Raw genomic sequence first — 115,343 nt, 5'->3', positions numbered from 1 at the left:
TCGAGGAGGCTTTGAAGTTCACCACGAGCACCGAGGTCGCGGGAATCGACGGAAACTTTTCCGGCGGATTCAGCGGCGAAGACAATGTCGGATCCAGAGTCGAGGCAGCTCGGACGAATCGCGTACGAGGACTCGCGAGCGCGACCCTGACCAGAAATTACTTCGCTACGGATATTCCATTTGATAGCTACAACTCCGGTCAGCTGACAATTGTTCGCGGTCCGAATGCTATCCTTGCTGGTGCGGGTGATCCTGGAGGCATCATCGACGGAAGCTTAAACCCTGCTTCATTTAGAGACCGTACTAATTTGAGTACGCGTTTCGGAAGCCATGGATCCTATCGTCACACGCTCAATCTGAACCGAGAGGTGATTGAGGATCGTCTCGCGGTACGAGTCGATCTGTTGACCGAGAATCGTAAGTTCAAGCAGAATCCGGCAAACGAGAAGGACGAACGCTTCACGTTCTCTGCGAACGCTATCTTGAGAGAAGGTGACTCGGACGGTGTTTTGGGCCGTACTTCGTTTCGCGGTAGCTATGAGAATGGCACGATAGACGGTACTCCTCCGAATCCGCTGCCTCCGATGATGAGTACGGCTGGTTGGTTCAGCGATACTGACGCGGGCAAGTGGTATCTCAACGGTCACAACCGCCAGCGTATCGCTGGTGACAATGCGACAGGGAGCCTTACGCCAGGCGAAGTAATCATTCCTTCCGGTAAAAATAGCAACAGGCCTGACGGTTGGGTAGAGGGCTTTCCTCTGTTTGCTCAATTGGCTCTTATTTACGCGGACCCCAACAGCAGCACTGCATCGATTGGGCTTTCTGGAGATCTTTCATCAATCCAAGGTATCCAAGGTGTATCCAATCCTGGAGGCGGATTCTTGAGAGGCACAGGTGACTTTAATCGTAATCGTGCGGGCTACTCGCGTACTCGTTTGCTCGACCGCAATGTATTCGATTTCTACAATCACTTGCTGACTGGAGCCTTTGACTACCAAGAGAAGGACTTTGACGCGATCAATCTTGCTCTGGAGCAACTCTTCCTGGACGGAAAGGCCGGTTTCGAGCTCGCCTATGACAAGCAAGAGTACTCGCTCGTGCACGACATCCCGATCGCGGGAGACAACACAGAAGTGTTTATCGATTTGAACCGTACGCTTTCGGTCAGGGACAACAATGAGGAGCCAATTCTCAATCCGAACTTCTCGCGTCCGTTCATCACAACGCGTGATGCTTTCCGCGACGTGACTAATAATCGCGAAAGAGAAACCTATAGAGCGACTGCGTTCATCGAGCACGATTTCCGCGAGGATGGGGCTTCATGGTGGAGAAATGCCCTCGGAAGACACACTCTGACTGGCCTGTATCAGGATTCGCAGTACGACCTGGTGAATGAGTCGTTTAAGAGTTCCTGGAATCGTTTCGCAGGGGACTACGAAATCAATACAAGCGCTGGTGAGCCGGGTACCTTCCGTGCTCAGGTCAACGCGTGGTTCTATATCGGTGGTCCAACAATTGACTTGGATAGCCTCAGCGACGTTCGCTTGACACCAATCAGCACTGCTCGTCCGGAGTTTGGCGACAGCTACGATTTGCAAGTCTACACTGGGCCACCTCGTACCCATCGCACCATTACAGCGTTGCCAGAGCGTATCACTGCGAACTATCGCGAGAACAAGGAATCATTTGAGTCCATGTCGATCGCTCACCAAGGGCATTTCCTCGACAACCACGTGGTTACGCTTCTGAGCTACCGTGAGGACACTTCAAATCGTTCCATTGGTGAATACGACACAGCGCGTGACGCTTCTACAAACGGTGACTTGACTCGTGAAGTCTTCAACGTGCTCGATGACCCAGAGCTGTCCATTGATAGCTGGACGAAAAGTGTTGTCGCGCTTTTCCCCGAGGATCTGCTCTTTGATCTGCCGTTGGAGAGTGAACTGCGTTTCTTCTGGAACGAGTCTGAGAACTTCACTCCTGCAGGTGCTCGCCGCAACATCTACAATGAGGATGTTGGACCGCCACAAGGTGAGACTGAAGAATATGGCTTTAGCCTGTCTACCCTAAAGGGGAAGCTAGACCTTCGTGCGACTTGGTATGAAACCGCAGTGACCAAGTCCTCTGTCAATGCAGGCGCAAATCCGTACGGCTACATTCAAGGCATGATGACTCGTCTCGTAGACGCTCACAACGTGGGGATTGACATCAACGATCCGTTCTACGGTTGGGATACTTTTGGCTTCAACAGCTTTGTAGACGCTGCGAACGCATTCTACGGAGCTCTGCCAGATCAGTTGAACCTTGGTCCGGATAGCCAGTTTGACCCGGCTATCGTCGACAATGGAGATGGAACATTCACCCTGAGCCCAGACTCCATTCCACAGTTGCGCTCCATCTCGGACACTGTTTCTGAAGGGGTCGAGCTAGAGGCTATCTTCAATCCTACCAAGAATTGGAGAATGTCCCTTTCTGCTTCGAAACAAGAGGCAGTGCGAGCAGGTGTAGGAGCGTTGGAGCTAGAATTCGCTGATACCTTCCTCCAAAACATGGAGAATGCTTACGGTCCCGCGATTTTCACAGCGGCTCGTAACCCTGCGATTGGTCAGGATTCTGGCTGGCTTCAGCAGTACCGTACGGAAACGCTATTCAAGATCGAATCTGAAGCAGGAAAGTCAGGTACTTTGCTGCCAGAGATGCCCGAATGGAAAGCGAACTTCGTAACGCGCTATCGATTCAGCGAAGGCAAGTTCAAGGGCTTCCATGTTGGTGGCGCAGTAACTTGGACCGATGAAAGGGCAGTTGGGTATGCAAACACGGTAGACGAGAACGGAAACACCGTGGCGGATATCGCAAACCCATACTTCACCTCCGATACGCACTACGTGAGCTTGAACTGTGGATACGAACGCAAAATTAACCTGTTTGGTCAGGATGTTAATTGGAGTGCTCGTCTCAACTTCGGCAACGCTCTTGGCGAAGATGACCTGATCATCACCAAGAGAAATCCTGACGGAACCACTGGCCAGGTTCGCGTCGCTCCAGAACGTACGTGGGCAATCACGAATGCATTTAGATTCTAGTTCATTAGTTGGTTAGCTAAATTGCACTAGCATACAGGGCGGATCGGTACGGGGCAGTGCTGATCCGCCTTTCTGGGTAGGAAGGAAAATAAATTAGATAATGAATACCTTTAAGTTACTTTTTGCGGGAGCTTTGCTCTCTGCATCTTCGGTTTTTGTCTCGGCGATCGAGAAACCAAACATCATCGTAATTTATGCCGATGACGTGGGGTATGGCGATTTGGGCTGCTATGGAGCAGAAGCCATTGATACCCCTAATCTAGACTCGCTGGCGAAGCGTGGAATTCGTTTTACGTCGGCCTACGCGTCGGCTTCGACCTGCACTCCCTCTCGCTATTCGCTGCTCACTGGAGAGTATGCGTTTAGAAACAAGAACGCGAAGATACTACCCGGGAACGCTCCGCTTATTATTGATCCGGACAAGCCGACAATTGCATCCGTTCTGAAGGAGAATGGATACCGCACTGGTCTGGTTGGAAAGTGGCACCTTGGTCTCGGATTGCCAACAGATCCCGTAGATTGGAATCAAGAGATCGAGCCCGGCCCCAAGCAACTTGGCTTCGAATATTCCTATCATATGGCTGCGACCGGAGATCGTGTGCCAACTGTCTTTATTGAAGATGGCCGTATTGCAAATTTGGATCCGAAGGATCCGGTTTCAGTAAGCTACCAGACAATGGTAGGCGACGAGCCGACAGGTATTTCGCATCCGCATCTGCTCAAGTCGCAAGCGGACGAGCAGCATGCCAAGACCATCGTAGACGGTACCAGCCGTATCGGATACATGACTGGAGGGCAGTCCGCACGTTGGACTGATGAAGAAATGCCCGATGAATTTCTTGGAAAGGCGATTTCGTTTATTGAAGAGAACAAGGACGAACCTTTCTTCCTTTATTACGCCGTTCATGAAAACCATGTGCCGCGTATTCCACATCCACGCTTTCGTGGTTCAAGCGGCCTAGGTGTTCGTGGCGATGCGGTTGTGCAGATGGACTGGGGAATCGGTCGAATCATGGAGACGCTCCAAGAGCTCAAAATTGCTAAGAATACTCTGATAATATTTAGTAGCGATAATGGCCCTGTATTGTATGATGGATACTATGATGGCGCTGTTGAGATGAATGGTGACCACAAGCCTGCTGGACCGTGGCGTGGTGGCAAGTACAGCGCTTGGGAAGGCGGAACTCGCATGCCGTTCATCGTTTCTTGGCCTGGAACAATAAAAGCCGGTCTGTCCGATGCCCTCATTAGCCAAGTCGACTTGATCGCAAGTCTCGCGGCCATAGCTGGGGCAGAGATTCCTGAAGGCAAAAGCTTGGATAGTCAGAATCTCTCTAGCGTCTTGCTTGGTAAGAGCGAGCGGGGGAGGGATTCCCTCATCCAACAGGGAGTTAATATGGAAGCGATCCGCAAGGGGAACTGGAAGTATGTTCCACCAGGAGAAGTCAGGAACCGACGAGGAATCGGCATCTTCGAGAGTGACAAGATATCAGCTCCAGGAGCTTTGTACTACCTGCCCGAAGACCCAATGGAGCTGAACAATCTAGCTTGGATGTACCCGGCAAAGGTTAAGGAGCTACGCAGTGCTCTTGAGAAGGAAGTCGGTCCTGTCGGGGGCAAAAGGGGCAAAGGCGGGCTTGGCGGCGCTGTCGACAAGTAAGAACGAATTTATGGTTTAGACTGAACTATGAGTACAGGTATCACAGGATTTGGTATATTGTTTAGCTTCGCGAGTTTAGCGGTGCTGTGTGCCTTTTCTCAGATTGTTGGTGCATCTGAATCGAAAACATCCAAACGACCCAACATCCTGCTTCTGCTTGCCGATGACCTCGGATACGGAGAACTGGGCAGTTATGGGCAGAAAGATATCCGCACACCCCGCTTAGACGCTTTGGCTAAGGGGGGACTTCGATTTACCGATTTCTACTCAGGGACTGCTGTCTGCTCGCCTTCTCGAGCTTCCTTGCTTACAGGCAAGGACAGCGGCAATGCGACCATTCGCGGGAATAAGGGGTACCTTGGTGACTATAAGTGGGATCGAGTCCCGCTGTTTAAGGACGAAACGACGATCGCTCAAATGCTTTCGGATAGTGGATACGAGACCGCCTTTATCGGTAAGTGGCATTTAGGAGATCCGAATGATTTGGATACGTGGGCGTTTGCTCGTGGATTTGACTTTGCGGTGCAACCGCAATGGTCGTCTCTTTTCGAAGGGGAGACCTATGATGAGGATGTTCACTATTTCGGAAACAAAGAACGTTCCCTAACTTACGATGCGGAGGAAAACGACTGCATCGATTCCTTTCGGACAGACATTATCTTAGACTATTTCGAAGATCGAAGTTGGGAAAAGCCGCTCTTTCTGTTCATGTCTTATCGTACCCCGCATACCCGCGAGAAGTACATTCGGGATCGGGAAATGTATGCTGACAGGGATTGGGAAGAGACGGAGCGTCGGCACGCCGCACGTATAACGATGTTGGATACTCAAGTAGGGCGTTTGCTTGATGACCTTCGTGAAAGAGGTGAACTCGAGAACACTCTGGTACTCTTCACTAGTGATAATGGCCCCCACTCGGAAGGGGAGCATGACTATCGATTCTTTAATAGCAGCGGAGGCCTGAAGGGGTATAAGCGCGACCTTTACGAGGGTGGCATTCGAGTTCCCATGATCGCATACTGGGAAGGGCGCATTGAAGGTGGAGGTACCACAAACCATCAAGCAGCTTTTTGCGATATCGCACCGACGCTTGCGGAGGTCGGACTAGCGGAATCAGGCGCGGACATGAGGGGGCTCTCGTTTTTGCCCGAACTGTTAGGTCAAGAACAGGATGAACCCGACTATTTGTATTGGGAGCTTCAGCTAGATGGCTGGGCTCGGGTGATGCCTGACGGAGGGTTTAGGCAAGCGATCCGAGTGGGGGACTGGAAAGGCGTACGCTACGGAGCGAGTTCACCGCTTGAGCTTTACAACTTAACGGAAGATCCAGGTGAACGACGAGATCTGGCTGCGTTGTATCCAGAAATTGCGACAGATCTAATTCGCTTGATGCACAAGGCACGAAGCGAAAACGAATTATTCCCATATGGTGGTGTGCCGCAAGGCTTCAGGGCTAGAGATCGATGGGAAGCTGAAAACAATGAAAAGAAAAACTCTTAAAGTAACCCCTTGGCGACAGTATTTTCGAACTCTCCTTACTCTCGCTATCACAACATTGGCCACTATTCTGTATTCGGCAGAACGTCCAAATGTATTGCTGATTTTGGTAGATGATGCTGGATACAATGATTTCAGCTTCATGGGGAGTAAAGACTTCGATACTCCACACATCGATCGGTTGGCGGAGAGTGGAGTTATCTTCACTGACGCCCATGTGAGTGCGACGGTGTGCAGCCCGTCACGTGCAGGGTTGATTACTGGACGTTACCAACAGCGATTTGGGCATGAGAATAACGTTCCACCACATACCACAGGAATGGACGTCGAGGAATCGACTCTTGGCGATGTGTTGGGTGGCGTTGGTTACAGAACCATCGTGATCGGTAAATGGCACCTTGGAAATCGCAGTATGTACCATCCGAATACGAGAGGTTTTGAGACGTTTTACGGATTTCTAGAGGGGGCACGCGATTATTTCCCGAACCCTAAAGTGGACGATCCTGAGAATTTCCGCGCGATGCTAGATAATCGTCTGCAAGTCGATTTCGAAGGCTACCTTACAGACGTGCTCACAGATCGTGCGATCGAGGAGGTTCAATCGGAAGATTCACGTCCTTGGTTCATGTTTCTCTCTTACAATGCGGTTCACACTCCCATGCATGCAAAGAAAGAGGACTTGAAACGATTTGAGGGGCACCCTCGGCAGAAGCTAGCGGCCATGACCTATTCGCTCGATCAAAATGTGGGGCGTATGATGAGTGCCCTCGAGGCGAGTGATCAGCTCGATAATACGATCGTCTACTTTCTTAGCGACAATGGTGGAGCGGGCATGAACAACAACCAGTCCAGCAACGAACCGCTGAAGGGCTGGAAAGGCAACAAGTTCGAAGGTGGGCATCGCGTGCCGTTCATTATGTCTTGGCCTGCTGAAATCGAGGGCGGTCAACACTACGATGGATTGACGAGTGCTCTGGATATCTTCTCCACATCGATCGCCGCAGCGGGATTGAAGGAAACGACCGGAAAGCCACTAGACGGCGTGGATCTTGTGCCCTTTTTGAAAGGCGAAGAGGCCGGCGAGCCGCATGAGACCTTGTTTTGGCGAAAAGATCAAATGGCAGCGGTTCGCAAGGGAGCGCACAAACTTGTTCGGCTCGAAGGTTACGGGTATCGTCTTTACGACTTGGAAAATGACCTCGGGGAGAGCGTTGATTTGAGCGATTCAAAGCCAGATCTGTTAAAGGAGATGGCTCAAGATCTTACCAACTGGGAGAGGGCGCTTGTTGTTCCATACTGGTGGGAAGAAGAGAGGTGGACCTCTGTCACTTACGAGATCCATAGAGCGCTTATGGATAATGAAGAGCCTCGCTTCCGGAGTCCCGATGAAAAGGAGGCTTATCTGCAGGCCAACCCCAAGAAAGGGAAGAAATCGAAACACTAATTTGTAGTCTGAATATGAAACGTTTTAGTCAAATACTAGCGGCGAGCACGATCGTCGTGTCAATGGGCTCCCTCTCAGCGGGTGAAAAGCTCGAATGGAATGATCCTGCAGTCATTCAAGTGAATGCAGAAGAGGTTCGAGCGAGTTTCATCCCGTTCGCAGACCGCGAGACGGCGCTTGCGGAGATTGATGAACCGAAGCGGTCATCACGTTATCTGAGCCTTTCCGGGGATTGGGCATTCAAATGGTCCGCTTCTCCCAGCGATCGTCCCGTCGACTTCTATCGTAGTGATTATTCGGACAACACATGGGATCAGATTACCGTGCCGAGTAACTGGCAAATGGAAGGATTCGGTCTTCCGATCTACACGAATATCATCTATCCGTTCGATACTTCAGAGTTTAAGGCGCCGGAAAATTGGAATCCGGTCGGCTCGTATCGCCGTTCCTTCGTTTTACCGGAGACTTGGTCATGGAGCGAAAATTCGGATGATTCCGTCTACCTCCACTTCGAAGGTGTCGAGTCTGCATTCTATGTATGGGTTAACGGTGAAAAGGTTGGATACAGCCAAGGAAGTCGTACTGGCGCGGAGTTTGATGTATCCAAATATCTAATCGCCGGCCGAAACCAGATCGCGGTTGAGGTTTATCGTTGGTCGGATGCTTCCTATCTTGAGGATCAGGATTTCTGGCGTTTGAGCGGCATCTATCGTGATGTTTACCTTTGGAAGTCTGAAGCGACTCGGGTGATGAACTACGAGGTGCTGGCTGATTACGATTACGAGTCCGGGGCTGGTATCTTTGGGCTTACTGCCGATGTCCGTGCGGACAAGAGCGCTACCGTTAAAGTCGAGTTGATCGACCCAGAGTCGGGAGACGTTTTGGTGAATGAAAGTGTTGCAGTAAGCAAGAAGGGCGAAATCTCTCTTAAGGAAAAGCTTGCTGAGGTCCGCTCTTGGAATGCTGAGTCTCCAAACCTGTACTCGCTCCTTTTAAGTGTCACGGACGAAGCGGGTGCGGTCCAGGAAGTGATCTCGCAACGGGTTGGATTTCGTCGCGTTGAGATTGTAGATTCGAAGTTTTTGGTGAATGGGGTCCCCGTTAAGTTCCGCGGAGTCAATCGCCACGAGCATCACCCTGATCTTGGGCATGTCGTAACTCGTGAGAGTATGATTCGTGACATCGTTCTGTTGAAGCAAAACAACTTCAACTCCGTGCGGACGGCTCACTATCCGAATGTCAGCGAATGGTACCGTCTTTGCGACCGCTACGGCATCTACTTGATCGATGAAGGCAATATCGAGACTCACGGCTTCGGACGTGGTAGCAACAACGTTATGAACCACCTGCCGGAGTGGAAGGAGCCGCATGTAGATCGTATGCGACGCATGGTTGAGCGCGATATCAATCACCCGTCCGTAGTCATCTGGTCGGTAGGAAACGAGTCGGGGGACGGTCCCAATACGAAGGCCGCTTATCAGTGGATGGCGGATCGGGATCCCACACGCGTCGTACACTACGAGAACTCCACCCATACTACCGGTGACGGCGAGGGTACTGACATGAATTCCCGCATGTACATGTATGCCAACGAAACCGAGAAACAGATGAAAAAGTTCCCCGGTAAACCGCTCATGTGGGCTGAGTACACGCACGCCATGGGGAATAGTAATGGAAATTTGGATGCGTACTGGGATTTGATTTGGAACGACGACCGAATCACGGGCGCTTTTGTCTGGGACTGGATGGATCAAGGCCTACGACAGCCAATTCCTTACGGGATGAAGGACCCATGGGGACGTTCTGATTTCATGGCCTATGGCGGTTGGTGGGAAGATCGCCTCACTGTTCAGAACGACAACAATTTCTGTATGAATGGCCTCATTGACGCAGACTGGGGTACCCGCCCTGGATTGAGAGCTCTCAAATACGTGCAGCAACCGGTGGATACCAGTTGGTCAGATCGCAGCAAGGGAATCCTTAAGCTGGAGAACCGTCTTGATAACACCGACTTCAGCGAGTTGCTGGAGCTCCACTGGAACGTGACCGAAGAAGGCGTTGTTGTTGAAGAGGGAGTTCTCTCTCTGCCATCCGCGCAAGCCCGTGCGGTAGTCGCTTTACAGCTACCTAAAAAGGCCACCAAGGCGTCTTCATCTGTGGAAACTTGGTTAAATCTTTCCTACCGCACTAAAGCACCTAGCCTGTACTGGGAGAGTGGCTACGAGTTAGCTCGGGAACAGTTGCACCTTGGTGGCGAGTGGAGCGGTCTAAGCGGTAAACCTAAGGGCAATACTCCTAACTTGGCTGAAACGTCTGATCAGATCGAAGTTTCTGGAGAGGGCTGGTCCATGAGTTTCGACAAGAAAGCGATGACGCTTGATTCCTGGATCGTAGACGGGAAGCAACTCGTCGAGCGCGGAGCTCTTCCTGATTTCTGGCGTGCACCGACTGACAATGACCGGGGCGCGGGTCTAGCAGATGCGGGGCGTGGCAAGAAGATGAAAAAGGCCCTCACTGGGAGCGGCGACTGGGAAGCCGCTAGTTCCAATTGGAAATCAAGCTCAGTCGAAACAGAAGTTTTAGATTCGGAGAAGTCCGTCGAAGTACGCTTCTCAGGAAAGGTACTACAGGGTAAGGCGAACGTTGACCTAGCGTATCGAGTTGATGGACAAGGCAAGCTGTCTGTAAGTTACAACTACAGCACTGACAAGAAACTGCCAATGCTGCCACGTGTTGGTACCGAATGGGTTCTTCCTCTCGAATACGATCAGATTAGCTGGTATGGCCATGGTCCGGACGCAACTTACTCCGACCGTCGCTGGGATCCCGTTGGCGTTTATGAAAGCGATCTTATGAGCGATTGGGTTGATTATTCCAAGCCGCAGGAGAATGGAAACAAGGATGGCGTTCGTTGGATGGAAATGAAGAACGATGAAGGCTATGGGCTGCGTTTCTCATCTTCAACGCCCCTTAGCTGTAACGCCCTTCCTTTCAATAAACAGGATATCGCTGATGCCCACTATTCGTGGCAACTGCCTCAACCAAAAAACATCGTTTTCAACGTAGACTACGCTCAGATGGGTGTTGGCGGTGACAATAGCTGGGGTGCTATCGCTCTTCCGCAATATCGTCTGCAGAAGAAGAACTACAGCTACAGCTACTTGGTAGAGCCTATCACTGGAGAGTAATTGCTAATGAAGATCCCCGCCGCAAGCGGGTAGGTTTGACAAAATACAATCTGTAGGGCGGGGCGCTGACCCGCCATCCCCGTCGCCTCAGACGCGGAGATCTACAAGCTCGCTGCGAGCGAGTGCGGTTATCAGCCCCGAATTTCAATGAAATACGCTCTCTCATTAATCCTCTCGCTGCTCGCGAGCGCTCTACTCTCAGCCAAATTACCAAACCTGGTCGTCATTCTAACTGACGATCAGGGCTATCACGATGTGGGGTTCAATGGCTGCAAGGACATTCCGACTCCTCACATTGACTCTATCGCTGCGAATGGGGTGCGTTTCACAAATGGATACGTAAGCTATCCTGTTTGTGGACCGAGCCGTGCTGGACTGCTGACAGGGCGTTATCAGGATCGCTTCGGATTCACCACGAACCCTACTATCGACCCATCGGTTCCTCATGCGGGTATTCCGCTAGAGGAAAAGAACATCGCGGAGCATCTTGCTCCGGCTGGGTACAAGAGCGCGATTATCGGTAAATGGCACATGGGTTCGCATCCACAGAATCATCCGCTAGCTCGTGGCTTTGACGAGTTCTTCGGTTTCTTGTCAGGAGGACACAACTACTTCCCTGAAAACTATGTCCTGGAAGACCTCTCTGAGGTTAAGAAGAAGTGGGATTGGTACCGTACTCGGCTAATCCGCAATCGTGAACGGGTCGACGAGACCGAGTACTTAACCGATGCTCTGAGCCGAGAAGCGGTGGACTTCATCAATCGACAAGCGGACGACGAGAGTCCCTACTTCCTCTATCTCGCCTACAACGCCCCGCATACGCCGCTACAGGCCTCAGAGAAGTACTTGAGCCGTTTTGAGCATATCAAAGACAAGCGTCGTCGCACTTACGCGGCGATGGTCAGTTCAGTGGACGATGGCGTGCGAGATGTACTCGCTGCTCTTGAACAAAACGGTATGACCGAAGACACGATCATCTTCTTTCTCTCCGACAATGGAGGAGCATCGAACAATACGGCAGACAATGCACCATTCCGTGGATACAAGGGAACGATGTGGGAAGGTGGTCTCCGTGTTCCGTTTGCGATGCAGTGGAAGGGAACCGTTCCGGCAGGAATCGATTTCGATGAACCGATCATTTCATTAGATATCCTCCCTACAATAGCTGGCTATGCAGGGGTGGAGGCGACTGAAGGTAAGCCCTTTGATGGAGTGAACCTAGTCCCGTTTGTGAATAGCGAGAAAGAAGGAGCTCCACATCAGTCTCTGAAATGGCGTGTCTTCACAAACGGTGACTTTGCGATTCGCAGGGGAGACATCAAGCTTCTGAGCGAGACGAAGGATAAGATAGATTCCGAATTGTTCGACCTTTCGGAAGACCTTGCTGAAGAGAGCCCCATCTCAGGGAAAAAGCGTAAGAAGGCGCTACAAAAGGAATGGAAAGCTTGGGAGAGGGAATTGAAGCCACTCGCTTTCCCGACCTTGGCTGACGTCTGGTGGACGGAAGAGAAACGAAAGAAATAGGTCCTCTACGTTAGGAGCGGTCATTACTATCTCATGAAAACGAAACGATTTCGACTTACATTGCTCGCTACCATGTGGGCAGTGCTTGGCACTCTTGTGCTCTATTCCGCCGAAAGGCCAAACATACTCTGGCTCACGAGTGAGGATAACTCAGTGCACTACCTACGTTTGTATTCGGAAGGTGGCGCGCCTATGCCGACTGTAGAGCGTCTCGCCGAGAGCGGCTTGGTTTTCGAGCATGCGTTTTCGAATGCTCCCGTCTGTTCAACGGCTCGGAGTACGATCATCTCCAGTTGTTATGGGCCACGACTCTTCTCGCAACATCACCGACGTGAAGAGCTTGTTCCGATGCCGGAAGGCCTTCGCATGTTTCCCTGGTATCTAAGGCAGGCGGGGTACTACACGAGCAACAACTACAAGGAAGACTACAACTTCATCAAGAGTGATGGGGTTTGGGATGACTCTTCCAGAACGGCTAGTTATCGCAATCGAGAGGAAGGGCAGCCATTCTTCCACGTTCAGAATTTCCATACGACTCACGAAGGCAGACTGCACTTTAACAAAAAGCAGATGGCCAATCGTAAGACGAAAACCGATCCGAAAACTGTGCCCGTTTTTCCGATACACCCAGATACAGAGACCTTCCGCTACACCAACGCCTATTACAGAGACTTGCACCTGAAAGTGGACCGCGAAATGGGGGCGTTTCTGAAGCAGTTGGAAGAGGATGGTCTCATGGATGATACAATCATCTTCTACTATGGGGACCACGGAGGCGTTTTACCTGGAAGCAAGGGCTACGCCTACGAGCGTGGATTACATGTGCCGATGGTGGTCTATGCTCCGGAAAAGTGGAAACACCTTCTCCCGACAGAGCGTGGCTCTCGCGTAGAAGGATTTGTGGAATTCGTTGATCTCGGTCCCACTGTATTGAATCTAGCGGGCGTCGAGGTGCCGGAGAAGGTGGATGGCGAAGCCTTCCTGGGTAAAGGTGTCGAGCTTGGGGAACTTAATCAACGGAACCGGGCTTTTGCCTATGCCGATCGATTCGATGAGAAGTACGACCTGGTGCGAACTCTGCGCATTGGAAACTTCAAATACATGCGCAACTTCCAGCCCTACAACTTCGACGGTTTGCAAAACAACTACCGCTACAAGAGCCTCGCCTACAAAGAGTGGCGTAAGCTGTACAACGAGGGTAAGTTAAACGAAGCCCAGAAACTGTTTTTCGAACCTCGCCCTGCAGAGGCGCTCTATAATTTGGATACAGATCCGTTTGAGCTTAACAATCTTGCAGAAGACCCAGCATACGCCAGCGACCTCCTGCGTTTGCGTAAAGAGTTGCAAGCCCAACTTAAAGGGATGCCGGACCTTGGTTTCTATCCTGAGTCGTTTGCTCTCGAAAAGTTTGCGGACAATCCTGAAGCCTATGGGCAGGCCAGACAAGAGGCTATTGCTCGACTCATCGATGTCGCGGATTTGAGTCTGTTGCCGTTCGAGAAAGCGCAAAAGCGTATCGTGAGGGCTCTCGCTTCCAAGAATCCATGGAAGCGGTATTGGGGGCTGATCGTGTGCAGCAGTTTTGGTGAAGAAGCGAAGTCTTTTGCCGCGAAAGCTCAAGAAATGGCGAAGCAAGATGACACGAACCTTGTTAGAGCACGCGCTGCGGAGTTTCTTGCGTTAATCAAAGAGGAAAATCCAAGCTCTGTTTTGCAGGAGTGTTTGCGAAACTCTAAGACCCTACCTGAAGCGAGTTTAGTTTTGAATACAGCGGTCCTTCTCAAGGACCTAAATCTGGGTTATCAAATTGACCTAGACAGGAATGAGGTTCCGGCGGATTGGCTCGAAGACAAGCTTTCGAATGTGCTGAGACGCTTCGATTACCTCGACGGGAAACTCTAGAAGATGATCCATAGGATTTTAAGATACGCTGTTCGTGTCAGCCTGTTGGTTACCGGATATTCGGCCGCGGCTAATCCAGATACGTCGGAGGAATGGCGGTTCATCTTGCTCGCGGATTGGCATTGGGCGGAAAAATATACGCAGACCGAACGCAATCCAGCAGGCGTAGCCGAAGCGATTGCGGAAGACGTCGCTAGCGTGCGTATGATCAAGCAACGCTATGGTGGCGACTTGATTCTAATGCCTGGCGATAGCAATGGGGGGCACTGGGATACGCCAAAGTTCATCAATGCGAATTTCCCTGGGGCTACGCCCGAAGAGTCGATATTGAAGGCGGGCAAACTCTGTTACGAAGGGATGATCGATAGCTTCCGGAAAGGCGGCTATTCCAAGCTCATCATGGCAGTAGGAGATCATGAGATGGGTGATAATCCTTGGCCGCAAGGTTCCGCGGTCGCTCGCTGCCAGCCCCAATTTCGGGAAGCGTTCGCGAACGCTTTTAACCGAAGCCGGGATGGGGGGCGTTTCTTGTACGAGAAGCCGATAGGCAATGCTCCCTCGCGTCCCCTAGGCACGAAGTATCAAGATACTTCTTACGCTTATCGCCACAAAAACGCTCTGTTCGTTACGGTCGACGCCTTCCACCAAGAAGACCCTAATCTGAGAATTGGCGACGAAGGCTCGGTTACAGGGACCGTTGTCGGACTTCATCTTGATTGGTTAGAGTCTGTACTTTTGGAGGCCCGAAAGGACGAAGGGATTGAGCACGTTTTTGTGCAGTCTCACCTGCCTGTGATTCATCCGGTACGAAAGGTAAACAGTAGTGGAATGTTGATGGACGACGGCATGGATAACCCCTTCTGGAAACTGCTGCGGAAATACGAAGTGGATATCTATTTCGCAGGAGAGGTGCATGCGAACACCGTGACTAAAGACCCGGAGTCGAACGTAATCCAATTGGTAAGTCGCGGCAATTTCTTCGATAATATCCAAACTCTGGATATATCTGATGACAAAATCGAGGTGACTTGCTACCAGCACATTGGCGAGAAACCTTCCGATGGAAAGTACGAGGTTTCGGGGAAGCTTCTTATCGATAAGACGACTGCCGAGACGAAGATCGATGGAGATGGCGAACTCGCCTTGCTCGATCCCTCCGACCGGCATTTTTACTTCGATTTCGAAGAGACCCTGCTCTTGGAAGAACACCCGATCATGGGAATGAAAAACAGGAAGAAAGGGGACCCTCGAATTATCAGAGGAGTAAGGTGTTCGGAGTTGATCCCCAATCGAGGTGGCTTTGGTTCGCACTACAATGCGGTCGCCGGAAACGTAGCTCTGGTAGACGGTGCTCGTGGACTAGGGGGTGAGTTTAGCAAGCGTAGCCGAATGGGCGTGTTTGGGATGGGGCCCTTGCATGGCGAGTATGCGGCTTCTTACGCCCTTTGGATTAAAACTTCCTCATCAGGAGATATGATGCTGATCAATACCGGATCAATCTGGGGAACGAACTTGGACCAGTTTTTCAATCTGCACTTGGCTGATGGAGTACCCGCAGTTGTCGTATCGGACAGACAGCGTTTGCTTGGCGACGGATACAAATTGAACGATGGCGAGTGGCACCACATCGCAGCGGTGATGCCGGAAAACGGCTGCCGTTTGTCGGAGGTTCAACTTTATGTAGATGGGGATCTCGCAAAGACCCGAGTTGTGGGAGGCGATTTATCCCTGAAATTCAAGCAGTCGGTTCGCTTGGGATTTGGCGGGTTAAACTACAGCAGCAGTGCTTTTGATAATCTGGGAGGCTCCGCCTTTAACGGTACAATGGATGAGATCTCGATTTGGACTCGACCAATAAGTAGGGAAGAGGTTCGAAGCCTTTACTTGAAATGATTTCAAGAGCCCCACAGCTACCCCCTCGCTCGCTAAGCAAGTTGCTTAGATATCTGGCGACGACGCTTATATGCTGCATTATCGCGTCCATCGATCTGTACGCGGTTGACTACTACGTCGACTCAGAGGAGGGCAAGGATCGCTGGTCCGGGACCAGTCCTTCGCGGGCGTGGAAGAGCTTGAAAAGGGTTAACCAGAAAACCTTTGAAGCAGGGGATCGCATCTTGCTTCGAGCGGGCTCTGTTTGGAAGGGGCAGCTTTCGCTTAGAGGCGAAGGCCAGTCGGGCAGACCGATCACGCTGTCCACCTATGGAGACGGGGATCGCCCATTGATCGAAGGTGAGGGAAAGCGGGATTATACGCTGCTACTCCGTAACGTTCAGTATTGGGAAGTTAGCGGTATAGAGATCACCAATACGGGTAAGACTCGTGGCCCCGGAAGGCGTGGCGTGATTGTACAGGCCGAGGATTTCGGAGAGAGTCATCACATACACCTTTCTGATCTTGTTATTCGGGATGTAAACGGAAGTTTGCGGAAGAAGGAGCAACAAGGCGGGAGCGGTATCTTAGTTCGTTGCGAAGGGAAAGAGGTGCCAAGCCGTTTCGTTGATCTGATGATCGAGAACTGCCATATTCTTCGATGCGAAAGAAATGGGATTAACTTCAGCGGTAATTATCAGCGAGACTCTTGGTTCCCAAGTTTGCAGGTCGTTATCCGAGGAAACCTCTTGGAGGGGGTGCCGGGTGACGGGATCGTGCCAATCGGTTGTGACGGAGCCTTAGTTGAGCACAACGTGATGCGCGATTGTCCAGACGTCTTGGAGCCGAGTGAGGCAGCTGCAGGCATTTGGCCTTGGAGTTCTGATAATACGATTATCCAGTACAACGAGGTTAGCGGGCACAACGCCAAGTGGGATGGGCAAGGTTTTGATGCGGATTTTAATTCTTTCGGAACCGTCATCCAATACAACTACAGCCACGACAATGCTGGCGGATTTATCCTGATCTGCAATCGCGGCGACACTTTAGGCACTCCGGGAAATATGGGGACCAAGGATACGGTCGTGCGTTACAACGTGAGCGTGAATGACGGCATCCGGGAGTATCCAACAAAGCAGGCGGGATGGTTCACTCCAGTCTTTCACATCACAGGTCCAGTCGAGAATACGAAGATCTATAACAATCTGATCATTCTTCCCAAGAAACGCATAGATGAGATCGATTCGGAGATTGTTCACTTCAACAACTGGGGAGGCCCTTGGCCCAAGGATACTCTCTTCGCCAACAACATCTTCATAGCCGAAGACTCGGTTGGTTTTCATTCCGAGGAAGACGAAGGGACTGTGTATACGAATAATTGTTACTTCGGCACGTTCGAGCGCCTGCCTGATGATGAGGCAGCAATCCTAGAAGATCCGGCTCTTGCGGATGCAAGCGCTCGTGGAGACGGTTTCGAAATTCTGAAAGCGTTTATGTTGAGATCCGATTCTCCCTGCATTGAGGCAGGACTTCAGGGGCTGGAGGATGTAAGTGATTTATTCGGAAATGTCATCGGAAACGAGGCGGTTCCGAGTGTTGGAATTCATCAATTTTGATAAGGCAAACTATGAAACGATCGAAATTTGGATACAGAGCGACAACTGCTGTGTTGTGCGCTGTCTTTTTCACCTGCGGTATTTGGGCAAATGCGAATCGCCCAAACCTGATCGTCATCCAAACGGATGAGCACAATTTTCGTACGCTCAGCTGCTACCGTGAACTGATGTCCGATGAGCAAGCATACATCTGGGGCGAAGGCGTTAAGGTGAATACGCCTCACATCGATACGATCGCAAAGCAAGGGGCTATTTGCACAAGCTACTACGCGGCATCCCCTGTTTGCACGCCATCGCGCGCGTCTTTAATGTCTGGGCTTTATCCACAAGCGACTGGATCTCCGAATAACGACATGCCTCTCAATGATGACATCGTAACTTTCGCAGAAATTCTGAGAAGGGAAGGCTATGCGACATCCTACGTGGGAAAGTGGCATCTCGATGGCGGTGAGAAACCTGGCTTCGCGCCGAAACGTAAGTTCGGGTTCGAGGATAATCGATATATGTTCAATCGCGGTCACTGGAAACTCTTCCAGGAGACAGACAAAGGCCCGAACTTCATCGGCTCCTTCAACGCCAAGAAGAACAGCTACAAATACGATATTGCGGAAGCGGACGAGGAGTCGTTCGCCACAGACTTTTTGATGGATCGTAGTATCGAAATCATCGAGCGCGATAGGGATCAGCCCTTTTGCTTGATGCTCGCTATTCCGGATCCGCATGGGCCAAACACTGTTCGTGCGCCATATGATGAAATGTACACCCACATGTTTTTTGAGAACCCACCTTCGATGGCGGGAACCTTGAAGAATCCGCCCAAGTGGAATTCAATGAAGGGGAAGAACCAAGTGCTTGCCCTGAAGCAAAGGGCCATGGCTCAGTATTTCGGAATGGTGAAGTGTATCGATGACAACGTCGGAAAACTTCTAAACTACCTGAAGGAGCAAAATCTGGAGCGAAACACGATCGTGGTATTCACTTCTGATCACGGAGATTTGATGGGCGAACACTGCCGCCAAAACAAAGGACTGCCATACGAAACATCCGCTGGGATCTCATTCCTGATTAGGTATCCAGAAAAAATAGACGCGGGTAAAGTCGTTCACAGTGCTCAGACAAATGTCGACTTTGTCCCTACGATCCTAAGTCTGATGGACGTCGAACAGGATGGATTCGCGTTTCATGGCCGCGATACATCGGGTGACTTTTTGAGCGACAAGCCAACCGTTATCGACGATGAGTTTGTTTACTATCGCCATTCGAGTGGACAATGGACTGCGGCAGTCAGCCATCGCTACAAGCTTGTGCTTTCTACGATGGATGAGCCTTGGCTCTTTGACCTTGAGAGGGATCCTGACGAGTTGGTTAATGTTTACCGCAACCCCGAATACGCTCCGATAGCTAAGCGGGCGAAGAATGCTCTCGTCGAAATGATGGAACGGTTTGAAGAGCCCATACTAGAGAAAGGAAAGCTACGCTATGAGTAGGCATCGAGTTCGAGTTATACTTTTTGCGTCGATTCTAATCGGTGCATTTGTCTGGTTGCGGACGGCATCGGCGAACGAACGTCCGAACCTGATCGTGATCATGGCTGATGACCTAGGATACGCCGATGTTGGCTTTAACGGATGCGAGGATATCCCAACTCCACACATTGATTCGATAGCAGATGAAGGCGTCGTATTCAGTAGCGGATACACTACGTATCCGGTTTGTGGGCCTAGCCGCGCTGGCTTCATAACCGGACGCTATCAGCAGCGTTTTGGCTTCGAGCGCAATCCGCAATACCGGATGGATGACCCAAACATGGGGCTGCCTCTAAGCGAACGCACGATTGCGGATGTGCTTGCTGAACGAGGTTACCGGAGTGGAATCATCGGGAAGTGGCACCTGGGCGCTCATGAAACGCTGCATCCACTGGAGCGTGGTTTCGATTTCTTCTATGGACACTTAGGGGGCGGACATCGCTATTTACCGGAAGAGTTAACCATCAAAGAGAGCAGAGTCGCGAAAAACGAAAGTGAAAGTTACCAAACATGGCTCCTAAATGGACATGAACCACAGGAACCCAGTGGCTATGTGACCGATGTGTTCTCCGACGAAGCATCGCTGTTTGTGGAGCGGAACAAGGACAACCCGTTCTTCCTTTTCCTTTCGTACAACGCTCCCCATGGACCCTTGCAAGCGACCGAGGAGTACCTCGCTCGTTTCTCGCACATCGAGGACGTGAAGCGACGTACCTACGCAGCGATGGTGAGTGCAATGGATGACGGTATTGGCCGCGTCTTGGATACTGTCGATCGTTGCGACCTTGCGGAGGACACTCTCATTTTCTTCCTCTCAGATAATGGTGGCCCAACAACAAAAAATGGTTCCAACAATGGACTGTTGCGAGGCAACAAGTCCGATGTCACGGAAGGTGGATACAGAGTTCCGTTTGCTGCTCGTTGGACTGGAAGAATGCCTGCTGGCACTAAGTTCGGCAATCCAGTCAGTTCCTTGGATATTATGGCGACGATTTCCGCTCTAAGTGGAGCATCCATTGATCGTGACCGTCCTTTGGATGGCGTGAACCTACTGCCTTATCTAGAAGATGATGAAGCAGGTATTCCACACGATGCCCTCTACATCCGCAAGTTCGACCAAGGAAAGTACACCGTTCGCCAGGGGGCCTATAAGCTGATCATCAACGGAAAAGGCGCTGCACCTGAATTGTATAATTTGGACAAAGACATTGGCGAAAAACAGAACCTCGCTCGTGTCATGCCGGAAAAGGTGCAGGAACTTGAGAAACTTCGACTGTCCTGGGACGAGGAACTCATCGAACCACGTTTCCTCGGACTAATGCACACTAAGGAGTGGATCAAGAAGGCTGAACGACAAGCAGCTAAGAAAAAGAAGAAATAGGAACCGATGAGAGCTGTATCGATATTTCTGATAAGTGTCGTTTCTTTCTTAGCTCAATCCTGGGCGGATGAGCGACCTAATGTTGTCTTGATTGTATGTGATGACTTAAACGACTACATTACAGGGATACAGGATGAAACGGGGCATCCTCAGAGTATCACGCCTAATATGGAGAAATTGGGTAAGTCGGGCGTCTCTTTCCGCCGAGCTTACTCAAACAATCCTGTTTGCGCTCCATCTCGGTCGAGTTTTCTAACTGGGATCTACGCCCATACATCCGGGAATCTGTTTTGGAGCAAATGGTTTGAGAATGATGTATTGAAAAACTCACGCACCTTGATGGATCATTTCAAGCAAAACGGGTACCATGTGGCAGGCACTGGGAAGCTGATGCATCACGGGCGACCTGGAGAGTGGAGTGAATTCAAGCATAAGGCGGATTACGGTCCTTCAGTATTTGATGGTGAGAAACGCGTGGCTCATCCGAGCGTACCCAAACCCTTTGGCAGCATCGGGGCGGTTGATGGTTCATGGGGAGCCTTGGAAGATATTCCCTATGCGAATGATGGTAATCCGAAGTCGGGATGGATCTATGGGGATTGGAAGAACACTAAGCCCTTTGAACCGTCAAAAGACCCGACCCCCGATGAACGCAATGCGGCTTGGGCAGTAGAGAAAATCAAACATTTTTCAGAGCAAGAGGATGAAAAGCCGTTTTTCTTGGGAGTGGGTTTTATTCGCCCGCATACGCCACTACATGTGGCACAGAAGTACTTCGACATGTTTCCGCTCGATGAGATCGAGATGCCTCTAATCAAGGACGGGGACGCTGAGGATACACATTATCGAGACCTCTTTGATCCGGGGCAGAAGGGATTGCGTTACTACCGGACCTTGCTCGAATCCTTCGATGGCGACAAGGAGCTCGCGATCAAGACTTTTACCCAAGCATACCTCGCCTGTGTGGCTGCAGTTGACGAGTGTATCGGACAAGTGGTGGATGCCATCGACAACAGTCCACTGAGGGACAATACAATCATCGTTGTGACCTCTGACCACGGATGGCAGATGGGGCAGAAGGACTACATCTTCAAAAACTCCCCCTGGGAGGAGAGTTGTCGTATTCCCTTTGTCGTTCGCGCACCAGGAGTTGCAAAAGCTGGAGGTGTCGCAGAGCATCCGATTTCGCTAATCGATTTGTATCCAACTCTTGTAGACTTGTGTGGCTTGCCAAGGGACACGCGAAAGAACGACAAAGGGGCTCCTCTCGATGGTCACTCGGTAAGACCGTTTTTGGAAAATCCTAAATCTACGACCTGGGAAGGCCCGAAAGGAGCTCTTTCGATGATCTATGTGGGGGATTCCAGGAAGAGCTACTCCGCGAAAGAGAAGAGGCAGTTGAAGAACCAGCACTGGAGTTATCGCACGGAACGTTGGCGCTACATCCGCTATAACGATGGTGCAGAAGAACTGTACGATCACGATTCTGATCCTAAGGAATGGAGCAATTTAGCGGACTCGCCCGAGCACAGGCCAATCAAGCGTCAACTGAAAAAACAGATGGAGGAAATCATTGATTCAAAGATGTAAGTGAAAAATGGATCACATCTTAGCTACTGACTTGAGGAATATATAACGGTCGTGATTTGAAATTAGAATGAATCAGAAAACAGTTCTATTAACTCTACTTTGTGCTGTGTTGCTAGGCTTGTCTCTAAGTGCTAGTACGAGGCCGTCTAAAGAGTCTCAGGATAGGCCCAATCTGATCTTTTTCGCGTTTGATGACCTAAGGCCGCAGATTGCTGCTTACGGCGAGTTGGAGGCGATCACGCCTAACTTGGATGCTTTGGCGGCGGAGGGCGTACGGTTCAACCGCAACTATGTGGCCTATCCCTTGTGCAATCCGTCCCGGGCGACAATGCTAACGGGTATTCGTTTCGACAATCGCCCCGTTACAGGATGGAAGCCGATGTCTCACACGGACATGATTAACACGCAGATGACTTGGCCGCGTGTATTGCGGGAAGCTGGGTATTGGACCGCGGCACGAGGCAAAGTCTATCACAGCGGCGTACCGAATGCCGATAAGTCGGCATGGGATGTAGCCGGCTCAAAGGGGGGAGCAAATGAAAAGAAAATGGCTTCCTCGGTCGTAGAGTCAGAGGGGCGTAAAGAGCATGTCGAGCAATATCTGAAGACAGGGAAGGGACCGGCGGCACTGGCCTATTTCGTTTTGGATGGTCCTGATGACCTTTTGAATGACGGGCAAACCTGCGACGATGTGATTTCCTATATCAAAGAGCAACGTGACCCGAAGAAGCCCTTTGCGATCGCCTGCGGATTTCTGCGGCCGCATATGCCTTGGGCGGCTCCGAAAAAGTACTTCGATATGTATTCAGAAGATGCAGGGGAGTTGGCCTATCGTCCTCGCGATGCTAAGAAGAAAGTTGATTTGGAGGAGGTCACCAAGAAGAACAAGAATGATGTTTGGAACGAAGGCGTTGACGACGAACTCGCACGGAAATTGATTCGTGGATACATGGCTAGTACGTCCTATGCCGATGCGCAAATGGGAAAGGTAATTGAGGCGCTCAAAGTCGAAGGCATCTATGAGAATACGATTATCGTGGCCTGGGGGGATCACGGTTATCATCTGACTGATCATGGCTTGTGGCGAAAGAACACCGCTTACCATGTCTCCATGCGTTCGCCCCTGATCGTGAAAGCCCCTGGGGTAGCAGGTGGTCAAGTCGTCGATGCGGTAGTCGGAAACGTTGATTTGTATCCGACCTTGTTAGAACTGACCGGAGTCAGGAAACCGGAGGGCGTCCATCTTCATGGTAAAAGCCTGGTACCGCTTCTATACGATTCGGAAGCAGATTGGAACAACCTCACCTATACCTGCGCGAAGCAACGCTACGGACTCGTTACTGACCGCTATCGATTTACTATTTCGGAAAACAAAGTGTCGTTATATGATCTTGAGAACGACCCACATGAGTGGAACAATTTGGGAAGTCACCCGGAATACGCGGGACTCGTAAAGGAGTTCACGGCGAAAGTAGATGGTGTGGTTTGGAATTTACCTAAAAATCATTCCGGAACAGATGAGGCGACGCAGTTCTCTGAAGCGAAGTCCAATAAAAAGTCTGAATCGGAGTGGGATTGGTTTAGCGCTCTAGATGCGAACAAGAATGGTTCGGTAAGCATGACAGAATGGCTCAAGCGAAGTCAGGCGAAAGCGAAAAAGAAGGGGGACGCTTACAACGAAGCGAAGCAAAAGAGAGTTTTTGCTGGCTTCGATCGTGACGGTGATGGACTAATCTCGCGAAAGGAACTCGAAAGGAGGAACGGGTAGGGCTCCATTTTTTGGAGACGCTCGTTAGCGGAGAACGATGAAGTCATTGCGTGTCCTATTCCTGTTCTTGTATCCACTTGTCGGAGTCGCTGCGCAGCATTTGGAGGTTCGTACTGAAAAGATTACAGGTATCGAAGTGAGTCCCTTGCTCGTAGGGGCAAACATTATCTATTCGCATGAGGACGGCCGGGAGTGGAATGATGGTGAGAAGGTTCGAATCTTAAAAGAGTCTGGGATCCAAAATCTACGGTATCCGGAGGGACACCAGGTTTCCTTTTGGGATTGGGAGTTCCCTTATCACGAGGCGTATGAGGATATCTGGAACCCGAGATATGAAAAGAAGCTAAGCCCAAAGAGAAAGGCGAAGCTGAAAGCCAAGTATTCAAACCGATTAGGACTAGATCAGTTTTTGAGTATTTGCGAGGAATCAGGAGTTGAGCCGATCATAGGTATAAACATGTTTCAGGGGTACAAGTACGATCGCATTGAGGAGTCGATCGCCAAAGCGGTTAAGCTTGTTCGTTACTGCAAAAGCAAATCTCCAAAAAACCGCTACTATTTTTTGGATAACGAGGCTGGGCATCAACCAGCGAAAAATAATCACATCCCGATTTCGGCATATATTAAGTTGATTCCTCAATATTCCAAAGCGATCAAGGAAGCGGATCCTGAAGCTCAAATCATAGCGAATGTGATATCGTGGGGAAAGGTCGAAGCCCTGATTCGCGATGCTGGAGCGTATGTCGACATCTACGAGCATCATTGGTACTACAGTAATCGAAAATGGGGTGAGTTTTACTTGGAGGATTGGAGAGCTGAGGCGTTCGACGATGAACAGGCGAAGCGCTTTCTCCAGTTCAACGAATGGAAGACGACGTACGGTCAACCGCATTTGAAATTCGGCCTTTTGGAATGGAATCTAGGACCGGCAAAAGCGGTAGAAGGGGCTACCTTGGGAAACGATTTGTACCAAGGTTTGGTTCAGGCGGACATGCTAATCCAAATGATACGAAATGATGTGTTCATGGCATCCATGTGGCCTCTGACCTGGAAGTCTCGTACCAAGAAGAGTGAATACCGAAATCTGATAAACTCCCGAACCGGCGAAGTTTCGCCTTCGCAGCACATCTTCAGCTCCTTTGCTAAGGCAGCTAAGGGGCGAGTCCTGGAGGTCGATCGGACTAGTACTCTTGGGTTATCTAACCTTACGGTTCTCTCGCCCGGTCGACAATCCGTCATGATTTACTTTATCAACAAAACCCCGGAGGAAAAATCAGTAGATATTCTAATTGATAGACCGGTAGCAAGTGTTCAAAAATTGATTTACAGAGGTCGTGGTCACGGTTTGACCGAGGTTGATAGAGGTAATGCAACTGTAGGAGGAAACAGGATACATTTGCTGCTTCCTGATACATCGTTTGCTTTCCTTGAGGTGAAGTTGAGCGGTGACGAGAAAGTCATCCAGCTAAAGGAGGATAGCCAAAGATGAGACGAGCGGGAAAGATGTTTTTTATGTGCGTTACTCCTATTGTCGCCTCATTGTTTAGTTCAGCGATAGCGGCAGACGAAGCGGAGGAACGTCCGAATGTTCTGTTTATCTCGGTGGACGATTTGAAGCCTTGGCTCGGCTGTTATGGTGATTCGGTAATCAAAACTCCGAACATTGATCGCCTTGCGTCGCTTGGAACTGTATTCAAACGCAGCTACTGCCAGATTGCGTTGTGCGGCCCGAGTCGCCTGAGCGTAATGACGGGGCTTCGTCCAGATACTACTCGTGTTTACAGCATGGGTGGAGAAATATTTCATATCGACACCGCACGAAAACGTGCACCGCACCTACGGACTTTACCTGGGCATTTTAAAGCGAATGGGTATACGAGTATTGGTTTTGGCAAGCTGTTTGACAATCGCAACACGGGCAGCGGACAAGATGTAGTGAGTTGGAGTGGGCGTAAGGGCGTTAGGTGGGAGTTTAATACGGACTTGTATCCAGAGCAACCGACACGCGGGGGGTATCAAGATCCAGAGACGCGAGCACTCATAGAGGAAGCGCTTAAAGAAGCGAAAAAGAGAGGGATAACAAAGAAACGTGCGGTTTCCGACTTTCTTTCTGGAATAGAAGGGACGCGTCCTTTCTTCGAATGTCTTGATATTCCAGATGAAGCTTATCCGGAAGGGAATCTTATGGCGCCACCTGCTGTCGAAGCGATTAAGCGTTTTGCGAAGACGAAGGAGCCTTTCTTCTTAGGAGTTGGTTTTTATAAACCGCATTTACCTTTTATCGCTCCCAAGAAATATTGGGACCTCTACTCTCCGGGCGACTTCGATTTGGCGTCATTTCAATCCTACCCAGAGGACGGTCTCGCCGTATCGGAAACGGATTTCATCGAGGGACGCGTTTTTCATCCCATACCCACAAGTGGTCCCATCTCAGGGGAACTGCAACGAAAGATGCTGCACGGCTATGCAGCTTGCGTTTCCTATGTCGACGCTCAGGTAGGGAAGTTGCTCGACGCTCTTGAGGAAACGGAATTGCTGGACGATACGATCATTTGCCTATGGGGAGATCATGGCTTCCATCTTGGCGATAAGCAGGTCTGGGGGAAACATACGAACTTCGAGCAAGCAACTCGTTCCCCCCTAATCATCACATCCCCATTTATGCAGGGGGGCGTCATGAGTGATGCGGTGACTGAGTTTATCGACGTCTTTCCAACTCTTTGTGAATTGGCCGGTCTGGAGTCGCCGAGGGGGCTGGATGGCAGAAGTCTCGTCGCTGAAATGTCGGGCGACTCGCCTCGTGAAGCCGGAGCGGCGGTAAGCCAATATATGCGAAATACCGATAACGGTAAGGTAATGGGGTGGGCGATACGCACGCCTCGTTATCGCTATGTGGAATGGAGGAAAATTTCTGTGAAAAATTTGGACTACGAGTTTTCGGGAGACGTTATTGGGCGTGAACTCTATGATTATAAGTTGGACCCAGAAGAAACCCGAAACTTTGCGTCTAGCCCTGAATATAGGGACGTATTAAGAAATATGACACAGGTCTTTGATGAAACCTTAAAGCACCTTCCAGAAAGAAACTGAATTTTGAAGAGCTAAGAATTATGAGAAATATAGTAAGTTTAGCAGCAGTCCTATTTTGTGCCGTTGCCCTATCGTCGAAAGAGAGCAGGCCCAATATCCTCTTTATTGCGATCGATGATATGAATGACTGGACAGGATATCTCGGTGGCCATCCACAAGCGATAACGCCGAATCTCGACGCCCTCGCGAGGAGAGGAGTGAATTTTTCAAATGCTCATTGTCCGGCACCGGGATGTTCTCCTAGCCGAAACTCCATTTTGTACGGAGTGGAGCCGTTCAACTCGGGCCTCTATGCCTTTTACGATCAAGAGGGATTTACCAAGGAGCAAAAGTCTCGTTATACAGCGATGACCGAGTTCTTTAAAATGAACGGCTACAACACGTATGGTTCGGGAAAAATTCACCATCGCCGTGAGCCAACTTCCGTTGAGTGGACAGAATTCTACGAAAGAGAAAAAGGCCCTCAAATTGTATACGATCCAGATATTGGATACCAACAAGGGAAGTCGTCGAAGATGAACTTCAAGCCGACCCTCAATCCATTGGAAGATCACAATGACTATAAGAATACCAGTTTCGGCGTGGATGTATTGAACCGGGAGCACGACAAACCATTTTTCCTCGCTGTTGGTATCGTGAAGCCGCACCTACCGTTTGTCGCTCCAAAGCGTTTTTTCGACATGTATCCAGATCCGGTTAAAGCTCCCGCTATCAACCCGAATGATCACAACGACATACCTGCGGTCGGCCGATCTATGGCGAAAGTTGGTGACGATCGTAAGTTCAAAGCGGCCAAGGCTTGGGATGACGTGCGCCGTGCTTACTTGGCTTGCATCACTTGGGCTGATTACAACATAGGGCGCTTGATCGATGCCCTTGAGGCGAGTCCGTACGCCGATAACACGATTGTGGTACTCTGGTCTGATCATGGCTACGGGATGGGTGAGAAAAAGCACTTTCGTAAGTTCGCGCTTTGGGAGGAAACCACGAAGGTTCCGTTCATTATTTTGGATACGCGTGATGATGATGCTCCGGAAGGTCGAGAAGTCAGGGGAGGTGTTTCACTTGTGAACATCTACCAAACATTGGCCGACATGAGTGGTCTTGAGGCTCCCGAACATGTGGATGGTTTTAGCCTAGCTCCCCAGTTGGCGGATCCTGACGCAACGCTCGCTGGCCCGGCTATTTGTAGTTGGGGACGAGGGAACTACACGGTGCGTGACGAGCGTTGGCGGTATACTCGCTACTATGATGGCGGAGAGGAATTGTACGACCACTCAAAGGACTCCAATGAGTGGGACAATCTAGCGAACAATCCAGAGTACTCAGGAATCAAGGGAAGACTAATGTCACAGCTCCCGACGAATGAGGCTCCCTTGATTATGGACGGAATGGAGGAATGGAGTCTGCCAGTAAGCTCTGACAAGCACCTGAATTCTCGAAAGTGAAATGACGTTCGCGCCAATGCGAACTTAGTTTAGGAGCCTCAGAACCCTCAGGGGCAAATCTGAGTGATTCTCCTTGTATAGAATCTGCAGCCCCGAGCTGAGACCATTCTTGAGGCGGATGGGGATTGTAAGGATAGGTAGACGGGAAAAGCTCCCTGGAGCGGTAATCTCAAGCAGTCTCGCCCTGAATTCCTCTGTGTGTTGGGATGCCGTGATTGCGGGGGATTGAGTCGCTGGAATGGCGACGAAGTCGTAGTTGTCTAAACAGTCATTGAAGAATCTCTTTATTCTCTGTTCGCATAGGCTTGCTGCCTTAACCTGCTCCTCGCTCCAATGGCGTGCCCTTTCGATTCTTTGCCACACGGGGAAATCGTACTGCTTCTGCCGGTCGTCTAGCCATTCTTGGTGAACTCCTAACGCTTCAATGCTCTGCAGTACGGCGTAGTGCAGAGCGACAGATCGAGTCGCATCCTGGTAGGCTTGGGTCGCTTCCTCAGAAGTGACAGCTCCGATTTTCTCAAGGAGAGTCTGCATCTTCCTACGCGATTCTGGACACAGTTCGGGTACCGTATCGATTAGATTAATACCTTTGGGAGCACCATCTGTTACCTTGGTCGGTTTCACCAGGGTCTCGATGCTGAGAGCCATGTCGGTAGCGGAAGCGCAAAACCAACCTGCTGTGTCAAAACTGGGAGCGAGTGGGAAGCAGCCTTGGGTTGACCAATGATTCGGCGAGAGTCTGAGGCCAAAAATGTCGCACCAGGCCGCCGGCACTCTAATGGAGCCTCCGGTATCCGTTCCAGTGGCGATTGGCACTAGACCTGATTTCACGGCCCACGCGGATCCGCTGCTGGATCCTCCGCTGAGGCGATCGGGGAAGAGTGGGTGAGGGCAATTGCCGTAGTGCAGGTTTTCACCAGATAGTCCGTAGGCGAATTCGTTCAGTTGGGTCTTGCCTGCAAAGACGGCTCCTTGCTCTCGAAACGAACGTGATAGCGACGACTCTTCGCTCGGGGTGGGCCGGATCTCGCTGAGAAAGGAGGATGACGCAGTGGTCGGAAAGCCGGGAATATCGTAGAGGTCCTTCAACAGGAACGGTACGCCAGCCAAAGGGAGCTCGGGGCTTTGCGAGCTTACCTCGAATGCAGTGGAAAGACCCTCGAGGCTCGGGGTGGTGGCGATAATGCTTTTCCGGATACGGGAGGGAATCGATTCAATTTGCTTGAGGAATTGCTTCGCCGCTGATGCGGGCGAGTTGGCTGCTCGTTCTTTCCAAGCGTTGAGGTCCATCGGTTTCTGATTCATTTCTACCATCACGTTGAATGAACTAGCTGCCTTATCTCGCTTGGCCAGCGAACAATGGAGTGAGGAATCCTGCGAGGAAGAGCTGAAGGGGGTGAAAGCACATCAAAGGCAGAATGATGAGCCCGAGGGTTAGGTCGCTCTCCGCAGGCAAACTGGAGAAGAGTATCGACGCCATGGGGACTCCGGCGGCCAGGGTTTTGTGGGACCCGCAAAAGAAGATGGCGATCCGTTCATCTATCCGATTGGAGGCCATGGGAGAGGTTAGCCAGACGAGCGCGGAAAAGAGCAGCAGGAATGCGATGGCGATCAGGAGAACCGCAACAATGGTAGCCGCTCCGACTTCTCCCCAGATTCCGCTTTCGACACTTTGGCAAAATGCGGCGTAGACGATGAAAACGACAAGGCTGTTGCTGACTCGTTTGAACGAGGCCTTCGATTTGTTCGCCCACTCGCGTATCCAGGGGCGTATTAGTTGGCCCACTATGAGTGGCGTTAGTACGAGGAGGGCTATCTTGCCAATTGTAGTGCCAAGAGAAGGAGCTCCATCTGATGTATACAGGATGAGTTCAGCGCAAAGGACGGGGGTAATGAATACGCCAAGCACATTAGCCAAGGTCGTGGAGAACAGAGCCGTCGAGCTGTCACCTTCACTGCTTGAGGTCATCACGATTGCCGAGGAGATGGTTGTGGGCAGAATCGAGAGGTAGAGGAATCCTGCTTCGAGCCCAGGATGTATCCATTTGCCCACAACAGCGAGAAATGCGATCATGAGCAAGGGAGCGAAGCAGAAGTTGCAAAGCAAATTGAACGAGTGAACTTTGAACTTGGTGGCGCTTCTTAGAATCTGACGCGTTGGGAGCGAGAGGCCTTGGACTAGAAAAGTGAGGGCAACTGCTATTTTGCTTGTGGCTTCGGTCCTGAGCGGACCCTCAGCGACACCGATCCATGGGGCGACAACAGCAGCGATCACCGCTCCGATGAGAGCGAGGGTGAAGGCTTGGCTTTTGAATACGTTTTTGAGTCCGTTTGCCATCTGGATAAAGTTCGCCCTACAATGGGCGGAATTCTGTCGGCGAGGCGAGCCGGAATCAACTAAGCGCTCACATGCCTAGATCAAAACTGTAACGGTAACGGGTTTGACGGGAGAGGGAGATGGGGCTTAATTCAATCAAAAGCTCACAGCATGCCGATTGTTAGACTATCAGGGACCATAGAAGGGAAGAACGATCCAAACCGAGAGACTAGAGCCCGGATGCTCTACCAGTTGTTCGCAAGCGGCTGGGATATCTACAACTCGAATGGCGACCAGAGAATAACGCTGTCCAACATCGAGAAGAAGGTGGTGGAGTCGGATGCATTCGTCTTCATGCCCGGAGCTACCCTAGAGGATCTCTTTAAGGCCGTTTCGATCTTCGTGGGGTATCAAACGCTAGACGAATACCTCTTCGGCAAGGCGACCGTGATCCTCAACTCCGACAGGACGTGGGACCCCATGTTTGGTCTTCTCGATCGCTTGCGGGAGCTTGGCACCATAAAGCAGGATTACCGTGGATTTTTGTTGCAAGCCGGCTCACCGGAATCGGTCGTTGGTTCTCTGGAGCGAGTGCACGAAGAGGGTCTGCCGGACGTGGAACGGAAGAAGATCATGACTTGCGACACTGATTCGTACGAATTGGAGTACTCGGGAGATTTGTTGGCTAACATCTGCGTCTTCTGTTCGGCGAGTCTGCGAGATCCTTCGTATTTGGAAGAGGGATACGAGCTCGGCCGAATGCTTGCGGCCGGTGGCTATGGTTGCGTCTCCGGAGCGGGCACTACGGGGGTTATGGGGGAGGTCGTGCGCGGATCCGTGGAAGCGGGAGGTTGGACAGGCGGCTCAAACGTGCCGCACATCATCGAGCTGGAGGGCTTGCCGAAGGGATTAACCAGCTTCTGGTTGAAGCCAGATATTTACACGCGCATGGAGGTGATGATTGAAAACTCTGACGCGTTCGTCGTTTTTCCGGGTGGAGCGGGGACGGTGCAGGAGATGCTCGCTCTGCTCATTTTCCGGCAAATGGGGAGCCGCCTAATGGCGCAGAAGACGATCATCATTTTTAACCGGCCACTCCCGGATGGGGGCGGTTTTTGGGATCCATTGGTGCAAATGCTCGCTCCTTGGGCTCAGTCCGGATTTTTCCAGGTCGCCGAATCGCTGAGTGAAGTCATGAGAATCATCGGCACGCAGGTTAGCAAGTAGGGGCTGTCGGGAGCTTATCAGAGTAAGCCAAGCTCCTTGCCGGCCTCGGCGAAGCTTTCGATCGCGTGGTCCAAGTCCGACCTCGAGTGGGCTGCGGAAATCTGGGTGCGGATACGAGCTTTGCCCTCGGGTACGACTGGATAGCTAAAGCCGATGACGTAGACGCCTTTTGCGAGCAGGCTGCTAGCGAGTCGATTAGCAAGTCGAGCATCTCCGATCATGACGGGCACGATCGAATGTTCGCCAGGCAAGATCTCATACCCGAGCTTGCTTATGCGGGTTCTGAAGTAGCTTGTATTGTCGCTTAGCCGGTCTCGAAGCTCGGTCGATTCGGTTAAGAGTTCGAGGGCTTTGAGGGTTCCGGCGACAATGGCAGGTGCAAGGGTGTTGCTAAAGAGATAGGGACGGGATCGCTGGCGTAATAGCTCAATGATTTCTTTTCGACCAGAGGTGTAGCCTCCGCTAGCGCCTCCAAGGGCTTTGCCAAGTGTGCCGGTAATGATGTCGATGCGGTCTTCGACTGCGTAATGCTCGTGGGTTCCACGTCCGTGTTTGCCGAGTGTTCCAACCCCGTGGGAGTCGTCTACCATAACGAGAGCGTCGTATTTGTCTGCTAGATCGCAGATCTCCGGGAGTTTAGCGATGTAGCCGTCCATCGAAAATACTCCATCCGTGACAATGAGTTTGAATCGCGAACCAGATGCTTCTTTCAAGCGGGTTTCCAGTTCATCCATATCCCCGTTAGCGTAGCGGTAACGGCGGGCTTTGCAAAGTCGGATGCCGTCGATGATACTCGCATGGTTCAAGGCGTCCGATATGATCGCGTCCTCCGCTTCAAGCAGCGTCTCGAATAGGCCGCCGTTAGCGTCAAAGCAGGAGGAGTAGAGAATCGTATCGTCGGTCACCAGAAACGCGCTCAGTCGCTTTTCGAGCTCCTTGTGGGGCGATTGCGTACCGCAGATGAAGCGAACCGACGCCATGCCGTAGCCCCAGTCGCGAATCCCTTCTACGGCAGCCTTGGCTACCTCGGGATGTTGGGCGAGCCCGAGGTAATTGTTGGCGCAGAGATTAACAACCTCTTGTCCGTCCTTCACACGGATGCGAACCGACTGGGGGGACTCGATGACCCGCTCTGTTTTGTGTAGCCCCTGGTCGTGTATTTGCGTGAGTCGCGCTTGTAGGTGATCTTTGAATACGGTGTTCATGGTCGTAGCCTTTTATGACTTCCAATCCAAAATAATTTTGCCTGATCCCCCTGCTTTCATGACCTCAAACGCCTTTTCAAACTCGGTGTAGTGAAAGTGGTGCGTGATCACGGGGCTTATGTCCAAACCGCTCTCAAGGAGGACCGTCATCTGGTACCAAGTCTCGTACATCTTACGGCCATAGACGCCTTTAATCGTTAGCATGTTGAGGACAAGGTGGCTCCAGTCTATGGCGATGCTCTGAGACGGGATTCCTAGCATCGCGATCTTGCCGCCATGACACATGTTGTCGATCATGTCGTTGAGGGCTTGCGGGTTCCCGGACATCTCGAGGCCCACGTCGAAACCTTCCTTTAGCCCCAGTTTTTCTTGCGCGGCCTGGATGCTGGAGTGTCGTACGTCTACAGCGAGAGTGGCCCCCAATTGATTTGCGAGACCGAGGCGGTAGGGGTTGACGTCTGTAATGACGACGTGTCGAGCTCCCGCGTGCTTCGCTATCGCGACAGCCATTACGCCAATCGGACCCGCTCCGGTGATCAGGACGTCTTCGCCCAGCACAGGAAAGGTGAGGGCGGTATGGACGGCGTTTCCGAAAGGGTCGAAAATGGAGGCGACGTCTAGGTCGATCCCGGGTGCATGGTGCCAGATGTTGGTCATTGGCAGGCTGATGTACTCCGCAAATGCTCCGGGACGGGTGACTCCGACTCCTTTTGTATCCGCGCAATAATGACGACGTCCAGCCATGCAGTTTCGGCAGCGTCCACAGACTACGTGCCCCTCTCCGCTAACGACATCGCCAACCTTAAAGTCTGAGACGTTCTCTCCTAGAGCAACGATTTCCCCAACGAATTCGTGCCCAATGACCAGTGGGGGCGGTATGGTCTGCCTAGCCCAATCGTCCCAAACGTAGATGTGCAAATCCGTACCGCAGATTCCGGTTCGATCGACGCGGATCAGAACGTCATTGATGCCATAGCTCGGCGTTGGGACCCGCATCAGGTCTAGGCCTGCGGCAGCGTTTTTCTTCACGAGAGCATTCATTTCGACAGCAAACTTAGGGTGACTCCGCTAAACTTAATTTCGATTTCCGTTTTTTGCGAACGGCGGATGCGATTTCAGGTAAAACGGAGGCGCTCAATAGATAGAGCGGGCTAGCGAGTTGGTCTGCTTGACCTTTCCAGCGGGGGGAGGCATTACGGACGAAGTACTCTAAGCATCCTGGAGTTCTGCGAAACGTCTGATTGAACGTTATCTGTAGTTTTACGGAAAATACGGCCCTCTCAACTGTGATAAAAAAACTGCGTTATTCGTCTCTTATTTTTGCCGCTACTTGCATGTTCGCCTTGCCATCGATTGTGGATGGCGAGACGCAAGCGAAGAAAAACGTGATGATCTTCATGGTCGATGATCTCCGCCCGCAATTAAATGGGTTTAGTTCGACGCCCAAGTTGCATGGAGGAAAACAGATGGTGACCCCGGCTCTCGACCAACTGGGGGCGGAAGGCACCATTTTCGAACGAGCCTATTGTTCTGTACCTATTTGCGGGGCTTCTCGCCTTAGCTTATTGACTGGCTCCCGCCCATACAAGGAGCCCGGAAAGGACTGGGGGCGGCATTGGACCTACTATTCTCGCCTCGATGAAGCCGATCAAACCACGCCTGCCGGCGTAAACCACCCCGGAGTGACCTTGCCTCAGCATTTTAAGGACAACGGCTACAAGCTCTACTCGATAGACAAGGTGTATCACAATAAGGATGACGACAAGGACGTTTGGGACGATCTGGTGAAGGTGCAGCACCCGTGGCAAGGAGTGCCTGCGTTTGAAATTGGAGAAGGTGACAAAAACGACGATGAAGCCTACCCGGATGGAGCGAATGCTTCTGACGTGATCGCTAAGCTCAATGGTTTGAAGGATGATCGGTTTCTGTACTGTGTTGGTTTTCCGCGACCTCATCTTCCTTTTTGGGCGCCAAAAAAATATTGGGATCTATATCCCGAGGACTCCATAGAGCTTCCCTCCAACTACTCCTTGCCGGTGAATGCACCACGTCAATCAATACATAATTGGGGAGAGTTGAGGAACTATTCGGAAGTCGACTATGAGGATGAAATGAAGTCCAGAGTGACGGATGAATACGCGAAAACGTTGATTCGTGGGTATTACGCGACCGTGAGCTACGTCGACGCCCAGATTCGGCGGATTGTCGCTAAGCTCAAGAATACCTATGATTCGAATGGCGTATCCCTTTACGACAAAACTGTAATTGTCGTTTGGGGCGATCATGGTTGGAACTTGGGAGAGCATACGCTCTGGGCTAAACATGCCCTTTATAATACGTCTACCCAGATTCCCATTATTATCCGGGATCCCGATGTCGGGCAGGGAGGACGCGTTTCGGCCTTGGTTGAGTCGGTCGACTTGTATCCGACTCTTTGTGACCTGGCCGGACTAGACCGGCCGGTTACGACAATCGATAATGATGGGAGCGCCTTCAATTTGCATGGCTCGAGCTTGTTGCCGCTGCTGAAGAACCCAGAGGCGTCATGGAAACCCGCGGTGTTTACTCGTTACGACAAGGGGGACTCGGTACGAACGGAGCGCTATTCGTTTACCGAATTCACTAATGTCGCGGACGAAGTTACGGGACGAATGCTGTACGACCTGAAATTCGATCCCAATGAGAACTACAATATTGCTGAAAACAACCCAGAGCTCGTGAGTAAGCTAAGTCAGTTACTAGGAACCAACCCAACGGAAAAGAGAAACGCATGGCGAGCTCTGGTGGATGAATCGCAAAACAACTCTCCGATTGCAGAGGACTTGAACCTTCCGGAAGCCATACACCCGAACGACTATGAGCAAGTTCTCGCTCGATTCGATTGAGGAACGTGTCAGGGCTTAATTTAAAAGCTTGGCACGGTAGGTCTTGGGGGCGCTTCCGGTGGCATTACTGAAAAAGCGAGAAAACGCGGCGAGTGTCGTAAATCCAAGTTCGTAAGAGATATCGGTTAGGCTTAACGCCGGGTTTTTTAGGAGCAAGATCGCTTGGTGCGTTCGGAAATTGCGAACGTAGAAGCCGAGGCTGAGCCCGAATTGCGATCGAAACTTCGCGCGTAGATTGCTTTCCGACATATTCAGTTGTGCAGCAATTTTGGATACGGTGTGCAGTTCGCCGGTTTCATGCCTTAGGCACTCTTGGACCTGCTGTAAAAGAAGATTCTTTTCGCTTTGATCCCCTGATTGCTGTGAAATTGAAGTCTTTGGAGAGATTGCGAGCTGTTCTCGTAGGCGGTTGAGAAGATAGGCGATTTCAAGCGTGAGCGCTCGTTTGTTTCGTTCCGTTCTTTGGGAGTGGTAACGATCGAGAATCCCATCTAACGATTCTAGCATCCGTTCATCGACCGCGAGGATGCGATGGCGAAAAACCTCCAATATCGAGGGGATCTCGATCTCGAAGGTAATGAAGAGCCAAACGATCCTATCTTTCGCCAATTCGGTGAACTGATGGAACTGATAGGGAAATATGAGAAACGCCTCCATTGGGTGAATTCTCCAAGGAATGCCATCTGTGGTGATCGTACCCTCTGTTTCAAGGTTTATGGCCAGGACGAAACGTTGGTGTGGATGGCTCTCGAAGCTACGTTTCTGAAGTTCGTCACGCGTGGTTCGCGAGAATAGGATTAGGTTCTCTGGAATGCAGAGCTCACTTGGGGTAAAGCCCTTGAAGTAGTTTTTAGGAGCGGGGAGCGAGCCAGCTCTTTTTTTGAGAGAATTAAACGTCTGGGAGGGCATTGGGATAATCGAAAGTGTTAAGGATATAGCTAAATATGGCTAATATTTGCAATAAAGATTATGCTAGAATGCTGTCCGATGAAGGTTTTTGGATAAAATCCAATAAGTGGATACGGAGATTTGATTTCTATGAGCGTAAGAGATGATTTGAAAGGGGTTCTTGTTGGGTGCGGCTTCATGGGAGGGATGCATGCCCAGGTTTATAGGTCGCTGCCCGGAGTGAGCTTAGTCGCTGCGGTCGATGGAATGGTCAGTGAGTCCAAAAAAAAACTCGAGGGATTTGGATTTGATATCCCTGTTTATGCAACCTTAGCGGAGGCGATTTCGACGGAGGAGTTAGATTTCGTGGACGTCTGTTTGCCGACTGACTTGCACCGGGATTCGGCAATCGAAGCGATCGAGGCAGGAAAGGCCTTGTTTTGCGAAAAACCGCTTACCCTCACGCTTCAGGAGGCTGACGCAATCATCGCTGCAGCTGAGTCAAAGGGGACTTCTGCTCAAGTTGGGCACTGTATCCGTTTCTGGCCTGAGTACGCGGCATTGATGGACTTCCACGAAAGCGGGAAGGGAGGAGGCCTGCTGAGCCTAAGTCTTGTACGTAGGTCGGGAAGACCTGGATACGGAGTTGGGGATTGGTTGAATGACGAAAACAGGTCTGGCGGGGCGGCTCTTGATCTCCATATTCATGATACGGATTTCGTATTGGCTTTGCTTGGAGAGCCGGATCATGTCTCGAGTCGAACGACTGAGGATTTCAGTGGGCCTTCCCATATCTTTAGCCAAATGACGTTCGGCAATACATTGGTGAATCTCGAAGGTGGCTGGAATTACCCGAAGGAGTGGGGATTTCAAATGGCATTCCAGGCTGTTTACGAGGATGCGGTGATCGATTATGACTCACAAAACGGAAAAGGGCTGTTGATTACAGAGGGTTCTGGGGCGGCGAAAGAGTTGGCGGTCGCGAAGCCTGAAGCTGGTACTTCCAGTTCTGGCGAAGGGAATATTTCCGATCTAGGGGGCTACTACAATCAGCTCCTCTATTTCACCGATTGCCTTAAGAAGGGAGAAGCTCCTCGTAAAGCGACCCTTAGGGACGGTAGGGCCTCGTTGCAGCTTTGTCTGAAGGAAATCGCGTTGGGGAAATTGGCAAATAACCCTGCGGGCGTATAGAGATTTAGGAGACTACATTATGAAAAAATCGATTAGTATTTGGTCTTTTTATGGAGATTGGGATCTTCGGCAAAAAATGCAGCTGGCGAAAGATGCGGGGTTCGAGGGGATCGAGCTAGATATCAGCGACGAGGGTCCCATTTCCCTGAACACCTCATCCGACGAACACCGGCAGATTCGCGAGATCGCAGAGAATGTAGGGATCTGTATTAGCGGAATGGCGACAGGGCTCTACTGGGGGAATAATCCGGCCAGCGCTTCTGCAGAGACGAGAGACAAAGCCAAACAAGTGTTGTTGAAGCAAATCAATGCTGCTGCGGACCTGGGAGTCGACGCTGTGCTTGTAGTGCCTGGCTCAGTAGGGGCTGATTTTATTCCAGGCTGCGAAGAAATCCCTTACGACCTAGCGTGGCAACGGGCGAGCGAGTTTGTGAGGGATGCTTTGCCACTTGCGGAGGAACTAGGAGTCACAATCGGAATCGAGAATGTTTGGAACAAGTTTCTCCTAAGCCCGCTAGAGATGCGCTCCTTCATTGATCGGTTCGAAAGCGAGCGAGTGGGAAGTTACTTTGATGTGGGGAACGTTTTGGCTACGGGATACCCTGAACATTGGGTGCCGATTCTGGGTGATCGAATAAAACGCGTACACGTGAAAGACTACCGTCGAGCGGTGGGCTCGGTAGATGGATTTGTGGATCTTCTCTCTGGCGACGTGAATTGGCCAGCGGTTGTGCGTGCGCTAAAAGAGATTGGATACAGTGGTTGGGTGGCTGCTGAGATGATTCCGCCCGTTCCATTTTACAAGCACGCTCCAGAAACCTTGATCGACAATACCTCACGTGCGATGGATAAGATACTTGCAATGAGCGGCTAGCACCAATTTCACGTGCCTCAATTTAGTACCCCTACCTCTTCTTATGCAGCTTGAAACGATCGACTGGATCATCATTTGTGGATATTTCCTTATCGTCATCACCATCGGGATCGCGGTTTCCCGTATTTCCGGAAAGGATACAGGACAGTTTTTCCTAGGTGGACGAAAAATGCCTTGGTGGCTTCTCGGTTTCTCTATGGTGGCCACGACCTTCTCGACGGATACCCCTAATTTGGTAACTGATATCGTTCGCCAAGATGGAGTTGCAGGGAACTGGGCCTGGTGGGCTTTCCTCGTTTCCGGAATGGTTACTGTCTTTCTGTATTCGAAGCTGTGGCGCAGGTCAGGGGTTATGACTGATATCGAGTTTTATGAAATGCGGTATAGCGGTAAGAGCGCCGCCTTCCTGCGAGGCTTTCGAGCGCTGTACCTTGGACTGCTTTTCAATGTTATGGTGATGGCGACCGTCTCCCTCGCTGCGATTAAGATCGGAGGAGTGATGCTTGGAGCGAGTCCGCTTCAGTCTATCCTATGGGCTCTAATTGCCACCGCGATTTTCTCATCCATTGGCGGGTTTCGTAGCGTCGTTTTCACCGATTTTCTCCTGTTTGGAGTGGCAATGGTAGGCTCTATTGCCGCTGCTTATTTCGCGATTGGACATGAGGATATTGGATCTTTGAAGGCACTTTTCGAGCACCCGGCTCTAGAAGGGAAACTATCGTTCTTTCCTGAAGTTGATAAGGATGAGAATGGAGCTTGGAGCGATGAAAGTCTCAACGCCTGGGCAACCTTGATAACGATTCCATTGCTGGTCCAATGGTGGAGCGTGTGGTACCCGGGCTCGGAGCCGGGAGGAGGTGGGTATGTAGCCCAGCGAATGCTAGCGGCAAAGAATGAGAAGCATGCTACGGGAGCCGTTCTCTTTTTCAATTTTGCACACTACGGTTTGCGCCCATGGCCTTGGATCCTCGTAGCCCTCGCATCTCTGGTCGTGTTCCCAAGTCTAGAGAGCATTCAGGAAGCGTTTCCGCATGTTGACCCGCGCATGCTTGGGCATGACCTAGCGTATCCAGCAATGCTGACATTTCTGCCGAATGGTTGGCTCGGTCTCGTCATCGCGTCCTTGATCGCTGCCTACATGTCGACGATTTCGACCCAAACAAACGGAGGTTCGTTCTATATCGTAAACGATTTCTACAAACGTTTCGTGAACCCGGATGCGACGGAAAAGAAGCTAGTCCTAGTCGGTCGTATATCCACGATTGTGATGATGGTTCTCGCAGGGTATATCGCTTTGCAACTCCGGACTGCGCTGGATACGTTTAAAATTCTTCTACAGGTGGGGGCTGGGACTGGGCTTATCTTCCTTCTACGTTGGTATTGGTGGAGGATCAATGCGTTTAGCGAGATCTCTGCCATGGTTTCCTCGCTTCTTATCGCAGTATTTTTCAGGGTCGCGGATTTGGGGTTTCCATGGTGGCTCGAGCTATTGATTGGTGTATCCGCTACTTCCATTGTTTGGTTTTCGGTTACGCTGCTCACTTCCCCCAGCGAGCGGACGGTCTTAGAGCGGTTTTATCTTAAGGTTCGCCCTGCCGGTCCTGGTTGGTCGTCTGTCCGGTCCCGTATTGGAATGTCGATACCAGAGAGTGATCCTTTAGCTCCTCAGTTTGTGAACGTCGCTCTGGGAATTGCGGCGGTTTATGGGTTCCTGTTTGGAATCGGAAAGATGCTCTACGGCGAAACCGTGTTTGCTTGCTGCGTTTTAACGGTTTCTGGCCTGTTCGCATCCAAGCTCGTTCGAAGCGAATCCAGGGGCCCCGACACAGAGAAACGTTAGTCCTGCTCACGACACAAACTTCAAGTATTCACTTTTTTAAACACCTCATATGCAAATGAAGACATTTTTGAATTCTAGACGCGGATTCTTGGGACTCCTAGCGGGGATCGGAGGAGCGGTCGTTGCTAGCTCAACGTCGCAGGCGGCCACTCGACGCAAAGGCCAATACATGGGAGATTACGCTGCAGAGAAACTTGATACCATCAGGATTGTGTTTATCGGAGTCGGCGCTCGCGGACGAGGTCATGCAAAGCAATTCGCCACGATCGAAGGCACTGAGGTGGTTGGGATCTGCGATCTGTATGAGGATTTAGCTCTGCAATCGCAAAAGGATTGCGAGGAAGTGGGCGCGGGTAGTCGACACAGATCGATCAGCGTCTACAGCAGAGGAAAGAATCAATGGCGCAAGATGCTCGCGGAGCAAAAGCCAGACGCAGTTGTGATAGCGACTCCTTGGAAGGACCATGCTCCGATGGCGATTGCGACAATGGAGGCGGGAGCTCACGCTTTTGTAGAGGTTCCTCTTGCTCTCACGAATAATGAACTGTGGGACGTCGTGGATACGTCGGAAAAAACGCGAAAACACTGTATGATGATGGAAAACGTCAACTACGGTCGCGATGAGCTTTTATATCTGAATATGTGTCGACAGGGGGTCGTTGGCGACTTGCTTCACGGGGAGGCCGCATACATCCATGAGCTCCGAGGGCAGATGGTGCATGAAAAGCGGGGCACCGGCTATTGGCGCACGCATCATTACGCGAAACGAAACGGGAATCTCTATCCAACGCATGGGCTCGGCCCTGTAGCCCAGTATATGAATTTGGCCCGTGGCGAAGACAATTTTGGCTCATTGGTTTCTTTTTCAACTCCAGCGCTCGGGAGAGCCCAATATGCGAGCGACAACTTCTCAGATGGCCATAAATGGAATAGCCTAGACTACCGTGGTGGAGACTTGAATACGTCGATCATAAAGACTCAGCTTGGCAGAACGATAATGGTTCAATGGGACGAAACCAGTCCAAGGCCCTATTCTCGATTGAATTTGGTCCAAGGGACCAAAGGGTGTTTGGCTGGTTTTCCGACGAGAGTCGCACTTGAGGGAGGAGTCGAAGGAGCAACTGAAGACCATCACAAATGGGCTGAAGGGGAAGGTCTGGCGGCGATTTACGAAAAATATGAACACCCATTACAAAAGCGGCTTGGGGCTCTTGCAAAGAAAATGGGCGGACACGGCGGCATGGACTTTATGATGCGTTACCGCATTGTGGAGTGTTTGCGAAAGGGCGAGCCACTTGACCAGAACGTCTATGAGGGGGCTTTCTGGAGCGCTGTTGCTCCACTGAGTGAAGAATCAGTTAGGCAGGGCGGAGCACCTCAAGCGTTCCCGGATTTTACTCGGGGAGACTGGAGTGAAACAAATCCGTTAGGTGTCGTAAGCTAGCTTATTGTCCATGAAGCAGCTAACCTATCTACGAGTTTTCGTTCTAAGCCTTATAGGGTTGTTGGGGGGTGCTGTATTGGCCTCTGATGATCGGCCGAACATCATCTATATTCTCGCCGATGATCTTGGTTACGGAGAACTCGGCTGTTACGGACAGGAGAAAATCGAGACGCCCAACATTGATTTGCTAGCCCGCCAAGGGATGCTCTTTACCCAGCATTATTCTGGCTCGGCTGTTTGCGCTCCTGCTCGTTGCGTGTTGATGACGGGCAAACACACTGGGCATGCTCACATTCGTGGAAATGATGAATGGGGCGAGCGAGGGGATACCTGGAACTTTGCCAAGGCAGTTGACGATCCCAATCTAGAAGGGCAGCGCCCGCTGCCGGAGGGAACCGCAACGATAGGACGATTGTTACAGTCGGTCGGCTATCGTACCGCTGTAATTGGAAAATGGGGACTCGGGGCTCCGTTGACGGAAGGAATCCCCAATAATCAAGGATTCGATTTCTTTTTTGGATACAATTGCCAACGTCAGGCTCACACCCTCTACCCGAAGCACTTGTGGCGAAACGAGGAGAAGGTTTGGCTTAAAAACAAGCTGGTGGTACCAGGAACAAAGCTTCCGGACGAGGCAAATCCAAATGATCCAGACAGTTACGGCGACTATGAACTTGAAGACTATGCTCCGACTTTAATGTTAGAAGAAACGCTCCAGTTTATCGATAGGAGTCGGAACCAACCGTTCTTCATCTATTTTGCTACTCCGATACCCCACGTCCCTTTGCAGGCCCCGCGACATTGGGTGGAGCATTACCAAAAGAAGTTCGGTCCTGAGGAGCATTATAGCGGTGATCGCGGCTACTTTCCGAATCGATCGCCACGCGCGACCTATGCCGCTATGGTCAGTTATCTCGACGAGCAGGTGGGTGCGATCGTAGAAAGGCTCAAGGAGTTGGGAGAGTATGAAAATACACTGATCGTATTCTCAAGCGACAATGGACCCACCTACAACGGAGGAAGCGACTCAGCTTTTTTCGACAGTGGAGCCCCCTTCAACTCAGAGAGAGGGTGGGGAAAGGGCTATCTTCATGAGGGCGGAATTCGTGTTCCCATGATCGCTCACTGGCCTGGACGGATTGCCGCGGGAACGACGTCTGATCATGTATCCGCCTTTTGGGACGTCCTACCAACTCTTTGCGAGCTAGCCGATGCGGAAGCACCTGCAGATACGGACGGAGTGAGCTTCTTGCCCGAATTGCTCGGCACGGGAAAACAGGCTGAGCACCAGCACCTCTATTGGGAGTTTCCATCATACGGTGGCCAACAGGCTGTTCGAATGGGGAAATGGAAAGCGATTCGGAGGGATATCTTCAAGGGCAACATGGCACTGGAGCTTTATGACCTTGAAGCTGACCCCAAGGAACTGAATGACCTAGCATCCACGTATCCAGGAATCGTTAGAAAAATGGAAACGATTATGGCAAGCGAGCATCAGCCTGCAGCGCTTGAGAGGTTCAAGATAAAAGAACTCGGCGACTGAGGATGCCCTCTCACTTAGGCCGACTAGGTCTTCTTGGTAGCGTTACGCCGCTTTTTCTTGTACTGAATATCTAGATACGTCTTGGATTGAAGTTGCTGCTCGTACAGCTCCATGAATCTGACGCCATCTCGCGGCTTCACAACATCGGCTTTCGTGGCCTTGTCGATTTGCTGCTTGAGATTGCGGCAAAGGTATTTGGCTTCGTATTGCACTCCTTCGAGCACGTCTTTCATGCGATAGCCCTGAATCGTGTCTTCGATGTAGAATCCGTCCTCTTCGTCTTCCTCGAGAAATACGTGTACCTCATTCACACGGCCGAAGAGGTTGTGGTTGTCTCCCATGATGTCTTGGTAAGCTCCCACCAGGAAAATGCCGAGGAAGTAGGGCTCGTTTTTCTTAAGCGGATGAAGCGGCAGGTAGGACTTCTCGTCTTCCAAGCCGATGAACTTCGAGACCTTGCCATCTGAATCGCAGGTTATGTCTGCCAGGATCGCGTTGGTGGTTGGGCGTTCGTTCAGGCGAGATATGGGTGCGATCGGAAACAGCTGGTCGAGCGCCCAATGATCGAGCAGGGACTGGAAGACGGAGAAATTGCAAACGTACTGATCGGAGAGCAGCTCCGAGAGGCCTATCAGCTCCTCCGGTTGGTAGCCCCGCGCCTTGCTCATCTTCTTCTCTAGGCGAGAGCAGATTTGCCAAAAGAGCGACTCGGCTTGGGCTCGGCCCTCTAGGTCGAGGTATCCGTGCGAAAATAGCGAATCTGCCTCGTTCTTCTTTTGGAAGGCGTCGTGGTAGATCTCCAGATTCCCGTAGCGAATACGGCCGTGCAACATTTCGTGAAGATCGGCGACCACCTGATGTTTGATGTCCTCTTTGAGAACCGGGACTAGCGAGTCACGCTTTGAAATGCGATCGAATACCTGGGTGATCAGAATACTATGCGGGGCGACGATTGCTCTGCCACTTTCAGTGACCAGGTCCGGGCAGGGAACCTCCATCGTCGAGCAAATCTGCTTCACATTGTAGACGACGTCTCGGGCGTACTCTTCGAGACTGTAGTTTGTGGAGCTTTCGTAATTGGAACGAGAGCCGTCATAATCGATCCCAAGACCGCCTCCCACATCCAGAATTCCCATCGGGAAGCCCATCTTTTGCAGCTGACAATAGTATCTGGTCGCTTCGACGACCGCGTTTTTCAGCGTGATGATATTGGGAACCTGAGAACCGATGTGGAAGTGGAGAAGGCGAAGGCTCTCCGAAAGACCCGCTTTTTCGATCATGCGAGTTGCCTCTAGCATCTCCATCGAAGCGAGTCCGAACTTAGCGTTGTCTCCGGTCGACATCGCCCATTTTCCCTCGCCGCGCGTGCCGAGCTTTGCCCGCAGGCCAATAAGCGGTTCTACTTTGAGCTCTTCTGAAACTTCGATGATCTTCTGAACTTCGCTCAACTGCTCGGCGACGATGATGATCTCCTTGCCAATCTTGCGGTAGTTGAGGGCCAGCCGGATGTAGTCTTCATCCTTGTAGCCGTTGCAGATCAAGAGTCCGTCGGAGTCTTGGTGCATCGCCATCGCGATGAGGAGTTCCGGCTTGCTGCCAGCCTCGAGGCCATAGCTGTGATCTCCGCCCGCATCTTGTATTTCCTCGATGACTTCGCGTAGCTGGTTGACCTTGATTGGGAACACGCCGCGGTAGCATGCTGGGTACTCCTCCTCTTCGATCGAAGCGGCAAAGGCCTTGTTCAAGCGCTCGACTCGATGTCGCAACAGATCCTGAAAGCGAATGACCATTGGAGCCTTGAGTCCCTTGGAGGCGGCTTCCTTTATAACGTCGGCAATTCGGACGGTCCTTTCGTCCGCAGCGGGGTGAGCGCAGACGTGTCCTTCTTTGTCTACAGAGAAGTAAGGGCTTCCCCAGCGGTTGAAGCCGTATAGCCGTTCCGCTTCTGCGGTGGTCCAACGTGATTTTGCACTCGTGCTCAAGGGTCTTGCAGCGTACAGGTTATGGCTTGCTTTTTGAAAAGCCGCTAGATTGAGTACGCGCCTTTCAATTTCAAGAACCCTTTAGAGTTAAAATTCCCGCTTTCACAAATGGATATTTCTACAATCTTCTTCGCACAAGCTGCTCAGCCACAAGGAGGTGGAATCCCGCCTCTTCTCATCATGGGCCTCATGTTCGCCGCGATGTACTTCCTGATCATCGCCCCGCAGCGTAAGAAGCAAAAGCAACATCAAAAGATGATCACCGAGCTCAAGAGTGGAGCGGAGGTCGTAACCAGCGGTGGGATCTACGGAACGATCACCAACGTCAAGGAAGACCGCTTCATTCTGAAGATCGCCGAAAACACCAAGATCGAAATTTCCAAGGCTTCCGTCGCCACCGTGATCAACGCCGCGGAGTAGGAGACTCGCCCTTTCAAACCCTTTCAATCAAGAGCCACGCCTTGTACGGCGTGGCATCTGTATTATTAATAGATAGACTCCAACCTGATTAGTAACTCGATGTCCGGAAAGTATATTTGGAAACTGGCCCTTACAGCGATCATCGTCGCGTTCTGCCTTTCTTATCTAATCCCCATGTCCGACCAGGACTTCGCCGAGCACGTGACCGAGCGTTCCGGCAGCCCTGAGTTCACCGCCTTGATGGAACGGGCAAAGACGCTTTCTGAGGAGAGCTCAGAGGGCAATCGTCCGCTTAGCGTCTACATGGCTCTCAAGAAAATCGCCAACGACGAGCGTATCGACATCAGCGATTATTTTCCGGACCTACAGCTTGAGTCGAGCCTCACGAACATCGAGAAGCGAAACAATATCCTCCTGCCGACCTTGCTTGAGGACTCCAAAGCGAACTTGAAGCGTGGTCTCGATATCCAGGGTGGTATCTCCGTCACTTTCGAAGTCGACCCGACGGCTCTCGCTGAAGTGCCTGTCGACCAGCGAAACGAGAAGCTTTCCGACGCGATCAATATCATCGAGCGTCGCGTCAACACCTACGGAGTCAGCGAGCCCATCGTTCGTCCAGTTGGCGAAAACCGGATCGAGCTCCAGCTCGCCGGCGTTAACACGAAGGACAATCCCGAGTTGATCGACACGATCAAGGCACCGGCTCGCCTCGAGTTCCGCGAAGTCCATCCCTCGGCCGATCCACGTACGGATCCACGTCCTACCGGCTACATCGAAATGACCCGCGTTCAGGACGACACCGAGCGTGAAATCATCCAGAAGTACTACGTTAAGCGTATTCCCGCTCTTACCGGTAAGTACGTTGATGACGCATTTCCGCGTACAAATGAGGTTGGCGGCATCGAGGTCATCCTCAACTTCAACGATGACGGGGCAAAGCTCTTTGCCGATGTAACTGAAAAGCTTGGCAGCATCACTCAACGCGGGGCGCAAACTCGCTCGGGAGAGGTGGGGCTTTTGGCCATCGTATTGGACGGCGAACTACAATCCGCACCGCGCGTTAGCGAACGCATCTCCGGCGGCAACGCCCAGATCACTGGCAACTTTACCCAGCGCGAAGCGATCGACCTCGCCAACACTCTCAACAACCCGCTCGAGCTTCCGCTCGAAGTGGTAGAGATGTACGAAGTTGGACCATCTATGGCGAAAGATTCGATCGAATCTGGCGTTAAGGCTTCCGTCATCGGTATCTCAGCGGTTTCCGCGTTCATGATCGCCTACTTCATGATCGGCGGTTTTGTCGCTCTCGCTTCGGTTGTCCTCAACGTTGTTATCGTTTTGGGAGTTCTCGCGAGCTTCAATGCGACCCTCACGCTGCCAGGTATCGCTGGTATCGTACTCACCGTCGGTATGGCGGTGGATGCGAACATCCTGATTTTCGAGCGTATCCGCGAAGAGCTACGAAATGGAAAGAACATCAAATCCGCGGTCGAGGGCGGATTTGGAAAGGTTTTCTCTACGATCTTCGATGCTAACGTGACGACCTTGCTCGTTTCCTTCGTGATGCTGAGCCTTGGAACCGGCCCGGTTAAGGGCTTCGGTCTGACTCTCGCGATCGGTGTAATGACCACCATGTTCTGTGCTCTGATCGTCACTCGCGTTCTGCTCGAGCTTATTTTCTGCACAGGCACGCTCGGCAAGTTCAAGACGCTCTCGCTTTTCACCGGATCGAATTACGACTTCCTCAAGTACCGTAAGCCGGCCTTTATCGCGTCCTGGTGTTTGGTCGCCGTTGGTCTTGCCGTTCTCGTGAGCAAGGGCGATTCGATTTACGGTATCGACTTCACTGGTGGTGACGAAGCCGTGTTGACCTTCACTCAAAAGATTGACGAAGGCGACCTGCGTAAAGCTCTCGAAGACGCCGACATCGGAGAAGCCAACCCTCTCTACCAATCTCAGCTTGGCACAGCAGAAGAGTTGCTACGTATCCAGACTGGATTCGAGAAGGGCGAAGCCGCAGTTGACGCTCTCGTAGCGGCATTCCCGAATGCTGGCTTCGATATGATCGGAAAGAACGAAATCGGTCCATCCGTAGGGGCTGAAATCCAAAAGAACGCATTCCTTTCCATCGCCCTGTCTCTCGGCCTGATCCTTCTCTACATCGCCTTCCGTTTCGAAATCGGATACGGTATTGGAGCGGTTGTCGCCACGATTCACGATATCTTGCTGACAATCGGCGTTTTCGTATTGGTGCCTGGGCATCAGTTCACGGCGCCGATGGTCGCCGCCATCCTCCTAATCGTGGGTTACTCGCTGAATGATACCATCGTCGTTTTCGACCGTATTCGCGAAGAGCTACTCCTTAAGCCAACGATGAAGCTCCGCGAGGTGATCAATGTTGCGATGAACGCGGTTCTGACCCGTTCTTTGCTCACGAGTATTACTACCTTGCTCGCCTCTGTCTCGCTCATGGTCTTCGGTAAGGGAGTGATCAACGACATCGCCTTCACCTTCACGATCGGTATTATCACGGGTACGTTCTCATCGATCTTCATCGCTAGCCCAGTGTTCTACTTCTACCACAAAGGTGACCGACGCAGCGTCGAATCTAGCCACGACATCATTCCTGAGTACGACTGGCAGGTTGGCTCGAAGCAGTCTCCAACCGACGCCCCAAGCAAGGACCAATAGAGATTGGCCCATTGGGAGTACAGTCCACCTTCGGCCGATTTATCCAAGAAGTACCGCAATGAGTTAAACGTCGGTCCGACTGTCGCCGAGTTGCTGGCCCGTCTTGAATTAGCGGATACAGAGGAAGCAGCACGTTTCCTTGATCCGCGACTCGGATCGATAGACTGCCCGTTCGAGATCCCGAATCTCGAAGCGGCGGCTCACCGAATTTCGCAGGCAATCGACAACCGCCAACGGATTGTCATCTGTGGCGACTACGATGTAGACGGCGTTACGAGCACGGCCTTGCTTGTGGCTATCTTGCAGGAGTTTGAGAACTATCCTGCCTACATCGTTCCACTTCGACTAGAAGAAGGGTACGGTTTGTCTCAAAAAGCAGTTGAGCGAGCTCTCGATAAGGCTAATCAGCCCGACCTGTTCATCGCCCTCGATTGTGGAACGAACTCAGTTGAAGCGGTTCAGCATATACTGAATACAGGGTGCGAGGTCGTTATCGTCGACCACCACCAAGCGAAGGAGGAGCTCCCCAAGGAGGTGGTGCTAGTCAATCCCCATGTCAACGACCGCGAGAGCCAAAACCACTGTCAACTTTGTACGGTAGGACTTGTTTTCAAACTCGCTCACGGCTTGCTGAAAGTTAGGCGTGAACGTGACGACAAGCGTGCCTTCGAGATCAAGCTTCGCAATTATCTCGATCTCGTTTCAATGGGTACGGTGGCCGATATGGTTCCGCTCAACAAGGAGAACCGAATCTTTGCTCGCATTGGCCTCCAGGTCCTTAGCAAGACATCTCGCATCGGTTTGAAGAACTTGATGAAGGTTTCCGGAGTCGCCGCGCGTCACGGTGTGAATCCGATCGACGTCTCGTTCCGTCTAGGCCCACGCATCAACGCGAGCGGTCGATTGGCTGACGCCTCCGTAGCGGTGGAGCTGATACTAAGCGATGATCCTTCTTTCGCTCTAGAGACCTCGCTGAAGCTGGATTCCTTCAACCGGGAACGTCAGGAGATCGAGCGAGCCATGACGGATTCCGCCATGGAGCAGATTCGGACAAACCAGTCGGATCGTAGCGGCTTTGTGGTCTACGGTGATGATTGGCACCCCGGGGTTGTTGGCATTGTGGCGAGCCGCGTTTCCAAAGCCTTCAATCGACCAGCTATTGTGCTCGGCAGAGAAGGGGATCTGGCCAAAGGTTCAGGCCGCAGCATCGAAGGCGTCAATCTCGTCGAAGTCCTTTCGCCTTATTCTGAAAAGCTCGAGAATTGGGGCGGGCACCCAATGGCTGTGGGGGTTTCGTTGAAGAGCGAGGGCGTTGAGGAGTTCTCCGAGTACTTTGACAAGGCCCTAAAGGACTACCTTGCTACTCACACCGTCGAGAAAACGCTCAATATTTCAGCTTGGATACGTCTAGAGGATATCAATACACAATTGATGAACGAACTCTCTAGGCTCGAGCCATTCGGGCAAGCCAACCCAGAACCGGTTTTTGCGACGAAACGAATCGTGTTTGGCGCCAAGGTCACAGTGTTTAAGGACATTCACTTCCGGTTTACTTTGCCGTCACGTTCTCGACAGAACATATCTGGAGTCGCCTGGAAGATGGCAGACCGTATTCCGCCCGCGAATACACCTGTGGACATAGCCTACCGCCTCGTTTGGAACACTTTCGGTAATAAGAAAGCGTTGCAAATGGAGCTGGTCGATTGGCGAGAGAGCTAGAGCGTTTTTCATAGGATTAGTCACGCGAGTTAGGGCTGACTGGCCCAGTCAGCCGCACAGCGCATTGGCGTCAACTTGACAGAAATAGCATCATCTAGAGGGCAACGCACTGTCGTTGCCTCATCGTTTATTCGCCCGTAGGCTCAGCGGCAATGACGGAGCATTGCCCTCCCGCGCGCAGCGGTTAGGCTTAAGTCGACGCCGATGCTCAATGCAGGATCGAGTCTCCATGGCGGCCTGCGGCGAGGCCGCCCTACCTTTCACATCCGATGAGAGCGTGCCTATTTATAAGAAAAACACTCTCGCCAAACGATGGCGACGCAAAAAAAGCGTCTCCATTCGGGAGACGCTTTGATAAAGAGAAATAGTTCTCGCTTAGGACTCGAGGACCTTAGCTTTGATTTCTGGATTCACTTCGTTGTTTTCGACGAAGCGCTTATCTTGCCAAGTCGGATCGCGGAAGCTGTTCAGGATTGAGCTGCGGACAGAAGCGTCATCCGTCAGGTCAAGCGCTTGGTTCGCCAGCTTGTACTTGTCCCTGATTGGGAAACTGGAATCGCTGCCGAGAATGATTCGACCAATCCCTCTGATGCATTGGCCGGCGATTTTCTGGTCGTCACCCGCTTGTTTCGCGAGATCAAGCAGCAGGTATCCGCCATCCCAGTTACGCCAGCTTGGCAAAACCTTCAGGATGGTTTTCTGGACTTCAGCATCACCGCTTTTCCATTCGTTGTTCAGGTATTCGATCGCCTCTTTGCTAGGGGCGGAATCGAGGACGAGCATAAGAGCAAGCTTCGCTGAGGAATCGTTTTCACTTGCCTTCAGCCCGTCGGAAAATGCATTCCACGCCGCAGCAGGGTCATTCGTGCGAAGCGTCATTCGCTTCAGAGTCTTCTGGGCGTCTTTGCGTAGACCAGATTCCTCGGATACCACGATGTCTACCAGAATAGGCAAGCTGGCGAGATCACCAACCGATTCCATCGACTCGATGGCAGCCTCACGGAGATCCTCATCGAGAGAGTCGTCTGCAGCCATTTCATTCACCAGCTCGGTAACGCCTGCCGACGCACGGTAGCTGAGAGCATTCAATGCGGTGATGCGATCTTCGACTGAACCTTTTTTCGCCGCCTTCAGCAAGCTGGAGTCGATTCGCTTGTCAGAAATGGAGGCTAGCGTATCAGCAGCGGCCGTACTCAAGTCGCGGTCCTTGGAGTTAGTAAGTTCCAGCACTGGCTCAAGGCTCTTCACTGTGCCGACGCGTCCGAGGGCCTCGACTGTTTGGAGTTTCAAGGTCTCATTTTCCGTATCCAGAAGTGCAATAAGTTGCTTTTCGAGCTTAGAGGAGGCTCTGCCTTCAAGCGCTCCGAGGATCACGATCTGGTTTTGCACCTTGCCGCTCGCTAACTCTGCGAGAGCGGCCTTGTTGAGTGATCTGCTATCGGCGACCATGGCGGCTTTCAGGAAGTCCGCAGACGAGCTTGAATCGCTTTCCAATGCCTCCTTCATGACTGAGATCGCTTTTCGGGAATCGATAGCGGCCAGCTTGGCGAATGCTGCGTTTCGCACGGCTCGACTGTCATCCGTCGAAGCCAAGGTTGCTAGCTCATCAACATCAAAGCCAAGATAGAGACCACCCTCAGCTGAAGGTACCGGAGTAATTCGGTTTATGGCCATACGTGCGCCGTCCGCCAGTTTAGCGTCGCTTGATGCCGCTAGCTTCTCAAGCGCGGGTAGCGACGCTTCCGAGCCTATTGAGCTCAACTGGCGAAGAATCCAGAGCTTTGTTGTGAGGAGCGGCTCCTTTTCGAGTCGCTCTAGGAGCTGTTGCTCCACCAAAGGCTGTTGCGACTCGTTGCCTGGTTTTGTCGCTTCCGACACTTGGTTTTGCAGGTCCATTCGCGCTTCGTAGCGAGCGTCGAAGTCATCGCCGTTCAAGCGTGTGAAGATAGAGTCCAGCTCCGAGTCAGGGATCTGGCTGTATCCAAGCGGCATGACCAATAGGGCCAAGCTAGCGGTGATTGTTTTAAGAGAAGATTTTGAAGTGAAATTCATGGGGATCGTTCTTGTAATTGCTTTCTAATTACGATCAGACAGGGAGTTCGTAGCCGGCACGGCGTGGTCGATCTTGCCAGCGAGCCGCTGCTGGATCGCCAACGATTTGCTCCTTCTTAGGGTCCCACTTGATTGGGCGGTTCAGGCGTTCAGCTATACCGGCGAGCTGACATACGGTCGCAGTGCGATGACCCACTGTTGCATCACAGATAGCGTGTTTACGGGTGTAGATGCCTTCGATCCAGTTAGCTCTGTGGTCGCGGCTCTTGTAGAGGCGAGTATCGCTCGGAGAGAGAGGCTTGCCTGCGAGTAGGGCAGGCGTCGTATCGATGCGACCTCCACGGCTTACGCGTACTTCGCCTTCGTCGCCAACAAAGCGAATCATATGACCCTTGCGATCTCCCCAGTCGCGAATCACGCGAATCCCATTTTCGTACTCGTAGTACTGATACGGTTGATCGTAGTCCGCTGGAGCGAAGAAGACTGGACCTGAATGATCCATCCCGAGGGCCCACTGGGTGATATCGTAGTGGTGAGCCCCCCAGTCGCCGTTTTTGCGAGAGCCGTATTCCCAGAAATTTCTCCAGCCGCCGCCGTAGTTACCTTTTACGCGTTCGTTGTGATAAGGTTCCCAGGGCGCAGGACCGAGCCACTTGTCGTAGTTAAATCCTTCAGGAACGGGTTGTTCAGGAAAATCAGTTGGTGCAGGGAAGGATCCAAGACCGCAGTACACTTCCTTCACGTTTCCGATCCAGCCGCTACGCACGATCTCAGCTGCTTTGTGAAACGCCCGTTCGGAGCGTTGCTGAGAACCGACTTGGAGGATACGGCCGTATTTCTTTTCTGCCGCGACCATGGCCTTGCCTTCTTCGATGGTGAGGGTCATGGGCTTCTCCACGTAGACGTCCTTGCCCGCTCTCATCGCAGCGATCGAAAGGGCGGCGTGCCAATGGTCTGGCGTTCCGACGACAACCGCATCGATGTCGCTACGCTCCATGATCTCCTCGTAGTGCTCGTAACCTTGGCAGGCGTTGTTCTCTTTGCGGCATTGGTCTAGCGCGCTCTGGAGACGACCCTGATGAACGTCACAGACGGCAGCCACAACCGTGTTTTCGCGGGAACGGAAATACCCACGGTGCCCGTTCATGATAAGGCCGTTGCCGATAAGGGCGACGTTTATCCGGCTATTGGGACCGGGTTGCCCGCGTCCGAGCGTGGCTGCTTTCAGGAACATCGGGGCAGCAAAGGTCGTTGCCGCGGCGATCGCTCCCTTTTTCAAAAAGGTACGACGTGTAGATGATGATGACATTTAGGGTAAACGTATCGGGTTAAACTTAGAACGTAAAAATTTAGGCGAACTAACTGGCAAACTGCGAGCAAGCCAAGTGGTTATACTGTTAAACCTAACAATCAGCAGCTCTTATTGATTAGCCAATTTATTCTCAATCGTTAAGACCTGCCGCCAAGGCCAATTAGATTGAGATTTTTCGTTTATGTTCGGAGTAAATTCACCAAACGAGTTGCTCTATTAGCCTGCGTTTTGATGGCTGTGAGCAAGGCTTCTGCTGAAGAGAAAACCGAAACCGACTTTTTAGCCCGGCTGAAGGCGGTATAGACGAGCTCTCGAGTGACCTGTGAGGTTGGTTCCGCTGGGAAGAGGCAGTTCACCGAATCAAACTCGGAACCTTGGCTCTTATGGATCGTAAGGGCGAAGGCCGGCTCAAAACGCGGAAGTTCACTGATGAGAACTTTTCGGGTTCCTCCGTCGGCGGCCTGGAAGTAGGCAAAGGCTGAGCCATGGCTGTCCACCCAAACAAGCCCGACGTCTCCATTGAAGAGCTCCACCTCGTAATCGTTTTCCAGAACGATGATTGGACTCGCTGGCAATGGGCGATCCTGCAGAGGGTCGTGCCCTAGGTGCTTTTTTGCGAGAGCCAGCACTCTGCGATTGAACTCGATGGATCCGTTTGGCCCGTTGCGAGTGGGGGTCAAGGTCATCGATCGGCTCAATTTGGCTAGAGCTGATTCCACAGATTCCGATTCGTACAGCGACTCCCAGTGTCGAAACGCGCGAGAGAGGGCTTTTTGAGGGATTCGCGATTGTTGAGGGCTGAGCGCGCTGAATTCGAAGTCCGAAAGATCTTCTTCCAGCATTTCCGAAAAACCTTTCACGTTTCCCTCTCGGGCAAGTTGGCAGGCCCGAAAAATTCCGCTGTCCTCAGAAAATCGATACGTCTTTGAAAGTCGCTCTACGCGACCTGAAAGAGCGGAATCCTCAGTGCCGCTTGCGTCAAGTATGTCGGAGAAGACGGAGCCGACGTTCACACTCGTTAGCTGATCTTTGTCACCTAGCAGCAGCAGTTTGCAATCGTGTGGCACAGCCTCGAGTAGCCGCATCATCAAAGGCAGGTCAATCATCGAACTCTCATCGACTACCAGAGCATCGTAGCGCACTGGCTTTTGCGCATTTGCCCTGAAGGATGACCTGTGAGGAAGCGCTCCCAAGAGCCGGTGGATTGTGAGGCAGGGAATCGAAAGAAGCTCCTGTTTTCGCTCCTCGCTGACCTGCATTCGCTCGACTCCACCGGAAATGGATTCGGCAAGGCGGGCTGCTGCCTTGCCGGTGGGCGCAATCGCAGCGAAACGTGCAGCTCTTGGTCCGTCCCAGCTTTCGATTAGCTTATCCAGATAGCGTAGTGCTAGCGTTGTTTTCCCCGTGCCAGGACCGCCGGTTATAACGAAGAAATGAGATTGGCTCGCTCGATCGACCGGATCCTCTCCCGAGACACTCGAACTCTCGATTCGACCGGCAATGAGCTCGGACAGCCTTCGTTCAAATGTGTAGTATTTCTCAAGATACAGTGACGAGCGATCAGCCAGGACTAGAGGGGAGCTCGCTGTGTCATCTGATGTGCTGCATGCTGCGCTTTTTGACAGGATGCCGTGCCATTGCTCTAAGGTTGGCCACTCTGTAGCAGCAAAGGGAACCGAAGGGCTCGCAGTAGAAAGATCAAAATAAGCATGTCCCTCGCGTATGGATAGGTTGCAGAGAGCGGCGGCGAGAAGTATCCACTGGTTTTTCTCGCCCCAATCCTCGCGCAGGTGCTTGACGAGCATACGATCAGCCGCCGTAAACGGAGCCTCGTTTAAGGCACTGAGATAGCCTCGCTCTTGTTCAATCATGAATAGGGCCTCCTAGCGCTGTATCCAGTTTTTCGAGCAACTCGATTGATGGGCGGTCGTAGAAAACTCCGGTGTCTTTACCTGGGCTGACGCCACGGGCATAAATGTAGAAAACGCCGCCAAAGACGTCGTCAAACGCTTGATTTGGGAACCGCCAACGCGTAAACCGTAGGACGGCGACACAGTAGAGCAGGTACTGCAGGAAATAGTTGTGATCGCTCATCGACTCGAGAATGGCGGACTGATCGTAATCGCTAGAGGTTGGTCCCAGGTAGTTGCTCTTCCAGTCAAAAATGTAGATTCGCCCCTCGTGTTCCAGTACCAGATCGATGAAGCCCCGGAGCATTGCAGCGGTTAGGGCCGAACCCTCCTTGTTTAGCGAGTTCGACCATTCCTGCGGGATGACTCCCAGGTCCGAGGTTTGCAGGGTGTCGATAACTTCTCGCTTTACGTCTCCGCTTACAGGATACGCGAATTCGAGCTCAGGAATTCGATTTTCGCTCGGGGTCTGTTCGAGAGAGAAAGCACTGAAGTTTGAAGCAAGTTCTTGCTTTGCTATTACAGCGATTTGAGCAGCAACAATTGGCTCGAATTCGCTTGGTTCGAACTTAAGAAGTTCAAATGCCGCCTGAGTTGTTGCTGGCAGCGTTTCAGGTCGAGAAAAGTCGAATCGTTCCAAGATCAGGTGGAGCAAATCTCCTGCATGGGTCCCTTTGGGCAAACTGAAGATGCTCAGTTCTTCAGCTGAATCAGTCTCGCTTGGATCAGGTGAGGGTTCGGCTTCATCGCTATCAGAATCGGCAGCTTCTAGTTCCTCGATTGAGTAGCCTGCGCTTTCGTGATGCATCCCCTTGTTGAGAGCGGAGAAACTCAAAACGCGAGCCGGGTAGGGCATATGTTGGCGATGCTGCAGCGAACGAGCTTCAACCTCAGGTATATTTGGATCGCCGACACAATTAGATAGCTCGCTGAATTCGCCGGTTTCCAAAGGACTTTGCCGGGAAAGGACATTCCCTTTTGATTTAGCAGCGATTGCTTTTAGGCGTTCAACTAAGAGCTCGCTCGAAGGCTTTGAATCTACCCCGAGAATGAATCGAGAGAAGCTAGAAGGAGGTTTTTTCCCGCGTCTGACAATCTCCTCAGGGGCAAGATAGATCCGCATTTCCTTCTCAGCTCTGGTAAGAGCGACGTAGAGAAGGCGGACGTGTTCTGCTAGTTCCTCTGACTGGGCGCTCTTGGTTCTGTCCTGATTTTCATCAGGAGCGAAATCAATGATCAGTTCGTTGTCAGAGCCATGATACGAAGCCACCTTAGCGTCGTGCTTTACGCGTTTCAAACTGAGATAGGGGAGAATCACTATCGGGAACTGTAGCCCCTTTGACTTGTGTATAGTGAGGATTTGAGGCTTGCCCTCGTCGCTGCTGATTCGTGTCTGCCAGTCTTTGTTTTGGGAGGCGTCTTCGACCATTTTCCGACAAATCCAATTGTACAAACCGCGTGGGGTCAGGTCTGACTCATCCTTAGCCTCGGAGAGTAACTCGGAGAGTTGGCTGATATTGGCGTGTCGACGTTCTGAATCTAGGTCATTGAATGTTTCTCTGCTGGCGAGCTTGAGAAGGGTCTGCAAGTTTACATCGAAGTTTGAGCGTTCCCAACTCTTGTTCCATTCAACGATGTATTCGAAAAATGGGGTCGCATTTTCGTCAAAATGAGCTTCGGCAATGTCCGAGGCTTGGAGCGAAGGGCTAAACGCAGCGTAGGCTCCGCGCTTTAGTGACGTTCTGGTCGGTGACGACAACGCGGCAAGAAGAAGCGTCAAGTCTCTTGCTTCCTTTGAGTCGAATACACTTCGGTCTGAGCGAATGGCAGACGCGATTCCACGTTTAAGCAAGGCGTCGCTGAGAGTCTTCGCTTCGAAGTTACTATTTACCAGAAAGGCTACTTCTTCTGGGCGAAAGTCTGGGTCATTCGAGATTCGATTAGCGAAATCGTTGGCGACTCTTTCGGTCAGGATGTTGCGATAACGCCCCTCGGCAGCTTCTTGCTGTGGTCCGAGCATTAGATGCTCGATGAATAGGGCAGGGGCCCTTACGTCGGCAGTGTCCGATTCGAGTCCCGCCTCGACCGGAGTGAACCGAATGCGATCATCTACGAAGCCTGTTTCGGATTCTTCAAAAACCGTATTCACTGCGTGAATAAGCGGCGGCGTGCTACGGTAGTTTTTTGTTAGTTCAATCCTCTTGAGCTTTCCGGACTCGGTCGCTTGAAAATAGGCGTAGATATCGGCACCACGAAATCGGTAGATAGCTTGTTTGGGGTCGCCGATGTAGAAGAGATAATGCTCTCCCTCTCCAAAAAGAGCTTTCGCTATTTGCAGCTGAGTGCGATCCGTATCTTGGAATTCATCGATTAGGGCGGCGTCGTATTGTCTCGATAGATTTGCCCTGACCCTTTCTCCTGACTCGCCTTTCAGCGCTCTGTTTAGGATGTGGAGCAAATCATTGAAACTAATTGAGTTTGCTTGTTGCTTCGCTTTCTCGAGGTTCTCGGAAAGCCACCCCTTGTAGTTGTACAACAGTGACAAAAAGGCGGCGTCGATCTGCTCCAGAATAGCATCGACCAAACTCACGAATGGAGGCGTCTTCAAATGCGACCCCGACTTTTTGAGGCCGTTTTTCCAGGCGTCTACACTAAATTTCTCTAACCAAGCAAAATCATTGGCGAGCAGTTTTCCTCGTGCCTCACACGCAAACAGATCCTGCTTCTTGCCACTTAACTGCATAGCTGGTTCCCGATTCGCCTTTAGGTGTTCGATGTATTCACCCTTTCGAGACACGAAATCCGACAGAGCTTCGGGTAGTTCAAGGAACCGCCGCTCTAGCGTTTCAAAGGAAACGGGATGCGCGGTCGGGTGTAGTTTAGCCTCCGGGTGCGATGCGCTTTGCTTTCCGATTTCGGATAGTCGGCCCTCAAAGCCTTTTTGGTGCTTTAGGGCTATGCTCAGTGCGGACGAAGCTTCCAGTACGTATTGCCGAATATACTCCTGTTGGAGTTGCTCGACCAAATGTGTTTCAATCTGATTCAACTCCGCTTCAAGGGGGGATTCAGTCTCGAGGGCGAGTTGGTCTAGAGAACGCTTGCAAAAGCCGTGCAAGGTGGAGATCGGAGCTTCATCGAAAACTTCCAAGCTGAACCGAAGATCGCGTTTAGCCCGTTCGATGTCGAAATCTTCGAGTTCCATGCACTCCAGCAAAAGCGACTCTTCAATTTGCTCGGTTTCAAGCTCTCTTAGCGCTTGCTGATACAGTTCGTGGATACGGCTAGCTAACTCTTCGGTCGCTGCGTCGGTAAAGGTAACGGCGAGTATCCGATCAAGCGTGATTCCTTTCTCTAGGGTCAGCTGCAACGCGATACGGCAGAGGGTGTAGGTCTTGCCGGTTCCCGCGCTCGCCTCGATTAGCGTCGCGCCTTTTGCGAGTTCAATCATTCGGCACCGCCTTTCAGGTCTAGCAAGTCTATCGAGGCTTTTGCTGCGTGATAAGGCTGCCAGAATGCTACAGCTAATCGCACAAATCGTTCGTCAGGCTCGTAAGCGTCGCCGAAACACAAGCGATCATAGTCGGTCCATTCGAATTGGCCCTTCCAATCCTGATTCGCAGAAGACTGTCCGCTTCGAAAATTCCAAAGAGACTTTTCGATGACTTCACGCATCGGCTCTTCGTTTTCTTCACTCAGGTTGTCTGCCCAATCCTTAGCAGCAGCTTCCGATAATTTTGGAAAAAAGGGCAAGGGAGAGCAGAGACTGCTTACATAGTTTGCGATGAGTTTCTGTAATACGTCTTTCGGGGCCTCGACCGAGCCGAGGCTGAACGGTTTTGACTTCGAATTCAGACTCGCCACAAAGGTCTGCCCCTTGAAGTCTGGATTGAGCGTGAGTGCAAATAGGTGACGTATCCAGCATTCGATGACGTTTTTCGGTTTTAGCTCGCCTGACTGAACGATGACCTGTCTTCCGTCCTCCTTGCGGACTCTCGAATCTCCAAACAATCGAATTCCTTCAACCTCAGTTTCGAGGTAGCGAATCTCGTATTCAAAGTTGCCAACAGCGTCGGCTATCAATTGGGCTGATTCGAGCTCTTCGTCAAAGGAGGGGCCCTGTAGTTTGCCTAAAGGCAAGAGTTTCTCCTGAGCCGCTTGCGTTTGGGTGACTGATGAAGGAGGCTCGCCGAGCGAGATCAATTGGGCGAATCGATCCCTCAATTTGTATCGATCGAGGGCGGAAGGAAAAAGTTCGTCGCTTTCGCTCAATGGTTCCTCCGTCCTGTCTATACTCAGTTTTGCTACTTGAGTCGCAAAATGCTTGGAAGGGTCTTTGTAGAAACGGATGAGATCTTCGAGGTCGACCTCTTCTATCTCGGAAGTGTTCGGGGATGGATCGTCCGTCTTTTGAAGGGTCCGCTGCTCCGTGATGGCGCCAGAAAATTGATTTCGCAAAAGCGCGCGATCGGGGTCCCAGGTCTGCGTGTTGCCGGGAACGAAGTAAGCAGGGTCGAAGGATTGCCGTTTCTGCTTTGCCAGGATTTTTTCATAATCCTCTGGATTCATCGACGTTTGCAGATAGCGAAGCAACTCTTCTACCACCGCGGATGGCTCGCTCTCAGAGTCGCTGCTTGGAGAAACCCCTTCGTAGCTTATGTACAAATGGCTTCTCACGGAAAGCAGTGTTTCTAAAAAGAATTGTCGATCCTCGTCACGCGTATTGCGATCTCCAATACGTGACTCGACAGCCATCAAATCGAAGTTCAAGCGACTGTTGCGGCGGGGGAAGTCGACCCGGTTCATGCCCATTAGACAGACGGTATTTGCTGGAATCGCCCTCATCGGCTTAAGGGAGCAAAAGGTAACGCCGCCGCTCAAATAACCGCCGCCCGCTTCGGTAGATTCAAATTTGTCCGCGAGAGCTGCGTACACCTCAATCCCTGTGGCGAGCACCTCGCTCGACTCAGGCAAGCACTCACGAATGAGTTCCGAGGCACGAGAATAGTCGCGCTGCCAATCTTCTCGGTTCGTCTTTAGCTTATCGAGTACCGTGATGATCTGCGCCTGCCAATGATCGAGGGGCTGTTCCTGCTTGTAGGCGCGTCTTAACGCTCGAAGCAGTTCAAGGCATTCAAGCAATCGACCTGCAAGATCGCTAAGATCTCCCTCGATCTCTGAATATGACAAGAAACCGCTTGGGGTCGCGGCGTTCTCAGAAAAGAGCCCTCCAGACAAGAGACGGATTCGCAGCTCCTTCCATGTGTTGTGGTCGGTTGCGAAGCTGGAATCCTGTTCACGGTGCTTCGCTTCCCAACCCCAGGTAATACCGAGCTCACGTATCCAGAATTCGATGCACTCCAGCTCCCTGTCGGTGAAAGAAAATGATTCCCTGACGAGAGACGTTTCCAGGATCTCCATGATCTCGGAGGAAGTGGCTCTGCCGGATACGGATTTGAGTATGGCGTACAAGCCGCTAAAAACGCCGGGACGATTCCCCGTGGAGCGATCGGCTATCGAGTAGGGAATCTCAAGTTCGGTTCCTCTCTTGCTCTTAAAAACGGACTCGATGTGCGACCGGTACTTTTGGATATCCGGCGCCATCACTAGAATGTCATTTGCTTCCAAGCTGGGATCGGCTTCGAGCCGTCCTACAATCAGGTCCCATATGGTCTCTACTTCTCGACGCCGATTTGAGCAGGAATGAACCTGAATCGTACCGTCAAAGGCTGGGAACGGTTCTGAGCCCAATTCGCAATCCCTATCTTCGATGGTGAACAGATCCGATTGCAGGCAGCTCAACTGGCTTACGGATTCGACAGGCTGCTCGAAGCTTAGGTCGTCCTGCTGAGGATCCTTGTCGATGAGGAGATCGAGAAACATCTGGCTTTGCTTGCCGAATGCCGGGAGCAAAGGGTTTCCCGTCTCATAGAGCCAATCCTCTGGAGGCGGAGCGCTTAAGCCGCTCTGGCTGGATTGCTTCTTGGCGATCTTCTGGATCTGTTTTGTCGTCTTCAGATCGGCCCAGTACATGTCCGAAGGTTGCAGCAGAAAGATATGAACAGGTTTGTAGCAAGCGAGATGATCGAGGAGATCGAGGTAGAGGGGGGCGAGGGAGGATACGCCAAAAACGTAGAGTCGCTCGGGCCAAATAGGCGGTTGCATTCCGAGCTCCAGGATCTGGCCGTTTTTCAGGTCTTGCCAGAGGCGGGCGATATGACGGGGCTGTCGGGTTCGCGGGTAGAGCTTGCGAGAGAGTCTTCGCCAAAGCTCCGCCTGCCATTCGAAATAGGATGAGCTTGGGTCGTCCTCCCAAGCGTTCACCAGATCTGGTCGGTAAACGAGGTACTCGTCGTAGAGTTTGGTCAGGCGGTTGGCGAAGGAGAGACGCCGCCGGCCGTCACCAGATTGGCAATACTTCCTAACTTGGGCGAAACGATCTTGCTCCTCCAATTTCCCCAAAAGCTCCAGAAGGTGCCAGCGAGCGAGGTCCTCTGGAAAGGCTCCGGAAGCATCGAAGCTCGGCTCAAACCCACGCAAGACGCGGGAGAAGAGCTTTCCAGGCAAGGGGTAATCCCAACCGAAGGAGACCCCGGTCAACTTCGCGACTTCGAATTGCAGCCAGCGAGCGATGCCCGGGTTGAGCGTCATCACCGTTTCTTGCGAAAGGGTATTCCGCAGAGGGGAAGCTTGCGAAACCTGTACGAGTCGCCGAGCCAGGTTTTCGACTCGATTAGACGTGTGAAGGTAGAGCTGCTTTTGCCGGGATCGTTTCAAGTATCCGGAAGGTGGCGACCGCCCGGATATTTTTCAAGGACAGGATGTTATAGTTCCCGTACCCAGATGTTACGATAGCGGACAGGGTCGTTGTGGTCCTGCAAGACGATGGGGAGCTTGGCAGGGTGCTTCGCGTAGTAGGACTTGCCGATAAAGACCGTCGGCCCCTCGATTACGGTGTTGTACTGAACGAGCACGCCATTGTGGATGATCGTGACGCGGGCAGGCTGGATCAGCTTGCCGGTATCTTCCGAGAAGCGTGGAGCTGTGAAGAAGATGTCGTAGCTCTGCCAGCTTCCCGGGGCTCTCGACGCGTTGACCAATGGCGTGTGCTGCTTGTAGACGGCGCCGGCCTGGCCATTCGCGTAGGTTGGGTTTTCGTAAGAATTGAGGACTTGGATCTCGTAGAGGCCCATGATGAAAATGCCGCTATTTCCGTATTTCTGTCCTGGGCTTTCTTCCATGACCGGGACCATCCACTCGACGTGGAGCTGCATGTCCCCGAAGGCTTGCTTGGTGGCGATGCTGCCTTGTTTCGCGCCTACTACAAATTCTCCGTTTTCGACTGTCCACTCTGCCGGGCCGAGGTCATTCCCGCCTTGATAGTTTTGGAGGAATATCTCAGTGCGATCCATGCGCACCCCTTCACCGAAGGGCGTCTTTTCCCATTTCGAGAGGTCGGTCCCGTCGAAAAGCACAATCGCGTCCGAGGGAGCGGAACCTTGCGTGCCGGGAGTTACCACGGGGATGTCCTTTTGGAATTCCGTTTGGAGCCACGGTTGAGTCTTCCCAAGCTCCTTCCAATCGATTTCAGGGAGGTCTTGAGCCTGCAGGCCTAGCGGCATCAGGGCGATTACGGCGAATCCGGAGAGTCTTTTGGCGTTAAACATAGTTTTGAGAGTGACAGGGGGTCCAAATTTGAGAAGCGGTGAGACTAGTACATTTCTTGGATTCCCTAGAATATACTGTTCGTCGGGAATTTATGGCAATGCCTCTTCTGAGGGTTGCATTTGCCAAAACGACTCGCATAGACAGGAGCATGATCTCTCTCCGCTACGGTACCAACCCTCACCAGAAGGAAGCTTTTCTCGAGTTTCCTGAGCCATCACCGATCAAGATCGTTAACGGCGCTCCCGGCTACATCAACATGCTGGACGCCCTTACTTCCTGGCAGCTCGTGCGCGAACTCAAGGAAGCGACAGGAAAAGCTTCCGCGGCCTCCTACAAGCACGTCAGCCCAGCAGGAGCCGCGATCGCCAAGCCAATCGACGACGCCTTCAAGGAATCCCAATTCCTTAAAACCACGGATTTCTCGCCAGTCGCCAGTGCCTATGTGCGAGCTCGCGGCGGTGACCGCCTCTGTTCTTTTGGCGACGTGCTGGCAGTTTCCGACGTCGTAGATGTCAGCCTTGCTCAATTCCTCAAGACCGAGGTCAGCGACCTGATCATCGCGCCGGGCTTCGAGCCGGAAGCGGCTGAAATCCTCAAGAAAAAGAAAAAGGGCGGTTTCTGCATGTTAGAGATCGACTACGACTTCATGCCGACCGGCATCGAAAAGCGTGAACTTTTTGGCATCACCGTCGCTCAAGAGCGCAACAGCCGACTCTACACGAAAGACGACTTCAAGAACGTCGTTTCCGAGAACAAGAACATTTCCGAAGAGGCTCTCGACACCTTGTTGGTCGCAGCGATTTCGTTGAAGTACACCCAGTCAAATTCCATCAGCGTGGCCTACGACGGTCAAATCGTAGGGATGGGAGCAGGGCAGCAGTCCCGCATCCACTGCACGCGCCTCGCGTGCGACAAGGCGGACAAGTGGTTCCTGCAGCGCCACCCGAAGGTACGCGGGCTCGATTTCAAGGAAGGCCTGAAGAAGGTCGAGAAGACCAACCTTATCGACCAGTTCCTCCTCTGGGATAGTTTGAGCGCCCACGAAGAGGAGAACATGCTCCAGAATTTCAATACACGCCCGGAGCCGATCTCCCGCGAGGAGCGTGCGGAGTGGATCAAGCAGTACAGCGACATCTGCTTAGGGTCCGACGCGTTCATTCCTTTCCGCGACAATATCGATCGTGCCAGCCGCTCGAACGTGCAGCACATCGTCGAGACCGGCGGCTCCCTTCGCAGCGACCTCGTAATTGACGCAGCGAACGAGTACGGCATGTCAGTCACCGCTACCGGGATTCGCAGCTTCCTCCACTAGGATCAGACGAGAGACGGCAGTGGTAGAAGACTACCCTGCAAAAACAATTTAAGCGCGGAGCATCGGTGCTCCGCGCTTTTTTCATGCCTAGCTTCGTAGGTTCAGGCAGAAATTCTTAGGGCGCTTCGATTGAGGAACTTTCGGGGCGAGAGGCCGTAGTATCCCTTGAAGCACTTCGAAAAATAGTACTGGTCGACAAATCCGACTTGCTCCGCGATTTGCTTAATGAGCAGCGTGCGTTCGCGAAGCAGTTCGACCGCTCGTGCGAGCTTGAAACGGGTGACCATCTTGGTCGGTGTCTCGTTCGAGAATTTCTTGAATAGGAAACAGAGGTATTGATGCGAGATGTTGAAGGTGTTGGCTACTTCCAGCGGGCTTGTGATGCGGGCGTAGTTCTCTTCAATGTAGCGACAGATGTTGTCGAAATTCGACCGGGAGGCTGACACGTATGTCGTATCCATTTCGGACTGACTCGTATCGCTCAATCGAGTAGAGAGATAGAGCAGGAGGTGCTTGCATGCTGCTTGGCGCTTGTTGCAGCCACCCATGCCGCACTCTTGCAGCGAGACGAAGGTGCGCTCTACCCATTTGTGGTGAATCAGGTTCGGCGTTTGGAAATCGATTAGGGCTTTATTCTCAACAAGAAGGGAAGCGTCGTTTCCTTCGAAATTGATGAAGTGCTTCACCAAGGGTTGAGTATTTGCGTTTCGAAGAACGTAGGTATCCCTTGGCGAATAGGCGAAGAGACTCCCCGCTGTGAGCGTCTCCGCAATGCCGTTTCGTTCAAGTATGCAACTGCCGGATACGATGTATTCGATTCCGTAGAAGGGGGCTTCTACTACGTTTTGGCAAAAGTTCGGCTCGCAGTGTTCTTTTCCACCGCCAACAACACGGAGCTGATCGTGGGATGTGTTCTCCAGTTCCAGAGTGTAGTAATCCGCTTTTTCGACTTCACCTTTTACGGATTCGTTTCGCTGAGGTAGGTGCTGTGCAATCATGCCTTGATGGGGTAGAGGTTAATTGTCGCTGCGATAGGTCATCCCATCGACAGGCGCTAAACGAGGGGCGAGTTGGATTTCAACGAGATCGGACTCGAGCCCGATCGATTTTGCGCGTACTTGAATCACGCCGCTTTGGCCGACGTCGCCACGGATTATGGCGAGGCAAAGCCCATTGAAGGTCTTTCGCTCGGAGGCAGTGAACGGCTCTGCTGTCGCTGGATCGCCATTGCCGACGGCAGCGATTTCACCCGGCCCAAATACTTCGAACTCGACAGCGTTATCGGCGAGAGGACAGAGATTGCCGTCTTTATCGACGACATGAACTTGCACGAAGGCCAAGTCGTATCCGTCATTGTGGATACGTCCGTCTTCGAGTTGTAGCTCCAAGCTGTGAGCGGGACCAGCGGTCTTTATCGAATCTTCCGATACGATTTCGCCATCGCTATACCCAATCGCCTTTACTGCTCCGGGAACGTAAGGGACGTCCCAGCGAAGCCGATATTTTGATTCGAATACTTCAAGATCGCTGTTGTAGAAGTTGACCGGAATGGGAGTTGTGTCGACCCCGACTTTGCGGCGACCGAGCGACTTGCCGTTGGCGATAAGTTCGACCTCTTCGCAATTGCTGAAGGCGTAGACAGGTATGGTCTCGCCCTTGCTTGCGTCCCAGTTCCAATGAGGCAGCAAGTGAACCAAAGGCTGGCTGTTCCATTGACTCTTGTAGAGGTAATACCGGTCCTTGGGAAAGCCGCAAAGGTCGATAGCTCCGAAGTAGGAGCTTCTCGAGGGCCACGCCCCGCCCGACTTGTGTTCATCCCAAGCGAAAGGGGTCGGTTCTCCTATATAGTCGAAACCGGTCCAGATGAACTCTCCGATTACCCGGGGGTTCGTTTCCTGAAAGTGAAACTCGATGTCTGGCGGATACGCCCAAGCGGGACCGATGATATCGTAGCTGGTGATTTGGTGCGACGGGTGGGAGTCGTATTTTTCGATCGGGAGGTGGTAAACGCCGCGGCTGCTCACGGTTGAGGCGGTTTCTGATCCGTAGACGATCCAATCCGGGTGTCGTTCGAGAAGGTCCTGGTAGGAGGCAGGATGGTAGTTCAGGCCCACGACATCGACTTCCGCAGCCAAGCCATTTACGACGGGATCCGGATAGTAATTAAAGCAAGCAGTGGTAGGGCGAGTCGGATCCTCCTCGTGGCAGATGTCGTTGAGCGTTTTGGCGATCAGCGGGCCTTTTTGCGGATCCGTTTGTTCGAGAATCTCGTTCCCAATGCTCCACATGAAGACTGATGGGTGGTTGCGGTCCCGTCTGATCATGGCGCGAAGGTCTTGCTCGTACCAATCCGGGAAATGCTTGGAATAGCTGTTTTCCACCTTGGCCTGCTCCCATGCGTCGAAGGCTTCGACTTGCACTAGCAGTCCCATCTCATCGCAGAGATCGAGCAGCTGAGGCGAGGGTGGATTGTGTGAAGTGCGTACCGCGTTGGTCCCCATTTCCTTGAGAATCTCCAATCGCCGTTCAAGAGCGGACCGATTGATAGCTGCTCCGAGCGGGCCAAGATCGTGGTGCAGGCAAACGCCTTTGATCTGCGTGCGAACCCCATTGAGCAAAAAGCCATCGCTCGCGCTAAACTCTATGGTTCGGATCCCGAAGGTCGTCTCGCCCACGTCAACCACCTTTCCGTCCCGTCGCACTCTCGTTTCGAGACGGTAGAGGTGGGGAGCATCCGGCTCCCAGCGAAGCGGATTGGCAATGGATAGGTTGGCGGAAGTTTGCAGCTTGTCCGAAGTATTTACCTTGGCCTGTATTGAGGATTGCCCGACGATTCGTCCGTCTGGACCGAATACACGATGCTCTACCGTAACTTGAGCAGGCGACGAAGTCGTATTCGCAACTTCAGCACGGACGTCTACTTCCGACCACTGGTCGGAAACGACGGGCGTGGTGATGTAGATCCCGTCTGACGGTAGGTGGATAGGTGAACGCACTTTCAGGCGAACATCCCGGTAGAGCCCAGCTCCAGGATACCAACGCGAAGAGAGGTCTTCCTGCTCGAGGCGAACTGCAATGACGTTGTTCGCATTTTCGCCGAAGCGGATGTAGCGCGTGACGTCGTACTCGAAGCCAATGTAGCCGTTTGGTCTCTCTCCGAGAAAGTGCCCGTTGATCCAGACCCGCGAGTTGCTCATCGCGCCCTCGAAACAAAGCGTCACGTTTTGCTCTCGATCAGTCAGAGGCAAAGCGAAGTGCTTGCGGTACCAAAAGACTCCGGAGGATGGCAGGCTTCCGCTTCGAGATTCGTTTTTCGAGCTAAACGGTCCTTCGATTGCTGCATCGTGCGGCAATCGCAATTTCCTCCACGAAGAGTCATCGGTTTCCGGGAATCGAGCGCTAGAGTGTTCACCCGAGTGGAACAACCAAGAATCGTTAAAGAGTTGATTCGAGCTGGGTGCCGAATTCGCGGCGGCGGAGCTCTGGCAGAACAGAAGCGCTACGATCGCGAACAGAAAAAACGAGGGTTTTGGGGATGGCGTAAGACGGCCTGGACTCATGGCTTAACGGGGCGGAAATTGCTGAACCCTGCTATCCGGAATTGGCTGACGCGTCGGCAGAAACACGTTCTATTTTGGGGTAACCCATTTCGAGCTAGCTAAGGCTGCATCGAATATAGCATCCCCCGACGGCCTCGCGCTTTGAACATCGTCACAGTTGGGCGATTTAGCCTAGGTATTGTATAAGTTGCTGTTCTTAAGCAACTAACCTTAGCTATTTAGGTTGGGTAACAAGCTGGGAAGAGGGCTTTTGAAACCTGAGGTACAGGTCTGCAACGAGCGGCTTTTTTCTGTGCAAGCCTCGGAGCTACTTGTTGCGCCCGGCGTACTGGCTTGGGGAAACCTTGAAGTGTTTTTTGAACGAGGTACTGAATGAACTCAGATCTGAGATACCTACGCGATCGGCCACTTCTGACACGGTATGCTCGCCTGTGGAGAGTAGGGCGGCCGCTTTATTCATGCGAATCGAGCGGATAAAGGAACTAGGCGAATCTCCGGTAATCGCTTTGAATTTTCGATAGAGCGTCATGCGGCTCATGTGCATGCGTGTGGCAAATTCCTCGACGTCGAAAAGCGGGTCTTCAACGTTTTGCTCGATCATGCTGACTGCCTTGTTGAGGAAGGCTTCGTCGATCGTGTTGGTGGTGATTTCGCGAGTGACGACTTTGGCTTCCTGCTTCTGCTCGCTGAATCGCGCGTGCAGTTTCCTGCGTGATTCCAGAATGTTTTGAATTCGCCTTTTCAGGATCGAAAGGCGAATTGGCTTTGAGAGGTAGTCGTCTGCCCCAAGCTCAAGCCCTTCCAGCTCGTGCATCTCGGATTTGAGGGCAGTGAGCATGATCACTGGAATATGCGAGGTGCGATCCTCGCTCTTTATGCGGCGGCAGAGCTCCTTACCATCAAGCTCAGGCATCATTACGTCAGTGACGATCAGATCGGGAATTCTCTCCTGGGCAAGGTCGAGGGCTTTTGCCCCGTCCTCTGCCGAGGTGACCGCCCACGCTTCAGAAAGTTCAGAGGCTAGGAAGTCTCTGATTTGATCGTCATCCTCGGCGATGAGAATTTGCGGTTTGTCTTGAGAATCGGACTCGATTGAAGCCGCCGATTCCGAGTCAGTTTCGAGTTCTTTTTGAAGCGGCTCCGTATCCTCGATCTCAGGACGACCCTCCATTTGCTTATAGAGGGGCAGGGTCACGGTGAATCGAGTTCCTTGCTGCTGGCCGTTGACGTTCGTTATCGGACTGTCGACAGAGATGGCGCCCTCGCAGGCTTCGACGAGGTTTTTTGTGTAAGCGAGACCGATTCCAGATCCACGCACCTTTTTGTTTTTCGTTGTTCCGACCCGATAGAACACTTCGAAAATGTCATCGATCTTACCGATGGGAATGCCGGCTCCGTTGTCCTCTACCACAAACTCCACGTTTACCGATTCCTCAAAATCATGGATCTTTATCGCTACCGAGATCTTCCCGTTTCGTTGGGTGTACTTGATCGCGTTGCTGATCAGGTTGTTGAGGATCTTCTCAATCTTCTCTGCGTCGTACCAAACCACGCACGAATCGACGTCGCAGCTGAAGTCCAATACTTGAGATCGAGCCTCTGAGAGCGGGCGAATCAGATGAACCACTTCCTTGGCGGTTTCGACCAAGTCTGAGCGGGCGAGCTCGATCTTTATGTTCCCTGTTTCCGCGCTGCGGAAATCAAGGATTTGATCGATCAGGCCGAGGGTCTTTTGGGCATTTCGATAGGCGAGCTCGAGCGGTTTTTTATCCCAGCCGATGGGAAGCTTTGAGAGTTGGCTTTCAAGGGGGCCGAGGATGACGGTGAGGGGTGTTCGCAGCTCGTGGGATATATTGGTGAAGAACTGCAGCTTAAATTCCTCCAGCTGCATGATATGGCGGATACGTTGGCGGAAGAGCAAAACTGCCAAAAGGATGATCGTACCGACGGCAAAGAAAACCGCTGCGATAAACCACGCGCGTTGCCAGATGGGCGGTATTACCACGAAGCTCGCTTTCGCAGTCGCTGGGCTGATGTTGCCGTCAAGGTCGATCGCCCGGACCTCAAAGTCGAAATCGCCGCTCGGAAGGTCGAGGAACCCTTTGCTTTCGGCTTCCTCAAAGGGCGACCACTCGTCCTCATTGAGCCGATACGAGTATTTTAGTTTCGAATTGGGAGTGTGGGACCATTTATCGACGCCCTTCCATTCTATGATTATATTGGCGGGAGCAGTGCTCTTCGCAACGTCCGTCAGAATCTCTACCATTGGAGGGTTTGAGTCTGGTTGGTAGCGAACGGTCCTAAAGTTGTCGTGGATGGACTTTGTCAGGTAGAAATTCGACTTTCTCCGGAAATACCAGCCGCGGGCTGCCTGATTCACCCAAATCGCTCCATCCGAGGACTGACGCAAGGTTCCGCTTTCGCGATAGAAACGCAAATCTTGAGGGAGAGCCTGCGGGTACCAGACTTCACCGTCGAAGCGCGATATTCCTCGGTCGGTAGCGATCCAGATATTCCCTTCGCGATGTTCGTCCTTCAATAGATAGCTAACCTGGCTGCTCGCGAGTTGGTCGTCATTGCGAAAGAGGTTCCATTCGTCGCCACTAATTTGATACAGACCGCGATTCCACAGGCCGACCCAAATATTCGATTGATCGTCCTCGATGAGGTGGTCGATCCAGACTTCATCCTGCAAATCTTCCCATATCTTGTAGTCGCTCCCGAAATCAAGCGGAGTGCGAGACAGTTTTATCCCGCCTGCCCAGAGTTGGGCATCGGCATCAGCTGCAAAACCCACGATACGTCGCGGAACTCGCGGAGGGGCTATGTACTCGGGGCGATCCCGTGTTGAGCCATTCACATAGCGGACCAAGCCCCCGCCTGTAGTAGGGCTTGAGTCGTCACCAGAGCCAAATACGATATCCCCGTTAGGGAGCTCGCGAGCAGACAAGTGGCTGATCATGCCGTTGAGCTGAGGAAAGGAGTCAAGCTTCCAGCCGCGACCGTCATAGTAGCTCACCGCTGCTTCACCTTGGTGGCTGCCGGCCGCCCAAACCGTGTCGTTCCGGCTTTTGAATACAGTGACCGGGGTATCGATTACGTTTTCTTCATGACGTTCCCAGGTATCGTAAATGGTGTCCTGCTCGACCACGTAACCTTCGGTGGATATAAACCAACGCGTCTTCCCGCCGACATCGCATTGGAAGTGCAGACCGTGATACGAGTCCTGTTGGGAGGTGCTGTATTCGACCTCGTAGGTCTTTTCACCTCGTCCTCCAAGGATCAGGTTCCCATTTTTTCGTGAAACGAAAAACGGCTGATTAGTAGGGAAATCGAATTTTGGGTAACCGATAGAATGCCAATCATCTTCCTTTTGGAAGAGTACCTCAGTCTTGGTGAAAATGATCATATCCGTTTCGTTAATACGAAACGCGCTTGTGTGACCGTTGTTTCCCGAGAGGTGGCTTAGATCAACCGGAGTCCATGATTCGTTTTTTTCGTTCCATCTCTGAGCAGGAAGACCTAGTCGCCAATTGGTTATCCAAATCTCTTCGGATTTAGGGCTGGCCACGATCCAAGGATGGGTGACGTGCTGGTAACCCAATCGAATTTCCTTAACTTCGATTGGCCGCTTCAGCTCGTTCTTTTCAAATTGATAACGAAACACCTTCCCGTTCGGAGCATTGCACCAAAGTCGATTCAACCCATCGAAAGCGGCACTAGAAAAGCCCCCCGGAACACCTTCCATGCGAACAAGTTCGTCACCTTTGATTTCGTAAGTCCCATGGTAGAGTACCGCGAGTTCGAGTCCGGAGGGGTTGCGAACGAACACGTTCACAATCTCAGCAGAAGAGTAGGTGTGCTCTATGAACTGTTTCCACTCTCCATCCCGGTACCCGAAGATACCCGTGGAAGCGTTTATGTAGACGTATCCGTTTTTCGAATAAAACAGTTGGTATGGAACGAATTCCGTCTGATTCTCCGGGTAGGGAACCTCATCCAGCGTGTAGCCATCGTAAAGCAGTAGCGATTCAGGGGTAGAGAAAACGAGGGTTCCATCGTCCGCTTCAACACCGTGGTAGAGTATGTGGCCTCGCAGCAACTCCTGCTCATGCCAGCGCCATTGTTCGTTGGGAGTAAAATCTACATCGGGTTCGTAGGTCGCCGCCTGCACGATTGCGAAGGAAAGGAGCGTAAGAATCGTGCAAATGATATTCTGAAAACGGTGCATGCAGTCTGGATGTGCGATCTTGGGGCGGCGAAAAGCATTCAAACTCGCCAGAGTTTAGGGAGAGTCAATCATCTCAGTGCGGCCTAGGCGGAAGTCATAGAATTTTAAAGACTTAGAAAAGCTCTGGCGCGGATCAGCGCTTTCGCTCCATCGCCGACCAAGCGTCATTGCTTCCTTCTACAGGGGAGAGGCAAGGTTGCGTGTGGGTCCACCACCTCTGGGTGACGGGGTCGGCCGCCATCAGTGATTCGTCTGCCTCTCGGTCTTTCCCAACGTATTCCACATAAGAGAAGAGCAGAAGCGATTCGCCCCATTCGATCAGAAAGGTGGTCCAGTTCTGGAAATTGCTGCGACGCATCTGGTCAACCACCCCAGGCCAATTAGTTTGATGCAGGGTGCGGTACCAAAGCTCCTTCTCAGGGATCAGTTGTGATACGAGAGCGATCCGATCCCCTTTATTGCGGTCAAACTCCGACTCGATAGCGATTACGTTCATGAACTCGCAACGGACCCAAGGATGATTCTCCTTTGTGGCGCGCGGGTGAGCGAGCAAATGCCCTTCAAGCGTACTCCACCAGGCGGAGCTTTCTTTTAATAGAAGGATCGCTTTCTCTTGGTCTAACTCGATCGTTTCGAAGTAGAGGAAAACGAGTTCCAGGTCTCCGACCGCTTTCTGGTAGATGGCTAAGTTGCGGATACCTGCGTGTTCGAGATCCTTCGCCAGATCGGTGCTGCCGGAAGAAACCAAGTCGGCAACCTCCGCAAGGGAGTCGGGGCGGATCTCGGCTAGGAGACCGATGCGGCGAAAGTTCTCAGAGTTAAGTCGGTTTTCGTACGGTGACATTTCAAATGAGCCAGAGGCGCCTCTTAGGATTGCACGCCGTAGATCGAGCAGGCGTTTCGGTTGAATAACTTTTCCTGATTAGCGGTATCCTCAGAGGATACGATCTCACGAGAGACGGACACCCATTCGGCTAGCGTTGCGTTTCCAGTGCAAACGGGCCAATCGCCGCCCCACACGACGCGATCCCAGCCGAAGGCTTCCAGACAGTGCTCCACATACGGTTTCACAGTCTCAAGGCTTGCGTTGCCTGGATTGCAGTACGCGAGTACGCCAGAAATCTTGCAGGCGAGGTTCGGGAGTTCCGCAAGCTTGCGTATATCTGCTCGCCACGGATCCAATCCAGCTCCTTCGATGTCGGGAACGCCACAGTGATCCAGCACAAATTGCACGTTTGGACAGGCCTTTGCTAGATCATAGGCAAGCGGCAATTGTCGCGCTAGAAAACAAAGGTCGAATGTCAGGTCTCTTGCTGCGAGACTGCGTACGTTATCCCGAAACAGAGTGGAGCCCGAAAGGCTATCGTCCTCAACATGAAGAATGCGGCGAACTCCCACTTGCTTAGCGTGGGCATGTGTATCCAAAAATTCCTGAAAACGCTCCTCTTCGGGCCTGCAATTAACAATAGCGCCCATCATCCTTCCATCGGGATCATCGCATAGAGTCGCTACATGCGAAGTCTCCTCAAGCCAGTGCAATCCATCGGGAGAGGTCTCCATGAAGATCGTTTTCTCGATGCCAGTTCCTTCCGTTTCTCGAGTGTAGTCTTCGAGCGTATACGAATTCCCTTTGAGAAAGGGCAGGCCATCCGCCCAGGAATAGGGCCATTTTTCGCTTAGCACGAGGTGCTGGTGGGTGTCTATGATTGGGATCATTGCTTTAGGGGAGTTGGGGCGAGAGCGTGATTTATAGGTAAAACCTACTTACGCCTCCAAGGGCTGCTTTCGCTCCACGAGGTAGATGTGTTCGCAAACCATCACAGTCTCCTTGTTCTGGTTCGTAACCTCCAATTTCTCAACTGCGATCCCGTGCGAGGGACGCTTGTGGTCGCGCTTTTCAGTTATGGTGGCTTTCGTGTAAATCGTATCGCCTATATGCACTGGCCGTATGAAGCGTAAGCGATCGTAGCCATAGGACATGGCTACCGGATTAATGTCGCCAGCCGTCATGCCGACTGCCACCGAGAAAATCAGGGTTCCATGAGCAATCCGGCGCTTAAATGGCTGGGTCGCGCACCACTCCTTATCCATGTGGTGGGGATAGAAGTCGCTGGTCTGCCCGGCGTGCGTGAGGATGTCGGATTCCGTAATCGTGCGTCCGAATGTTTCGCGCGAGAAGCCGACTTGATAGTCTTCGAAGTAGATTGTTTTTGTTATCATTTCTTATTAAATTCCGTTTGCTTCACTAATTCGGTCAGCCGTTTCGACCGCTGCCTTTATAAGTTCCTCGGTGCTTAGTCTTTTAGTCCCGACGATGGACGAGACTGTCGAAATCGCTAAGCTTGCGAGAAGCGACCCTCCTTCTTTGCCGATAGGGGCGGCGATATCCGTGACCCCTTGAGTTATCTCGCTATCCGCGCAGGCATGCCCGCTCTGCTGAATCGTATCCAGTTTTTGGCGATAGTCCTTTTGGCGTTTTTTGCTCCATCCGAGATAGGCTTCGTCTAAAGATAGAAAATCTTCGCGCTCCAAATAACCCATGTTCGCGAGTAGCAACATTCCCGACGTTGTGGTAGACAGTGGAAAGCGACTGCCCTCTGCGATAGACAGCGAAACAGGACTTGGACTTTTGGCTTGGGCAACGACGAGAAGAGCTCCCTGGTCCAAAACCGATAAGTGCACGGAATGCCCTGACTTGTTTGCCAAATCCTGCATCGCGGGAAGCGAAGCTCTCCGAAGGGACTCGACCGGCGAGTGAGTATGGCTGAGGTGGTAGAGCTTCAGTGAAAGATGATACTTCCCCGACATCGGATCCCGAATGATGTATCCTCTATATTCTAGACGGGCCAACATCCGGAAGATTTCGGCAGGAGTTCGACCAAGCGCATCCGCGACCTCTGCTTGCGACTGTGGAGATCCAATCGAAGATAAGTACTCAAGGATGTCCAAACCTTTGTCTAACGCGGGAGCTGCGTACTTGTTCTCGTTTTTCATTGACGGAAGATGTGTTTCTCAGTGAAAACTATTTTTATATTTAAAACCCCAACGCGTCTCGTATGTCAACCAACAATCTAAGTACGGGATCTAGCGGACATCTGACCAAACCTTCACTTCTCGTGTTATGGAAATTTCCTATAAACCAGAACTGCCGCAAAACGGCTATCCTATCGTAATCATTGGGGCAGGAGGTATCGTGCGCGACGCGCATTTGCCAGCCTATCGTCAAGCTGGATTTAAGGTGCATGGAATCACGAATCGGACACGTGCACGCGCGGAAGCGTTAGCCAAGGATTTCGACATACCAAACGTCTATGATTCGGTGGAAGAGGCTGTAGCCGCCGCTCCGAGCAACGCGGTATTTGACATAACGCTGATGCCAAACCAGTTCGTGGCGGCTCTGGAACAACTCCCAGACGGCGCCCCTGTGCTTATACAAAAGCCCATGGGTGACGACCTGGAGCAAACCAAAGCGATCCTAGAGGTTTGCAGAAGGAAAAAGCTGAAGGCGGCCATCAATTGCCAGTTGCGGTTTGCTCCATTTGTGATGGCGGCTCGCGATATCGTTTCAAAGGGCTTGATCGGAGAGCTCTACGATATGGAAGTCCGAGTTTCGGTAGAGACCCCGTGGTCCTTGTTTCCGAATGTGATGCATCATCCACGTTTGGAAATACAGCAGCACAGCGTACACTACATCGACTTGCTGAGAAGTTTCCTTGGGGATCCTTCCGGGCTCTGGGCAAAAACCTGCGGAAATCCGCATACGGATCTTTCCTCAACCCGCACGTCTCTTATTTTTGAATACGGGGAAAAGCTTCGTGCATCAATCTCTACGAACCACGATCACCGTTTCGGTTCAAGAAACCAGGAAAGCTTCATCAAATGGGAAGGAAGCAAAGGGGCGATCATTGCAAAGTTCGGATTGCTTAAAAACTACCCGGTTGGCGAAGAGGACAGCTTTGAGTACTGCATTCTGGAGGAAGGCAAGGAACCAGTCTGGCAATCAGTTGAGATCGAGGGGTCTTGGTTTCCGGAAGCCTTCATCGGCAGCATGGCTGAAGTCATGCGGTACGCGGAAGGATCTTCGGATCATATGGCTACAGATGTCGAGGACGTGGCGAAAACGATGGCCTGCGTAGAAGCAGCCTATTCTTCAAGCGATGGAGGCTCCACTCCCATTCCTGTCCTGTAGGAGATTACACAAAAAGATTCTGAAATTAGATCGATTTCTATGACAACTTCACCGGCGAACAATACTGATAAAAAGAATTTTGAGGCGAACTGGGAGTCGCTCAAAGCCTACGAGTGCCCAACCTGGTTCCACGATGCCAAGTTTGGCATATACGCTCACTGGGGGCCGTACTCGGCAGTCGGCGGGCCAGAGAATACGGATTGGTATTCGAGAAACATGTACCGCGATGGCTCTCCGCAAAACAAGTATCACCTAAAAACGTTCGGGTCGCTTAAGGAATATGGATACAAAGAGTTTATCCCGAATTTTGGCGCCGAAAACTTTGATGCGGAAGAGTGGGCCGACCTATTCGTCGAGTCGGGCGCTAAATTTGCCGGGCCTGTCGCTGAGCATGCGGACGGGTTCGCGATGTGGGATTCCGAGCTAACAAAATGGAATTCCGCTCAAATGGGTCCAAAACGTGATGTGGTCGCGGAAATGGAGAAGGCGATCCGCTCGAGAGGACTAAAGTACATGACCAGCTTCCATCATCACTGGAAGTGGGGATGGTATCCAACAATGGATGACAATACTGATACGACCGATCCTGAGTTGGAAGGGCTTTACGGACCACCTGTGCCGAAGACGGGGTTCGGAATTGTAGGCTATGATCCGATGCGACCCAAGCCCATGCCGACGGAAGGCTTTGCCCAAGAGTGGCTCGATAAGGTCAAGGAAGTAGTCGAGGGTTATTCTCCCGATCTGATCTGGTTCGACAACCGTATGCAAATACTGCCTGAGCGATACCTCCAGGAGATGGCTGCTCATTTCTATAATCACTCCGAAGAGAAGGGGCTCGACTACGTTCTCACTTTTAAACGCCCGGATATGCCGCTTGGTACCGGCACGGTAGATTTGGAGAGAAACAGAATGCCGGATATCTACCCAGAGCCTTGGCTGACCGACTCTTCAATATCCCCCGATACTTGGAGTTTCTCCAATGACATCAGCTACTATTCGACTGATCGCATCCTGCACGACTTTATCGATATCGTGAGCAAAAACGGAAACCTGCTTCTGAACCTCGCGCCCGCAGCCGACGGTACGATTCCCGAGGAGCAGAAAACGATTTTGCGCGAAATGGGAACCTGGTTGAAAATAAACGGGGAGGCGATTTACGGGTCCCGTCCCTGGTTGCGTTTTGGGGAAGGACCGACCGAACCGCCAGTTGGGCACCTAGCGGACCTCGACTTTGAAGGCTTCTGTTCTGAAGACATTCGCTTCACCACCAACGACGGCAAGCTCTACGCAATCGCTTTTGGTTGGCCGGAAAAGGGCGACACGATCAAGATCAAGTCGCTCTCCCAAATCGAGTGGAACGAGACGATCGAACGAATCGAGCTTGTTGGATGCGACGGTGAACTCCAGTTCGACCGAGACGACGAAAGCCTCAACGTTAAACTCCCGCCGGAACGCCCTTGCAAGCATGCCTATGTACTGAGATTATCCATACTTTAATGTTTAAATATGGACAGTTTCAGCCTGACAGGAAAAGTAGCGCTCATCACCGGATGTAAGCGCGGCATAGGAAAAGCGATGGCGGAAGCTCTTGCCGAAGCAGGAGCGGACATCATCGGAGTAAGCTCCACGCTAGAAGCGGATGGCAGCGAGGTACAGAAGGCGGTCAATTCCTACGGACGTTCGTTCTACGCCTATTCTTGCGATTTCTCGAAGCGAGACTCCCTCTACGCTTTCGTCGAGAGGGTGCAGCGCGATCATCCGCGAATCGATATTTTGATCAATAACGCAGGCACGATCGAGCGAGCGCCAGCGGCCGAGCACACCGACGAGCAATGGGACAAGGTGATCGACATCAACCTGAACGCCCAATTCCTCCTTACGCGAGAGATTGGCAAAGGCATGGTTGAGCGCGGTTCTGGCAAAATCGTTTTCACTGCTTCGTTGCTCACCTTTCAAGGTGGACTCACGGTTCCTGGCTATGCTGCGAGCAAAGGAGGAATCGGCCAGCTTACCATGGCCTTCGCCAACGAGTGGGCCGGGAAGGGCGTTAACGTGAACGCCATCGCTCCCGGCTACATCGATACGGATGTCACTGAAGCGCTCCGCAACGACCCTGTTCGCAGCCAGCAGATTCTGGCTCGCATTCCAGCAGGTCGCTGGGGGAAGCCTGAGGATTTCAAGGGACCGGCGGTTTTCCTTTCTTCGGATGCGGCATCCTACGTTCACGGAACGATCATGACAGTCGATGGCGGCTGGATGGGGCGGTAGCAGTTAAAGCGACTTTTTAATGCGAACGCATGCCTTCGTCGGCATGCGTTTTTTCGTATCCACAAATCTGTCAAAGGCAGCAAATTCCAGTAGTTCAGGAATGCCATGCGGCGCGAATTCTCTCCATTTTGGTCAACCGGAATCTCTCTTTTCGTGAGGTATCAAAAGAGAAAATTGGGGATTTTGAGGATTGTGCGCAATTAAAGGGAGTTGATGTAAGTCTCTGTATTTCAGTGGTTTTAAGTGTGTTTACGTAACGTTGCGCAAGGTGTTACGAGTTACAAGGCACCGGAAGCGGGCAAAGCGCTAGTATGTTTGCATCCCGAGAAATTCCCCATCTACCCCACGTTGGAAACGTAGCGCCTCTAGTCCGCGAAAGTAGTTCGTTAGCGGCCTCCTTCTAGGAGATTTTGCCAAACTCCCTGCTATTCCAAGACAACGGTCATCTGCCCCGATCAAAGGAAAAATGGGTCCCGGGTACACAAACCTAGAACTTGTTTACATTATGATAAAACATGCCCCCCATAACCTAAGTCCTTGGCGTCGCTCTTTGACTGCCGCAGGACTGGCGCTGCTCGTAGCTCCACTCGCGTTTTCGCAAGCCGAAGACGAAGAGGAGGAGATCTTCGAGCTGAGCCCATTCACGGTATCCAGTGATGACCAAGATGGTTACCGTGCCACCAGCACTCTCGCTGGAACCCGTATCAAAACCTCGCTCAAGGACGTCGGTTCCGCGATCCAGGTTGCGACTAAGGAGTTCCTCGAGGACACTGGAGCAACCAACATCGAAGAGCTTCTCTCGTATACTACGAGCACTGAAGTCGGTGGTGCTTCCGGTAACTACGCCGGTTCCGGTGCAGCAGCTGGTGACGTGAACGTCAACAATGAGGTTGGACGCGCAAACCCAGTCGGCAACAGCCGTGTACGTGGTTTGAGCAGCGCCGCAGCCACTCGCGACCTTTTCCTCTCTCCTTCATGGATCGGTTTCGACTCCTATAATACGGAAGCGGTTACAATCAGCCGTGGTCCTAACTCGGTGCTCTTCGGTATCGGTGAGCCTGGTGGTGTCGTAGACAGCGCCATGAAGAAGGCTCACTACGGAGGCGACAAGAACCAGGTTTCCGTCCGTGTTGGCTCTCATGGTTCCTACCGTGGCACCTTGGATATGAATCGCGTGCTGATCGAAGATCGTCTCGCTGTTCGTTTCAACGGAATGCACGAGCACATTAAGTTCCGCCAGAAGCCAACCTACGAAAAGGACAACCGCTTCTCCGCAACTGTAGCAGCTAAAATTTTCAAGAACGAAAACGTAGAATGGCTCGGAGCAACTGAGTTCGAAGCTTCCTACGAAAACGCTCAGGTCCGAGGCACGCCACCGGATACAATGCCAATGTTCGATACCTATTCGCATTGGTGGAACGCTCCCGGTTCCCAGGCCGCCTACGAAATCACTGGCAAGAAGCCTGTGAACTGGTGGGAAGGCGACTGGAACAACTGGCAGGCCAACTACGCAAGCAAGTGGATCGAGGATCCAGTTGGCGGAACAACTCCAGAAGGCTACCGCCATCGCTCGCAGCCTTCAATGTGGGGCGCGTATTCAATCGTCTTTGACGGCGCGACTGGCGAAGTAGACGTTGGTTATGACAGCGGCAAATTCGCAGACGTCGGCGTACTGCACGCGACTTCCGGCGCCTTCATCAATTCCGAAGGTTTGCAGACACCAGGCTGGAATCCACTCTGGATTCCACACCAAAACGGTCCGCTCGCTGCCTACGGAAGCTATGGCTTCAAGCGCCAGGTCATTTCGGACAAGAACATCTACAACTGGGAAAAGATGCTCATCCAAGGCGATGCTCAGTATGTGAATCACGACTACGATTCTCATAACTTCACGCTTCGCCAAGGTTTTTGGGGCAACAAAGCTGGCGTAGAACTCGCGTTCGACGACCAGACTTACGGAAATGAGCGTTTCTTCCCAATGGGACGCCACATCTACTCTTCCGTTAAGATCGACAACTCCAAGTACCTCACCAACGGTGAGCTCAATCCAAACTTGGGCCGTCCGTTCTTCGCAGGTGTATACGATCCTACCAAGCACTACGAAAACAACTACAAGACCCAGCGTTTGACAGCGTTCGTGGAGCACGACTTCACCGAGTCTGACGGTTGGACAAAGTGGTTCGGTAAGCACACCCTCACTGGTTTGGCTTCCGCTTGGGAGCAAAACAACAAGAGCAGCAGCAAGCTCTGGTCATGGAACACAGACTCCGACCCGAACCAATCCTACAAGCCTGGAGATCCAGCAGGTTGGGGCGGTCAGATGTTCTTCCATGCTTACATCGGCCCATCTAACCTCGACGTAGATGATCCATCTGGACTGAAGCTCTATCAGCGTCCAATGCAGATCCAAGTACCGGTTGAAGGCCAGACCTTCACCAACTACTACTTCGAGAACAACGGCAATCCAGCGGACAACGAAATCCGTATCGGTACAGCTACGGTTGATCGTTGGGATAAGTGGCCTTCAGCTAACAAGCAAGAAGTTGACTCCGAAGGTCTTACTCTTCAGAGTCGCTTCCTCGAAGGACACCTCGTTGCAACCTACGGTTGGCGTGAAGACACCGCGAAGGCTTGGGCCATCACGGAAGTTTCGAATCGCGTAACAGGAGTCGCTGACAACTCAGGTGCAGACCTCGCAGCCAGCTACGACAACTGGATCAATGGCAACGACGAAACACGTCCAGTAGGAGCTCCAACAAACCTCCCTTGGGCAGAAGGTCCTATGCCCTCACTCGAAGAGTCAGGCCAAACAACCACTGCGCAGGCGGTTCTACACGTCCCAGCAGACTGGACCGACGCCCTTCCAGGCAAGCCAGAGTTCAGTGTTCACTACTCGGAATCCGAGAACTTCAACCCGAAGGCTGTTCAACGTGACATCTACGGAAGCGTTCTCCCGTCACCATCTGGTGAAACAGAGGAAATGGGCTTTTCCGTTCGTTTGGCGGAAGACAAGGTTAACCTCCGCTTCAACTGGTACGAAACAACCAGCAAGGGCGTAACGAACCGAAACATCACAGGCAGCCTGTGGGCCTTCACTTGGCCAAAGGGCTGGGCGGAACGTTGGCTTCAGAAGAAGAACCAGTACCTCAAGTCTCTCGTGGACGACAATCCAGAGCACACTGCATTCTCATTCGAGGAGCAGGGCTGGGGTGATCCAGACAATCCAAACGCTGAGTTCTACGAAGGTGCAACTGGACCGTTCAACAGCTTCGACGAGGCGATCAACTTCTTCCTCTTCGATGCAATGCCAGAGTCCACTGTTAAGGCTCTCAACCCACGTCTCGTCCTCGATGATGAGGGTTACGAGAAGATCGAAACAGATCCAATCCGCGGTCTGACTTCAGTCGCTGACATCGTATCCGAAGGTTTCGAATTCGAAGCTACCTTCAACCCAACCAAGAGCTGGCGCGTCAGCTTCAACGCTGCGAAGACCGAAAGCACATTCGGCAACGGTCTATCTGAGCTCTTCCAGTTCACAGAAGAGATCAAGGCCAACTTCGACCAGTACGGCGACCAGGTTTGGGACATGTACGAAGGTGGAGCGGTACTCATCAGAAACCGTTGGCTCGAAGCGACCAACCCTCTCGCTGCTGCAGCGACGAAGGAAGGTACTGTTAGCACCGAGCTGCGTAAGTGGCGTTGGAACATGGTTACTAACTACAACTTCAGAGACGGCCGCATGAAGGGCTTCGGCGTTGGTGGTTCACTCCGCTGGCAGGACGACGTTTCTCTCGGTTACCCGATCATGCAAGATCCTGTATCCGGAAACTTCGTACCAGTTATCGCCGATCCATTCATGGGTGGTTCCGATATCCGCGGTGACCTATGGTTCAGCTACAAGACAAAGATTGGCGGCGACCAAATGCCATTCAAGATCCAGCTGAATCTGCAGAACGTCTTGGGTGACGACGATCCAATCCCAGTTGCTATCAACCCAGATGGCGAAATGGCGATCGTTCGTGCAGCTCCTGAAAAGAAGTTCATGATCACCACTACAATCGACTTTTAATCTAGTCTTAGTTTCTTAGCAAACGAGGCGTCCGCACTATCCTGCGGGCGCCTTTTTTTGTTCGTCGGCATATTTGGTATAAGGTCGCGGCCGTTGTCCCAGCTTTAACTTGCCCTGAAAAAGGGGCAGCAATACCGTCCCTGACGTATCATGAATGGTCGCTTCGTCAGCATTTTATTGCTCATATCTATTTCCCCCTTGTGTCGTGGCAACGAGCATAGCGAGGGCGAGCAGCTTGCCCGTATCTATTGTTCGGCGTGCCACACCTTTACCGAGCCGGAACTGCTTCCCAAACGTAGCTGGAACTTCCTGCTGATGTATATGGGGCTCCGAATGGGAATCGAGGACTACTCTCCCATAGAAGGAGGAACGCCTGAGGAGATTGAAGTTATAAAAGCTCGCAAAACGTTGATCGTGGATGAGGGAAATTTCCCCGAGAACCCTATGGTGACGGATGAGCAGTGGAGCAAAATTCGTAACTACTTTCTAGAGACCGCTCCCGAAAAGTCCCTAGCTCAACCCCCGAAACCCAAGACAAAAATAGGGCTTCCTCATTTTGTAGAAAAACAACACCGCTACAGCTATACAGCGGCGGTTACAACGATGCTGAAAATCGATGAAACCCATGGTCAGATTCTGGTCGGAGACAGCCGGATTCAGAAACTCACCGTTCTAGACCGTTCATTGCAATTGGAAGCCGAATACAAAACGGGAGGCTCTCTATGGGTTCGATCCCATCCAAGTGAGGATGGGCTTCATGTCCTATCGATCGGAGACTTAACGGGAAGCATGGTGAACCAACGTCGTGGAGTCTTGTTCTACAGCACGCGAATAGGGAAGAACTTCATAACGCGCGGCTCCGCTTTGAGCAACCTCTACCGTCCTGCCGATTTTAAGTTTGGAGACTTTGATGGCGATGGAGTAGATGAAGTCGTCGTTTGTAATTTTGGCCTCAATACAGGAAGCGTCGACATTCACAAAGCGAAATCGGACAAGTGGAGTTTCGAGAGCGAACCATGGGTAAGGTTAACGAACGAAACGGGGGCGGTGGAATGCCATGTGGCCGACTACAACGGCGACGGTTTCGCCGATGTGTCCGCAATTTTCGGGAACGCGAGAGAGAACCTCAATCTCTTCTTGAACAATGGGGATGGCACATTCGAGCGGAGGGTCATTCATGAAAAATATCCAGCCCTGGGGTACGTCGGGTTCCGGTGGGTGGACTTTGATTCAGACGGCGATCTAGACGTATTCACAATCAGTGGCGACAATGTCGACGCCGACCCATACAACAGCCTCAAGCCCTACCAAGGGATACGGCTTTACCTAAACAACGGTGATCTCAATTTCGAAGAGAGCTACTTCTACCCGATGTACGGAGCATATGGTTTGGAGATCGAGGATTTCGACCTCGACGGAGACCTCGATCTTGCAGCGATTTCCTTTAATCCAGACTTCAATAGCGATAAACCAGAGGGCTTCGTTTATCTCCAAAATCAAGGATCACTCAATTTCACCGCGCACACATTTGAGCAAAGGCGTACCGATCGCTGGTTGACGATGGATGCGGGGGATTTCGATGGAGATGGAGACAAGGATATCATCCTTGGGGGCGGATACATCGGAGCTGGCCTATCGATCGACAATAAGGAGCTCGCGATTAAGATGAGCCGCGAGGGCAGGCCGCTTCTGGTAATGGAAAACCAAATACGGTAAAGCGGCGTCCTCAGCGTTGAGGGCGGGGTAGGGAGTGTGTCCCTTGGGAACAACGGGCTCCGCTTCTAGGAATAGTCCCTTCGAGAGCCCTTGAGCCAGTTCTTCTTTGCCCCGCGTCCGAATTTCAGCTTTTCAGGCTTCCAGTTGATCGCCTTTTGTTCCCGGTAGGCCAAGTTCATCAGATGGCAGCAAATAGCGCTACGCGACCCTGCGTCTATGTGGGCGAGGGGTTGACCGCGCGAAATAACGGCATCCAAAAAATTCTGCTGGTGTCCTCCCTTTTTCTGTTGGGGAAGCCGCACCTTTGCATCCTCCAGAAAATCGCGTTCAGTTAAAGCTATGGCACGATTAAGAGAACCGTCTTCGCGATCGACGAACTTGTGGATCGTCTTTCCTTCCAGTTGAAGATGGAACTGGCCTCGGCTTGCCTGGATACGCCCATGCTCGCAGATGAAGTCGACGTGGAAACCGTCTTCACGGGTGACTTCGAGGCCACCTTCGTAAATCAGCTTCGCGCCCCAATCAGTTCCTCCTTCTACAGGAGGGAGAGCTTTGATAGGACCGGAGTCGTCCTTATCCAGTGCCCATTGGATGATATCGAGATGATGTGCCCCCATATCGCAAACACCGCCGCCTCCATAATCGCTAAACTGCCTCCAAGCAGGGAAGTGCTTATGCACGCCACGCGGGCTTAGCTTGGAATTGTAAGGCACGAGAGGAGCGGGTCCGCACCAACGGTTCCAGTCAAGTCCTGGCTCCAACTCTTCCTCTCCAAGATCATAAGGACGCCCTGGTCCCCAAAAGTTTGATTTTATATCAAGAACGTTTCCAGCCACTTTATTGCGTATCAGCTCTACTGCTACGCGAAATTCCTTCATCCCACGTTGCTGCGAACCGGTTTGAAGGACAACGCCAGCCTTCTTGACTTCCTTCATCACACGAATCGATTCGTCGATGTCATGGGTGAGCGGTTTCTCGCAGTAGATATCCTTGCCTGCACGTGCTGCGTCGATCGTGATCGTTGCGTGCCAATGATCAGGAGTGGCGATACAGACAACGTCAATATCATCACGCGCCAGTAGTTCGCGGTAGTCGACGTAGGCTGCGCAATCTTTGTTTCCGTAGTGATCATGGACCCGCTTCTGGGCTACTTCACGACGCGTTGTGTCGACGTCACAAACGGCTACCACAGTGGCCCGTGTCATGAACCCTTCGCTGAGCCAATACATCATGCGGCCCATGCCGATGCAGCCTACCTTGAGCGACTTGCTCGCGGCAGTAGCTGGTTTTCCAATACTAAAAAGCGGGAGGCTCAACGTAGCCCCGGCGAGGGCTGTCGTTTTAACGAAATTTCTGCGGTTCATGGATTCAGTGTTGGTTGCATTCGCATGCCCTCAAAGCGATTGCGGTCTGAAGGCTAGGTGGCAATTTGCTTGGGGTTGTGTCTACCTCTAGGTCCCCCGTTGCGAACTGGATTCCGGCTAAATAGTGATTCAAAATGTCAGCACTCCAGAAGTTTTCGAAATTGTGGCCGATGGCGGAATAAAAGACGCGACCTTGCCCCTCGTCCTTCACCCAAGCGATGGCGTAGTCATTATCCTCCCGGCGAGGTTCTTTCTTGGGTTTATCCGATTGTTCTGGGACGAGACTCAAAAGGACCCGCTGGCGCTCACGGGAGTAAGGATTGTTAAACTGATAGATCTCCTCCTTTATCGAGAACAACTCCTCGTCACCAAAAACTGGTGACGTTAGTTGGTGCTGAGTGTCTTCGACTTTGATCGTGACATTTTGATCGGCAGTCCAGGGATGTCCCATAAATGTACCGCCGATCATGTTTCGATAGTCCCAATTGCCGTAGTAAGCGTCCGTCGCGGCGTGAATACCTACGAAGCCTCCGCCGCTACGAACGTAATTGACCAGATTTGAAATGAGCCGTTTGTCTCTTGCTTCGAGGTGTGCCCATTCAACGTCGTCGAATTGATCACGGATCGAAAAGCCCTTGCGTGTCGTAGGAAGGAAGAAGTTCCCAGTGCTATTGAACACGATAACGGCATCGAAGTGCTGGAGATTTTCTTTCTCAAAATTCACAGGGGCGTCACTGGTTACGATTTCGTAGGCTCCTGTGCTTTTAGCCATCATTTCGAATGCGTGAATACCGACGGGAATGGATCCATGGCGGAAGCCGTTTGTAGCGCTGTAGAGCAGTACCTTGCGTGCTTTCTGCGGCTCCACAATTGGAGCGGACGGCACCGCTTCGGCGATTCGGTCGATTTGCTCAGAGTTCAGTGGCTTGTCATCGAATTCGGGCTTCCACTCGGAACCACCAAACACGCTAATTGTGGCGATCCCAGATAGAGGCAAGAACGCTCCAAGCTTCTTTTTAAAAGATCGCCCCAGCATCGTACTAGGAATCCTCCGCCACGAGGTTCCAGCCACGCACCCAATCGACAAGGAAGGTATTTTTAGATTCGTCTAAAAGAGATTTCTTCGTGGGCTGTCCGTGCCATTTGAATACTTCCGTGTCGAAGTACATGTACATTGGCTCATCGAAATCGCCTCCGGCTTTTACCTCGGCGACGTGCTCCCCGTTGCAATAAAAACGGATCGTTCCGTCTTCCAACCACCAGACGCCAAACACCATAAATGCGTCGCGTGCCTTGGCAGGCATGGTCCACTTCACCGGCGTATCAATGTCGTTTTCCCATCCTTCTTTGTAGTAATGGGTATTCATCGCCATCGTGTCTTCGTGCCATTCGCTTTCTGCAAGCGATGGAGTCCCGATGTTCTCGATTACATCAATTTCAGAGTAATCACCCTGGAACCAGAAGGCAGTCGTCATCGACAGGTCAGACGCCTTGATTCGGGCTTGGTAGAAACCAGGTTCCGTGATCGGCTTGTTTGAAGCCATAATCGCAGAGGTAATGTTCTTCGGTTTCACTTTTCCTCTCGGATTCTTGAGCGAGGAACGCAGTCGTAGCATACCATCGGATACGCTAACATTCGATTCCGTAAAGTAGCTGTCTCGCCCTTCCCAGAAGGGATGTTTCGGCATCCATTTTCGCGTATCCAAACCATCCACATTGAACTCGTCAGAGAGGTAAGGATTCATTTCCCATGCATATCCTTCCGGAGGTGTTGGTAAGGCGGCCTCCTTCGAATCACAACATGCGGGAGCCGCATGGGCGCTAGACATGCAGGCAGCAAATGCGGCGAAGCAGAGAGTCTGAGCGAGGCGGGAAAGTACTATGCTTTTCATTTGGAAGTGTTTTAGCGTTTGGATACTGCCAGCTCGGCGTCCTCATCCGCACTTGTTGAGAGCTCTTCCTTGAAGTCCTCATTCGTTCTTTTAACCACTAGATAGGTAGAGCCAACGAACAGCGCTAAGTTCACAAGCCCAAGCATTGGTTCGCCGAGCAAGAGTTTGCCGATGGCGAAAATGAGTGAGGTAACGGAGGTTGCGGCGAGTATCCATGAAACCAGTATACGGCCAAGCGTTTCAGGTGAGTCGTAGTCGCAGCCAGTTCGCTCGAGAACCGGGTTCCAGAGAAACTTAGGAGGTTTCGCTCGCATCACGAACTTCTTGAGGTGCTCCATATTGGTCGGCTTGCCAAGAAGAGATACGACTACCGAGGTACCGGCTACCAGGACAGCGAGGCAGAGCATGCGCGCTCCGAGCAGCTCGTCACTGAGTATGAAACTGGCGTCAGAAGAGAGTCCGATCAAATCGAGTACCCTAAAGGCCACGCCGTCGACCCAGGCTCGCGGCCCTTCCGTCCAGGCGATCTTCTCGAAGCTCATTACAGCAAAAGCGGTTCCGAACGACCATGCGGTAATGGTACCGGCCAAATCACCCGCAGCGTTCTGTCTCCACCAGAGCCAACGCATCAAGCCAACCACGGTCGAAGCGGGAAGAATGACCCAGGAAATTTTAAGCAACTGTTCGATGCTGCCTGCGTAGTAGGAAATGATTCCACCTAAAACGGCCATGGCTACAGTGGCGATACGGGCGGCGGAAACGTAGTGCTTATCGCTCGCGTTCTTAACCACGAATCGGCGGTACAAGTCGTTTACGGTGTAGGATGATCCCCAGTTGAAAAGGGTGGTAATCGTTGAGATAAACGCAGCCACCAGCGCCGCTACCATAAAACCCTTGAAGCCGATAGGGAGCACCTCAACCATCATACGCGGATAAGCACTGTCCCCCAGAGTATCGATCAAGACGCCATCAGCTCCCATGACCAGCGGAAAGCTCACCAGCGAGCAAAGCCCAACCAGCATCCAGGGCCATGCCATTACCGGAAAGTAGAGTATCGAGAAAAACATGACACCCAAGGTGGCGTTCTTGCCATCTTTACAGGCGAGCACACGTTGGGCTGCATAATCGCCGCAGTAGGCAGCGCTCCACCAGAGGATGCCAAACAATCCGAGAATGTTCCAGAATGGCATTGTGCCCGCGGCGATACCGTCACCTGAGCTCGGTAGGAAGTTGAGGTTTTGACCAGGCCAGCCATCCAAGCTCTTTAGGTGAGTGACTAGCGCATCGAGCCCGCCGACATGGTTAACCGCCATGATGGCCAATAAAATCGTACCCAAAGTCGCAATACCGAATTGCAAAGTGCCTGTGGCAACCACTCCTGAAAGCCCTGCCATCGTACACATAATCAAGCCAAGCCCAACTACAGTTGCAGTGGTCATGAGCTGGTATTCCTCCGGTAGCCCCATCGCTTCCCGGGAAATGACTTCCATCGCCTTCACGACCCAAGCGATGACCAGTGGGCAATATATAAGCGCCTTGAACCCACCTTCCCAAATGCGGAGAAAACTGCCGAGCTTGCTGTCGTAGCGGTTCTCTAGGAGTTCAACGTCAGTCACGGTTCCTAGGCGTCGCCACATACGCGCGAAGAGCACGGCAGCAAGCGTCCATCCTATGAGCATTCCCCAGTACTTCCAAGCGTAGTGGATACCTTGGCTACGGATCAGCGCGCTCACCCAAAGTGGAGTGTCTGAAGCGAATCCGCCCGCTACCCATGCCATTCCGCAGATGTACCAAGTCAGCGTACGGCCGGAGACGAAGAAGGACGAAACGTTCTTACTTGCCTTCTTTGTAAAGAGGAGACCGACGCTCATGGAGCCGACGATAAAAATGACTAGAATGATCCAGTCTATGGTTTGGAGGGAGGTATCAGGGTTCATTGAGGAGTTTGTATAAATGGAGGATGGGGGGAAGAGAAGGGGACTAGCGGATGATCAATTTAAGGGGTTGGCTCACAACATTTCCGCTACGAGCTCGCACCGTGACTTCACTCGCTTCGCGGGTTGATTGCAGTATCATCAGAGCTTGACCATTTGAGGTGACGATTCGTTTCGATTTGTGCGGCTGCACGCTAAGAACAGAGCCATTGTCCACGCCCAACAAGCGGGCATTTCCTTCGATTTCGAATGTCACTTCTCGATCTCCGTCTCGAATAGGCGTTCCGTCTTCGTCCAACAACTGTACCACAAAATGGGATACATCGTATGCATCTGCATCTAGTTCCAATCGGTCCGCGGACAGGCTAATCTGCGAAAACTCACCAGTGGTCCGGATGCTTGATTTTGCATCTGCCGCAACTGCCTTGAGCTCTCCAGGCGAATAGGGGACGAACCATTTCAAGATATGGTCGCTTGTATCAAGCAATTTACGCACTCCATACGATTTTCCATTGAGGAAGAGTTCCACTTCGCTCTGGTTTGTATAGACCTCGACTGCGATCATCGCCCCCTCCTGGAAGTCCCAATGCTCTTGCACGTTTTGCCAGCCCCACTTCTGACGAGCCGCCCAGTTTTCCTCCTTATCGACTAACTCGTTCGTTGTCTCATCCCAACGGTAGGGCGATCCCTCGAGGGGCTGTGTCGCCATGTAAACATGCGGTTCCTCTGACCAGAGCGACTTGAACATGTGAAACGACGGACTCTCAAATCCGGCAAGGTCCAGAAGGCCACTTCGACTTCCCCTACGCGGCCACTCTCTGGACTCCCCCATGTAGCTGATGCCCGTCCAAAGAAAAATCCCGGAAATGAATTCCTTTTCCAGCACTGGCTTCCACTCGTGGTAGCGAGTCCAGTTTTCGGTGCCAAGGAAATTCATTTCAGGGTAGTTGCGGCGACAGTAGTCGTACATGGATTGACGGTAGCTAAGACCTACTAGATCGAGTGCCTCGGCGTATCCCGAAAAATTGCTTACACTGGGGATCACTAGATTCGCTGTTACCGGCCGGCTCAAATCGACCTCACGAACCCAGTCCGCAAGTCGTTGCGCCGTTTCGGCTAGGTTGTATTCACCTTTTGGAGCGTTTTCGAAATTCTCTTTGATCTGCTCAATGGAGTACCCCGGTTCGGTCCAATAGTAAGAGGCCTCCTCGACTTTGTTTTCGCCCCAGTACCCTGGAGCGTCCTGATATTCCTGATAGGTCCATTCGATCTCGTTCCCGATGCTCCACATTATGATGGAAGGGTGATTTCGGTCTCGCAGGACCATTGCCTTCAGGTCCCTCTCCGACCACTCGCTAAAGAATTCGGTATAGCCCTTAGTGAGAGGGCTGGCCTCCTGCTGGTTGTAGTTGTGCCGTTTGTCCTTGGGATTGTTCCACTCGTCAAAGGCTTCGTCTTGCACCAGAAAGCCCATCTCGTCGCATAAATCGAGAAACTCGGCAGAAGTGGGATTATGCGCGGTTCGGATCGCATTGACCCCAGCTTCTTTCAGCTTTTCCAAGCGTCGCCGCCAGACGCCCTTCGGAACGGCCGCTCCGACCAGACCGCCGTCGTGATGCAAGCAGACTCCTTTAAGCAAGCGGTTGCGACCGTTAAGATAGAATCCTGTGTCCTTATCGAATCGAAAGCTGCGAGCGCCAAAAGGCGTTACCACCATGTCCACGAGTTCGCCTCCAGCGTACACCCGCGAGACCGCATCGTACATCACAGGCGTGTCTACGTCCCAGAGTTGGGGATTCTTCAATTCGATGTTTTGGCGAAGCTGGTAATGCTCACCCTGTCGGAGACGGAATGAAGTTCGGGCTACCCCGTGCACTTGAGAATCGAAAACGAGCTCCGTCTCCACGGTTAAGGCCTCGAATTCAGGGCTGCCATTCGTCAAGTCTGTCTGGATTTGCACGGTCGCCCGATCCCCGGAAACGTGAGGCGTGCTCACAAAAACGCCCCATTGCGGAATATGGACCGGGCTCGTCGTAACCAGCTTTACATTTCGGTAAATTCCCGAGCCGGGGTACCAGCGACAATCGATGTAGGCCGAGCGGTCGACCCGTACGGCGATCACATTTTCACCCCCGTAATTCAAGTGCTCGCTGAGATCATATTTGAAGGGCGTGTACCCGTTTGGGTGGGAACCCAGCAAAACCCCATTCAACCAGACTTGGGAATTCGTGTATACGCCGTCGAACTCTATCCAGATCTTTTTTCCTTCGTCGCCTGCTGAAACTTCGAAACGCTTGCGATACCAGCCGATGCCTCCTGGCAAGAAGGCTGTCGCTCCCGCCAAATCCTCCGAGTAGGGAAGTTCGATGCTCCAATCATGAGGCAGGCGAACATCCTTCCACGCGTTCGCATCAAACCCGGATTTCGCAGCCTCAGGCAGATCGCCCAAATGGAACTTCCAGTCGAAATTGAAATCCGCAGTCACTCGAGGTGATTCGGAAGCGCTAGCATAAGCAGCCATTGCGAAAACCAGTAAGGATACTGAAGCGACGACAGCTCGAACGCATAGGTGTGATGTAATCTTTTTCAGGGGCATGGGGGAAACTCAGTCCCTGCTGACAAGAGCGAGGACGCTGATTCAAGGGGACATTCTACCAAGATCACCGATTTCAAAGTATGCTGTTCGGTATCAAAGCCTGTTTGCTTGGTAACAAACGCTGTTTTTAAGGTATTGTTCCGCAATTCGGATACATATCTTAAACTAGTCCGGACCCGACTCTTAAGTCCCCATGACCAACTCGCCTGTTTTTTTGAATAATCCTGAATTCGCTTTCGTCAAAGCGCGTGACTTGAGATTCTCTCAAATCAACGGAATCAACTCTTCTTCGCGCGGAATCCTCGAGCTCGAAGCAAAAATCCCCAACCCCAATGCTAAAAATCAACCTTATGTTGTGCCTTTTCGCATCCGCCTTTTCTGGGTGCGAATCCTTTAACGATCGCTACAAAGCGCCGCCTGAGAACGTTCCCCAAGCGGGAATGAAGAAGCTGGTTCGTGGAGAAGCCATCATCGACGGCGTTCCAGCTGCAGCCGGCATTGCCCGAGTCTCTCATGTCGAGGGCCAATACGTGCGATACCGTTCTAAAGATTTCGACGAACTCGTTAAGAATCCGTTGCTGGAACGCCATCACTTCATCGGGATCTCAACAGGGCTCACGGAACTAAACTTCGAGTTCCTATTCAAAACGCCCGACGGGAGTGGATACCTGTGCTCGGCAGCTCAATTGGTGGAAATCGAGGAGGGACGACTCTACGCTCCTGCCGTCCTGCACGATGAAGACAATGAAACGTTCACCTGCTGGATTATCGACGTGAATACAGGTGAGACCGTATCGGAAAAAGTTGAGGGCGAATGGAAGAAGCTCAAAGCGAGCAGCTTCCAGGAGCTCGCAGATGATTGGCTCTTTCGCACGACGCACGAAACGGACTACTCGATGAACGACAATCGAATGCCGATCGATCCAGTCCGAGCAAGGGTCACCATTACTACAAGCACCTCTTCCAACGGCACGACGACCACGCGTACCACCACTAGTGGCGACTAGCGGAGGCAAGAGCCAGAAACCCTTTCTCTCTAGATCTCTAGCGGACGGCCACAATTTCGGTTTGCAGAGCAGGGGACCAAACTCCCAAGCTCTCCGGGTCAGCTTGAAAGAGCGAGCCTCATCCCCATGAAGAAACCGAATATCATTTTCATCCTCAGCGATCAGCAACGAGCTGACACAATCCAAGCCTGGGGCAACTCCCACATGTCGACACCGGCCATGGACTCTTTGGCCGAAGGCGGTATGTCCTTCAGGAACTGTTTCTGCCCGGGAGCAACCTGCACCCCATCCCGCGCCGCCATTTTTACCGGTATGTACGCCCACAATACAGGCACATACAGCTTCAATGAGTGGGGCCATCAAAGGACCTGGATCAACGACCTTGCGGACAACGGGTACTGGTGCATCAACGTTGGAAAAATGCACTTCCAGCCGCGTGACGTTTCCGGCGGATTCCATGAGCGGGTGATCGTCGAAAATCCAACCAGCACCACCACTTGGGGCGGACAAGGGGATGACGATTGGGGCAAATACTTGAGCTTCCATGGCGAGGAACGACCCAACTATCGGCACATCTCCGATCCAGAATGGCTTCAGAAATGGCAAGGCGTACCATGGCATCTCGAGGAGCATCTGCATAGTGATGTATTCACCGCAAACGCTGCCTGCTCATGGCTAAACGCTCGGAAGACAGATGATGATCCCTTCTTTATGGAGATAGGTTTCCCAGGTCCGCACGAGCCTTGGGACGCACCCGAGGAGTTTGTGGAGATGTACGAAAACGCGGACCTTCCCGAGCCAATCGACTTTCCAAGCGATCTGAGCAACAAGCCGCCGCAGCAAGCATCGATCAGGGAGTTCTTCACGCGAACCGACCACGAAGCACGAATAGACATGCCGAATGCGACCCATGAGGACGTCATGCGCATGCGGCGTCACTACTACGCTAAAATCTCCTTTGTCGACCAACAAATACAGAAGGTCCTGGATACGCTAGAGCGTTCAGGACACCTGGAGAATAGTATCGTTATCTTTTCATCCGATCACGGCGAAATGCTGGGAGACCACCAATCCGCCTACAAATGGCTGATGTACGACTGCATCACCCGCGTTCCCCTTATCATTAGAGACTTCCGAAAGCGAGCTGAGCGTCAGGAAACGGAGGACCTAGTCTCACTCATCGACATGGGACCGACCATCCTCGAAATGGCCGGTCTGAAGGCCCCCACACGACTAGAAGGTCGCTCCCTTACTCCTTATCTCGATCATAGCGTCTCAAAGCCAAGAGAAGCCGTGTACTGTGAAGATAACTACATGATCATGCGACGCTCTCGAGATGAAAAGATCGTTCACTACATTGGTGCGCCCTACGGAGAGTACTACCGGCTAGACGAAGATCCAAACGAACTGAACAATCTCTGGGATAGCCCCGAACACACGCAACGACGCAAAGAGCTGCAGATCAAGACTCTCGATTGGCTAGCTTCAAGCGCGTACACGAATTACGGATACAAAACCAATTGCGAAGAGCAGGGCGAATACGGCATTCGCTGGCACGGGAACGACCCCTGTCTCCATGGCGACAATGAGGACCCCAAGCACGAGGACCTCGAAACCTGAGACTGAAGCAGAAGCTACTCAACCTTCAAAAGGAACCTTAGGTCTCGAGTCGATCAAGGTCCACTCACCATTCACTGAATAGGTGAAATGAGTTCCGGATTGCAGAAATGCATAAAAATTCCGTGATTTCCTTATTGTCGGTCCTTTGTCGTCGCTAGAAATGCAGCTTCGTGCTTTGCAGAGCTAAACAACGGGGAGGGAATGTCGAATTCCGGATGTTAGATAGCATGCAAAGATCAGGTTTTGGAAAGAGTAGCACGCTAGCGGCTTTGCTAGCGGTAGCGATAGCGACATGTGCCCATGCGCGAGTCGATGTGCAAAGTGTAACCAAAAGCGATGCGATCGTTAGCGAAAAAGCGTCAGTGGAGCTCGTTTCCGATTCAAGCGTAGGCGAAGCGATCGGACGCCGCCCCGATCTTTCCTTCAGCAACGTGACCATTGACGGACAAGGTTCCCAGATCTCTTTGGACAGCATCTCGGCGGACGCGATAACCTCCGTCGAGGTGATGAAGGCTGTAACGCCAGACCAGGATGCCGATTCTCGTGGCGGCTCGATCAGCCTTAAGTCGAAGCCAGCGTACCTGCAGAAGTCGACCAAGACCAAGCTAAGCCTCGAAACCGAGTACGATTCCGGATCAGGAAACTTCGGCTACGAAGGAAGCATTTCCATGAGCGGTGCGTTCAACGAAGTCAGAACTCTAGGGGGCCGCATTTCAGCTCGCTGGGAAGAGAACTCGAGCGGTTTTGAATCAACCAGCCAAGATTGGACGAGCAAAACCGTGAACGGAGAAAAACACTTCGTGCTGCGAGAGAAGACTCTCTTCCAACGTCGCGACAACTCGACCGAGAAAGAACTGGGAGCGGGGATCGACTTCAAGGCAAGCGAGGATCTCTCATTCACAATGCGTGGCAACTTCATGATGGATTCCTCCGCTATGAATCTCCCGCACTACAAATACCGCTTCGCCAAAGGGACCTTCCTTTCTGCAGACGAGAAACGCGCGGACATTAAGGACGCTCAAGTGGAGAGCGGTATTTTCGCTTCAGGCTGGGATACCGAAGAGCTAGAAATGGCGTTGGGAGCGGACTGGAATCACGGCGACTGGGAAGTTGATGCCAAATTCATCGTCCAGGAAGACTCGTTCGAGCAAACGGCCTACAACTCCATGGATTTCGTAGCCTACGGAGTCGATATGCAATACGACCTGGCTGAGGATCCGAGATTCCCGAAGATATCCACTACCGGAGTCGATTTAGACGATCCGTCGGCCTACGAATTTGAAGACATGATCGAGCGATCCCGCTTCGAGGACAAGTCCGACACAATCACGTCCCTGAACGTCAAATTGAACAATGTGCTAGGAAACCATAAGGCCTTTGTTCGCTTTGGCATGAAGAGCCGCTTGCGCGATAGAGTCAGAGATAATGAATACGCGTATAACGATTCAGGATTCGCACCCGGAGATTTTACGCTATCCGAACTGCCAGTCTACCAAACGGAGGTGTTAGATGGACGTTACCAAATCGCTCCCTACGCGGAGCGAGGCGCCTTCCTTGACCACCTGGAAGGAAAGCGAGACTCGCTCATTTACGACGAGCGCCGGTCTCGCGAAGCCTCGGATTACAGCTCCAATACGGTGGAAGAGCAGGTCGATGCCCTCTACGGAATGGCGAGCCTTGAGATAGGCAAGTGGCGTGGATTGTTCGGAGTACGACAAGAGGAAACCTCGATTTCCTTCACTAGCAACGAAGTGCTGCTAGGTAAGGATTTGAACGACAAGGATTCGGACGGAGATCTGGACGAGATCGTATATCTGGATACCAAGCCCACGTTCGGTGACAATCGATACGTCAATTATTTCCCGAACTCGCAAATGCGTTACAAGTGGAACGATTGGGCCACCCTGATCGCCTCTTATACGAATACCATCGACCGGCCCTCCTACGGCGAGGTTGTTCCCTATCGAAGAGTCGACGTAGAGGACAAGGAAATTTCAGAAGGCAATCCGGACCTGAAACCAACCTTGTATCGCAACCTCGACATGTCGCTGGATATGAACGTCGGTCCGGGTGCGATGGTATCGGTTGAGCTTTTTGATCGTGCCGTCGAAGACGTGATCTTCGCTCATCAAAGCATCGTCTCTGGCGGCGTTTACGACGGCTATGAGCTGGAACGTCAGGAAAACAACGCAAGCGCCCAGATCCGCGGCTTGTCCGTAAGCTGGAATCAACCAGTAAACCTCGTTTTGCTCCCGGAGGGCTTCTCACTCAACGCAAAATACACTCAACAGGAGACTGAGCTCGTGTATCCGTTTCGTCCTGACGAGGTTCTTCCAAAGACTAACAGTCCGGATAGCCGAATGCGTTTGGCTTTAAACTACGAGACCAGAAAAGTGTTCGCTCAACTGAAGTTCGCCCACAGCGACACCGTGATCTACAAGGTCGATAGCAACCCAGCAAAGGATCGTTATCGCGTTCCATCTGACAGCATGGACCTCATGGTCAGCTACAAGGTGCAGGATAAAACGCGACTTTATTTCGAGTGGGAGAACAAGATGGGTGGTTCGTCCTACGAAACTTACGAAGGCGTTCCGTTCCGCTCTACGCGTTATCAAGAGGCCCCGTGGAGCCTCGCGACCGGCGTAAAAATGGAACTCTAAGGCGACTCGTTCGAATCAACGAGAAGAGACCTTAGTCTTTTCCCGATATCGGATCACCAGCATTTCGAACTGATTAGAGGCGTCATCCGATATCTCAAGCTGCGTATCCAGATATTGTTTATACTCAGAACTCAAAGATTCGCGATTCATGCGCATCCCGTAGACAAGGCTCTCGTAATCGACATAGGCGACGTCTCGGGATCTCTCCAGTCCTTCTGACTTGATCGATTGATACTTAAGGTGCCTGTATCCAATAACATGAGTCAAATAGTGATTCAGATCATCGAAGGTGAACGGCACGTCAGCATGAAAGATGTTACCGATCAGGTACTTATCCTCGAGTTGAAAAGCGATGTACTTACCTTCGTTTTTTAATGACGAAAGAGAGTATGAATTATTGGCCTCCCACCACGCACGGAACTTAGCCCCGTCCAAATCTAACTCTGTTTCGTAAGGCAAGTCTTTGGTGAGTCGGTTGAAGAACTCCTTCTTTGAATCTGAGGACAGTTCACCCTCAGTCGCGAGGCTGTTGTACAGCTCCTGGAATTCGCCGGCACATACAGTCTGCACAAACAGACATAGGACTGTTAGCGTTCGTTTCACGAGATTGGTAGAGACTAGCTCCTAAATCGGTTTTACGCAACACGGAGGCATAAATTTCTGGATACCTACCTAGAAAGTCCGCTTATGATCTAGGTGTTTTAACACGAGGGGCGTCCAGCTTCCCCCATAGAAGCGCTCTCTTTTTATGGTCCCGAGGCGGAGGAAACAAAGCGATATCCCAAGTCATCTCGAAAGCTCAGGTGCTCCTTTGATGCTGCAAACCATTCTCGCCACAGTTTTTGATTTTTGCGTATCCGTTTTCCTGTATACCTGTGCAAAAGGCCGATACTTGTTTTGCTTTTTGTTTCGTCCGAAAGGAGTTTGATCCAGCTCTCAATCGAGTCGACTCTGTGGTTTGGAGTTCCAAGCGTTTTAGCGTTTTCATCGAGCTCAAGCAATCCGCTGCCTTGGCGGATAACGAGGTAGGGTCCGTTTTCAGCGAAAAAACGGCGAAGCGCTTCAATGGTCTCGCCATGCTGCTCGAGAACAGAAGGGGCGAAAGAGCTACGAAGCGTTTGAAGGTCGACACCGTCTTGATCGAGCATTGCTCGCATTCTCTCCCGAGTAGTGAGATTTGCGAACACGCTTTGTTGATGACCGTTAAACTCGAAGATCCACGATAGCATTTCGATAAGTGCCTCCTGTCCTCCTTTCGACAACTGAGAGGGCACGGCGTCCCACCCCCAATAGAGGCGGTGGGCTTCTCGAACGATTAGGGCGCCTTCTTCTCCTTTCGATACGATGATCTGCGAGTCTTCGCTGTCCTTAAAGGCACGCGAGGAGATCAAGTGGTTTTGTTGAGTGTCTCGAAAGGTCCAATCCTCTAGCGATTCTAAATGGATTCCGATCGAGCCCAAGCTCGCTTCTGAGGTCCGTTTGTATTTTGATCCGTATCGGCGAGCCGTTTCCTCTGACGCTCTTGGTGTGAGCAAGGTGGCCTTAGTGAAGTTGTCAGGCAAAGTTCTGACCGGTTGGTCCAAAAGCAAAACGTCGGCTTCGTTCGCGAGTTCGAGGGTTAGCTTATCAGCTTCCGCCGCGGTCACTGTTCGAAAGTGCGGCTTAAGAAATTCGGTGAACGCTTTTGATCTTGCAGGATGGTCGCCAACATAAAGGAGATCCAGACAATTTGCACCTGTCCAAACTCCACCGCTTGCCCGCCGTTCCCATTCTTCGTTCATCCAGTTTACAGCACTTTTCGTAATTTCGACTTGAGCCACGCTATGTCCGCCCGGGAATGCGAAGTGCTTTACGGTGATTTGCCTCTTTCGGAGAGAAACCGTATCTATAGGCATCCATGCGTTCGCGCCCCGGTCATGAGTGCCGTTTATCATGGCCACCGAGATCCCGCTACGGTAAGGCTTTTCCTGTTCCTCGGTCCCACCTAGCCATCCACCATAGGCCAGTATCCCAGCAAATGATTCAGGGCGACGCGTCGTGAGATGGTACGCCCGCCAAGCTCCACCCGAGAAGCCACCCAGATAAACGCGCTCAGGATTATGCGGAAGCCTGCTAAAGACATCATCAAGCAGCTCGTCCTCCATCTTGCGCGCGAGAAGAGGATCCTTCATTCCGTTCTTTAGCTGATCCACCCCGACGAGAATCCACCCTGCCTCCTCGATTCCGCCCTTTAGTTTCTTGAGAATACCACTTCCGTTGCCACTAGGGCTGAAAGCGATCAGGAGCGGAGGTCGAGTTTTCTCATCGTAGTTGCTTGGAACATACACGTGATAGCTTAACCCTGTGTCGCCCTCTGCGACGATTCTAAGCGTATCGCCGGGGATAAGGTCGTTAGACAGAAGTTCCGAGGCGACTGCCAGCAAGAGAAGCACCAGTGAGGATCGAAGAGTGGACTTCATTGTAGAGTGGATACAGAAAAGGCGAGACGCTTGATGAAGAGTCTCACCTTCTAGTTAGCATTGCGATGCCCTAATTTTGAGAGAGGTTTATAGGAGGCTGCTTTTTCTTCTTCTTTTTCTTCTTTTTGCTGATCGCGATTTCAGGGCGGTCGATTTCTTCGGCCGGACCACGGAAGACATAGGGACCCCATTTGGCACGAGCGTCTTCCCATTCCTCGAGACTGCGAGTCGGGTACCACGATGGCCAACCATGCTCCAGGTAATCGTAATTGTCCTTATTGGCATTGACCCACACATCGACTGAGCCATTCGGCTTTTCTGGCGGGTAGACGCTTCCAGCTCTAAACTCCTCGCTAACCCCTTGGTCTCGGATCACATTCTTTCGCCAATTACGCAGGGTGGTCAGAAGCTCCTTCTTGACCGTTTTGTACTTTGGATTGTTTGCGAGGTTTGTGACTTCATGCGGGTCTTCATTCAGATCGTAGAGTTCTACGCGCGGCTTGGTAGGGGCCATAAAGGCGGCTTGTTCTGGTGTGAGCAGTCCCTTCATGTTCATCACATTTAGCTCGGCCAAGGCTGGATACGCTCCTTCCTTGTAGCTGTTGTATTGGCAGTACGGGCGCTCAGGCATGAGGTTCAGGATGAGCTTGTAGTCCTTGGAGCGGATAGCCCGCATGGAATCATGGGTTTGATCCATCTTGTCGCGAGCTGCAAAAACGTATCTACGATCTCTTACATCGTCACTGAAGAGGCTCTTCCCATGGAGCGGAATTGGGGCTTCGATTCCTGCGGCTTCGAGGATCGTGGCGCAGATATCGATCGACTGAACCATCGAGTCCGAGGTTTGGCCCGGTTCGACCTTTCCTGGCCAACGCATGATCATTGGAATTCGGATACCTCCGTCGTAGAGGAACTGTTTGCCGCGGATGTGACAGCGTCCGTGGTCGCCAATGAAGAAAACGATAGTATTATCCGCTAAGCCTTCCGCGTCGAGGCGCTCTAGCAAGGCGCCGACCTCGCGGTCGACGAGTTGCATCTGCTCAAGCCCGTTGGCCCAATCTCGTCGAATGAAGGGCGTATCTGGATAGTATGGGGGGATTTCGACATCCGAGATGTCAATAGGCCGGATAGGATCCCGATTCCAGCTGCGATGTGTACCGCCAAAAGTGATACGGGCGAAAAAGGGCTGCCCAGGATCTCGATCTGACCAGTCGTCACCCATGAACAGTTCCTCACGAGAAAACGGCTCGAAGTTGCAGTCCGTCTTCCAACTCATAAGAGCGGTAAAGTATCCAGCCTCAGCAAAGAGGTGAGGGATGGGCTTTATACCATAGGGCAGAGGCTCTTTTTGCTCGGAGAGCAGGCGGTGTTGGTTGGCGTTGATGAAATTCTGGTGGAAACCGGTCATCATCGCGGATCGAGATGTCGAGCAGACAGGCGAGGTAGTGAAGGCGTTTTTGTACAAAACCCCTTCGGAGGCCAACTTGTCGACATGTGGCGTGTGGACTCCCGGAGTGCCATAACAGGATAAATCGGTAGACCAATCCTCGATCGTAATCCAGAGGATGTTTGGTCGCTCTTGTTTCGCGGCTAGCGTAGTTTCTGTTGGGATACAGAAGCCAATTAGGCTTAGGGCGAGTGCCGCTGCGTTTCGAAATTTAGTGCTGCTGATCATTTTCGAGTGAAAACGTAACACGGAAAAAGATAGATGACGTAGGCCATCTGTGGTTGTTGTTTGGATATATGGTTTTGGGAAAAACGGGCACGTGCAGGTTTAACCACGCGTGCCCGTGATGATGCTGTTTTAAACTCTGTAGTAACTCGTGAAGTCTACCACGCTAGGCTGCTAGTGACCGCATAGGAGCGTGGAGCGACCATCTTGTTGCGGTTGGTAAGGAACTGCTCGGTTGTGCGATCCCAAACACCGTCGAGTAGGATTGGATCAACATCGTCGAGAAGATTCTTGACGTTTAGCTGAAGCCTCCAGTCGAGGCGGTCGCCGGAGAGCTTGCGGCGGTAGGAAACGGTCAGTCCCATGGATGACTGGGAATCAGCCATAAGCGCGTTATCTAAGTTAGCCGCTTCGTTGTCGTCGGTCTCGAATGCGACCGCGGTACCCGAGCGATAGGTATAGGTCATTCCCACACCGAATCCATTGAGCTTGGAGTCCTTCGCGAAGCTGTAGAAGGTGGCGAGTGAAGCACGCTCCTTAGGGAGACCGGCGACGGGCACGCCGTTGTAGGCTAGCTTGAGTGGCACTTGAACATCAAGTTCTGCCATTCCAAGTTCAATACGCTCTGCGAGATCCATCGTATCGAGGATGATTTGCTCCTCAGCTGTTGGATTGCCGGGGTCGAAGCCTTCTGGAAGGCTAAGGTTTCCGTTTTCTGCGAGCCATGCTACCGCCAATGGACGAACTTCGTCGTAGTACTCTTGGATGTCTTCGCCGAAGCGTGACGGAATGCTTTCCATTGTCGAATAGGTGCCGCGGAAACGAAGCTGCTTGGTAGGATTCCAAACGAACTCGACTTCCTTTCCGTCAGTTGTCTGGTCGAAGATTGGCGCCCAAGAGATAGACGAGCCTTCGGCACGTTCATAGCGACCGAGGTCAACAGCTTCAGAGATCGGACCGAAACCACCCATTCCACTACGACTGAATACACCGAGAGCGGAGTTGCGGTAGTCATTCAACATGGTAGTCGAGAACTGGGTGAAGGTGCCGGAGAGCTTGTTGTCGAAGAGTGAGAACTTTACTCCGTAATCCTCACCGTCGCCGTTACGTGGGCTCACTTCGAGGTAGCGAATGTCGACGCGATTCGGGTCGGCGCTTACGTTCGTCGCTGTGTTATAGAAAACGCTGAGCGTGTTAACAGCACTGTCCTTCTTGTTGTTGATGATGTGGTAGACCGCACCGTACGACTCGTTGGTCCAGCTGCGCTCGCCTGGAATGTCGAGGGTGACACGAGAGGTGGGAACGTCGAGCTCTCCAACGTGGTTTCCGATTGAAGAATCAGCCGTCGCTCCTGTGAAACGAACCTTGGTGCCATTTTCTACGTCGAGCTTATCCTCGCGGATACCAGCGGTAAGCACGAGGCGATCATTGAAGAAGAAACTCTGCGTGCCAATGGCGTAGGAGTCGATGACTGTGTTGTCGGAAAAGTACTGCAGATCAGCCCAGTCGGATTTTCCGACAGTACCTTCGCCACGCATTGGTGTCCAAAATTCTGGAATGTATGGCTGCTTGTTTGGCTGTAGGTAGTAGCGACCGCCGAGCTTGGCGTTGTTGTGGTTAACGCGTCCTCCTCCAGGGCTGTGGTTATTGCGTCCGTCCCACTCGTAAACGACTGGGCGCTTTTGAACGGTGAGGTAGTCGCGCTCGTAGCGATTAGCGAGAGCGGAGAGCTGGTGACGACCAAAGAGTCCACCCCACTTGTCCGACTTGTCGGTGAAGTCGAGCTTGTAGGTCGCAGTCAAGCGGTACTCTTCTGAATCGAGGTTGGTGGTTTGATCCGTCGGGTTCGCTAGGCCGCCGACAAATGGCATGCCAGCGTAGGGATTTGGTGAACCGTCTGGCAGGTAGAGGTTTGGATCGTAAGTAATCGCATACTCGTTGTTACGGAGCATTACGAGGTTACGCGTATCCACGTTTTCCTTATTACCTGCGAGCTCGATGAAGAAGTTGTCTCCAAAGCGCTGCTCCCAGAAAGCGGACATAGCCTCGACGCTCGAATCATAGCTGTCGAGATCGCCTGAGAACCAGGTTTCGCGAGGGATGACGAGCTCTTCTCCTTGAAAAGAGAGAGGAATGCCGGCGGCGTCTCCTAGATCAGCAAGCCAGGTGTCGATCGATGTAGAGTCGTCTCCATCGTTCGCGAAGTGGTCGGTGAGCAAGTCGATCGGGTTGAGCGCAACGAAGTCTTCGGTCAAACTTACGTTTTTCTCTTCAACTCCATTTACGATAGGACCGGAAGAGAGGACGTATCCATTTACGCCACCACCACGTGCGGTGCGGTAGGCTGTGATGTTGTCCTGGTCGATCGGGTTAACGATTCGGTTTTCCCAACGAACGAATGGATTGCTGGTGCTGGGACGGTTGCCGGGGCGTGCGTCATTGAAATTATCGTACAACGGCGCCCCTTGATCCAACCAGTTCTGGAAGTAGTTATACGGCGCCCAAGGACGAGCGATCACACGATGACGCTTTTCGTTTTCGTAGTTGAAGCGAACTACGGAATTTCCATCCGCAAACGGTTGCCAGGTGAGTGTGGCGAACTTGCCATCGAGGCTAGTTTCTTCCGGCTCGCGGAAACCATCGAGCTCTTCATCCACCGCAGCGATTCTGAAGGCTAGCTTATCTTCGAGGAGAACGACGTTCTGGTCGATGACTGCGCGATGCCCACCGTCACGTGTGCTATCGTAGCGAAGCTCGAGCTTGCCGTCATTGCCTCCGAAGTGGGCCCGCTTGGTACCAATTAGGATAGAGCCGCCCGGATTGCCGATACCGAAGAGGAGGGAGTTCGGACCACGAGCCGCGGTAATGCGGTCCGTCAGATAGCTGTCCGTTCCCGTTTCGGTTCGGAAGAAGTTACGTGTACGAGTGTCGGTACGGAAACCGCGAACCGAGATGCTGTTACCAGCCTTCACCTCGTTGCCGGCAGTCTGAACGCCGACAATGCCGTAGGTTTCAGTGCTTGGGAGAAATTCCGCAACGGATGCGATATCGGTAGCTCCGAGTTCATCGAGGAAGTCTCCAGTCAGAACGCTCAGCGTTGCCGGGGTATCTTTGATTTGTGTACGAAGGCGAGTGCCTGCCATCGTCTCGGTCGAACGGTATCCGCCTTCTTCATCTCCTGTTACTGTAAATGGAGAGAGCGTGAATACTTCATCATCTTCGTCCTGTGCTTGAAGCGGCAGGATGAGGAGGGCGCCTGCAAAAGCGGCGAGCGCGCGTCTTTTAAAAGCTGATGCAACAGCTTCGTTTGTCGGGGTTCGTTCCATATGGATATCGGGTATGCGTTTGTAGGTTCTTCACGCCCCTGAACCTATTGAGACCGTATGGCCTTATCGGGGTGATCGTAGGGGCATTGGGTTCGTTGAGGTGCCTTTGGTAGTCAGGCTGTATCAACTATCGCACATTCGTCTTCAAAATCGTTAGGACAGAATCGGATAGGATATGGATAATTTATTGGACCTCATAAAGTATTGATAAAAAACGATCTAGCAGACGTAAGACCCTTTGTTCTCTTTCCCTGTATGCGATTTTGTCCAAGCGAAAGAAGATAGGATTCCAATCGATAGCTGTTACATTTGGACTATTGCCTCGTTTGCTCGATCAACGGACACGGAATGCACCCAACCCAATCTAGAATTCCTAATCGGACCGACAGAGAGCCGTTCTACAAACGATCCTTTACAGCTGGCTCGTCTTGTCCTGCTCCTGGTGAGCGTACTGCGAAGGCGAAACTCCAAACTCCTTTTTGAAGATGCGGCTGAAGTAGCTTTGGTCCGGGATACCAACCTGAGTGAGCACTTCCGATACCGTGAAATTACCGGACTTCAAGAGCTGTGCCGAACGCTTGAGGCGGAGGCTGCGAATGAAGGGGTTGGGCGTTTGGCCGGTCAGGCCCTTTAGAGTGCGACACAGGCTTGGCTGGCTCATTCCCATGTCTTTGGAAAATTGGATAACGGTGTATTTTTCGTCTTCGATGTTGTCCTCGACGAGCTCAATTGCCTTTCGGAGCAGAGCTTCGTCAGAAGGGGTGACTGTGACCTCGGTTGGCTCGATAACGAGCTGTTCGGAAAAGCGCTGCTTAAGCTCGCGTCGAATTTTAAGCACGTTCTCGATCTGAGCGATCAAGCTCAGCATGTTCAGGGGCTTGGAAAAATAGGCGTCGGCCCCTAGCTCCGCTGCTGTGATCCGGTGGCGATTCGCCCCTTTCGCCGTGAGGACGATAATCGGGATGTGGGACGTTTGAGAGTCGCTACGCAGTTGGCGGCAAAGCTCAAAACCATCCATGACCGGCATCATGATATCGGTAATGATGAGATCGAGGTCAGTCTTGTGAGCGAGTTTGAGTCCTTCTTCTCCGTTTTCAGCTTCGAAGGTGTCGTAGCGCTCGCAAAGAGCTTCGCGCATGAACAGGCGGAGGTCAGAGTTGTCCTCCACAAGCAGAATCTTGGCTCGGTTCGCGTTCGAATCCTCTTTCGAATCGGAAGCGATTTGCTCCTCCTCATCGTGGAGTTCAATCTCGTGATGAAGCTCCTTGTCGTTGACGACTGGGAAGTGCACGACGGCACGCGTGCCGTGCCCGTCTTTGATCGGGCTTTCTAGATCGAAACGGCCTCCGCAGAGCGAAACGAGCTGCTCTACGAGCGCGAGCCCGATGCCAAACCCTTCCTGCTTTTCAGGATGATCGCCCACGCGATAGAATGGTTTAAGGACGCTCTCGATCTTGTCTTTCGGGATGCCAACCCCTTCATCTTCCACCGTAAGCACAATTTCATCATGCCCTTCGTTCGAAGAGACATCTACCTTGACGCGTATCTGGCCGTTTTCCGTGGAGTACTTGATCGCGTTCGACACCAAATTATCGACTATTTTTTGAAGCTTGTCCGCGTCGTATCCGCATTTGAAATGCGGCTGTGATGTCTTGATAACTACGGACAAGTTTTTCTCAGACAGCAACGGATCCTGACATTCAACTGCATCTTTGACAAAGCCCATGATCTCGCCAAGAGCCGGAGTGTAGCGAGCCATGCCTAGCTCCACCTTCCGGAATTGGAGCAATTGGCTGACAAGCGTTTTCATTTTCCAGGAATTGCGCAGGGCTATCTTCAGGTTGCGGCGCAAGTTACCCGGCAATTCCTGGCGAAGCGCGTTTTCCAGAGGGGCAACGATCGCTGCAAGCGGGTTGGTGAGCTCGTGGGAAAGGTTGGTGAAGAACTCGAGTTTGAAGCTTTCTACCTTTATGGCCGATTGCACACGGGCCTTTAACAGAGCCCAAACAAGTACCAAGATCGTCACTACAGTAGCAGCGACTACAAAAATGAACCAGGGACGTTTCCAGAGCGGCGGCACGACTTGAACGGTTAGGATCGCGGGCGTCGGATCGACATTCATGTCTTGGTCAATCGCTCTGACCTCGAATCGATATTCACCGGCCTTAACCTTGTCCACAACGACGCTGGTCTGGCGAGAGTAGGGGGACCAATTTCCATCACCGAAGTGCCACGAATAGTAAAGCTCGTCTGAAGGCGTTTCGTTCCAGGCGTCATGCCCTTCCCATCGAAAGGTAAGGCGACTGCCTTCCGGCAACTCCTGGTCCCTGTCTATCAAGGACGTTTCGGGTGACATCGTGTTTCCTTTGTATCGGATCGTTCGATACCAGTTAGCGCGGGACTCCTGTCGCTTCCCCTGAAGCAACCAAGGGCGATACGAAAAATTTACCCACAAGGCTCCGTCGTTGTCTTCACGTAAGATATGCTCTTCGCGCAGAAAACGTACATCATGAGGGAGTTTCCAGCTGATCCAAGAGGTCCCGTCAAACTGGCTCACCCCTTCCTCGGACAATACCTTCAGCTGGCCGTCCTTCGATTCCAGCATATGGGCGACTTCTTTGCTGGCGACAGCGTCCATCGCGGTATGTGGCGTCCAATTCTTACCATCAAACTCAAAAAGGCCAAGACCGCCGATTGCGACCCACACCGTATCTTCCTTGTCAATCAAGACTTGATCGATCCAGCGACGATTCGGATTGGGAGAGTTGTAGCTCTGGATCGAACCATCTGCGCGGATCTGCATCAAGCTGCCAACCCCGATCCACAAATCCCCTTCCGAGGTATCGTCGATACAGGCGATGCGTTCAGGAAAAAGCACATGTCTATCCAGCCCCCCTTTTCGTTGCGTAAAGACGCCGTTTTTATAGAAAACAGCGCCCCCAGGGAGGTCGCCTAGGTAAAGCGGCGAAGCCCCATTTCCAAAAACTAAGGACCCGTCGTTTAACTCCTTGGCTGCGAGGTGACTGAAGATTCGACCGAGCCGTGGGAATTCGAATCGCTCCCATTGTCCGCTATCGTTACGCGAGAGAGCGGTGAAATCTTGGTGTGATCCTGACGCCCAAAGGGTACCGTCGCTTGAGCATATGATACTGTTGGGGTGATCGATGGTGCCATCGCTTGTGTCGAATGCAGTCCATTGTCCGACTGACGTATCATGCTTTATGATACGCCCGTCGTGGTGAATAAACCACTCGTTGCCCTGATGGTCTTCGCATTGAAAATTCAGGTCGTCGTAAGCCGCCCAACGATCGTTCGAGAGATCGATCAAGTAGACATCGGCGTTGATGCCTCCGGCCAGTAGTCGATCTCCAGGGAGAGTGACAACAAAGTTCACAGGCAGCGGAAGTTTGGTGTCGCGAGCGTTATGCACCTTCCACTTTCCCTCGTTAAGCTCTATCAGGCTACGATTGCTCCCGAACCAATATCTCCCTTGAGGGACCTCGGCCATACATCGAGGTCTCGTAAGGACGGTTGAGTCTTCAACCGAAACCTCTTTTCGGGTGTAGTTTTCGAAGAGGCTGTGACCAAATCCGTGAAAATCGAGGGCCCAAACACGCCCTTGACTGTCCAACTCGAGGCGAGGCGTGTTTGCTGGAGAGAGACTGCTAAATCGATGTAGCTCGGGGATGCCGGCCTCTGTGGCACGCTCAAGGTCAAGCACCACCACATCGAGAGACTCGCGATCGGAGAGCCACAGTTTCCCATTGTGGTCGATTACGAAGGAGAGCGGGTCTCTAAAGTCCCAGGGGAATTCGTCTCGCCGCGACGTTTCTAGATCATAGCGAACCAGCCGGTCTGCATTCGCGAACCAAAGCTCACGTTTTCCATTTTCTCGAATGTGGTGGATGCGATTGTTTCGCTCATCAAGCTGGGAAATCACCCTCCAGCCATCACCGTCGAATCGCACGAAGTTCTTTCCAGACAACGCGTATACGTGCCCGTCGGAGGCAGCCAGGATATGACTCGCTCCCGAGCCTTCTGCGGTAATCGGGAAAGGATCGAGTCGATTCCCATCGTATCGATAGACTGTCGCACCCTGATAAAACCACACCTCGCCATTGTGCCCCAGGGCAGCGTCTCGAATGTTCAAGCCAGAAGCGGCCTCAAGTTTTGTCCAGCGCCACTCTTCCTCAAGCGAGACTTCTACTTGCGGAACATAGGGCTCGAGCGCCCACGCAAGCTGGGTCGCCCCTACTAGAAGTAGAGCTAAAACGAGGGCTCGGGGCAGACCTGCAAAGAGTCCGCAACGCGACAGCTTGTGAATTCTCGGAAGCACGAGGCGGGTGTGGGGCGGTTGGGGGTATTCTGTCTTTATAAGATTGGAGGGAGGAGAGACGAAGAAAAATTACGCTCAAATGAGAAAAACGGCTATATCTTAGAGCGTATTTAATATACGCAAATACGTCACTCAGCTAATACGCACGGACTCTGCGTCCTGGCGTGGAGCCTTGAACGGGCTGAAACCAGCAACTCAGAACGTATCAGTTTTATGGATAAAACACATTAGGTTTCGTATGTCGGACGTATACCCCTCAGAGTTGTCTGAATAGACACGCATAGTATGGTAGAGAGCGAAAAACGAGCGTTTGCTCATGAATACCCCACAAAAGGAATTTACTGCTATGAAGGAGTTTCTACCACTGCTTGCATTTGCCGCCACTGCAATTTCATCACTTGAGGCGGAAGAGTTTCGCTATGAAGCCGATTGGGATTCTATTCGCAGTCACTGGGAAGTTCCCGAGTGGTTCAGGGATGCGAAACTGGGAATTTTTCTTCATTGGGGGCCTTACACCGTACCGGCCTACGGCGTCACAAAGTATCCAAAGTACATGTACTATGAAGGGTGGAAGTCCAAGAAGGGCGAACCGCTCTTCGACTACCACTTAGAAACCTACGGACCGCAGTCAGATTTTGGATACAAGGACTTTATTCCTCAGTTCAAGGCGGAGGCGTTCGACGCGGAAGAGTGGGTCGCGTTGTTCAAGGAAGCTGGAGCAAGATACATCGTACCGGTCGCCGAGCACCACGACGGCTTCGCGATGTACGATTCAAAGCACACGAAGTGGAACGCGAAAAAGATGGGGCCGAAACGTGACACGCTGCGTGAGTTGGCCGACGCGACGCGTGCGGCAGGATTGAAGTTTGGGGTATCGTCTCATCTGGCCGTGAATCGCCGGTACTATTCAAAAAAGGATCCGTCTTGGGATACCAACGACCCTGAGAACTGGCAGTTGTACTGGAAGGCAGACGAGCCGAAGGACGCTCCTAGCGATGAGTTTCTCGATTGGTGGTGGAAACGGACGACCGACATTATCGACAACTACGAACCCGACCTCCTATGGTTCGATTTCGGTTTCGACAAACCCGGATGGGAGTCGGTGCACAAGCCAATTCTGGCTTACTACTACAACAAGGGGCTCGAGTGGGACAAGGAAGTGGTGCTGCAAGGTAAGAACATGAACAAGACTTCACGCGTGAACGGTAAGTTCTTTCATGATACCTCTGTGAAATCGTTTCCTGAGGACCTGATCGTGCTAGATCTGGAACGTGGTCGAATGTCCGACATTCGAGATCTGCCCTGGCAGACCGATACAGCCACAAGCAAGGACACTTGGAGCTATGTAGAAGGCCAGGAATTCAAGACTTCTGGCTACCTCCTGGATGAGCTAATCGACATCGTGAGCAAAAACGGTTGTTTACTTCTGAACGTCGGGCCAAAGGCCGACGGAACGATCACTGAGGAGGAGACGAGAATCCTCAAGGAAATGGGTGCGTGGCTGAAGCGTAACGGGGAGGCAATTTACGGGACTCGCCCTTGGAAGATCTTTGGAGAAGGACCGACAGAAGTACAGGCGGGAAACCACTCCGAGCACGAGAATCCAGACAATGTAGCGGCCGACATACGTTTTACTCAAAAGGAGGATGAGCTCTACGCCATTTCGCTCGCTTGGCCAGATGGAGGTCGTTTCACCATTGAGTCATTGGCGAGAGGCAATCCGTACGAAGAGCGTGAAGTCGAATCGGTTCATTTTCTCAGCGGAGAAAGGCCCGCAGCGTGGAAGCAGACAACGAAAGGGTTGCGAATCGATGCGGGCAGCGAAAAACCCTGCGAGGCAGCTTACGTTTTCCGTATCAAGTTTTCGGATTGAGTTAGCCCCACCGCACTGATGCCTCGCTCAACCCGTATCTATATCTAGGATACGCAAGGCTTGTCGGTCATTCATCCCTCGGAAGCTCCCGAATAGACGAGGGATGTATAGTGTATGAGTTAAGAACCCCATAAGCGCTCAATATGAACTACAGACGTTTTCTTACAACCCTCCTAGCTACCCTTGCTTTTGCTCTTTCTGCAAATGCATCCAAGCCAAACATCATCTACATCCTTGCCGACGACATGGGGCAGGGTGATGTACACGCATACAACAAAAATTCGAAAATCCCGACACCGCACTTGGATCGGCTCGCTGCGGAGGGCATGACATTCATGGATGGGCACACGAGCTCCGGGGTTTGCACACCGACACGGTATGGGATTCTGACCGGGCGATATTCGTGGCGCACACCGACTTTGAAGCAGGGCGTTCTAGGTGGGCATAGCCCACATTTGATCGATCCGGATCGTGAAACAGTGGCTTCGCTACTGCAGAAGGAAGGCTACAAAACTGCGTGTATCGGCAAATGGCACCTCGGTATGGACTGGACCTTAACTGATCCTAGCAAGACCTCTCAACGCGTTTCATGGAAGTACGTGGATCCGAAGGGACCGATCAAGAATGGACCAAACAGTATCGGCTTTGACTATTTTTTCGGGATCTCGGCCTCGCTCAACATGGATCCGCACGCCTATGTTGAAAACGACAAGCTACTGGGCACATTGGAAGTCCTTAAGAACCTCGATGAAGTTAACGCGCGAGGCTATACGCAGCCATCTAAACCGGGGTATGCAGCGAAAGAGTATGTTCAGCAGGAGGTCCTGATCAAACTTGCGGAAAAAACCAGCGAATGGATACACAAGCACAAGGATAGTCCCTTCTTCGTCTATTTACCTCTACCGTCACCGCACTCGCCGATCGTGCCGAGCGATAGATTCCTAAATAAGAGCGGCCTCAATTTGCATGGCGACTTCTGTATGGAGTCAGACTGGGTGCTGGGTGAAGTGCTCAAAGCGCTGGACGAAACCGGAACAGCTGAAAACACGATCGTTATTTTTACCGCGGACAATGGAACCTCACCGAAGGCGGAATTTAAAGAGATGGCTGAGCAAGGACATAACTCCAGCTGGATCTACCGCGGGATGAAAGGGACGAACTGGGAAGGAGGACACCGGGTGCCGTTCATCGTGCGATGGCCTGCGGAGATCAAAGCGGGAACGAGATCGGATGAACTAATTTGCACAACGGATCTAATGGCAACCTGTGTAGATATTTTGGATACCGACATTGCTGACAACATGGCGGAGGACAGTGTGAGCTTTTTGCCTGCACTGAAGGGTAAGGAAATCCGAGAAGCCAAGGGACGCGTCGTCGTTCACCATTCAGACAAGGGGATCTTTTCAATCCGCCAAGGGAAGTGGAAGGTGATGTTTGACGACTTTGGAGGGTCGAATCGAGGCGACCCTAGGAAAGACGAACCAATCGAGAACGCGGCTCCACTTCAACTTTTCGATATGGTTAACGACCCAACGGAGGATGTGAATCTCGCCGCAAAGTATCCAGAGGTTGTGGAATCTCTCAAGAAGGGATTGGCGGAGGTGATCCAATCGGGCCGGAGTACGCCAGGAGAAGATCAACCAACCGATTTGGCTGAAGCCTGGGATTCCTGGACTCAGCTAGATCCGGTTCGAGAGTATCTGGAGCGCTAGAGGGGAGGCTTCGTATCGATACAGCGTGAGGTTCCTCCTCTTCAGGCAATAGAAAGAGAAGCTATGGCATGGTTCCCTTGATGAGCCCAGCCCCGAACACTTCAAGATCCCTCAACACGATTCTGTTATGATGCGCATACCCTCGATCCTCTTATCTCTTTGTTTCTCCGCTCTCGCTTTTTCGGAAGACCGAAGGCCCAACATCGTTGTCATCATAACGGATGATCTTGGATACGCAGATGTGGGATTTAACGGGTCAAGCGATATCAAAACGCCTGCTTTGGACAAGCTGGCAGAAGGCGGCACGATCTGCAGCTCGGGGTATGCGGTTCATCCGTTTTGCGGTCCGAGCCGGGCAGGCCTGATGACGGGGCGTTACCCGCATGAATTCGGATCGCAATACAATCTGCCGCGAAATAGCGATTCCGTCGTGGGCTTCGGAATCCCTCTACAGGAGGTTTTCATTAGCGAGGTACTGCAGGAAGCGGGGTACTACACGGGAGCCGTAGGGAAGTGGCATCTTGGGGCCAATGACGAATACTCGCCGAACGGACGCGGCTTTGACGATTTCTTTGGGTTCAGAGGAGGAGGTCACAAGTATTTCCCAAACAAATACCAAGCGGCTTACGAAAAGCAGTTGAAAGCCGGGGTGGAGGTTATCGTCGACAATATCTGCCCGCTTGAACGCAACGGACAAGAGGTGCGTGAGACTGAGTATCTGACAGACGCCTTTTCAAGAGAGGCGGTTCGTTTCGTGGAGGACGCATCCCAGAGGGATCAACCATTCTTTCTGTACCTCGCCTACAACGCTCCGCATAGTCCGATGGAGGCGCCTGCCGAGGATGTTGCCCGTTACTCCCATATTCCTGACAAGAAGCGACGCGTTTACGCAGCCATGGTTGACATCGTAGACCGCGGAGTCGAGCAACTGCTCGGGGCCCTGGTGGATAAAGGTGTTTATGACAATACCTTGATCGTATTCCTTAGCGACAATGGCGGTAAGCTCAAGTACGGTTCGAACAACGCTCCGCTGCGGGGAGAAAAAGGAGAAACCGCGGAAGGAGGCCACAGAGTCCCAATGTTCTTTCACTGGCCCGAAGTCGTACCTGCCGGAAGAACCTACGAACATCCTATATCCGCATTGGACTTCTACCCAACGTTTTTGTCGTTGGCGAAGGCCTCTCTCCCCACGGGGAAGCAGCTCGACGGGGTAGATATATGGGATCGGTTTTTAGCAGGGGAAAGCGCGAGGGAAGGCGAGCCCTTGTTTTCCATGCGGTACGAGGGCAATGCAACCCAAGTGGGAATCCGAGTCGATAACTGGAAAGCGAACTACGACGGTAGCGATTGGGAACTCTACAATCTCTCCAGCGATCCCGGCGAGGATCATGACTTGAGCTCTCGCTACCCGGAGCGGCTAACGTTTTTGAGAGCGAAAGCAAATTTTTGGAGTGATACGCACGTAGAGCCGAAGTGGATACACGATCAGGAGCGAGGGCGGCATTGGAATCCCAATCTACCGAATTTCGAGAAACTGTTTGATGCAAACTAGAGGAGAATGAACCGCTCATGAATCTTTATCGAATTTCCAGGCTTGCGGTCTTGTTGATGTCTCTCTGCGGTATCCTTGGGATGTCCTGCAGCGGCAAATCGACACGTCCCAACATCCTGGTCATCTTGTGCGACGATCTTGGTTACGCCGATGTAGGCTTCAACGGTTCAAAGACCATTCCCACTCCCGCTTTGGACGAACTTGCAATGGGCGGAGTCATCTGCACCTCGGCTTATGC

68 protein-coding genes (2 of these 68 cut by a window edge) are annotated in these 115,343 nt (G+C 52.1%); 39 read left to right on the top strand and 29 right to left on the bottom strand.

The features are described from left to right. The 16 genes from JIN87_RS03255 to JIN87_RS03180 form a co-directional block, all read left to right on the top strand. Positions 1-3,086, top strand: the 3' portion of a protein-coding gene (locus JIN87_RS03255) for a hypothetical protein (RefSeq protein WP_200354084.1). 247 nt of this gene lie to the left of the window's left edge; 3,086 of the gene's 3,333 nt are visible here — the last part of the coding sequence; its start codon lies off the left edge, out of view; it ends in the stop codon at positions 3,084-3,086. Between the two features lie 100 nt (positions 3,087-3,186). Beyond that, entirely contained in the window at positions 3,187-4,746 is a 1,560-nt protein-coding gene (locus JIN87_RS03250; RefSeq protein WP_200354083.1) for a sulfatase family protein, read from the top strand. A 27-nt stretch (positions 4,747-4,773) separates the two neighbouring features. Beyond that, the gene (locus JIN87_RS03245; RefSeq protein WP_200354082.1) at positions 4,774-6,246 is read left to right on the top strand and encodes a sulfatase-like hydrolase/transferase; all 1,473 of its coding nucleotides are present in this window, start codon (positions 4,774-4,776) and stop codon (positions 6,244-6,246) included. Next, positions 6,227-7,687 (top strand): sulfatase-like hydrolase/transferase, encoded by a 1,461-nt coding sequence (locus JIN87_RS03240; protein ID WP_200354081.1) that lies wholly within the window; start codon positions 6,227-6,229, stop codon positions 7,685-7,687. The genes JIN87_RS03245 and JIN87_RS03240 overlap by 20 nt, the downstream gene beginning before the upstream one ends. A 14-nt stretch (positions 7,688-7,701) precedes the next feature. Beyond that, complete coding sequence (locus JIN87_RS03235) at positions 7,702-10,875, top strand: glycoside hydrolase family 2 TIM barrel-domain containing protein (protein WP_200354080.1); 3,174 nt, start codon at positions 7,702-7,704, stop codon at positions 10,873-10,875. 147 nt (positions 10,876-11,022) lie between these two features. Continuing rightward, entirely contained in the window at positions 11,023-12,399 is a 1,377-nt protein-coding gene (locus JIN87_RS03230) for a sulfatase-like hydrolase/transferase (RefSeq protein WP_200354079.1), read from the top strand. 33 nt (positions 12,400-12,432) lie between these two features. After that, complete coding sequence (locus JIN87_RS03225; RefSeq protein ID WP_200354078.1) at positions 12,433-14,301, top strand: sulfatase family protein; 1,869 nt, start codon at positions 12,433-12,435, stop codon at positions 14,299-14,301. Positions 14,302-14,304: 3 nt separating this feature from the next. Then, positions 14,305-16,194 carry a LamG domain-containing protein gene (locus JIN87_RS03220; RefSeq protein ID WP_200354077.1) on the top strand — a complete coding sequence of 630 codons (1,890 nt, stop codon included), beginning with the start codon at positions 14,305-14,307 and terminating at the stop codon, positions 16,192-16,194. Next, positions 16,191-17,789, top strand: coding sequence for a right-handed parallel beta-helix repeat-containing protein (locus JIN87_RS03215; protein WP_200354076.1), 1,599 nt, complete (start codon positions 16,191-16,193; stop codon positions 17,787-17,789). The genes JIN87_RS03220 and JIN87_RS03215 overlap by 4 nt, the downstream gene beginning before the upstream one ends. Positions 17,790-17,800: 11 nt before the next feature. Continuing rightward, positions 17,801-19,276: a sulfatase-like hydrolase/transferase gene (locus JIN87_RS03210; RefSeq protein WP_200354075.1), complete on the top strand. Its 1,476-nt coding sequence runs from the start codon at positions 17,801-17,803 to the stop codon at positions 19,274-19,276. Positions 19,277-19,376: 100 nt separating this feature from the next. Then, on the top strand, positions 19,377-20,696 hold the full coding sequence (locus tag JIN87_RS03205) for a sulfatase-like hydrolase/transferase (RefSeq protein WP_200354074.1): 1,320 nt from the start codon (positions 19,377-19,379) through the stop codon (positions 20,694-20,696). Between the two features lie 6 nt (positions 20,697-20,702). After that, positions 20,703-22,286 (top strand): sulfatase, encoded by a 1,584-nt coding sequence (locus tag JIN87_RS03200; protein ID WP_200354073.1) that lies wholly within the window; start codon positions 20,703-20,705, stop codon positions 22,284-22,286. A 67-nt stretch (positions 22,287-22,353) separates the two neighbouring features. Further along, positions 22,354-24,054 (top strand): sulfatase-like hydrolase/transferase, encoded by a 1,701-nt coding sequence (locus JIN87_RS03195; protein WP_200354072.1) that lies wholly within the window; start codon positions 22,354-22,356, stop codon positions 24,052-24,054. A 37-nt stretch (positions 24,055-24,091) separates the two neighbouring features. Next, the gene (locus tag JIN87_RS03190) at positions 24,092-25,543 is read left to right on the top strand and encodes a hypothetical protein (RefSeq protein WP_200354071.1); all 1,452 of its coding nucleotides are present in this window, start codon (positions 24,092-24,094) and stop codon (positions 25,541-25,543) included. Beyond that, complete coding sequence (locus tag JIN87_RS03185) at positions 25,540-27,144, top strand: sulfatase (RefSeq protein WP_200354070.1); 1,605 nt, start codon at positions 25,540-25,542, stop codon at positions 27,142-27,144. Before JIN87_RS03190 ends, JIN87_RS03185 begins: the two co-directional genes overlap by 4 nt. A gap of 20 nt (positions 27,145-27,164) precedes the next feature. Beyond that, a complete protein-coding gene (locus JIN87_RS03180) occupies positions 27,165-28,592 on the top strand; it encodes a sulfatase (protein WP_267909336.1) in 1,428 nt (475 codons plus the stop codon). A gap of 24 nt (positions 28,593-28,616) precedes the next feature. On the opposite strand, the gene JIN87_RS03175 is transcribed toward JIN87_RS03180, so the two are convergent. Beyond that, entirely contained in the window at positions 28,617-29,897 is a 1,281-nt protein-coding gene (locus JIN87_RS03175; protein WP_200354068.1) for an amidase, read from the bottom strand. A 31-nt stretch (positions 29,898-29,928) separates the two neighbouring features. Further along, entirely contained in the window at positions 29,929-30,930 is a 1,002-nt protein-coding gene (locus JIN87_RS03170) for a bile acid:sodium symporter family protein (RefSeq protein WP_200354067.1), read from the bottom strand. 150 nt (positions 30,931-31,080) lie between these two features. Between JIN87_RS03170 and JIN87_RS03165 the strand changes: the two genes are divergently transcribed. Further along, on the top strand, positions 31,081-32,136 hold the full coding sequence (locus tag JIN87_RS03165; RefSeq protein ID WP_200354066.1) for a TIGR00730 family Rossman fold protein: 1,056 nt from the start codon (positions 31,081-31,083) through the stop codon (positions 32,134-32,136). 17 nt (positions 32,137-32,153) lie between these two features. Here JIN87_RS03165 and JIN87_RS03160 read toward each other — a convergent pair whose 3' ends face one another. Together JIN87_RS03160 and tdh are read right to left on the bottom strand one after the other, a co-directional pair. After that, positions 32,154-33,341 (bottom strand): glycine C-acetyltransferase, encoded by a 1,188-nt coding sequence (locus JIN87_RS03160; RefSeq protein ID WP_200354065.1) that lies wholly within the window; start codon positions 33,339-33,341, stop codon positions 32,154-32,156. 12 nt (positions 33,342-33,353) lie between these two features. Continuing rightward, complete coding sequence (gene tdh / locus JIN87_RS03155) at positions 33,354-34,382, bottom strand: L-threonine 3-dehydrogenase (RefSeq protein ID WP_200354064.1); 1,029 nt, start codon at positions 34,380-34,382, stop codon at positions 33,354-33,356. 293 nt (positions 34,383-34,675) lie between these two features. On the opposite strand from tdh, the gene JIN87_RS03150 reads away from it, so the two are divergent. Then, complete coding sequence (locus tag JIN87_RS03150) at positions 34,676-36,226, top strand: sulfatase (protein ID WP_234033208.1); 1,551 nt, start codon at positions 34,676-34,678, stop codon at positions 36,224-36,226. A gap of 15 nt (positions 36,227-36,241) precedes the next feature. Here the strand turns inward: JIN87_RS03150 and JIN87_RS03145 are convergent, their stop codons facing one another. Beyond that, on the bottom strand, positions 36,242-37,135 hold the full coding sequence (locus tag JIN87_RS03145) for a helix-turn-helix domain-containing protein (protein WP_200354062.1): 894 nt from the start codon (positions 37,133-37,135) through the stop codon (positions 36,242-36,244). Positions 37,136-37,264: 129 nt separating this feature from the next. Here JIN87_RS03145 and JIN87_RS03140 point away from each other — a divergent pair, with 129 nt between their 5' ends. The 5 genes from JIN87_RS03140 to JIN87_RS03120 are packed head-to-tail and all read left to right on the top strand — an operon-like array spanning position 37,265 to position 44,006. Continuing rightward, a complete protein-coding gene (locus JIN87_RS03140; RefSeq protein ID WP_200354061.1) occupies positions 37,265-38,305 on the top strand; it encodes a Gfo/Idh/MocA family protein in 1,041 nt (346 codons plus the stop codon). Positions 38,306-38,324: 19 nt separating this feature from the next. After that, positions 38,325-39,179: a sugar phosphate isomerase/epimerase family protein gene (locus JIN87_RS03135; protein WP_200354060.1), complete on the top strand. Its 855-nt coding sequence runs from the start codon at positions 38,325-38,327 to the stop codon at positions 39,177-39,179. Between the two features lie 43 nt (positions 39,180-39,222). After that, on the top strand, positions 39,223-41,019 hold the full coding sequence (locus JIN87_RS03130) for a sodium:solute symporter family protein (RefSeq protein WP_200354059.1): 1,797 nt from the start codon (positions 39,223-39,225) through the stop codon (positions 41,017-41,019). A 55-nt stretch (positions 41,020-41,074) separates the two neighbouring features. Continuing rightward, positions 41,075-42,463, top strand: coding sequence for a Gfo/Idh/MocA family protein (locus JIN87_RS03125; protein ID WP_200354058.1), 1,389 nt, complete (start codon positions 41,075-41,077; stop codon positions 42,461-42,463). Positions 42,464-42,473: 10 nt separating this feature from the next. Continuing rightward, a complete protein-coding gene (locus JIN87_RS03120; protein ID WP_200354057.1) occupies positions 42,474-44,006 on the top strand; it encodes an arylsulfatase in 1,533 nt (510 codons plus the stop codon). A 23-nt stretch (positions 44,007-44,029) separates the two neighbouring features. Here JIN87_RS03120 and speA read toward each other — a convergent pair whose 3' ends face one another. Continuing rightward, positions 44,030-45,988, bottom strand: coding sequence for a biosynthetic arginine decarboxylase (gene speA / locus JIN87_RS03115; protein ID WP_200354056.1), 1,959 nt, complete (start codon positions 45,986-45,988; stop codon positions 44,030-44,032). Between the two features lie 108 nt (positions 45,989-46,096). On the opposite strand from speA, the gene yajC reads away from it, so the two are divergent. The 3 genes from yajC (at position 46,097) to recJ (ending at position 50,818) form a co-directional block, all read left to right on the top strand. Further along, positions 46,097-46,408, top strand: a complete 312-nt coding sequence (gene yajC, locus JIN87_RS03110; RefSeq protein ID WP_200354055.1) for a preprotein translocase subunit YajC — start codon at positions 46,097-46,099, stop codon at positions 46,406-46,408. Between the two features lie 99 nt (positions 46,409-46,507). Continuing rightward, positions 46,508-49,099, top strand: coding sequence for a protein translocase subunit SecD (gene secD, locus JIN87_RS03105; protein WP_200354054.1), 2,592 nt, complete (start codon positions 46,508-46,510; stop codon positions 49,097-49,099). A gap of 3 nt (positions 49,100-49,102) precedes the next feature. Then, positions 49,103-50,818 (top strand): single-stranded-DNA-specific exonuclease RecJ, encoded by a 1,716-nt coding sequence (gene recJ, locus JIN87_RS03100; RefSeq protein WP_200354053.1) that lies wholly within the window; start codon positions 49,103-49,105, stop codon positions 50,816-50,818. A gap of 375 nt (positions 50,819-51,193) precedes the next feature. Here recJ and JIN87_RS03095 read toward each other — a convergent pair whose 3' ends face one another. The 6 genes from JIN87_RS03095 to JIN87_RS03070 form a co-directional block, all read right to left on the bottom strand. Continuing rightward, the gene (locus JIN87_RS03095; protein WP_200354052.1) at positions 51,194-52,870 is read right to left on the bottom strand and encodes a HEAT repeat domain-containing protein; all 1,677 of its coding nucleotides are present in this window, start codon (positions 52,868-52,870) and stop codon (positions 51,194-51,196) included. Between the two features lie 34 nt (positions 52,871-52,904). Next, entirely contained in the window at positions 52,905-54,179 is a 1,275-nt protein-coding gene (locus JIN87_RS03090) for a Gfo/Idh/MocA family protein (RefSeq protein ID WP_200354051.1), read from the bottom strand. Positions 54,180-54,361: 182 nt separating this feature from the next. Further along, positions 54,362-56,053 carry an exodeoxyribonuclease V subunit alpha gene (gene recD, locus JIN87_RS03085; protein ID WP_200354050.1) on the bottom strand — a complete coding sequence of 564 codons (1,692 nt, stop codon included), beginning with the start codon at positions 56,051-56,053 and terminating at the stop codon, positions 54,362-54,364. Then, positions 56,046-59,540, bottom strand: coding sequence for an exodeoxyribonuclease V subunit beta (recB, locus tag JIN87_RS03080; protein WP_200354049.1), 3,495 nt, complete (start codon positions 59,538-59,540; stop codon positions 56,046-56,048). Before recB ends, recD begins: the two co-directional genes overlap by 8 nt. Continuing rightward, complete coding sequence (gene recC, locus JIN87_RS03075; RefSeq protein ID WP_200354048.1) at positions 59,537-62,866, bottom strand: exodeoxyribonuclease V subunit gamma; 3,330 nt, start codon at positions 62,864-62,866, stop codon at positions 59,537-59,539. Before recC ends, recB begins: the two co-directional genes overlap by 4 nt. Positions 62,867-62,913: 47 nt before the next feature. Beyond that, positions 62,914-63,756, bottom strand: a complete 843-nt coding sequence (locus JIN87_RS03070) for a 3-keto-disaccharide hydrolase (protein ID WP_200354047.1) — start codon at positions 63,754-63,756, stop codon at positions 62,914-62,916. 149 nt (positions 63,757-63,905) lie between these two features. On the opposite strand from JIN87_RS03070, the gene JIN87_RS03065 reads away from it, so the two are divergent. Further along, positions 63,906-65,069 carry a phosphoribosylaminoimidazolecarboxamide formyltransferase gene (locus JIN87_RS03065; RefSeq protein WP_200354046.1) on the top strand — a complete coding sequence of 388 codons (1,164 nt, stop codon included), beginning with the start codon at positions 63,906-63,908 and terminating at the stop codon, positions 65,067-65,069. 101 nt (positions 65,070-65,170) lie between these two features. Here the strand turns inward: JIN87_RS03065 and JIN87_RS03060 are convergent, their stop codons facing one another. The 7 genes from JIN87_RS03060 to JIN87_RS03030 form a co-directional block, all read right to left on the bottom strand. Then, positions 65,171-66,067: a helix-turn-helix domain-containing protein gene (locus JIN87_RS03060; protein ID WP_200354045.1), complete on the bottom strand. Its 897-nt coding sequence runs from the start codon at positions 66,065-66,067 to the stop codon at positions 65,171-65,173. Positions 66,068-66,085: 18 nt separating this feature from the next. Next, entirely contained in the window at positions 66,086-68,422 is a 2,337-nt protein-coding gene (locus JIN87_RS03055) for a glycoside hydrolase family 2 TIM barrel-domain containing protein (RefSeq protein WP_486644352.1), read from the bottom strand. Between the two features lie 514 nt (positions 68,423-68,936). After that, the gene (locus JIN87_RS03050) at positions 68,937-72,860 is read right to left on the bottom strand and encodes a hybrid sensor histidine kinase/response regulator transcription factor (RefSeq protein WP_200354043.1); all 3,924 of its coding nucleotides are present in this window, start codon (positions 72,858-72,860) and stop codon (positions 68,937-68,939) included. Positions 72,861-72,993: 133 nt separating this feature from the next. After that, positions 72,994-73,704, bottom strand: a complete 711-nt coding sequence (locus JIN87_RS03045; RefSeq protein WP_200354042.1) for an L-rhamnose mutarotase — start codon at positions 73,702-73,704, stop codon at positions 72,994-72,996. 23 nt (positions 73,705-73,727) lie between these two features. Continuing rightward, the gene (locus JIN87_RS03040) at positions 73,728-74,576 is read right to left on the bottom strand and encodes an amidohydrolase family protein (RefSeq protein ID WP_200354041.1); all 849 of its coding nucleotides are present in this window, start codon (positions 74,574-74,576) and stop codon (positions 73,728-73,730) included. Positions 74,577-74,624: 48 nt separating this feature from the next. After that, positions 74,625-75,080 (bottom strand): MaoC family dehydratase, encoded by a 456-nt coding sequence (locus JIN87_RS03035; protein WP_200354040.1) that lies wholly within the window; start codon positions 75,078-75,080, stop codon positions 74,625-74,627. Between the two features lie 6 nt (positions 75,081-75,086). Then, a complete protein-coding gene (locus JIN87_RS03030; protein WP_200354039.1) occupies positions 75,087-75,854 on the bottom strand; it encodes an IclR family transcriptional regulator in 768 nt (255 codons plus the stop codon). Positions 75,855-75,981: 127 nt separating this feature from the next. Here JIN87_RS03030 and JIN87_RS03025 point away from each other — a divergent pair, with 127 nt between their 5' ends. From JIN87_RS03025 to JIN87_RS03005, 5 genes are all read left to right on the top strand, one after another. Next, entirely contained in the window at positions 75,982-77,049 is a 1,068-nt protein-coding gene (locus JIN87_RS03025) for a Gfo/Idh/MocA family oxidoreductase (protein ID WP_200354038.1), read from the top strand. A gap of 39 nt (positions 77,050-77,088) precedes the next feature. Further along, the gene (locus tag JIN87_RS03020) at positions 77,089-78,546 is read left to right on the top strand and encodes an alpha-L-fucosidase (protein ID WP_200354037.1); all 1,458 of its coding nucleotides are present in this window, start codon (positions 77,089-77,091) and stop codon (positions 78,544-78,546) included. A 9-nt stretch (positions 78,547-78,555) separates the two neighbouring features. Continuing rightward, positions 78,556-79,317 carry an SDR family oxidoreductase gene (locus JIN87_RS03015; RefSeq protein ID WP_200354036.1) on the top strand — a complete coding sequence of 254 codons (762 nt, stop codon included), beginning with the start codon at positions 78,556-78,558 and terminating at the stop codon, positions 79,315-79,317. Positions 79,318-79,822: 505 nt separating this feature from the next. Beyond that, positions 79,823-83,386: a TonB-dependent receptor plug domain-containing protein gene (locus JIN87_RS03010; RefSeq protein ID WP_200354035.1), complete on the top strand. Its 3,564-nt coding sequence runs from the start codon at positions 79,823-79,825 to the stop codon at positions 83,384-83,386. 150 nt (positions 83,387-83,536) lie between these two features. After that, complete coding sequence (locus tag JIN87_RS03005; RefSeq protein ID WP_200354034.1) at positions 83,537-85,102, top strand: FG-GAP repeat domain-containing protein; 1,566 nt, start codon at positions 83,537-83,539, stop codon at positions 85,100-85,102. A 65-nt stretch (positions 85,103-85,167) separates the two neighbouring features. Here the strand turns inward: JIN87_RS03005 and JIN87_RS03000 are convergent, their stop codons facing one another. From JIN87_RS03000 to JIN87_RS02980, 5 genes are read right to left on the bottom strand one after another with little or no spacing between them, the layout of a single operon-like run. Then, positions 85,168-86,466 carry a Gfo/Idh/MocA family protein gene (locus JIN87_RS03000; protein ID WP_200354033.1) on the bottom strand — a complete coding sequence of 433 codons (1,299 nt, stop codon included), beginning with the start codon at positions 86,464-86,466 and terminating at the stop codon, positions 85,168-85,170. A 4-nt stretch (positions 86,467-86,470) separates the two neighbouring features. Next, complete coding sequence (locus JIN87_RS02995; RefSeq protein WP_200354032.1) at positions 86,471-87,502, bottom strand: ThuA domain-containing protein; 1,032 nt, start codon at positions 87,500-87,502, stop codon at positions 86,471-86,473. 4 nt (positions 87,503-87,506) lie between these two features. Then, positions 87,507-88,358, bottom strand: coding sequence for a LamG domain-containing protein (locus JIN87_RS02990; RefSeq protein ID WP_200354031.1), 852 nt, complete (start codon positions 88,356-88,358; stop codon positions 87,507-87,509). An 11-nt stretch (positions 88,359-88,369) separates the two neighbouring features. Then, positions 88,370-90,295 carry a sodium:solute symporter family transporter gene (locus tag JIN87_RS02985; RefSeq protein ID WP_200354030.1) on the bottom strand — a complete coding sequence of 642 codons (1,926 nt, stop codon included), beginning with the start codon at positions 90,293-90,295 and terminating at the stop codon, positions 88,370-88,372. A gap of 43 nt (positions 90,296-90,338) precedes the next feature. Next, entirely contained in the window at positions 90,339-92,888 is a 2,550-nt protein-coding gene (locus tag JIN87_RS02980; protein WP_200354029.1) for a glycoside hydrolase family 2 TIM barrel-domain containing protein, read from the bottom strand. A gap of 332 nt (positions 92,889-93,220) precedes the next feature. Here JIN87_RS02980 and JIN87_RS02975 point away from each other — a divergent pair, with 332 nt between their 5' ends. The 3 genes from JIN87_RS02975 (at position 93,221) to JIN87_RS02965 (ending at position 98,175) form a co-directional block, all read left to right on the top strand. Then, positions 93,221-93,895, top strand: coding sequence for a hypothetical protein (locus JIN87_RS02975; protein ID WP_200354028.1), 675 nt, complete (start codon positions 93,221-93,223; stop codon positions 93,893-93,895). A 126-nt stretch (positions 93,896-94,021) separates the two neighbouring features. Next, positions 94,022-95,515, top strand: a complete 1,494-nt coding sequence (locus JIN87_RS02970) for a sulfatase family protein (RefSeq protein ID WP_200354027.1) — start codon at positions 94,022-94,024, stop codon at positions 95,513-95,515. A gap of 227 nt (positions 95,516-95,742) precedes the next feature. After that, a complete protein-coding gene (locus JIN87_RS02965) occupies positions 95,743-98,175 on the top strand; it encodes a TonB-dependent receptor domain-containing protein (RefSeq protein ID WP_200354026.1) in 2,433 nt (810 codons plus the stop codon). Between the two features lie 15 nt (positions 98,176-98,190). Here the strand turns inward: JIN87_RS02965 and JIN87_RS02960 are convergent, their stop codons facing one another. From JIN87_RS02960 to JIN87_RS28700, 5 genes are all read right to left on the bottom strand, one after another. Further along, a complete protein-coding gene (locus tag JIN87_RS02960) occupies positions 98,191-98,778 on the bottom strand; it encodes a hypothetical protein (RefSeq protein WP_200354025.1) in 588 nt (195 codons plus the stop codon). Between the two features lie 143 nt (positions 98,779-98,921). Next, entirely contained in the window at positions 98,922-100,634 is a 1,713-nt protein-coding gene (locus tag JIN87_RS02955) for a hypothetical protein (RefSeq protein ID WP_200354024.1), read from the bottom strand. A gap of 70 nt (positions 100,635-100,704) precedes the next feature. Continuing rightward, entirely contained in the window at positions 100,705-102,309 is a 1,605-nt protein-coding gene (locus JIN87_RS02950) for a sulfatase family protein (protein WP_200354023.1), read from the bottom strand. Positions 102,310-102,464: 155 nt separating this feature from the next. Further along, positions 102,465-105,632: a TonB-dependent receptor plug domain-containing protein gene (locus JIN87_RS02945; RefSeq protein WP_200354022.1), complete on the bottom strand. Its 3,168-nt coding sequence runs from the start codon at positions 105,630-105,632 to the stop codon at positions 102,465-102,467. Positions 105,633-106,044: 412 nt separating this feature from the next. Further along, on the bottom strand, positions 106,045-109,968 hold the full coding sequence (locus JIN87_RS28700; RefSeq protein ID WP_200354021.1) for an ATP-binding protein: 3,924 nt from the start codon (positions 109,966-109,968) through the stop codon (positions 106,045-106,047). Positions 109,969-110,284: 316 nt separating this feature from the next. Here JIN87_RS28700 and JIN87_RS02935 point away from each other — a divergent pair, with 316 nt between their 5' ends. The 4 genes from JIN87_RS02935 to JIN87_RS02920 form a co-directional block, all read left to right on the top strand. After that, on the top strand, positions 110,285-111,841 hold the full coding sequence (locus JIN87_RS02935; RefSeq protein ID WP_234033206.1) for an alpha-L-fucosidase: 1,557 nt from the start codon (positions 110,285-110,287) through the stop codon (positions 111,839-111,841). Between the two features lie 143 nt (positions 111,842-111,984). Next, the gene (locus tag JIN87_RS02930; RefSeq protein WP_200354020.1) at positions 111,985-113,553 is read left to right on the top strand and encodes a sulfatase family protein; all 1,569 of its coding nucleotides are present in this window, start codon (positions 111,985-111,987) and stop codon (positions 113,551-113,553) included. A gap of 127 nt (positions 113,554-113,680) precedes the next feature. Continuing rightward, positions 113,681-115,105, top strand: coding sequence for a sulfatase family protein (locus JIN87_RS02925; RefSeq protein ID WP_200354019.1), 1,425 nt, complete (start codon positions 113,681-113,683; stop codon positions 115,103-115,105). 17 nt (positions 115,106-115,122) lie between these two features. Beyond that, positions 115,123-115,343, top strand: partial view of a sulfatase-like hydrolase/transferase gene (locus JIN87_RS02920; protein WP_200354018.1) — the 5' end (the start) only. The gene runs 1,219 nt beyond the window's last position; the window shows 221 of its 1,440 coding nt (coding positions 1-221); the start codon lies at positions 115,123-115,125; the stop codon falls past the right edge of the window.

Origin of the sequence: Pelagicoccus mobilis, assembly GCF_016595505.1 — a bacterium.
In the GTDB taxonomy this organism is placed as follows: Bacteria; Verrucomicrobiota; Verrucomicrobiia; order Opitutales; family Opitutaceae; genus Pelagicoccus; species Pelagicoccus mobilis.
This window is presented reverse-complemented; position numbering and strand designations above follow the sequence as displayed.

Coding starts and splice junctions, on each gene's coding strand:
- JIN87_RS02970 (WP_200354027.1), top strand. CDS start 94,022: ATGAAGAAACCGAATATCATTTTCATCCTCAGCGATCAGCAACGAGCT.
- JIN87_RS02980 (WP_200354029.1), bottom strand. CDS start 92,888: ATGCCCCTGAAAAAGATTACATCACACCTATGCGTTCGAGCTGTCGTC.
- JIN87_RS03050 (WP_200354043.1), bottom strand. CDS start 72,860: ATGCACCGTTTTCAGAATATCATTTGCACGATTCTTACGCTCCTTTCC.
- JIN87_RS02995 (WP_200354032.1), bottom strand. CDS start 87,502: ATGCTGGGGCGATCTTTTAAAAAGAAGCTTGGAGCGTTCTTGCCTCTA.
- tdh (WP_200354064.1), bottom strand. CDS start 34,382: ATGAATGCTCTCGTGAAGAAAAACGCTGCCGCAGGCCTAGACCTGATG.
- JIN87_RS02975 (WP_200354028.1), top strand. CDS start 93,221: ATGCTAAAAATCAACCTTATGTTGTGCCTTTTCGCATCCGCCTTTTCT.
- JIN87_RS03125 (WP_200354058.1), top strand. CDS start 41,075: ATGAAGACATTTTTGAATTCTAGACGCGGATTCTTGGGACTCCTAGCG.
- JIN87_RS02930 (WP_200354020.1), top strand. CDS start 111,985: ATGAACTACAGACGTTTTCTTACAACCCTCCTAGCTACCCTTGCTTTT.
- JIN87_RS03130 (WP_200354059.1), top strand. CDS start 39,223: ATGCAGCTTGAAACGATCGACTGGATCATCATTTGTGGATATTTCCTT.
- JIN87_RS03145 (WP_200354062.1), bottom strand. CDS start 37,135: ATGCCCTCCCAGACGTTTAATTCTCTCAAAAAAAGAGCTGGCTCGCTC.
- JIN87_RS02990 (WP_200354031.1), bottom strand. CDS start 88,358: ATGAAAAGCATAGTACTTTCCCGCCTCGCTCAGACTCTCTGCTTCGCC.
- JIN87_RS03045 (WP_200354042.1), bottom strand. CDS start 73,704: ATGTCACCGTACGAAAACCGACTTAACTCTGAGAACTTTCGCCGCATC.
- JIN87_RS03170 (WP_200354067.1), bottom strand. CDS start 30,930: ATGGCAAACGGACTCAAAAACGTATTCAAAAGCCAAGCCTTCACCCTC.
- JIN87_RS02950 (WP_200354023.1), bottom strand. CDS start 102,309: ATGATCAGCAGCACTAAATTTCGAAACGCAGCGGCACTCGCCCTAAGC.
- JIN87_RS03235 (WP_200354080.1), top strand. CDS start 7,702: ATGAAACGTTTTAGTCAAATACTAGCGGCGAGCACGATCGTCGTGTCA.
- JIN87_RS03040 (WP_200354041.1), bottom strand. CDS start 74,576: ATGATCCCAATCATAGACACCCACCAGCACCTCGTGCTAAGCGAAAAA.
- JIN87_RS03240 (WP_200354081.1), top strand. CDS start 6,227: ATGAAAAGAAAAACTCTTAAAGTAACCCCTTGGCGACAGTATTTTCGA.
- JIN87_RS02935 (WP_234033206.1), top strand. CDS start 110,285: ATGAATACCCCACAAAAGGAATTTACTGCTATGAAGGAGTTTCTACCA.
- JIN87_RS03010 (WP_200354035.1), top strand. CDS start 79,823: ATGATAAAACATGCCCCCCATAACCTAAGTCCTTGGCGTCGCTCTTTG.
- JIN87_RS03035 (WP_200354040.1), bottom strand. CDS start 75,080: ATGATAACAAAAACAATCTACTTCGAAGACTATCAAGTCGGCTTCTCG.
- JIN87_RS03150 (WP_234033208.1), top strand. CDS start 34,676: ATGTTCGCCTTGCCATCGATTGTGGATGGCGAGACGCAAGCGAAGAAA.
- JIN87_RS03070 (WP_200354047.1), bottom strand. CDS start 63,756: ATGTTTAACGCCAAAAGACTCTCCGGATTCGCCGTAATCGCCCTGATG.
- JIN87_RS02955 (WP_200354024.1), bottom strand. CDS start 100,634: ATGAAGTCCACTCTTCGATCCTCACTGGTGCTTCTCTTGCTGGCAGTC.
- JIN87_RS03180 (WP_267909336.1), top strand. CDS start 27,165: ATGAGAAATATAGTAAGTTTAGCAGCAGTCCTATTTTGTGCCGTTGCC.
- JIN87_RS03030 (WP_200354039.1), bottom strand. CDS start 75,854: ATGAAAAACGAGAACAAGTACGCAGCTCCCGCGTTAGACAAAGGTTTG.
- JIN87_RS03200 (WP_200354073.1), top strand. CDS start 20,703: ATGAGAGCTGTATCGATATTTCTGATAAGTGTCGTTTCTTTCTTAGCT.
- JIN87_RS03220 (WP_200354077.1), top strand. CDS start 14,305: ATGATCCATAGGATTTTAAGATACGCTGTTCGTGTCAGCCTGTTGGTT.
- JIN87_RS03090 (WP_200354051.1), bottom strand. CDS start 54,179: ATGTCATCATCATCTACACGTCGTACCTTTTTGAAAAAGGGAGCGATC.
- JIN87_RS03120 (WP_200354057.1), top strand. CDS start 42,474: ATGAAGCAGCTAACCTATCTACGAGTTTTCGTTCTAAGCCTTATAGGG.
- JIN87_RS03195 (WP_200354072.1), top strand. CDS start 22,354: ATGAATCAGAAAACAGTTCTATTAACTCTACTTTGTGCTGTGTTGCTA.
- JIN87_RS02925 (WP_200354019.1), top strand. CDS start 113,681: ATGATGCGCATACCCTCGATCCTCTTATCTCTTTGTTTCTCCGCTCTC.
- JIN87_RS03135 (WP_200354060.1), top strand. CDS start 38,325: ATGAAAAAATCGATTAGTATTTGGTCTTTTTATGGAGATTGGGATCTT.
- JIN87_RS02945 (WP_200354022.1), bottom strand. CDS start 105,632: ATGGAACGAACCCCGACAAACGAAGCTGTTGCATCAGCTTTTAAAAGA.
- JIN87_RS03190 (WP_200354071.1), top strand. CDS start 24,092: ATGAAGTCATTGCGTGTCCTATTCCTGTTCTTGTATCCACTTGTCGGA.
- JIN87_RS03225 (WP_200354078.1), top strand. CDS start 12,433: ATGAAAACGAAACGATTTCGACTTACATTGCTCGCTACCATGTGGGCA.
- JIN87_RS03060 (WP_200354045.1), bottom strand. CDS start 66,067: ATGATTGCACAGCACCTACCTCAGCGAAACGAATCCGTAAAAGGTGAA.
- JIN87_RS03215 (WP_200354076.1), top strand. CDS start 16,191: ATGATTTCAAGAGCCCCACAGCTACCCCCTCGCTCGCTAAGCAAGTTG.
- JIN87_RS03185 (WP_200354070.1), top strand. CDS start 25,540: ATGAGACGAGCGGGAAAGATGTTTTTTATGTGCGTTACTCCTATTGTC.
- JIN87_RS03005 (WP_200354034.1), top strand. CDS start 83,537: ATGAATGGTCGCTTCGTCAGCATTTTATTGCTCATATCTATTTCCCCC.
- yajC (WP_200354055.1), top strand. CDS start 46,097: ATGGATATTTCTACAATCTTCTTCGCACAAGCTGCTCAGCCACAAGGA.
- JIN87_RS03065 (WP_200354046.1), top strand. CDS start 63,906: ATGATCTCTCTCCGCTACGGTACCAACCCTCACCAGAAGGAAGCTTTT.
- JIN87_RS02965 (WP_200354026.1), top strand. CDS start 95,743: ATGCAAAGATCAGGTTTTGGAAAGAGTAGCACGCTAGCGGCTTTGCTA.
- JIN87_RS03250 (WP_200354083.1), top strand. CDS start 3,187: ATGAATACCTTTAAGTTACTTTTTGCGGGAGCTTTGCTCTCTGCATCT.
- JIN87_RS03165 (WP_200354066.1), top strand. CDS start 31,081: ATGCCGATTGTTAGACTATCAGGGACCATAGAAGGGAAGAACGATCCA.
- recB (WP_200354049.1), bottom strand. CDS start 59,540: ATGATTGAACTCGCAAAAGGCGCGACGCTAATCGAGGCGAGCGCGGGA.
- JIN87_RS03245 (WP_200354082.1), top strand. CDS start 4,774: ATGAGTACAGGTATCACAGGATTTGGTATATTGTTTAGCTTCGCGAGT.
- JIN87_RS02985 (WP_200354030.1), bottom strand. CDS start 90,295: ATGAACCCTGATACCTCCCTCCAAACCATAGACTGGATCATTCTAGTC.
- JIN87_RS03160 (WP_200354065.1), bottom strand. CDS start 33,341: ATGAACACCGTATTCAAAGATCACCTACAAGCGCGACTCACGCAAATA.
- JIN87_RS03020 (WP_200354037.1), top strand. CDS start 77,089: ATGACAACTTCACCGGCGAACAATACTGATAAAAAGAATTTTGAGGCG.
- JIN87_RS03140 (WP_200354061.1), top strand. CDS start 37,265: ATGAGCGTAAGAGATGATTTGAAAGGGGTTCTTGTTGGGTGCGGCTTC.
- JIN87_RS03175 (WP_200354068.1), bottom strand. CDS start 29,897: ATGAATCAGAAACCGATGGACCTCAACGCTTGGAAAGAACGAGCAGCC.
- JIN87_RS03025 (WP_200354038.1), top strand. CDS start 75,982: ATGGAAATTTCCTATAAACCAGAACTGCCGCAAAACGGCTATCCTATC.
- secD (WP_200354054.1), top strand. CDS start 46,508: ATGTCCGGAAAGTATATTTGGAAACTGGCCCTTACAGCGATCATCGTC.
- recD (WP_200354050.1), bottom strand. CDS start 56,053: ATGATTGAACAAGAGCGAGGCTATCTCAGTGCCTTAAACGAGGCTCCG.
- JIN87_RS03210 (WP_200354075.1), top strand. CDS start 17,801: ATGAAACGATCGAAATTTGGATACAGAGCGACAACTGCTGTGTTGTGC.
- JIN87_RS03000 (WP_200354033.1), bottom strand. CDS start 86,466: ATGAACCGCAGAAATTTCGTTAAAACGACAGCCCTCGCCGGGGCTACG.
- JIN87_RS03205 (WP_200354074.1), top strand. CDS start 19,377: ATGGCTGATGACCTAGGATACGCCGATGTTGGCTTTAACGGATGCGAG.
- JIN87_RS03095 (WP_200354052.1), bottom strand. CDS start 52,870: ATGAATTTCACTTCAAAATCTTCTCTTAAAACAATCACCGCTAGCTTG.
- JIN87_RS03230 (WP_200354079.1), top strand. CDS start 11,023: ATGAAATACGCTCTCTCATTAATCCTCTCGCTGCTCGCGAGCGCTCTA.
- JIN87_RS03015 (WP_200354036.1), top strand. CDS start 78,556: ATGGACAGTTTCAGCCTGACAGGAAAAGTAGCGCTCATCACCGGATGT.